The following is a 115,343-nucleotide window of genomic DNA, read 5'->3' as shown; positions in this document are numbered from 1 at the left end:
GATCGGAAACGTTTTCGTTTCCTCACGACGACCGGTTGCGATCACTCGCGGATGGTACAGCAATTCGTCGACCTCGACCTTATCATCGCGACGAAACAGTTGTGCGAGATAACGATATTCCCAGCGTGGATGTTCATCGCAGAGCAGGACCTTAATATCACTCCGCGTCACGTTGATCTCAACTTCGCCAAAATTGTTTTCCAACGTCATTTCACCATCAAGCGGATCCACGGCAATTTGAAACGTTGCCGTGCCAATCTCGGAGACACGTTGATCAAATCGAACGCGATGGCTAGCGGAAGCCGAGTCAATCAGAACATTTCGAAAATCGATTACTTGTCCGTCCTGCATCAGCTGCACGAGACAGGTCTCACCCAAACACTGGTAGGCTTCCAAATGGGCCTCGATCACCACCGCGTCATTTCGCATTGCGACGATGGGGGCACTGGTCGAAATCAGATCGATATCCCGCAGTCGTGACGAGTTGCCAATGGGGACGACATACACGGGCGAACCTTCCATCTGCGTGGCAATTTCCGTCGGTTTTCGGTCACTGGCGTGATTGTGTGCGACGTCCGACAGTACAAATGTTGCCGCGACCGGCTGATCTTGCCGCATTCGATCGACATGCCGCAGCCCAGCGGATAGATCCGTTACCTTTACCAAATCATCGCGGTCCGTCAATTCGCTTAGAAACATCGATGCTTCGTTGTCGCCGGATAGATCACGCGGCACGTTATCAAAGAAGCTCCAGTGAACGTCCGCGGTTTCTTTGATCGAATCCAAGCTCGAGTCACCAAGCTGGTTTAAGAACGCTGCGACACGCTGACCACGAGCTCGGTTTTGAAATGCTGCTGAGACGACCACACCGCGGTCAGGCGACGTCGACGCATTCTTGGAAAGTTGCTCGGCAAGCTCGATCGAAACTCGGCGTGCAATCGCGGTTCGTCCCACCAGATCGGTGAGTCCTTCGCGCCAACCGGCTTCGCTTGGAGTGCGATCTCGCTGCAGCGTCTGGGCAAGATCAACCAACGCATCGCACTCGGGGCTCTCCAGCAGCGTCGACAAGCGGGCAAGCAACGGGATGATTGTGTCCGTATCCCGCACGTCGGCAGATGTACCGACGTCACGAATTTGATTTAGATGCATCCTGGATCGTGTGATCGCCTTGCTGGCCAAACGAACATGCTCGCTGACCAAACGTTCGCCACCATGTTTTTCAAGGTCGCTGATCGCAGCGGACAATTCGTGATGGGCCACCCCAAGTGCCGCGATTGTCCGGTCGGCGAGTGCGATAGGCTCGATAAGCGACGAATCTGTGTGCCCGCCGTGGCCCGAGAGCGCCCAACGCAGATCGTCCGCCGTGCCGGCCGGATCGACCGTCGCCATGCTGGCACTGACGTCGGACAGAATGACCACCGCTTTTTTCGTCGATGTCGATTCTTCAAGAACACTTGTGGGCGCAAGCAACATCCAGAGGGCAGTTGCAATCGCAAGCACGCGAAGGAGTAAGAACAGTGACGTGGTCTTTGCTCCCAAAATGCGTCGTTCGCGATACAAAGCCCATACCATGACGGCGGCGCAAATCAGCGTGACCAAGACAATCAGCGGAAGATTGAACGGGTGTTCGAGCGTGATGTATTGTTGGGTGGTGGTTTCCGTGGCTCCCATCGATCAATTGACCTCCGATGGCTGTGCGTTAACGTGGGACCTGCGTTCGGTTAGGTTCGCTTGCCCTGAGACTGCATTGTCAATCGTCACTCCCAACGTGGGGGCATCCATTTCGGAATATTCGGGGATCCCTGCGACACCAAAACGCTCGTGAGCCAGAATGCCCGAAAGGACCAATTCACCGGTGATCAGCAAAATCAGTCCCGTCAATAGATAGGGCCACAACGGATCGGATTGCGTCGACGCCGTCGCCGACAACCGTTCGATTGACGGGGTGGCGGTGGTCGAAGCCGCAATCTGCTGAACCGCATCAGAACTCAGCGGAATTAAATTCGATTCATCGCTGTCTCGTAGCACTTGAAACGGAATCGCTTGATCAGCGAGACCGATTTCCAACTCGTACGCGCCAGGCAACCGAGTGCGGCTAGATCGGAATTCGAATCCATCGTCACGTTGATTGGCAGTTAATTCGATTGCGTCACCGTGCGGCGATCTGAGAATCGCCGTTGCCGCATCCGCATTGGCTTGCTCGGACGCATCAGTGTACGGTACGCGGAACACGATTGGTTCACCGGGTTGCAGGTTGTACTGCGTCGCCCGAGGCTGCGCCAAATAGTCAATCCAGTCGCGAACCATCACCACAAACGATTGGGTGCGTGCAAGATCACTCCACTGCAATCGCAGCGGAACCGCTTGCACGATCACTCGCCCCCGTCCGACAAAATTCTCCGCCGCCAATGGCTGTCCGTTACTGAGTTTTAGCAGCACTGACAACGCTTTGCTGTTTTCGCTGGTGACGAATTGGAAACGGCGCCGGATCACTGCGTCGGCTAAATCAAGCTGTTTGTGATCAGTCAATTGACGTGTCGCCGGGTGCGTACTGCGAAACGGGTCGATTTGAGTGCGTCTGCGTTCCGTTTGCTGTTCATTGGAATCTTCCGCAGCTTCTTCGGTATCCTCGGTGTCGACGATACGGTCGATTCGTAAGGGCGACAGTCCGCCGGCGTCGGCAAACAACGAGTGGTTGAAGGAATCGACGTCGGTTCGAGCCCCAAGTCCGATCCACAATCCGCCTCGATCGGAGACAAAATCGGTAAGGATCGCAACGATGTCCTCGTCCAACCGCGTCAGATTGGGAATCACCACGACGCGTTGCTGAGAAAGATCCATCGTCGCCAATTCCGATGGCGAAACCAGCGTCGGCACATAGATCGAATTGTCACTCAGCGGGACGCCGTCGATCCATCCCAGCGCCGCCTGGACAAAGTACGAATCTTGTTGCATCTCGGCGAGTTCAAACGCGTTTTCTACGATCACCACCGGGACCCGGTCGACGACTTCCACCACCGTACTAAACTGATTGTCTGCGATTAGATCGTCCGAGTGAACCAGCCGACAACTAACGCGGTACGTCCCCGGTGTCGTGAACGTGTGCTCCCAATTCACTTCGAGTGATTGCGCGGCGTCAATGGAATCGATTGATTGCTGGTCTTGTTCGGCTCCATTAATTTTCCAGCGAAGCGGAGCCCCGTAAAACGCGGCGCTTCCGTAATTGTGCAGCCGAGCTGTCATCGTCACCGGTTGGTCCACGCCCACGATCGTCCGCCGGACCCTCAATTGATCCACCGCCACATTCCCTTTGGATGCAGCCTGTTGGGACCCCGACTCGGTGAACTTGTCTAAGCGAACGGTTTGGATTTCGGTGCGAATGGGTGAATCGTTCAAAACTTCGTGAAAACGTTTCCAGCCTGCTTCATCCTCCAGTCCCCAATCGGCAGCTTGACCGTCCGTCAACACGACAATGCGACGCGAGGATTGCGTCGGTTGATGTTCGGCCTGAACCGCAGTGAACAGTGCCGCCAACAGATCGCTGCGGCCTCGGGTGGCCTGCAGTTGCTGTAATTCGGACTTGATCCACTGTCGGGTTCGCCGATCGCTACGGACCGGTCCCGTCCCAGTCCACATTGGATACGGTGCGGCGGTCAAGACACGGACGTCATCCGAATTTGGCAATTCCGTCACCATCTCGATCGCATGATCGATCGCACTGCCAATCACCGTTCCTTGCGGATCCGAGCGCAACATCGACATCGAGTTGTCGACAATGAAGATGGTCTCGCCTCGCTGGTTACCTGCCAAAAATCCCGACGGCAACAATGGGCGTGCGAGAGCGAACACAAGTGCCGCAATCGCCAAACAACGCAGCAGCAACAGCAGCCACTGTTTCATGCGTCGCGCACTGGTTTTTTTCGCGGATGCCTCCATTAAAAACTGCATCGCACCCCACTGGATCACCGTATTACGGCGTCGATCAAACAGATGCAGCAACAGCGGAGCGGCAGCCAAAGGCAGAGCAAACAAAAATGCAACGCTCAGGAAACTCATCGTCGTTTCGCTCCTTTGCGTGCCATGCGGTTCCGCAGGAACCAGCCAAGCGTGTCTGCCAAATCGACTGCGGTCGTCAAGCGGACATAGTCGCCACCGAGGCCCACCACGGTTTCCTCTAATTCGGCAACGAAACGCCGCATCCGTTCCAGGTACTGGTGGCGGACGGCGGGGGGATCCAAATGAATCCGCTGGCCCGATACTTCTAATGACTGAAACGCCGACCAACGGCGAAAGTCAAACGTCAACTCTTCGGGGGCCAACACATGCATCACAACCACGTCATGTCCGCGAGCACGGACAATCCTCAGAGCGGTAGTGAGTTCCTGAAGATCGCCAAAACAATCCGAGAACAGCACAAACAATCCCCGCCGTCGTTGTCGGGCGGCACAATGTTGGATTTGCTTACCCAAACTTCCTGCGTTATTGGGGGCCGCCTCGCTCGGCTGCGCTGACTGCAGCGTCGCCAAGATCGCTCGCAGATGAGCGGCATGCTGTTTCGCTGGAACAAACGCTGGATTATTGTCGTGCAGAATCGTCAATCCGACCGCGTCGCGTTGATGCAATAGTAGCCTCGCCAAACAGGCCGCGGCTTGTTTGCTGTAATCAAGCTTGCTTTGAGTCGACAGACCAAACTTCATTGATCCACTCGCGTCGATCGCCAACATCGCATGCAGGTTCGTTTCTTCTTCGAATTGGCGGATGAAGTAGCGGTCGTTCCTTGCGTAGACCTGCCAATCGATTTGTCGGACCTCGTCACCCGCGGCGTATTGCCGGTGCTGGGCGAACTCGCAGCACCCTCCTTTGGTCGTCGAACGATGCTTTCCCGCCAGTAACCCATCCACCACACTCCGCGACAATAGTTCCAAATGACCGATTTGATCCAAAACCCGCGGGTCGACCAAATCGCGATAGGGCAACGGTGACATAGCAGATGTCGGCGTGAGATCGGCAGGTGGACGGCGGCGAAAACGAGTGAACATGAAATGCAGTTGTCGGGGGTGAAAAATCGTGAGAGGAAACGAGTTAGGCCCATCGGATGTTTAAGTGACGGTCGATGTTACGCAGCCACCGTCACCAGACGGTAGATCCATGCTCTGGCAGCATTTACCGTAGTGGACGAGGCGACGAGTCCTTTTTGGCATTAACCGTAGTGGACGAGGCAACGAGTCCTTTTTGGCTCAGTGAAGCGGCAGGACTCGTTGCCTCGTCCACTACCGCCCGCCATTTATTGTTCCGAACGTCCTTAGCTATTCTTTGCCGGTTGGTTCTTTTGCTTCAGCGAGGGTGTTTGATCGATAATCCTGGTTAATACCGAGTCGGCATCGACTCCAGCGGCCTCGGCGTTGAAGGTCAAAATCACGCGATGTCGCAGTACGGGTAACGCGACTGCGATCAGGTCTTCGGTTGTGGCGTGACATCGGCGATTCAGTAACGCCCGTGCCTTGGCGGCCAACAACAACGAGATCGTGGCACGCGGGCCCGCACCCCACTGCACCAAATTCTGTAGCTCCGATGACATCGTTCCCTCTTCGGGACGCGTGCCCCGTACCAAGTCGAGCGCCGCATTATAGACGTGGTCGGCGACGACAACGCTGCGGACCAGGGATTGCATCTGGTGTATTTGCTGTTCATCGAGCACTTTGACGGTCTCGAACTTGTAGTCCGTCGTTTGCCGGCGAGCAATTTCCATTTCGTCATCACGACTCGGATAAGCGACGTGAATTTTCAGCAGGAATCGATCCAGTTGTGCCTCGGGCAACGGATAGGTGCCTTCGGTTTCGACGGGATTTTGTGTCGCCAAGACAAAGAACGGATCGGGTAGCGAGTAGGTTTGGCCACACACGGTTAACTGACGCTCCTGCATCGCTTCGAGCAACGCACTTTGCGTCTTGGGCGGCGTTCGATTGATCTCGTCGGCCAGAATCACGTTTCCGAACAAGGGACCCTCGACGAAACGGAAAATGCGTTTGCCAGTCGTGTGATCCTCTTCCAATATCTCGCTGCCCGTGATATCGCCAGGCATCAAATCGGGAGTGAATTGCACGCGGCGAAACGTCAGATCGGTTAACGAAGCCAACGTCGCTACCAACATAGTCTTGGCCAATCCCGGCATCCCCTGCAGGATACAGTGCCCGCGGCAAAGCATGCCGATCAATAGCTGCTCGGCTACTTCGTGTTGTCCGACGATGACGCCAGCCAACTGTTCGCGAAGTGCCGTCAACTGCTGGTGCAATTGGTCGACCGCCTCCGCCACGTCGAGCGAGTTGTCGTTGTTCGTTTTAGGCGGTCCGTTGGTACTCGGTTTTGTCATTTCGTCGATTCGATTTACCATGATATTCTTATTCGCTTGAATTCTGCGGGTTTGTTTATGGGGCTTTGAACTGTAATGCTTCCGCCGCGCTGATCAGTCCGTCGGCATCGGCATCGAGTGCCGAGAACTGTTCATCTAAGCCAGGAAACTCGTTGCGGGTCAGATCGTTGTCGCCATTGCGGTCCATCCTGACGAACCAATCCGGAGCCGCAATCGACGGTGTCCAGTCGGGTTGCTCGATTCGCCGAAGCCCGGCAAGCTCGCCATGCACGGTTGGCCCAAGTCCCAGACAAACACGAATCGGCGATTGCATTTCCCGTTGTGACAAATCACCGTCGCCGTCTTTGTCAAACAGCGACAGTCGATGTTCGAGTTCTCGCAACTCGCGAATCGTAAAGCGTCCGTCACCATTAGGATCCAGCATCGGCAGCAGAGGATAACCGTCGACGACCGCGCCCAGTGAGATCTGGTCTGACTGCGAAGTCTGGACAGCCGAAAATTGGATCGTGGTGTCACCGATGTTCACGTTAACTCCAGCGGACGTTGATGACGTCGCGACGGTGGCCTGCAGTTCCGGCGACGTGCCGACAACGCTCAATTTCGACTTACTTGCGTTTGCAGTGACATATTCAACCACCAGATCGATATCTGGAGCTTGGTTTTCGAGGACGCTGATTTCGGAGTCGTCGATTCGCCCGTTTTGGTCAGTGTCGAAAACTGCGATCGTTGCAAAAAGGCTCGCGTTGTCGCGCGTAATCGCTTGTAAATCGGCGAGCAATAGCAACAACGGTCGCTCGGCGGTCGAGTCGTCAACATCATCGGCAAGCGAGCGGGCGGAGGTAGCGATTTCAAGGGCTTCGACAATGTCGTCTCGGTTAGCATCGCACTTCTGAAAGGCCTCGGTCGCTTCATTACGTTCTGCAGCGGAGATGCGCCCGTTGCGATCACGATCGAGGATACGAACGACCGGCCGTTCGTTTGCACGAAAACTTTGAAAGTACGGTTGCAACAACAGTAGTGTCGGTCCATCAGTCCAATGATTCATCAACCAAGCGGCCTCGTCGGCGGCGACCGATTCGCCCGTGGCCTCGGCATACCGCCGCAACCATTCCCCGGATTCGGTGGTCAATTGATACGGAGCGGACAACGCCGCAGGAGGTTCCGCAGCGGAATCCTCTGCTTCATTCTCTGGGACCTCTGCTGATTCAGCATCGTCCGGCGGATCGCGAGGTTCATCGTTCGCTTCGACTGTGATCTCGGGGGCGCTTGCGGTATCAATCGAATCGAGCAGCGATGCGACGTTTTTCCGACGTGTTTCCGTGAACGGTGCACCATCGATGATGATTTTTGCACGCACCAAGACTGGAGTTGCAAGCTGGCTGGAGTGCGCGGCCTTGGTCGCGATCGTTGGCGGGCACAACAGGAACCGAATTTCGCCTTCGTCGTTCTCCTGGCTGGATAAGAATTCACGACGCTGGTAGCGAGTTTGGTATTGCGGCAATCGCTCACCGGGAAGCGTGACCACGGGCGGCGCCGCTGCTGCCATCACGACTTCGTCTTCCGATGCCATCGACACGGTGCTCGCATCGGATAGAAATTTCACCGCCGCTGAGACAGGCAATTCTTGCGGTTCGCTCGCGGTCAAGACGCTAGTGAATCCAAGCATTCCCGCGAACGCCGCTGCAATACAGTTTTGATAGCTACCGATCATGCCAACACATCCTTGATAACGGTGCCTTCGGAAATTGGGATCGGTCGACCGCTTGGCGACATGTTGCTTGGGGCACTGCCCAGCCCGAGTGCGGAACAGAGCGTGCTAAGCAGATCTTGGACGCCGATCTTGCCATCCACAACGTTCGTACCGTCTTCACTTGTCTTGCCATACGATTGTCCGCCGGCGATACCGCCGCCCGCCAGCACGCTGGTCCAAGCGTTGGGAAAGTGATCGCGTCCGGCGCTGGGGTTGATCGCTGGCGTGCGTCCAAATTCTCCCATCCACAGAATAGTCGTCGATTCGAGCAAGCCATGATCTTGCAAGTCTTGCATCAAGGTGCCCCAACCATCGTCGAGCGTTTGGGAGAGGTCGGCTACCGCACGAAAATTGTCCGAATGCGTATCCCAGCCGACGCCACCACTGTTGGTTCCCAGCGAGACTTCGACAAACGGCACCCCGCGTTGAATCAAGCGCCGCGCCATCAAACAGCCCTGACCAAACACGTTCGCGCCATACGCTTCACGCAGCTTCTTGGGTTCTTGCGATAAATCAAATGCTTTCGCATCATCGCTGTGCATCAATCGCACCGCCCCTTCGTAGACCTCGTGATGCATCCCTGCGGCGCCTGCGGAACGTGACGAGACAAACTCGGATTGCAGACTCTGCCAAATCTTCAATCGCTGCTGCATCCGTTGTTCGTCGATTCCGGTGGCACGGCGGAGTGACTGTACCTCGAGGCTTGGAAACCCGTCGTCATCGTTGCTGACGGATCCAGGCACGTCGCTGGCGCCAACAAACAGCGGCCCAAAACGCGGTCCCAGGAAACCGGGGCTAAAGGCGTCTTGATTGAACGCGCGGTAGGTCCCGATGCTAACATTGCTTGGCAGCGTCATCTTCTCTTCAGCGAGCTGATTCGCAAGAGAAGAACCGATACAGGGGTACTGAATCGGCCCCATCGGCTTGTACCCCGTCCGCATCAAATACGTCCCTCGACCGTGATCACCTTCCTTCGTCGACAGACCTCGCATGATCGCCAACTTGTCGCTCATCGCGGCAAGTTTGGGAAGATGTTCACTGAATCGCAAACCAGGAACCGCGGTTTGAATCTCTTTGAATTCACCGCCGTTTTCGTGGTTGGGTTTCATATCAAACGTATCGGTTTGACTCGGGCCGCCACTCATCCACAGCAATATGCAGTGGCGACGCCGATTCGGATCATTGGCCAATGCCTGCGCCAATCCGGGAAACCAACCACTGGCACTGACCGAACCGAAGCCGGCTGCCATCGATTGCAGCATACGTCGACGTGAATAGGATTGGGACATGATCGAACACCGTTTGATTTGTGATAAGTAAAGTCAAAGGATCAGTGATTGAGCGTAAATTCGGCACTGTTGATCAGCGCCCACAGCACGTCGGCCAGTCCCGCCGACCGCTCCGACGGCGATGCGTCCTCAGCGATAAATCGGGACAGCAAATCACGCTCTTTTTCAGTCGCCGGGCGTGACAACGTTGCCATAAACAGCACATCGATCCGCTGCGAATTGGTAAAGAAGGGTGCCTCAAGTGAACGAATCAAACCGCTGGTCTGTTCGCTGGTCGCTCCTGAAATCAATGACCCGTTCATCAACATCAATGCTTGCGGAATTCCGGCCAAATACTCAGCACGATTGGCTGTCGGAGTGGCGAATTGCTGCAGGAACGTGTCTCGCTGACTGTTGCCAAAGCGCGCCAATGTGTATTGAGCGGCCGGGGCATTGTCTTGACCCAACATGGTTGCGACTGAGATACAATCGTAAAGCTGTTCTGCGGTCAACGTCTTGACGTTCATCTGGGCAAACAGTTCTAGCCGTTTTTCGCTGGCGTCGTCGTCGGAATTCGCTGTCGTCTGTGAACCCGAGGAAAGTCGGTATGCGTCGGACAGAACGATGGAACGAATCAGACTTTGCAAGTCAAAACCATCATCAATAAACTGACTCGCCAACGTATCAAGTAGCTCCGGCGACACGGGCGGATTGTTTACACCAAAGTCGTCCACGGGGTCGACGATTCCACGTCCTAGCAACTGTGCCCAAACGCGGTTGACCGTGGCACGTGCGAAGTACGGGTTTTTCGGTCCGGTCAACCAAGCAGCCAACCTTTGCCGACGCGCCGATTCCGTCGCGGTATTGTCTCCCGACGCTGCGGTTGATGTTCCATTGATGGGCGGCAACGGTTGCCCCAAGAATCGCGGTGGCACGATCGTTTCCGTCTCAGGCAGCATCACGTCGCCCCGATCGACATCGCTGACCCGCATCACGCTCGATACATTTTCCAGTTCTCCCTTGGGACGCGAGATCTGGGCAAAAAAGGCCGCGTAGCTCCAAAAATCTTCCTGAGTCCACGGTTCGAAAGGGTGATCATGGCACTGGGCACACTCCAATCGCATCCCTAAAAACACCCGAGACGTACGTGCGGCTAATTGATCGGCGTCCAATTTCAGAGCCGAGTAAAACAAGAGCGGCCCGGACTGCGACAACCGTCCTTCGGCCAACAACAGTTTGCGAACGATTTGATCGTAAGGCTCACGCGCGGCAAAGCGATCGGACAACCACTTTTCAAAGGCTTCGCGTCCACCAAACGCGTCCAAATCGACTCCCTCGGGGATCAAAAACGATCGCCACACCGCAGCCAATTGGGACGCATGGTCAGGACTGCTCAACAGTTGATCGACCAATCGCTCGTACCGATCGGCACCTTGATCCTGCAGAAACCGTCGTACCTCGGTCACCGTCGGCGTACGGCCAGCAAGGTCCAAGTAGGCGCGTCGCAGCAAGACGAGGTCGGTCGCCATGTCGACGGGACGAACCTCTTCTTGCTGCCATAATTCATCGAGGATCGTGTTGATTCGCGTGCGCACTTCCGCATCCGTCGAGGGAACCACGGCGACAGGCAACCATTTTTTGGCTGGTCCAATCGGCAGCGTGTCGACAAACGCGTTCTGCGGTTTTGAGTCGGCGGCGCGTGGTTTGCTTTCGGCCTGGTGGTCCGTGGAAACGTCATCCGACGAGCTAATTGAGTCTACTGGCTCCGTCGACGTATCCACGATCGTCAAGTCGTTTGGAAAATGACTCGATTGCAGCTCCGGCAACGACTGATCCGGATACGCCAGCGAAGTGAGCTGTGTTTTATCACCATTTCCGGATTGAACCGCGAGTGGCAAATTGGTTTCCGGGTCTAATTGAAGCGAAAGGGAAATCGCTTGATCCGACGCCGTTTTGAATCGGACGTGCAGGTCGATAATGTCTCGACCGTCGACTGTCCGCTCGTTCCATTTTTGCTCGATCACCGTGATGCCGCGGAACTGAGCGAGCGTTTCGGAGGATAAGGGGCGATCGAGTAGGAACGCAGCGAGCAATAAATCTGCGGCTGAATCGTCCGCGTCAATCTCGATCGATGATCGAAACAGGGTATCTGAGTCGGCCAAACGCGTCAGTGCTGCACGTTTGCGAAGATCCACCCATTGAGTTTTTGACTCGGTTTGGCGGCCGACGACCAGATTGGAAAGGTCGAGCCACCGCAGGCCATCCGCTGCCTCGATCTGCATCAAACCCTGCCGCTTGATCGCATCAACGACCGCTGCCCACGCATGATTGTTCGAACCCGGGCTCAGCACAAACGCGATCATGAAAGCTGCGGCCACTGCCGCAGCAAGCGGCCACGTACGAAGCCAATTCGTCCCGCTGCGAGCCGCGGCGACGGCGCCGCCGAGTCGCGAGGATGCCAGCTCAGGTGACTCGCCCCACTGTGCCGCAATTCCCTCATCTAGACGTTGAACCAAAGTTTTTGGCACCGGAGGCGCATCGAAAGCGTCTGACAACATCACGGCGAAACCGCTATCGTCATCGGCTGACAGGTTGTCGCCGTCGATCTGACCTAGGTCGTCAGGCAATTGGCTCGATGTTGGGTCGTGAGTCATAATGAATACGCACTTCTTCGGAGTCGCGACTGGATCCGCTGTGGTTTGCTGTTGGCGACTGAACAATCCGCCTTAGGATTCGCGTGCGAGCCGCGGTGTAAAAACGGGAGGTCGGCCCTTTTGCAGGGACGATTCCGATTCCCCGTTGGCTTGCTTTGTCGGGTTGGCCGATGCACCTTTTGCTGGCGATCCGTCCGTGTTTTGTGGCATCGGTTTTTGTGGCATCGGTGCCGCGTCGGATTGCGAGCGATCAACGTCGTGTTTGTTCAATTGATTTCGAAGTGCTTGACGTGCTCGATAAAGCACCGATTCTGCACTCTTCTCCGTCGCACCAAGTCGTTTCGCGATCAATTTCACGCTGGCTTGATCGACGTACTTCCATTCCAGTGCCAGACGATAGGTCTCGGGAAGATCGTCCATCGCCTGACGCACGTTTTGGCGTTTTAATTTTTGGTCATGCTTTGCTGCGGGATCTTGTTCATCGATGATTTGCGCTTGCTGTTGAGCTTGTTCGATTAAGTGCTGTACGCGTGCTGCGGCGCGAAAATGATCTTGAATGCGTCGCAGCGCGACCGTTCGCATCCAGGCGGCCGGATGATCGATTTTGGTTTCGCTAGCGGCGGCGGCTACAAGTGCCAACACCGATTCGGCTACGATGTCTTCGGCAAGGTGCGTGTCACGGTCAACGCGAGCGTACACGAACCGCCAGACCGACGGCACGAAACACTCATTCAAGTGCCTCGCAGCGACAGGGTCTTGCCTTCGCAATCCGTCAATAAATTCAGCGTTGTCCAAAATCACCCTCGCGAATCGTGGTCATCAACCACGCAATCGTACCGTGTGTGAGGTGTTAGTCGCTCGAGAACAAACAATCACGCGGACGAAAACTCGAAATTGTCCCAAATTGTTTCAAACCGCGAGAAATCCTGTCCGTTCGCAAATTTTTACGCGTGAAAATTGGCGTCCATGCGACTCTTCTATAGAGCAGTGCGAATGAGTTGACTTTTTATTGTCACGGTAACCCAACGCGTTCGGTTGTTCTGCAACAATGGAAACGCGTCCGAACACCCATGTGCACGCTTCAGTATAGGAAAAAGCCTACGACGATGCGTTATTCAGCCGCGGTAATCATCATCCAGAAAGGGCGAGACACGCGACTCCAGCGTCGTCGTGTTGGCATTTTGGGCTTGGTGGCGGCAATCCTGTTATTCGCACTCGGCGTGATCCCGGCCTTGGCCGCCGATTCGGGAATCGATCAGAGGGCGGACAACGATTCATCGAGTGACGCCGTCGTGCTTTGCCATCTTTTGGGTGAGCCGCTACTGCAGCAAAACGCGGTGACCGTTTGCCAACAGACACGGGAATTGCCGCTTCCCCAGCGTTTTGAAGCACTCTCTCGCTGGGTGTTGCCCGGTCATGGACACGGATTCCGGCTGCGTGGTGCGTTCCGGCGGTCATCGACACGACTAGGGCAACACGAGACCGCCAGCGACAGCTTGGCCGATTTGAACGCTTGCCCGGAATCGGATTGGTTGCTTTCCCCAGCCCGTGATTTGGTCCATTCGGCATCGCAGCTCGGTCAATTAGATGACTTACAGCGGCAAATTGAATTTTTTAAACCTACGTCACCGAAACAAGCTGCGGTGCAGGCGACCCTGCTATGCATGATCGAAATTGAATTAGGCGACGTCGCTGCGGTTGCGGGACGGCTGGAAGACCGTTTCGGTTGGCAACGTGGCTCGCAAAACGCTGCATCGGCAAGCGAACGGTGGCCGGACTTACTGATGCTTTGGTCCGCTGCGGCAAACCCGCTGACTTCGCACCTGGTCACGCAGGAATTGTTCGGAGTCTATGCGGATTTGAGTGGATACAGTTCGGAACTGGAACTGGATGTGATCAATGATTACTTGCGGCTGCTGAAAGGACGTTGTGCCGAAGCCGAGCTGCTGGCGGAGCAGAAACCATCGTCGCTTGCCGTCGCGTCTGCAACATCGCTGTACGATGTTTTTAGCCGTTCCGATGCTGCGTCGCATGCGGCAGCTCGCCCACTTACCCGATTTCACATCGGAGCGGATGGAGCACGAAAAATCTCGGGACATGAAATTGATTGCTTGGCTTACCGCGGGCCGCTTGTCGGAGATTTCGAAGTCGATGCTGAAGTTAGCACTCGCCCTGGCGCGTTCACCGAATTGATGGTTCAAGGAACTGCAGTATTACCGATCCACGGAGGAACCCACGTGGCCGTCGCTGCGATGTCCAAAGGCAACCGCGAGATCGCTCTTGATGCGAAACTCGAAGAGATTGAATCGGCCAGCCACTTACGAGCGGTGGTTGGAGGCGGCAACGTAGATCACTTTTTTAATGGACGTAGGGTTCTTCAGACGGACGAGAAGCGTTCAGCGACACCGTGGGTGGTGCTGCGAAGTTGGCGAGGCACCGCGTCCGAGATCCACAATTTGCATCTGACTGGCAAACCACAGGTGCCCAAGTCCATCGATATGCTGGCCGATCCATCGCTTAGCGGTTGGGCCAGCTATTACGATCCGGATCTCGGTGATGGGCTGGGTGAATGGAAGACGAATATCGGCAACGATCAATCCATTGAACTGATCAGCAATCCTGCAAGCGGTGTGCGTGATAGCTACCATGAAGACTTGATTCGTTATGTCCGCCCTCTTTGCTGGGATGCCAACATTGCCTACGAGTTCCAATACCATCCCGAGGGCATCGGAGTGCATCCGGCGCTGGGACGAACCGTGTTCTTGATCACCACGAGCGGCGTTCGATTGCACGAATTAACTGATGGCAGATTTGATCGATCCCATTTGAGGCCGGATAACGTATCCGAGCTCGATATGCAGCGGCCGGCGTCGTTGGGGGGGCCTGAATTGAAGCCGGGGTGGAACTCGGCGGAACTGCAAATCCGCGAGAACCGAGTGACGCTGACGCTCAATGGCAGTCAAGTCGGGCGATGGGAACTTTCGACGACAGAGTCCCGGAAATTTGGAATGTTCCGTTATCGGGATCAAACTCGTGCTGTCGTGCGGAACCTACGACTAACTGGCGACTGGCCCCAGACCCTGCCGGATTTAAAGCAGCAACCGATGGCGTCCAGTGAAGTCAACCGGTTGAATCAGGAAGCGGCAGCGTTGCCAGCCCAGCTCGTCCACTACTTTCGTGACGGAATTCCCGCAAACTTGTTTGATTTCGAAGGGGACACGTCATTTGTGACCGAGCTGATCGATGGTGTGCAAATGGTTCACTCTTCCGAGGCTGGTGTCCGAACGATGAACGTCTGCGGGATCATTGAAGGTGATTTTGATGTGATTGCCGACTACAAGGACCTCAAGATCTCATCCGGAACACCGACCTGGCATTGCGGAATCGGGATTGCGGTGCGACTGGATAATCCAACCTTTGACCGTTGTGCCATCAATCGTCGCCGCGACCGGATGCATGGACATCATTATTTGGGGTTTGGCCATAAAGAAACGAACGCGGGCGGCCAGGTGGTTTGGACGGGCGGCGCTAATGTCGTGGATGAATCGACGTCCGGCAGACTTCGCATCCTGCGTCGCGGGAATACAGTCTATGGGCTACACGCAGCGGGTGATTCGTCCGTTTTTCGCATTGTCTCATCGACGACAATCCCGCCAGGCAAAATTGGGACCCAAGGACTGCAATTGATCACGGACGTCGGCAAAGGCTTGGACATGAGTGTCAACTGGACCAAGCTTGAAATCCGAGCCGACAAGATTGATTTGATGACGGTACCCGACCAAGCAAAAACGCTGTCGATGCTGAACTCACATCGAAAAACAATGGCGACGGAAACCGTTGATTTCACCAAGCAATCACTTTCCGATGCTGGCGTTTTGCAAGCCACCGCAACGATTGCAGACGTCGCCACGGACGCTCGAGGTGCGACGGTCACGGTGCAAGGTGATGCATTTCTGAAGCGTTGTGGGCTGCTGAAGGAAATCTCGCTTGAACCCGAGTTTGATGTCGAAGTCGACTTTCGAATCATGCAGCTCGATTGCGGTTATCCGGGAGAAGCCTCCAGTGAAATCGTGTTACAGATCGCACTCGAAAATGCACAGTCCATCGAACTGGATTCCGACGAGTTGTCTATCAACGAAGCCACGATCATTCTTCGACATCGATCGGACGGAAAATTCATGCTTCGTCCTCGGATTGTCGCTCGTTCGCCTGGGGGAGTGACGGTCTACCGTGTGATGCACTCGATCCCTGTCAAAATGCCCGACAAATACCGCATCGTGCAACATGATCGCGTGCTCTATTTCATGTATTCCGAAGAGGATGCGGCGGAAACAAAAATCGTCGCAAGCTATCCGTTGAAACACGGTCTGAACGCCACCTCCGTCTCCCTTTGGGTTAATGCCGGACGCGAGCAGCGGAGGGCGGCTGCATCGTGGGAACAGTTGCGAATTCACGGCACGCCCACACCGCTTCGATCGATCTTCAATTACTTGCAATTTTCGCCGACGCAACCTTGACATGCTATGAATCGCAATTGCACCGCTATCGATATTCACTGCGATCGTTCGCGACAGGCAACGATCGTGTTGTTTCTTATCCTGATGGGGTTCGTCACGACATCACACTCGCAAGCTGCAGAACCCACCGCGGGAACGTCACCGCGAAAAACGGATGGCCACGCGCTGGATGCGCTGTTTGCAGATCAACACATTCCCGAAAGCGGGATCCTGATTTGTAATCGAGCACTCAGCTTGCCACAGCGGAATGCATTTGAACTTCTGAGCGATTGGGTTCTGCCCAACGATCGTCACGCGGGGTTCCGCGTCACAAGCGATTATGTTTCACCAGAACACTCTGGTGCAGCGACATCGACAACACAATCGGGCGGGCAAATCGTCTCGCCCGCAATCCTGTGGCTACGTCTGGCCAACGAGCTTAATGAAATCGATGCGACTCGCGCAGCGATCACTCAGTGCAGCGTTGATTCGCCTCGTAACCAGTGCGGTCAAACGGCGCTACTCGCGTTGCTGGCGATCGAGGAAGGTGACATCGCGTCGGCCGGCGACTTGTTGGAAAAACTCTTCTCGCTGGTGCTCTCGGATACCGATTTGCTAAACGAGTCGCGGCAAGCGGTTTTGTTGTGTGCCGATCAAGCGGGCCGGTCACCTGAATTAAGTGCGATCGTCATCGATCCCGTTCAAATGGTGATTCAGCATTACATCAAAGACCTTCATCGATCTGCATGGCATCGTCATCTTGAGGCCGTTTTTGCCAAATTGGTCGAGCAATCGCAGAGAACCGAAACCGTACGACCTGCGAGCGGTTTGAATTCAGGCAAGCTCGACACGACTCAGTGGCACCGCGTCAGCCGCAGTTCAGCGCCGGAGCATGGTAATGGTTACCCCGCAGCCCGCTGGCACCTCACTCCGGGGGCCGCGAGAAAGGTGTCGAGCCACAGCGACGACTTTCTGTTTTTCGCGTCCCCGCTGCAAGGTAGTTTTGACATTGAAACCGATGTCACTGGATTCGGTTATCGTGACACGCAATTGATGATTGCCGGACAATGGACCGGGCTGATCTACGATCATCGTCACTATGCGATCGGAAATATTTCCGGCGAATTGAAACGCTTCCCCGTCGATCCTCCGATGCAGGACATTCATAGTCGCGGATCGATTCACGTTCGTACAACGGTTCGCGAAACCGAGGCAACTTCTTTCTTCAACGCCCGCCAGATTCACGTCCAACCGCTGCCACCGCTACGTGATCCCTGGGTCGCCATTCGCAGTTCCTACAATACACATGGTGGCTTGGATGATCTGAGAATTACAGGAACGCCCACGATCCCCGAAACCATTCCGTTAGTGACATCGCCCGAGTTAACCGAATGGTATGACTACTTCAGTACCACAACGGCGGCATCCCATCGATTAACCGATTGGAAGGGAAGTGTCGAAACGCTGCAACCCGGCAACGCTGCAACGGAGATTACCGATGCTCGCGCAACGGAGCTTCCGCCGGGAAGCAGTGCCGAGCGGTTGCTGGTCTATAGCCGTCCGATGATCGAAGATGGCTCGATTGAATACGAATTCTGGTACACCCCCGGGGAAACGACCGCCCATCCCGCGGTGGGCCGTAACTGCTACTTAATCAGCGGCGAAGGCGTTAGGCTGCACCAATTGACCGACGGACGCCACGAACGTTCCTCGTTGCGAAGTGACAATGCGAGCGAGGTATCCGGCGATCAGCCAACGTTATCTTTACTCGCAAATGCCTGGAACAAGATGCAGGTCGAAGTCATTGGGAACCAGCTGCGCTTGCTGCTAAACGGCGAACTCGTCTACGAAACGATCCTGGAATCGGATCGTTTACAGCGGAAGTTTGGATTGTTTCATTACGCAGATCAATCGGATTTGCGTGTGCGAAACCCACGCTGGACTGGGGACTGGCCAAAGCAGATGCCGGGGCTCGACGCACAAAATCTCGCCGTTTATGCCAACGCAGAACTTGATCGGACCGCCGAAGAATTGCCCGAGCTATTCGTGCAAGAGATTAACTCGCAATCGATCCTCGATCGCAAGTTCACCGTGGTTACCGGCAACGCCAGTGCCGATGTTCAATCATCCGATGATGGTGTGCGATTAGTGCGGGACGGACAACAAGGATATAGTGGAACGCTGCTTGGCGCGGCGGTTGATGTTGGCGGCGATTTTGATGTCGTGTTGTCCTATGACCAATTCGAATACAAGGCCGACCCCGGGAAAGTCGCAAGCATTCAAATGTATGTGCGAGCAAATAACGAGGATCGTGACGTCGCCGCAGTGCAGTGCACGATGGGCCGCGACGGCAAATTCTCGGTCCAATGCATGAAGATGCAAACGATCAACGGAGAGGACCGTCGACACTACTTCGGACGTTATCCGACGGAAGCGACCGCAGGTCGCATTCGAATCTGTCGCCGCGGAAACAAAATCTACTACCTGCACGCCGAAAACGATTCGAGCCAATTTCAGCTGCTTGGCGAGAATGATTTCACCGCCGACGATCTGCAGGAACTCGGGATTCAATTCGGGGTGCAAATCCAAGACGCCGGAGGGTATTCACACGCCCGGTTTACCAAGATCGAAATTCGCGCCGAGCGATTAAGCGGTTTGGCGACCGAGTCGGCTGATGCGATGTTGGCGAAGTTCAACGAGCAGCGTGAGCAACTTCCTGACTCGTTTCACTGCGACTTTCGTACCACGCCGCCGGACGAAAACGATTTCTATACGTGGGGTAACTTACACGATTGGAATCTTTCCACAGGTGGCATCCTGGTCGATTCTGTGGGCACGGATCATTGGACCAGTGCCGGGATCTCGCTGAAACACGTAATCCACGGCGACTTCGACATGACGTTTGCCTTCGAGCCGAATGAGCTTGCGGTCCCCAAGGAGGGCGACTACACGCAAATTTATTTGCAAGTGGAGACATCGGATGAGGATCGCATGCAGTTTAACGCCATGCTGACCAAATCGCCGCGTGATGCGATCGTCAGTCAAGGGCAATCCCGCACCCGCAACGCTCAGGGATACAGCTACAACCGATTAGGAAGTTTGGGGATTTCATCGCCTGACTATCTAAGGCTGCTGCGGCGCGGAAAGAAAGTCTATTTCTATGCAGGGGTTGAGTCCAAGAAGCAAGAGTATTTGATCGGGTCGACGAGTGCACCCGATCTGCCACTGATCCCGTTCGGTGTTCGCATGATGCTGCATACGGGGGGCTCGGATCGCCAGTCGCAAATGTTGGTCAAGTCGCTTGATGTGAAGGCCCAGCAGCTAACGCGGCTTTCCGTTGCCCCCATCGCAAACTCCGCTCCGAGCGCGATCAAGCCACGCTCCCCCACGCCCACTACACCCCCTACACCCCCTACCAAATCGCTTCCCACCCGATTATTCGAATCCGTTCGCGGGCTGTTCCAATGATGATCATCAAGCTACCCCCATTTGCCACCCGACTGTTGCCGATCGTTTTTGTGACCGGGATCATCACGGTCTGGTCACCGACGACTGTCGATGCTCAAACCGTCCCCGCGGATTCGACAACGATTCTGCAGCAACTCACCGAGCGTGATCTTGATCAAGCTCTTGAGTCGTTTGGAGAGATTGCGGATCAGCCACTCGCATTCCGTGACTTCGCCTACAGCAGTTTGCCTTCGGCTGCGGCGGGCGTGAACCGCTCACTCGCTCAACTTAGTGCCGATGAACAATTCGATCGGCTGGAAAAGTGGACGCTGCCTTCGGGGGATCGGAAGCACGTCCGACTATTGGCGGTTCCCGGGCCAACCGACGCACCGCCGAGGGTGTTTGCGCGAGCGTTGGGCCAACGGCCTCTCGATTCAACATTTGCAGTCGCATCGGTGGGACCAGTTCGAGGCTTCTTTTGCAGTGGTTGGATGCTCGTGCAAGCGGCCGATGAGGTGGGCCGATTGGCTCGATTGCGATCGACGCTCGAAGAACTGGAAACAGCCAACGTCGCCGGCGCGACTGAATTGCTGATGCTCGCTTACGTCGCGGGCAGCCGCGGCGACCTCGATCGTGTCAAAGGCTATTTGCAATCGCTGGTCGCTGACGATCCGGCGGCAGCCGGTGATTTGTCGCCGCACGCGATGCGGCAAGCAGCGATTGCCTCGGCCGCATTGTTGCACCCAGAACTGCAACCGTTCGCCGAAGCCTTGTTAAACAACTTGGTGGACCGTGGCGGTCAAGCCGATGCGATCGCGTTGCGGCCGTTCCTGAGAATCGCACATGCCACCGCAGTGCAAGTTTACCGCGGGCAATCGAGCCCCGATGTATTGTTAGAGAACCGGCTGAAGTATTGGGTTCCCGCGACGGTGCGATCGGCGACCGATATTCAGCGGGGGCAACCCAGCGGGGTATGGCTCTCGCACGAACGCCATCTCTTGCATCTCGCCGGTGGGACGACCGATGTGCTGTTGTTTCGCTTTCCGCTTGTTGGCGAATTTGAATTTGTTTGTGAGACGCAGGAAGGCGGCGCGATCGGCACCGATGGCGGATTGGTCTATGGTGGTTTGCAATTCCAAGCACTCGGCCGCAAGGACACGCTGCAAATTTGGGACGCCGACTCGGATCACCCAATGATTCGGCCTTCGCCCTTCGCTCGCTACGACGTGCAGCCCGTATTTAATCATGTGTCGATTCATGCGTCCGATGACGGGGCCAAATTTGAGTCCAATTTTCATCCTGTTTGGTTCGATGATGCAGCGGTTGGATCAAGTCCATGGGTTGGGTTGAGAAGCTCGGGCACCAAGCGGCCTGTGTTCCGAAACATTCAAATTCATGGAACGCCTGTCATTCCGCGCGAAGTGGAGCTGACGTATGGCGACCAGCTTCGAGGTTGGCAGTCGGGCTTTTTTGCAGAGACGCAGCCCCCGTTTCGAGCTGCGGGTGAAACGGAAACGGAGACGGCATCCGGTTTTGATTGGCAGTTGCACTCGGGTGAGCTTCACGCAGCAAAGCTCGAGGATGAAGCGGCCGCCGGCAAGCCAGGACTGCTGCAATACCAACGGCCGCTGCTCGATGGCGAATCGATCAGTTACGAGTTTATGTACGACGGCGATGCGACGATCGTGCATCCTGCGATCGGCAGACTCGCGTTTCTGCTGGAGTCGGGCGGCGTCCGAGTTCGCTGGATCACCAGCGGCGAAACCGAGTGGACTGGATTGCAAAGCGACAACGCAGCGATCGAACCATTGAACCGACGCGGCCCCCGACCGTTGCCGCTGAAGGAAAAACAATGGAATGCTGTCACCGTTAAACGCTCTGGTGGCAAGTGTCATATCACGCTCAATGATGAACTGATTTATCAACGTCCTGACGATCTTGACGTTGCCCCCCAATTCGGACTCTACCGAGCCGCACGCACCGTGGTATCGCGGGTTCGAAACGTTGTAATGACCGGCGACTGGCCTGAAACCCTTCCCGCTGATTTCGTCACCGAGCCACTTTGCTCGAAGGATCCGTCACTCCGTTCGCAGGATTGAACGAACCGGTTTTCTGCTTGGCAAACGTGTCGCGTTTAAGGTGACGCGAGGCAGACCGCGGCGTCTAAATCGAGCCGCGCCGCAGCAGCGTACGATCCCAAAAAAGCGAAAAATGCGATGGATTTGTGATGCTGATTCGATGCAATGGCGGCAAACCTGACGTCGCATATCATTAACGGCGTGACGCAATGCATTAATGACGGGGGCTTGCCTGCCGGTATAATGGGGGTATCAGCCTTATCTTTCTTCTCTTCCTCTTCAAATGGCAGGTGAACGTTATGGAACGTAGATCACGTCGTGGATTCACGCTCGTTGAACTTTTGGTCGTTATCGCGATCATCGGAGTCTTAGTCGGACTTTTATTACCCGCAGTGCAGGCGGCTCGCGAAGCAGCGCGGCGAATGAGCTGCAGCAACAATTTCAAGCAAATTGGGCTCGCTATCCACAATTACCATTCCGCCTACAAGCAGATGCCAACGCATGGCACCGGCACCGTGGCCCCCGATCCTGGGATCGATTGGTGGCGAAGTTCAGCAGACGTGAACAACCGCCAACTTAGCATGTTAGTAGGCATTCTGCCGTTCATTGAACAGCAAGCGTTGTGGGAGCAGATTTCCAATCCCAGCACCGTTGGCGGAACTTGGAACGCAATGGGGCCAACCCCCCAAAATATCAACTACTCGCCTTGGGCAACCGACATTCCCGGATTTCGCTGTCCCAGTGACCCCGGTCGTGGTCTACCTTCGCTAGGCCGTTCGAACTATGCGGCTTGTATCGGTGACTCTTGTGATGAAACCGCGTACGGACCGTGGGCCAACAAGCGTAAGATCGACGGGCCTCGATCGCGTGCTTCGACTGCTCGCGCTGCACATCGTGGTTTCTTTAAGCCGTTCGATAAAGGTCGATTCCGCGATGTTCTCGATGGATTGTCCAACACAATCGCGGCGGGCGAAATCGCGACCTATTTGGGCGACAAGGACATCCGCTCGGTACTACCTAGTTTTAGTGCCGGCAATAACAACGCCACGATGAAAACAATTCGTGACAATCCTAAGGCTTGTGCGGTCAAGATCGAAACGGCTCGCCCACGCTACTGGACGAAGGCCAGTCGGGAAACACGGGCACGTGGTTATCGTTGGGCCGATGCCAAAACGATCTTCACCGGATTCACCACCATTCTGCCACCGAACTCCGAAATCTGTTCACGACACAATGGCGACGACTTGAATGTGATCGGCAGCACATCGAGCCAACACCAAGGTGGCAGCCATGTGTTGATGGGAGATGGAGGCGTGAAATTCATCACGGATTCGATCGAAGCGGGCAACTCGACCGCAGGGATGGTTTGGAAAAATGGTACCGGTGCTCAGGCTCCGGGATCCCAAAGTCCTTATGGACTGTGGGGCTCACTTGGTACCCGTGCCAACAAAGAAGTCATTGACGCTGAGTTCTAAATCGTAGTCCATCTTGAGAGTCGCACCACGATCAATCCGCTGCGTGGTGCGACGCTGGACATCATCTTGTCTTGATTGCCGGGACGGTATCAACGGCCGTTCGGCTGTAACGACATGCACTTACATTCCAAACAAAGAGGAAATCTAAATTGAATCGCCACTTCTTGCTCACACTTTTGATGCTCGGATCCATCTCGCTGTCGCTCGGTTGTGCTGACCCCCAACCAGTCAATGTTACCGAGGATGCGGATGCCGCGGCCATTGCTGAATACGAAGCCAACGAGGCGAAGTTGCAAGCGGAATCGGAAGCGTCAATGGAGCCGTAGCCTTTGCGGCATGACGTCTTGTTTATCCGTGCGGTCGACAACGCTCGCCCGCACCCGATGACACCGCTCTTGTTTTAGCCGTTTTGAACAATAGCCCCGGTTCTGTGCTGACGAAACCGGGGCTAGGGGCCAAGCGGCTAACTAAAACAACATGCCGTCAAGAGTTTCGTTGGGCAATAAGTCAAGCGAACAAAACGTCTTGACCTCTTCCGCTACAAATTGTGTAACAACCCGCCCCCCATCTCTTCTGGCGGCCACACGATGGGTGCAAAGTGCACCCCCGAAAGATTGCTTCGTTCAGTTTGGCAATCCAACGCAGTTCGTGATCACGTTAGCCCTCGCCCAACGGCACGTGACGGCACCTTGCGGCCGGCACCCCTCCTCTGCCCGCAGTCGCTTCACGATTCTTAAACATTCCTTCAAGGGCTCTTCATGCGGGTGTTCTAAGTTCTCGCCACTGGGTCGTCGACCGCATGACGACCATGCAATGGTTGCGTTTTTCAGAACATCTACATCGAGAACGAAGGACAAAGAATGAATTGGGAGATCAGTCGATTGCGTCAATCGTATGCAATTCGCAGGAATGGATTCACGCTGGTAGAGCTGTTGGTGGTCATTGCGATCATCGGTGTGTTGGTGGGTTTGCTGTTGCCCGCAGTGCAGGCCGCTCGTGAAGCGGCGCGACGGATGCAGTGTCAAAACAAACTGCGGCAAATTGGTTTGGCGTGTCATAATTTTCAGGACACGCGAGGGCATCTGCCTGGCGGTGGACGTGACGGGGACCATCGCGTTCCTGATCCGTTAGAGGATTGTTGCCGATCGCAGACCCATGCCGGTTGGAGTTGGTCCTACTCGATTCTGGCCTACATCGAACAGGACAATGTGTATCAATTGGCCAGCCAATCAGAAGACCCTGATGTCGGCGACGCGGGTTACAACAGTAAAGAGGACGTCGTGGCGCAGGCGACTTCGCCGATTTACACCTGTCCTTCACGTCGAAATTCGACATCGTATGGCAGCGGTAATTTTTACCGTGTGGACTACGCCGGCAACGCGGGCACTCGCGGCCCAGGCAGCGTTCGTGACAAGGCCAGCAGCGGACTCGATGGCGTGATCATGCAAACCGATCGGGGCAAGATTCGTATTGAACAGATCCGCGATGGTTCCTCTAACACGATCATGATCGGCGAGAAAGCGCTACATCGTGATTCGTTCGGCAGCGAGGGGGGCGACAACGAGCGATGGAACAACGCCGGTTGGGACGAGGACGTCGTTCGCTTTGGTGCGGGGCTATTGGCGGACGGAACTCGCTACGGAATCACGCCGATCAGCGACCAGAAAGCCACGCACAAGGAAGGTTCGTCTTGGACCACCGTGACTGACAAAGGCGGCGTCGTGTGGGGACAATGGCATCCGTTCTTCGGTTCGTCTCACCCCGGCGGCACCAATTTCTGCCTGGCTGACGGGTCGACGCGGTTCATCGGCGACTCGGTCGACGGCGAACTATTCCGTCGCCTGAGCGTTAGCGACGACGGTGAAGTTGTTGAGCTCGAGTAGAAAACCACCACACTCCTTATTTATTAAATATCGAACAAACAAAGAAAGACTCACGATGAAACCATTCTCGATCCTCATACTGTTGGCTCTTTGCGTGCCGACACTCGGCTGTGGCAGCGAATCCGTCCCCCAACCTCCAGCCCTTGATGCGGAGACTCGCGACGCGATCGCACAAGAGGACAAATCGATCGACGACGCCGAAGCGAATCAGTAGCTTCAGTTCAACATCAAACCTGTTCGCAACACGATGCCCGGCAGCAGCCACGGACGCCAGTCCGTGGTTTTCTGCGGCGTCGATGACCTCACGTAGTCTAGGCTTCCAGCCTGGGAATCACAGCAAACCCAGGCTGGAAGCCTAGCCTACGTTAAATTCAAAATCGTTCAGCCGACACCACGGATTCACAGCCGTGAGTACCATCTGCGATTGCTTCGCGAGTTGGAAACACTTACATCGCTGATCTCACCCGAAATCGGTTCGTACTCGCTTTTCATTCTTTGGCTGCGGGGACGGTTAACCAGAGGCTTTGGATGGTGACCGCTTCTCGTAGCGAGTGGGTTGCGGTGTAAGTGGTGGAGAGATCCGCTTTTTGGGCTTCGCCGCTCGCGCGAGCGATGATTCGGAAAGGGCCTTGAAAGCTGGCGGTCTTGTCGGCGACGATTTTTAATTTGACCGACTTTGATGTGTCGCCTTTTGCTTGGGAGACGACGGACTCGGCGTTAATCCCTTCGGGCAGCCCCTCGGCAGTGATTGTCAACTCTTGATCAAACCCATGTTTCCTGGCGATCGTGACAGGGATCTCCACCGTCCGCTCTTTTCCTGTTGCGAAATGGTCTTCACTGACCGACAACTCCACCGCTGGCAAAACTTCAGTGATCACGACACTGTAGGCGTGACGGGCGCTGTGTCCATCGACCAGATCCGACACTTGCAGTTCGAATTCGCTGGCGTCCTTCGCCGTGAATTCGACCACCGAGTCGTATTGGCCTCGCGACACGTCATCGTTGCGGGCCAATTCGCTGCCGTCGGCAACATCGATCACGCGAAGCTGTGAGTCGAGCGGGAAGTCAAATGCTCGCGAGTGTAATTCTGCTTTATACCGCGTGGACGCCCTTGTTTTGAATCGTAGCCGGTCGACGTCGTTCGCTGTGGTAATGTGTCCAGAAAAGACACACGGCAGCGACGCAGCCGTCGCAAAATCATCGCCTTCGGTTTCCGCGATGACGGCGGCATCATGCGGTAGCGACATTTGCCACTGCCACCCGAGTGAAGCAGCAAGCTGTGTGATCCGAGGCGAATGATCGGTAGCCGCACGTTGTTGCAGATCGAATTTGGGCGGCAGGTTCCAGCCGAACACGGTACTGTCGGAAGCCACCGCATTGGCTGGCAGCACAAGGGGCAACACATGGTCAACGTAGGCGTCGTTGGTCATGCGAATACTGTAGACAAATGAAGCCGATCCGGCGTAACCAATCGTTCCGGTGGGGACTTCGGGAAATGCAAAGATCCGCACCCACAACTCGCGGTCTTCCTCGGCCACGTAAACCAGTTGCGGATCGATCCCACGATCATCATCGGCTTGAGTAATCACGTTGCCTTGTTCGTCCACCAACTGCATCACCGCGTCCATCGGCGAACCCAGCGGCCGATGCGCAAACGTGGTTGCGACGAAAGTTTGTCCCTGTTTTACCTGGACGCGGTACGTGTCGATTTCGTTGGACTTGGCGAGTCGTCCATACACGACGGTGGGTAAAGCGACCGAGGTGGCTTCAGCAATCTTTTGGTTCGGCTCAACTTCTTCGAGCGTTGCGGTGGGCTCGATCAACAACGGCACCAGCTTTGATGCAGACGTTTCGTCAACGAGGCGAACCCAGACGATTCCGGGCTCGGCATCGGCAGAAAGCTGGACACTGAGTTGCCCCGAATCCTTCTCGACGGTCACTTCGATGTCGTCTCGATCCACGATCGCTTTGACAGGCCACTTCGGAAATTTGCCTTCGGCTTTGACGGTCGTTTTGCTGCCGACACTGACAACCGGAGGATAGAAGCGATCGAGTTGCACTTGAGCGATTGCAGGCGTAGAAACGGCCAAGCAGAGCAGGAGCGAAACGAAGGCGATACCCGATCCCCGAGCGGTACGGAGCAAGCCATCCGGTACGAAGCGAGCGGAAGCATGCAAGCGAGGTGGTGACGACCGGAGGGCTTGCGTGCAGCCGCAAAAAAACGATGCGACGGGGGGGCGAAAGTATAGTTCGTTTCGCATCAGCTCATCAATTCCGAGATCGGTGTGGCGTCACTGACCAAGTGCACCGGTCGGCCTTCGGGGGAGTGCAACATTTGCCCGGCATCGATCCCGAGTTTGCGATAAACGGTCGTGACAAAGTTTTCGGGCGAAAGCACTCGCTCCACCGCCGCGTAGCCATGCCGATCGGTGGCGCCGATCACCTGGCCGCCCGACGTGCCACCGCCAGCAAACATGACGCTCATCGCGTTGGACCAGTGGTCGCGTCCACCGCGATCGTTGATCTTTGGGGTCCGTCCAAACTCACCCAATGCGATCACGAGCGTTCGCTCCAGCATGCCACGGTCTTTTAAATCCGACACCAGCGCCGCGATTGTCGCCTCGAACGGCGGCATCTTTTTGTCATAGGCGTCAAACAGGTCGGTGTGATGATCCCAGCCTCCTTGCACTAAGGTGACAAAGGGGACGCCGGCGCTGACCAAACGGCGTGCCAATAATGCTTGCTGACCAAAGGTGTTACGGCCGTAGGCGTCACGCACTTTGTCGGGTTCGGCGTGGATATCAAAAGCGGCTTGCGATTGCGGGCTACTGACCAATTCCATGCCTTGAGCATAAAATTCGTCGGCCGCCATGACGGGGTCACCTGCGGCCGCGTCTTTAATCCGTCGCAGCTTGTCGATCTGATTGCGAATCTCTTGACGCGATGCGAACCGTTGATCGGTTAACCCGCTTGGGATCGTCACGTCGCGAACCTGAAACGACGAACTGTTCGGATTGTCGGGAACCACAAATGGAGCATGTTTGGCGCCGAGGAAATTAGGGCCTCCCGAACGTGACATGCTGGGGATCGAAAAGTAGGCCGGAATCCCATCAGGGGCACCGATTTGGTGTGACACCACGCTCCCGAGACTGGGGTGAAAGCTGACAAACGCACCGCAGCCCACGGGAATTCGCGGCGGTGCTCCGGTCATCATATAGTGGTTGCCGGCACCATGATTACCCTGGTCGTGTCGGATCGATCGGACGATTGCCAAATCGTCCGAGATCGCGGCCAGCCGTTTCATTGGCGCGGAAAAATGGACGCCGGGGGTTTGCGTCGCGATCGGTTCGTACTTGCCTCGAATCTCGATCGGTGCATCGGGTTTGGGATCAAACGTCTCATAGTGACTCGGACCGCCGTCCATCCAAATCAGGATGCAGGCATCGGCTTGTCTTTTCAATTGCGACGCAGGCGTTTCCGACGCGTAAGCCGATGTTGCACGCAGCGCCCCGGCCAATCCGCCTGCGATCAAGCCGTGCAGACCAAGTTTCAATCCGTCGCGGCGGGTAATGCCGTCACAATTGCGATGGTGGTTTCGATTCATGTATCCGTACCTAGTTCAAGATTGAGAATTCAGGGGCATTCAGCATTGCCCACATCAGGTCTTCGATCACACCACGACGATCCGCGGCGGCGGTTATCAGCTCGATAGCGTAGTCGCGTTCCTGAGCGGTCGGGTAACGCGTGAAGGTAGCCAAGTACAGCTCGTCAACAATTTGCTGCGGCGATTTATCACTCGCCGCCAAACTTGCGGCGCGCCCCTCGTCCGATCGAACACGCGTGTCGAGCTGTTGCGAGTTCATCAAATGCAGTGCTTGCGTGACCGTCGAATCGGGAGTCCGTTCGCACGGCGGATCTTGATTTTCGTTGGGGCGGCCGAAGGTATCAAGAAAGATCGAATTGACTCGCGTGGTCCAAACTTGATTGGCTCGCGAATCAGGCGGCATGGCCTGGAACGACTCGGTTGTTTGGGTCACATCGGCCACGGCATCGGCCAACACTTCCGCTCGTAACCGGCGACGGTAGTGGCGCGAATAATTCAGCCGATCGGCGACATTGGATGCCGTCGGTTCGGAACTGTGTCGGTAGACTTGCGAGAGCGTGATCGTCTTTAGCAGTCGTTTGAAATCGTAGCCAGAAGCTTGGAATTCTTCGGCCAATGCACTCAACAGCGTCGGATTGGTCGCGGGATTGGTGGTACGGAGATCGTCGACGGGTTCGACTAATCCGCGGCCCATTAGAATCCCCCAAGTGCGATTGACGTGAACTTTGGCAAAGAAGTCGTTGTCGGTGGACGTCATCCATTGTGCTAGTGCTTCGCGAGGATCGATCGGTGCCCCGTGATTGTCCGCGTTCGGATCAGCCGCGTCTGCCCCCGCGACTTCGAATAGCGGCGTCGGTGTCATCGTCTCGCCCGTCAGCGGATGGGACACGGACCCTTTGCTCGAGGTAAACACAATTTCTTCACCACCGGAAATGGGCGGCGACAGTCCGGTGCCTTTGTAGCCGACTTTTGAGAAGTAGGCAGCGAACTGGTAGAAATCTTGTTGGCTCCACCGTTCGAACGGGTGGTGATGACATTTTGCACAGTCCAACCGGATGCCCAGGAATAATTGGCTAACCATCGTCGCGACCTCATCAGGACTGCGACGATCGCGATACAGAGTTGCCGCACCATTTTGCCAGGTGCTTCCTTTGGCGGTCACCAATTGACGAACAAAGGTGTCATAGGGCACCTCGTCACGAAATTGTTGCCGGATCCAGTTGTCGTAATTCATCACCGCCTTGATACCGACGCGGTACGGGTTTGGACGCAGCAGGTCAGCCCAATAGCCGGCCCAATGGTCCGCAAACTCAGGTCGCTCGAGCAGTTGATCGACCAGCTTGGCTCGCCGCTGGGCCGGGGTTTCGCTTTCGCTGCCATCCAGAAACGCTCGCGCTTCTTCGACGGTCGGCAGCCGGCCAATCAAGTCCAGGCTAACACGCCGCAAGAAAACAGGATCGTCCACCAGCGGCGAGGGCTCGATCCCAAGAGCTTGCAACTTTTCATAGACCAGCTCGTCGATCACCCCATTTCGTTCGAGCGATTCAAAGATCGCGCTCGGGAGCGGTTCGGTTTGCGGGATCACGACGTTTGCGACTTCGATATGGTTCATGTAACGGGCCATCACAGCGGTTTCCCCCGGCAGCGAACCAGCTTGGATGACACCGTTTGCGTCGACCGAAACCACCGCGTCGTCGTTGGACAAATAGGTCGACAAACGAGTGACGTCGCGTGTTGATTCGTCGCTGTAGTGTGCCGTGACCCTCAGCGTTTGAGATTCGGAGGGTGTTAGCGAAAACGAATCTCGTTCAAGCGTCACCTTTACAAGCGTCGGCTCGCCGTCGACTCGACGCGGAGCACCTTGACGGATCCACCGCGTCAACATTTGATAGTCTTCCGAGTCTCGCTCGAGTTTGCGTCCACCGCCGTGGGGCAATTCGGCAGTCGCTTTGAGCAGCAACAGACTGTTCTCGGGTGACGCAGGAAAAATACGTCGGCCCCGCGCATCGCGGCTGACCGCGGCGTGGTCGAATTCAGAGTCAAAGCCCAGCAGTGACAGCTGAAACCCGTTTTGGCCTCGCTGTTTACCGTGGCACGCGCCTGAATTGCAAGCTTGGGCGGTGAGTATCGGTTGGATATCCAGTTCGAAACTGACCGCTCGATCGTCCGCAAACGTGGGCGCACACGCGATACCAACGCTACATGCGAGCCAGATCAGAATGCGACAATGTTGAAACAGGATTTGCATGACGGTGGGTGAAGGGAAATCGGTCAGACGGGAAATCGGTCAGAATGAAATGTCGGAGGGAGGGAAAGCCTATCGCGGTGAAGTATTCTCTTGTAGCTACCTTTGCCAGAAGGTGGTGATTCGAAATTGCACAGCAACCAGCCACGCTCTGGCGAAGCGTAGCTACAACATCCAATTGCCGTAATGATCTGCTGTTGAATGTTTCGCAGCGTTGGTGAAAGCCGCTAAGCCCGTATTAACTCGGGAATCGGCTTGCCGTGGTCGACGATCGGGGTCGGACGGCCGTTAAAATCTTTGATAAACACTTTCGAAGCGTCGATGCCCAGATGATGGTAGAGGGTCGCCAAGAAGTCGCCGGGGCCACAATGGCGCTCGATCACGTCTTCGCCACGTTTGTCGGTCGCTCCGATGCACTGGCCCGTCCGTATTCCGCCGCCAGCCCAGATGTTCGAGAACGCTCGCGGCCAATGATCGCGGCCGGGCTGCTTGGTGCCTGCAGCGGCGCTGGCGTTTCCGGCTCCGGTGCTGGGTTGGTAATTGATTTTTGGAGTACGCCCGAATTCACCGGTGACCACAACCATTACACGTTCATCCAAGCCCCGCTCATAAATATCTTCGATCAATGCGGTGACGGCTTGGTCGTAGGCGGCAGCTCGAAAACGCATCGCGTCAAACACGTGGTGGTTGACGGCATGATCGTCCCAGTTCTGCACGCGGCCACACAGCGGGCCACGCAGACTGCTGGTCAGCACCTCGACACCTGCTTCGGCCAAACGGCGGGCGAGCAGCAATTGTTGCCCCCAAGTATTGCGTCCGTAACGATCGCGTGTTGCATCGTCTTCTTCGCTAAGGTCAAAGGCACGTTTGGTTTGCGGATTCGTCAACAGCGTCATTGCTTGGGTTTCGAATTCATCGAGGGCGCCAAGTTCACCATATTGGTCAAACGCACGCGTCATCGTATCGAGTTTCTGACGCAAGTCGATTCGCCGGCTCAAGCGATCCACTTCGCGTGAATCGGACAGTCCGATGTTGGGGACGACGAAGTTGGGAGCATTCGGGTCGCCCGTGACCGAGAACGGTGAATAGGTTTCGCCAATGTACGCCGGGCCGATGTACTCGGACGACATGTTGACGCCGACATAACGCGGCAAGGGATTGGTTCGCGTTGTTTCCTGTTGTGCTCGCAAGTAGTTCGCCACGGTCATCCAATCAGGAAGCCGCGGTTTGGGTTTGTCACGCGTGTCGGAGTCGCCCGACAGCAGTTGCATTGAACCAGCCGGATGTCCACCGGCGGTTTGATGCATGCTTCGCAGCACCGTGAACTTGTCTGCAATGGCAGCTTGTTTCGGCAACAGTTCGGTAAAGCGGACGCCAGGGATTTTTGTTCCGATCGTGCCAAAGGGGCCGCGATACTCGGTTCCCGCATTCGGCTTGGGATCATAGGTGTCGATGTGAGAGCAACCACCTGGTTTCCAAACCATGATGACCGCCGTCTTTTTCTTAGCCGTGGTCGGACTGGCAGCTTGCAGTCGCATCACGCTGGGCAGACTGAGGCTGGCAAATCCGGCGATGCCCATCCGCATAAAACTGCGGCGAGACGAGCCGCGGTTTCGGTTACCCGTGGTCAATACGTTACCGAGCGGCCCTGGACAATGAGCCGGATGAATCAATTCAGCATCGCGATTGGGTTGTACAGAAGGTCTCATTTTTTCTCTGCGGGTAGGACGCGAATCGCGATCGGTTTGGACACCACAATATCGGCGATGTCGGTCGTGGAGGGCTTCTTTGCGGCTTCACTCGATGGCTTTGCAGCGCCGATCGGATCAGCGGCCAGTGCTTCTCGTGAATACTTTGCGACCGCACTTCCGTAGAACGCGATCCAGTAGTCGCCTGGTGCCGTCTTTAGTTTTGCCAAGTCGAGGGTCACTTCGGATTGATCGTCATTGAGCGGCAAGTCGAATTTGGGATGAGCTTCAAAGGCGAACCCCATCGTTTGCATCGCGACTGTCGCCCCGGAAAATTCGCTGCGTCGGCGATGCGCCAGCGGAATCGTCACCGATTCACCAGCCACCACTTCGATCGGAGCATCGGCAGCGGGCTGAATCGTCAGCGGAGCAACTTCGGCACTGCCGACCGAAACGGCCACATCCCCTACCAGTCGCGGACTGGGGATTTCGGACCATGCATCCTTTACCGGCCACGCCATCGACGCCAACCGGCAAGGACGACTGACGGTTTCACCCTCGATCTCTGCTTGGCCAACGAACGTTGCATTTGCCCAGCCCGACGGTGCACCTTCATCCGCAGTGACCAACATGATGCCACGCGATTTGCCGGCAGGGATTTTTAAGCCTTGTGCGAACACGCCATCGGGAAGCGATTGCATCGACAATTCAATGTCACCGTCAAAACCATCGCGACGAAACGCGACGACTTCCAGAGCCATTGTCGCTCCGGGCCGCAGCGATATCGGTTTGGACAACGCGTTGCGGTCGCCATTGCGCAGTCCCATGTGCAGTGCCCAAGCGACCAGAGCAAAATCAGGCTCCGCTTTGCGGATCACCATCCGGTAGCGGTTTCGAACATCACTGCGGGTGCCGCCAAAGGCATCCAGCAATTGCACCCGATAGCGGCCGTCTTCGGGGATCTCGATCTTGCCAAGAATGTCGGACGTCCCGGCGTTGTACGGAGGGCCATCGTAGGCGTAGTTATTGCCGGATACTTTTACCGGACTTGGAATATCGGCTAGCTCGATGACGTCGACGAGCGATTCGGTCTTCGAGCTGTCGGACTCGTTTTCAACAACCCGCTGGACCAGCATCGTTGGATCGGTGGGCAGTCCGAGTCGTTCCGAAGCGACTTCGACCCACCACGACTCTCCTTTTTTCGCAGTAAACTCGAACACATCGACATCGGCAGCCGGAAAGAACGTGCCCGCGATGTCGCATGGCAGCGTGATCGGTTGCACCGATGACGTCTCGGCTGCACGCTTTCCGTTGTTCGGTTCGACTTCGGTCGATTTTGCTGTTTGGGCAAGACCGGTTGGTGGCCACGAAAACGCGTTGACGGCTTCGGTTCCCGCCATCCGCACTGGTTGCTCGTCCGCCGGAAGCTCGCGAATCGCCAAACGATAGAAGTACTCAGCACCTCCTTTGAACGTCAACTCGTGAACTTTCACGATGTATTGGCCGTCTGCGGGAGCCGTGAAGTCGAGCAGGTCGCCACGACGCTCGACCAATAAATCACGACCAGCGGCGTCCGCGATGATTACGACTGCGTTCAGCTTGCTGTCGATTCCGCGGGCGGCACAATCGACGATGACGCGTTGATCCTGTTTGGCTTCGAATTGATAATGATTGACACCACGCACTGGCATCGTCGCGTTGACAATCGAGTTGATCGCGATTGGCAATGCGTTCTCGGGCGACGTTGACGGTTCGGTTTGGACCACTTCAGCGACGGTATCGACTGAAAAGACGCGTGACGATGACAATCCCAGCGGCGTCATCACACGCGCTTCGTGAATACCAGCGGGGCAATCCGCCGCGATTGTGACAACGTAACGTTTGGGCACGACTTTTCCCGTATCGTCAAGTTTCGCGGTTGCGGTGATTCCGGGGTGCGAGAAGACAAGTTCGCTGGCGTCGTCGATCGCCTCGCCGCTGAGCGTGACTTCGATCTCGCTGCCGGCTTGTCCGCCCATCGGCATCGTCGTCAACAAACGAGGCGACGGCAAACAAACTGACTGGGCGAACGCGTCTGAAGCGTTTGTGGCAACGCAAAGCGACATCACAAAGCCAATGGTCAGCCTGAGCGTACGCGAAGGATATCGTTTCGTCGGTTGGTCGTAGGTCATGGCAATGGTGGGTGGCACGTTATTGTTTTTCGTGGCGGTGTGGCGTGGAGGGCGTCCGGACTCTTTCGATGGTTCTTTTTTGCCGCGACCGGACGGCTTGCGATGTACCGCTAAAAACGTGGTGCGTCCGGGTTAATGGTTGAATAAAAACTCTTTGGTGTTGATCAGTGCCCACAGCAAATCTTGCAAATTCTCGCGGGTGGCATCGACGTCGCTGATCGGTTTGTTGTCGGCGTTGAAACGTGGTTCCGCCAGGTACGCGACCGCAGTGGATTTTTCTTCCTCGTCAGGCGGCCGTGAGTAAGCCGCCAAGTACAACTCGTGGACTCGGTCTTCGTGGTTGACCTCTTTCGCGGCCGCCAATCGCTCGGCGCGGCCACCTTTGAAGGCAAGTTTGGCCTTGATGTCGGCGGCGTTGATGAAATGTAAACTTTGCGCCAGGCTGGCAGATTGAACTCGCTCGCATTCGCACACACTGGTGCTCTCAGGACGCCCAAACACTCTCAGAAACGGTGACGATTTGTTGTAGCTGTTGTCCGGCAGGGCGACCGCTTTTGTGCCCACGGGCAGATTGGCAAAGTCGGTGCGTGCGCCGGTCAAAAAGTCGATCGAATCAAGCATCACTTCGGCTTGCAGTCGCTTGGGATAGAACCGCGAGTAGTTTTGTCGGTCGGCGAGGTTGTACTCGTTGGGAACCGAACTCAATTGATAGGCATGTGAACGCGTAATCACGCGAACCAATTCTTTCAGGTCATACCCGCTATCAACAAAGTGTTTCTCGATCGCGGCCAATAGCTCGGGATTGGTCGGCGGGTTGGTATCGCGAATGTCGTCTTCGGGTTCGATTAGCCCGCGACTAAAAAAATGTTTCCAATAGCGATTAACCAATGCTTTGGCAAAAAACGGGTTCTCTTCCGAGCTCATCCAATCGGCCAGTCGCAGCCGCGGATCCTCGCCCGCAGGGATTTCACCGACGTCATCTCCTAAAGCGGCAGGCGGCAGCGTTTCACCGGTCTTGGGGTTCTTTTCGCCCGCGACACCCCGCTTATGAAAGATTTGGTCTTCGCCACGAACGCCCGTCGGTTTGCGTCCGACTTTGCTAAAGAAGGCAACCAACGAGTAATAATCGTCTTGGCTCCAACGTTCAAACGGGTGATGGTGGCACTGGGCACACTGCATTCGCACGCCGAGAAACAACTGAGCAACGTCTTCGATTTGTTCCTTCGGTTCCTTCACACGCTTGTACCACGCGACCGGTGGATTTCCCATCACGGTTCCGGTGGCTGCCAACAATTCACGCACGATTTGGTCGTAAGGCCGGTTCGCTAACAAACTGTCTCGCAACCATGCATGAAAGGCAAAGTTCGACGTGATGTCACTTTTGTCATCCCGCCGATTCTTCAGTAGTGACGTCCACTTGTTCGCAAAGTAGTCGGCATAGTCGGGACTCTTCAGCAGTTCATCGATCACTTGATCGCGGCGGTCTTCGTCGCGGTTTTCAAGGAAAGCACGAGATTCGGCCTCGGTCGGCAAGCGGCCGGCGATGTCCAAGGTGACTCGCCGCAGGAACGTTGCGTCGTCACACAACGGCGACGGTGGAATCCCCAGCGTCTGCAAGTTGCCAAAGACATAGTCATCAACAAAGTTCTTCGAATCCGGCACCTCGTCGACGGCGGCACCTAGTGGAATTGCGGCGGTATAGACCGCGACTTTGCCTTGGTAACGAACCATCACTGCGGCATTGCCAGGTAGATGCTGTGCATGCACGACTCCCGATTCCGACGACTCGATCATCGCGACGTCGTTGGTCTCGTAGAGTGCCAGATCGGTCACGTCGCGTGACGTGCCGTCGCTGTAATGTGCGATCGCCGTCAATTGTTGTGTCCCCCCCTGGTTCAACAATCCTCGTTCGGGCTGGACCTCGATCGAGGCGAGTTCCGGGGCGCCCTCGGCACCGTATAGAGCTCCCGCGGCAATCCAGTCGCGGATTTGGCGATAGCCAGCGGATTGTTTGTCTAACCGAACGCCGCCGCCGTGGGGAACTTGACCGGTCGCTTTCAGCAGTAGCAGACTTTGTTCCGGTGCAGCCAACGAGAGTCGTCGTCCACGAGCTTCGCGTACCACGTGTTCATAATCCTCGGCGGGTTCGAAACCGAGCAGCGAAAGTTCAAAACCGTTCTGTCCACCGCCGGCCTTGGCGTGGCAGACGCCGGTGTTGCAGCCTGCTTTGGTCAAGACGGGAGCGACGTCGTTGGCGAAGCTAATCGCATGTATGCGGGCGTCCGAGAGCGGGGTGTCGGCAAAGGAGATATCACCGAAGCACAACGATAGAGCTATCGCAGCGACACATGGCAAACACCATGGCACCTTCGAAAACTCGCGACAGGCTACGTCGGATCGCATAAGCGAGTGTCACAATGATGGGAGGGAGTCCCGAGGTCGGGGGCGGGAAGTCCATAGGACTTAATGACCACGATAGTGCTTTCTGGTCACAATGTCAAATTATGTAATTGTGATTCCCCCCATGCTTCGTCTTGCGGCAGCGAAACTTGCTGAGAGTTTCGTCTGGTTCTAGGAATCAGCCATGCGTCACGCGTCATGTCCGCAATCGGCTGAACGCCCATTTTGAGGCTTCGGCAATGCAATCGCCGGGTTACCGCCAATCCGTTTCCGCGATTCCCGCTTGTTTTTTAGTCTATACACTCATGTCGACCCAAGTTTTAGTAAACTGGTCGGTCCCACCTCGCTTTCTTCCCACCTTTCAATCTTTCGAGCAAACCACCATGCCGGGTCCTCTCTCATGCTCACCCGTTCGTGCAGGCAATCTTTCGACGCCCTGGGGTCGCTGCAGTAAAGCCAGCGTCATGGGCACTAAACATTTGGATTTTATCGCGGTGCGGCAGCTGCCGTCCGGTCTGAAACAAACGCTTCACCGCCGACAACCAGACGGCTCGCACCGTGCCGCGAACGGAGTAAATGTGAATGGCAACGAGGGTTTCAACGCAGGAATCTGCAAGCCAGTCGCCGCAGTTGTTATGGCGTTGTTATGGTTGCTTGCGGCGGTTCCGGCTCGTGCTGAATCGGTTTTGAAGATTGCAGAGTTAGAGCGAACGACAGCGGTCGACTTTGCCACCGAGATCGCTCCGATTCTGAAACGCAATTGTGTGGCATGCCATCACAAGTCTGATGCCGAGGGCGGTTTGGTTCTCGAATCACATGCGTCGTTGATGAAGGGGGGCGACAGCGGGCCAGCCGTAGTCGCCAAAGACGCGAAGTCGAGTCTGTTGCTGATGCGGGCCACCGGGGAAGAGGACCCGCTGATGCCGCCGGAAGACAATGATGTCGGGGCGTCCCCGCTGACTCCTGAGGAATTGGGGCTCTGGCAACTATGGATCCAGCAAGGGGCGAACGGCTCCGACACCTCCAAAACCGAATCGATTACATGGCAAGCGATTCCAGAATCGATTCGCACGGTCTATGCGTCGGACGTTTCACCGGACGGACAACACTTTGCCTTCGCACGCGGCAACCGTTTGTTTGTTGCTGACCTCGACAACCCCACCGCAACCGTCTCACTCGCAGATCCCGCACTCGGGGATGCGGGGGTTGCGGATGTCGATTTGATTCAATCGATTGCCTTTTCACCCGATGGGCGGCGACTTGCTACCGGTGGATTTCGGAGCCTGCGATTGTGGAAGCGAACTCACCTGCCGCTTGAATCGAAAACCGCGGCTTGGATGAAGCCAGCTCAAGCGATGGCGGTCAGCCCGGACGGTTCCACGATCGCACTGATCAACGCGATCGGGGATATCGAGATTTGGGATGTTGCCGCGAATGAGCGACGAGTCTCGAAATCGGGGCAAACCGATTTCGTCGTCGGTTTGGCGTGGGCGGGATCCAAGGGCCATTTGGTCGTTGCCGATGAAGCGGGACGCGTCACATTCATTAACGCCGCCGACGGAAGCGAACTCGCCAAAATCGAGCTCGAGTCTTCGTTGACGCAGTTAACCACAGACAGCGAGGGCATCCACGTCGCCGTGCGAACCATCGCGGGCACTGTCAAATTGTTGCAGACGGTTGCGGCCACTGAAAACGCTCCGGCAACGATCAAGGTGGTGCGTGATTCCGTCGCCGATATTTCGGACGCCACCGCCGTGGCACTGATTGCCAAGCCCTCACTCGCGATTGCGATCGCCAGCGAGTCGCGAGGCGTCGTTGTGGTCGACGCCGCCAAGAATGAAATCATTCGCACGTTAGAGGTGGGATCGGTCGTTGACGCCGTGGGCGTTTCGGCGGATCAAACGCGTCTGGTGACTGGCAGCCGTGACGGAAGCGTCGGGGTGTGGAGCTTGGCTGATGGAAAGCGGCTCGCCACCGGCAAGGCGTCGGTCGAAGATGCATTGGCATTGACTAAGGCAACCCGCGATGCAAATCGTCAAAAAGCCTTCGTAACCAAATTGACGGGGAAAACAAAAGAGCTGCAAGAGTTACTCAAGAAAGAAGACGAGGCGCTCGCGGCGATTACGAAAACGCGGGATGCAGCCAAAGTGGCGAATGACGCCAACGAAGCAAAACGAGTCGCCGCTGCCAACGCGGTGACCGCGACCGAGGCCGCGATTGAAAAGAGTAAGTCCGACATGGCTGCGGCAGAGAAAGCCGCCGCTGAGGCAAAAACGCGACTCGAAAACGCCACAAAACAGCTGGCGATAGACCAAGCGGCCGTTAACAAACCCGCGGCGGACACAACCGAGAAACAGACCGAGGAAACAGAGAAAGCGAACGTCGAAGCCGAGGCTGCGACAAAGGCAGAAGCGGAAAAACGAGTCGCCGAAACACAAGCGGCGATCGAAAAGGCAAAAGCCGACATTGCCGCCGCAGAGAAAGCGATCGCTGCGGCAAAAGCGACGCAGGAAAAGAGCACGAAGGAACTCGAAGCCCAACGCGCCGCTTTGACGAAAGCCGAAGGCGAAAAAGCAAAGACAGAGGCGGAATTGGTCAAACAACAGCGATCCACCGATGCGGCCACTGCGGCTCAGAAACGGGCCACCGATGCGATCCCCGCACACCAACGTGTGGTGGATGCCGAAACACGCCGGCTCGCTCGACTCGATGCGAAACTGGCGACGGTTCAAGCAAGCTTGGTGCGGCCTGAACACGCGGTAATGGGGATCACGCTCAGTCCCGATGCGAATGAGATTGCCACGATCCATCGTGATGGCAGCTTGAACCTGTTTCGCACCAGCGATGGCCAGCCGCTGACCGAGTTTCCTAGCACGTCAGCCAACGACGAGGCCGGTGTGAGCCGAACCGCACAAGTCGACGTGGCGTTTCTCGGAGACAAACTGGTACACCTCAGTGCCGCGGGGATCGTCCAGTGCTGGCCGCGGCAAGCCCGTTGGACACTGCAGCGGACGATCGGTGAGATCAACGATCCAGGACAAATTGCGGACCGCGTCACTGCGATTGACTTTCGGCCCGATGCGATGACGGTCGCAATCGGTTCGGGTGAGCCAAGTCGAACGGGAACCGTCAAAATCTTTGATGTTCAAACGGGAGATTTGGTTCGTGATTTGGGCGATCTTCATTCCGACACGGTGCTGGGACTGGACTTTTCACCCGATGGTCGAACTTTGGCATCAGCGTCGGCCGATCGAACGATCGCTTTGACCGATGTCGCTACGGGCACCACCGCCCGGCAACTCGAAGGCCACACCCACCATGTTTTGTCAGCCGCGTGGCAAGACAGTGGCGAGGTATTGGCGTCGGCTGGTGCCGATCAAACGATTAAATTGTGGAACACCGAAACCGGCGAAACGACGCGGACGGTCAGTGGCTTCGCGAAAGAGATAACGGCGGTTCGATTTGTCGAGACCACCGATCAATTGGTGGCCGCATGTGGCAGCGGTGAAGTGCGACTGATTAACTCGGCCAACGGAGGCAAGATTCGAAGTTTTGACACCGCCAAGGATTTCGTGTTTACGATCGCTGTGACTCCCGACGGCAAAAAGTTAATCGGCGGCGGTCAGAGCGGCGTGGTGCGGATCTGGAACATCGCCGATGGGAAATTGGTCGCTGAACTGAAATGACGGAATCGGTTTCGCCGGTGCCCAAAAGGACTAAAGCATTGGCGATGTTATGATTTTTACTCTCGCTGGATTCTGCCACCTCTCCACCAACGAAGGAGACAGCTGATTCAGTAGTATTGATTGCAGGCCGGAGGCCGGTACACCCTCTGCCGGTAGCGTAAGCTGCCGGTCAGGAGTGGCGGAAAAACATGGCCCCGAGGGCGACACATCTGCTGCCAGTGTGTCGGCCTCCGGCCTTACGGCGACAAGTCGCCCCTAAACCGTCGGCTCACGCCAACGGCAGTCTATCTGTCGGCCTCCGGGCTGTGCGATTGCTACGGCTTCAGCAGTCACCTTCGTCAGTGGCAGTCGCGGACGCAAGTCTGGGGTCGACTTTCAGATTCTCCGATTTTTTCTAGTAAGTATCGGGTGCCGCCGTACCATTTACCCATAGCAGCCATGATGGATTACGTACGCCACCGAAATATCAGCGGCCAGATGGGATGACGACCGAGGAATTTGACAACGATCGCTACGAGCAGTTTCTGCAGCATTTCCTGCGGGATCAGACTCGGATATTCGCCTATGTGCGGTCGCTGTTGCCACAGTACGCCGACGCTCAGGATGTCTTCCAACGATGCAGTTTGACATTGTGGCGCCAGTTTGACGAATTCGATAACGAGCGTCTCTTCCTGCCGTGGGCCTGTGGTGTCGCGTTTAACGAAGTGCGGAACTTCCGGCGCGTAGCGGGCCGTGATCGATTGCAGTTCGCAGATGATTTGGCCGAACAGTTGGCCGATCGCCGGATCGCGACGCTGGGGCAACGTGACCTCCGGTCGTCCGCGATGCGGAAATGTGTCGAACATCTCAAACCAACCGATCGCGAACTGATCCAACAGGTCTACGAACAGAAGCTTCCGGTCGCGGAGATCGCTGATACAGCGGGCAAGGCCGTGCAGACGATGTATAACCGTTTGTCCGCGGTTCGCCAATCGCTGCTGCAATGCATCGAAAAACGGATCGCATCCGAGGAGGCGTTAGGTTAAGCATGCCGGAAAATAACAAAGTCCATCGAGCGTTAATCCCCTTGTTGGCCAAACTGGTCGATGACTCGATCACGGAATCCGAACACCTCGCATTGCAGGATCTGCTGCGAGACAACGCCGACGCTCAACAAACCTACTTTAACTATCTGGATCTTGATACCGATTTGCGTCAGCTGACTCCGGTCACCGCAACGCCGCTCCCGCAGCACCGCTCGACGACAAAGACATCGCGAATCGGGATCGCCATCGCGTTGGCTGCATGCCTGTTGATGATTCTGTCGATTGCGTGGTGGAGTGGTCGCGACCCGGTCCAGTCCGCTGCGGCGTCGTTGCCGCAGGAGGTCGTGTTGGTTCAGTCCGCTGGCGGTGTTTTCTTTCGCGATGTGATGCCGCCCATTGGCGAATCGCTGAAAAGCAATCATGAATACGCGTTGACCTCGGGGATGATCGAACTGAAATTCCCCAGCGGTGCAGAAGTCATCCTGGATGCTCCCACCGTGATCGAAATTGCCAGTCTTGAACGGCTGATCGTGCGTCAAGGCTCGTGCAGCGTTCACGCGCCGCCCGGGGCCGAGGGCTTCCAAGTCATCACGCCCAAGACCGAAGTCACCGATTTGGGAACCCGTTTCTCTGTCGATGTCGATGAAGCGGGGGACACCGAAGTGCAAGTCATCGAGGGTGCCGCCGAAGTTCTCCGGCGTGATCCGCTGGCTACCGAAAAAATCTTGCTGACCGAACGCCAAGCAAGTCATTTTAACGGGGGCGACGCGTCGAGTGTCGACTTCCAACCCGCCAAGTATCGTCGTCAACTTCCCGACCGTGTGGTTGAATTCACAATGGGAATGAGCAAGGGGAAATTGAACGGACAACTGCACAGTGTGTCGGTTCAGCGTGACGCTGTGACTCGTCAATACGATGTTGCGGAGCTGATCGGGGTGGAGGTGACCTATTTTCATGGCGGCACCAACACACAGCACATGTCGGTTCCGGTCGGCGACGCGAATGAAACCGGAGAGGGCCGGCGGGCCGTGATCGAGTCGGATACGTTGCTGCACACAGGATTTCTAAATCTTGGCGGCAGTGTGCAGCCGCTGACCCGTGATCCGGTGTTCGATGATAGTGTCGAGGACGCCGCGACGCTGGGGATGGCAATTCGTTTCCGCCAGCCCATTGTGAATGCCCCTGGACCCGACGTCGTATTCTTTGAATTGCAGTCGGTGCTAAACCCAGCCGATGGAGACGGATTCCACGTCAGCCCGTTGCATTTTTCCACAGGTCTGCGTTCAAAAACAGTGACGCGTTACGACATTACGCTCAACTCGCACGAGGCGTTGTCGATTCCCGACTTTGATTTACTGCAATTCAATTCACCGGTGCGGTCGGTAACCGATCTCATCAACGGATCGTTCTCACGCATGAATCCGTCGATCCCCTTCTGGGCCATCGCCGTGGGGATCGACTTGAGTGATCTCGGGTACGCCCCGGGAACCGCCGTCGAGGGACTCTTTTTCCAAGACGCCATGGATGACGATCAAATTGTGGACCCCGTGTTTATCGCTGGCTTGCCCGCTGAATTCGATACCGCCAAAGGACAGAATCCCTAAACATGATGTACACCTTGAAATCCTTGTTCGCCGTACTGCTGCTATTGAGCTTTCTGACGGTGACGCATGCAGACGAACCTAAATTGGTTGCCGATTGGGATTTTGCAGCCGAGACCACGCGTTCGTTTCAGTCCCATGGATCGGTCCTGCGCGATCAAGCAGGCCCGAGGCCTCCGGTCTATCCCGATTTCCAGAGCAACAACACGGCGATCCGTCTGGGGGAATCGGGCGGCTATTTGTCGATCGACGACTCCAACGAACATAGTGATTTTGATTTCACCAACGGGGACGCGATCACACTCGAAGCGTGGGTGAAAATTGAACTCCCCGCGAACAACTCGCCCATCTATATCGTTAGCAAGGGACGAACCGGCAGTCCCCATTTCGCCAAAGACAACCAGAACTGGGCCATGCGTGTGCAAAAGGTTGGCAATGCGATGCGAGTCGGCTTTCTGTTCGCAACCAAGCCGTCGAGTGGCGTTGCTCATTGGCACCGCTGGACCTCGACCGAATCTTTTGTTGCTCAAAACACTTGGCATCATGTCGCGGTGTCGTATCGATTTGGTGATCCCGAATCGATGCGAGGCTGGATCGATGGAAAACCGACCGGCGGCGATTGGGGGATGGGCGGCAAAACGACCGAGCCTCCGGTCGTGGATGATGATCAAGTTTGGATTGGATCCGCCAATTCGGGAAACCGCTACATCGGTTTGCTCGATAATGTCGCTGTGTATCGTGGGTTGGCTAGCGATCAAATGATGGCGTCGCGTTTTCGCCGCGTGGGCGAAGAGTCGAAACCCAAGCTTGTTGCCGAAGTGATGCCCGAGCTGGGCGAAATCCCCCCCGGCCGCGTCTTGGTCACCCTCGGTGAAGGCTTGCCAGCGGAAAACCGCTGGATTATGGACAACGAAACATGGCCATCCGACGCGTTGCGTTGGTTCAGTGACGCCTTGCTGATTCAGCAGTTGCCGATCCGATACGACGCCTGGGGCATTCGGGATGCTTGGAGAGAACCGGTGCTGTTACGTATGGCTGCGGATGTCGAAATCCCTTCAGGAAACCATCGGCTGCTGATGCGAGCCCGTGGGATGGGGCGATTGTGGATCGACGGCAACGTCGTTGCTCGGACGAATCCGGTCACGCGTCGCTCACCGGATGGCGAACAACCAATCACCCCCGTTGCTGAACCGCCGCTGCCTGGCGTGCGTCCGCATGGTTACCATCAACAGGAAGTGTTTGCCGAGTTGTCGATCCCTGCAGTCGCCGGTCAAGACAATCGCACACACCGAGTGGTACTGGAACTGATTGTCGGAGGCAAAAACCAACGCACGGAAACGGGCGAAGTGTGTGTCGCGATCCAGCGTCGCGGTAGCAAGTCGTTTGATCTGCTGACGCCCAAGGACGCTGATGCCGTGTCGTTGACCGATGCCGACGTCGAACCACTTTTGGACCAGATGGCCGCTCAAATGATCGCGTTCGATGACGCATCGCGGCGCACGGCTGCGGCATCGCAGGACGCGTACTGGAAGATGCGGCATCAAACCGCCTCGGAGTGGGCTGCGGATCATCCGGCGCCCCCCGTCCCCTCGGTTGACGACGATGCCGCGGACCATCCCGTCGACGCTTTTATCACGCAAAAGATCCGTTCGGCAATCGAAGCATCCGCGAAAAGTGACAGCAAAGTTACGGAACATTTTCACGGCAAAGTGCTTCCCATTCTTCGCGAACAGTGCTTTCGATGCCACGGAGAAAAGGATAAGGGCGGGTTGAAACTGAACTCGCGTGAGGCGTTGCTCTTGCCAGGCGAATCCGAATTGCCTGCGGTCGTCCCGGGCGATCCCGAGGCGAGTGAGTTGATCTCGCAGATTCGCAGCGGCGCCATGCCGCCGACCGACACAGGGTTGAGCGACCCGCAGATTTCAACGTTAGAGCAGTGGATTCGCGATGGGGCAGCGTGGCCGGCACCACCGGTTGATGCCGAGCGTCTTACACCGCCAGCGGTTGTTAACGACGAATCGTTCCTTCGCCGTGTGTATTTGGACACGGTGGGAGTGCCTCCGACGCTGGCGGAAGCACAGAAGTTTCTTCGCGACACGCATCGCGACAAACGCGAACGATTGATCGACGAACTGTTGCACGATGAACGAATGGCCGATCACTGGATCAGCCTATGGCAGGATTTGTTAGCCGAGAACCCCACACTGCTGAATCAATCGATGGGCAGTACGGGGCCGTTCCGTTGGTTCCTGTATGACTCGCTGCGTGACAACAAACCGATCGATCGCATGATCACCGAGCTCGTAATGATGCGAGGCAGCCCCGACACTGGCGGTAGCGCCGGATTTCGATTGTCGGGCGAAAGCGACGCACCCTATGCCGAAAAGGCGAACATCTTGGCTGGGGCGTTCTTGGGTGTCGAATTGCAATGCGCACGATGCCACGATTCACCCTATCACTCGACGTCGCAACGTGATTTGTATTCGCTCGCCGCGATGCTAGAACGAAAGACCGTTCAGGTGCCCAAGACCAGCCGTGTTCCCGACGCGTTTTTTGAAAAGAAGGGAAGGGAATCGCTGATCCGAGTCACGCTGAAGCCGAATGAATCGATCCGCCCTGAGTGGCCGCTGGGCAATTTGATCGGGATCGAGGACGACGATCAAATCAATTCCCTGATGATGGACCCAAGCGATTCACGCGAACGGTTGGCGGTGCTGATGACCTCGCCGCAAAATCGCCGCTTCGGGCAAGTGATGGTCAATCGCATTTGGAAACAATTGATGGGCGCTGGGCTCGTTGAACCTGTCAGCGATTGGGAGGGGCAGACGCCAAGTCACCCTGAGCTGCTCGATTGGATGGTTCATCAGTGGATCACCCACGGTTATGACATCCGAGTCGTGATGCGTCAGATCATGACGTCAAAAACTTACCAACGCCAAGCCCTCGGCCAGAACCTGGCTGCGGATGCCGAACAGCGTTTCTTTGCCTCGCCGGATCGGCGGCGGTTGACGGCCGAACAGATCGTGGATTCACTGCATGTCGCGTGTGGCAGTGAGATGAATGTCGGGGAATTGACGTTTGTCCATGACGGACAGCGTCCGATCGGAAAACGACAATCGATGGGCGTCCCGAAGCGGGCCTGGATGTTTGCCAGTTTGAATAACGAGCGAGATCGGCCGAGTTTGTCTTTACCGAGTGCTCGTGCCGTCACGGATGTGTTGCAAGCGTTTGGATGGAACGGATCTCGGGCAAAACCGATCAGTGTCCGCGATACCGACCCCAACGTGTTACAACCTGGGATTTTGTCCAACGGGACGCTGGCAATGTCGCTCAGCCGCGCTTCGGTCGACAGCGAGCTGAGCCAACTGGCGATCGAGGCCCCGTCGCCTGATTCGCTCGTCCACACCTTATTTATGCGGTTCCTGTGCCGACCACCAACCCCACAAGAACGGCAGACGCTCGCCAGTGAACTAAGCGTTGGCTTCGAAAATCGTCTCGTTCCCAAAGAACAAGTGCAGTACCCGGATCCGTTGCCGCCGCTGCCGCAAGTCACTTGGTTCAACCATTTGCGTGGCGAAACCAACACGATCCAACAAGAGCTAGAGCGACGAGTAAGTTTGGGACCGCCCTCAGACCCGCGAATCAATCCTGATTGGCGCTGCGTGTACGAAGATCTCGTATGGAGTCTGATCAACCACCGTGAATTTGTTTGGGTGCCATGATGCTGGGTGAGGATCTTTGCGCCAGATCCACGACGGCTAACCCGATTTTCAATTGCCTAGTGCGTCAGCGAGGGAAACTCGAACATGACTCGGTCCCTCGCTGACACTTCCGGTTATGATTTTTATATGCCAGACGCTTTTCGTAACGAAACGTTTCCCCTTTCGCCAATTTCACCCCGCCTGAAACAAACCTCAAAACTTTGACACTCCTATGAATTCCGATCCCTCTTCGCTGTGTTTTAGTCGTCGTCAAAGTCTTGCTGCGATCGGTGCAGCGGCGGGCGGACTCTTGCTGCCTTCCGCGGCGGCCGCATCATCGGCGAGTCCGCTGATCCAAGGCAAAGCGGAACATGTCATCTCGATTTGGCTCGGTGGTGGGATGGGGCAAATCGATACGTTTGATCCGAAGCGACGAGGGGATCCGGCTGCCAAGAAAGCGGGATCGTACTACGCCGCTGTGGACACTGCGGTACCCGGCGTGCAAGTCTGTGAACATCTACAACAGCTTGCTCCGCTGATGGACCACGTGACCGCCGTGCGTACGGTCAACCATGAAGTGATTGACGAACATGCCGCGGCCACCAATCGCATGCACACCGGGCGAGCGGTAACGGGGACCGTCCTGTATCCGTCACTCGGTTCGATTGTGGCCAACCAACGAGGCGCCGCGTCCGACGGAGCACCTCCGTACGTGTTGATTGGCTACCCGAATGTCACGCGGGGGCCAGGTTTCTTGGGGGCCAATAGCGGTTATTTGTATTTGACCGACACCAGCCAAGGCCCCGCCGGATTGTCGCGGCCGCCTGAGATTACCGATCAACGCCAATCGCGACGCGAGCGGTTCTTGGCAAACATCGGCGACGACGCCGCCGCAATCACCGATCGCCGCGTGCGTGATTACCAGGACGCAATCAAGCAAAGTCTGAAACTGAGTGGCCCCGATTTCAATCGTGCGTTTCAATTGACACAGGAACCGGATGCTCTGCGGAACCGATACGGTGGCGAGTTTGGACAGCGATGTCTATTGAGTCGCCGTTTGATCGAGCGCGGCGTCCGTTTTATCGAAGTCTCGCACAACTTGAATTTCCTCAACGGCGCAGGTTGGGATGTTCACAACGAAGGGATCTTGAATCAGCACGAATTGATTCGAGAGATGGATACCGCCGTTTCGGCTTTGATGATTGACTTGCAAGAGAAGCGATTGCTCGACAAGACGTTGATCGTGATCACGACGGAGTTCGGACGTCCACCCGAGTTCGACAGTGCCGGAGGCCGCGGACATCAAGGCCGAGCTTTCTCGTGTGTGCTTGCCGGCGGTGGGCTGAGCCATTGTGGGGCTTACGGCGAAACCGACGAACTGAGCAAAACGATCGTTGCGGATCCGGTCAGTGTCCCGGATTTCTTTGCTACCATCTGTGCCGCAGTCGGCATCGACTATGGCAAGTATCTGTACGATGGCGACCGCCCCGTCCCTGTCACTGACAACGGCAATCCGATCGCAAAACTGTTTGCTTGAGTGCAGGGCAAGACAAGCCGCTTCGCACCCGTCGACTCATTTCTTCTGTACTCGGCTATCCGAACAAGAGCGTGAAGTGCGTCCTTATTTGGCGATGCATGTTGCCGAAAAACGTATGCTGCGTGGTTTAGTGCTGCTAGAACCCGAATTCTTCTCTGAAATTTCGCGTGAACCACTTCGACATTTCATCCTGAAATCGGCTGTCGGGGTTGCTCTTTTCTTTCGCAATTCACGCACTCTTTCGCGGAATTGCTGCTTTTTGCGGTGGGCTCCGGGACGAAATCGCCTTGATGCGCGAACCCGCATTTTTCTGTAATTAGAAAAATTTGTCTCATACCCGAAGCTGATTGTGCGATACTAACAGTACAGAGGATGGTTGTTGCGCATCATCCTCATCCAAGGGGTGTTTCGACGCCACAGAGGCATCGGTACAACATTTGTGAAGAAACAAATAATTACGGCATGTTTGGGAGTTTTTTTGGGCGGTCAAACATTGCTAGCGACTCATTGCCTCTTCTCATCTTTTACTTTTCTTTGTTTTCGATAAATGAGACAGTCCGATGCCATCCACCAGCACGATGATTCCGCACATCAACGAAACTTCGTTCCAGGCCGAAGTGGGCCAGCTAGTGAAGGATATCGTAGGCGCGATCCGCTCTCGCAATCCGCTGAACACGTTGATTGATTCCTGGCACGATCCGATTTACATCAAATCCGCCGACGGTCAGATGTTGGTTGCGAACAAGGCCTATGAGCACACGTTCGCGGGAGACGTCAGTTCGGTGGGCCGGTTCAGTTCGGACTACTTGAATGAAACGATCAAGCCGGTTTCGGCCAGTTCGGACGCGTTGATCATGCAAGGCTGCACGAGTGTTGACTTTGAACACCTCGGGCGTGATCAACACGGACGCATGCTGTTGCTGCGAACGATCAAACGGTCGCTGCTTGGTAGCGGTCACACGCGAGCAGCGATTTTAGGGGTGACGCGAATCGTCGAAGTGCAGACAGAAAACCCAGGGGCGCTGCGTTTACTGGATCTCGCACGCGTCTGGGAACAATTTGTGCGATTGGATGACCGCGAAAAGAAAGTAGCCGTGCTGGTGGCCAAAGGCGAATCGGTAAAAGACATGGCAAAAATTCTTGATGTCTCTGACAAAACGATCGAGAATCGACGCAACTCGGGGATGCGAAAACTGGGGGTCGAGAATCAAGCAGGGCTGATCCGATTGATGGTCCGCTTTCAAGACAATGGCTTCCACGACTTCGGTCTGTGATGTCGATAGACACGCGGGACTTCGGCACCGCCCCTCCTGTCTCGTTTTTTCGCCCTGACAAAGCCCTAGATTTCTTCGGATTCGTCCAGGCGCTCGGGAACGTCCGCTTGGCCTTGCTCCACCTCGGGGCTTTCGAAATCAGCGGCAAATGATTGCAGCATTCGTTGCAATGCGATGCTTTGATCCATGCCGGTGGTTTCTTCGAGCGATTTCGCGATCTGGCGAGCCAAATCGGCCAAGATCACTCCCCATGCTTGACGTTCGTCGGTATCGGTTCCCTTGTGCCAATGCCCCACGTTCACTTCGCAGTGCAAGGCCCCTTCGGCAATCCAGCCACGAAACATCTCGATCGCCTTGGGATCGTGTTCCGCTGCCTGCGGTATCGGCAACGGTTTGTGTTTCTCGTGCATCGGGATCGCTCGAACAAGTAGAAAAAACAAAGGCATGATTCTCTGCATGCCTTTCGAGTGTTGTCAGGCAACCCCCAAACACACGATACTGGATTGCGACACGATGCCCAACGGGGCACGCGATCGATCGAGAGCAGAAAAAATGCGGGAAGGGAATCTGAGATTCTTTTGCACTCGTCTGATTCTCGGATTCCATCAGCGTTATCATGGTCACGTGCTCGATCGAGACAGGAAAACTACAACCGCCACCCCGGAACAAGGACTGGAAATGAGACCGTTGCTCCATTCGGCCGCGAAAATCACCGCAATCGTGTTTACGCTCGCGTTTGTCTTTTTCAGTTCGAGCCGTGCGGAGGATGCACCACCGGTCGACACGTTTCGACAGCAACTGAATGATCTGCGAGAGCGAATGGATCAGGACCTCGCCGACGCGGCTGAGTACTTGGAATCACAGATTGCCAAGGATCCCAATTCCGAGGATCTGAACATCCTTCGTCACACCGTCGCGACCCGTTTTATCGAACAGCGAAAGTACAAAGAAGCGACCGCGCAGTTCGAAAAGCTGCTCGAATTTCAGTGCAAGCACAGCGAGAAACCGGCCAATCAATTCGGGATCTTGATGACGGTGCAAAGTATTCAAGATCTGACGCGAGAATCCGGGGATGACGCGGCGCTGGAAACCGCGATCGATCGGGGGATCGAAGCGTTGAGTTCCGCGGACCTACAAGCCCAGCAAACTCCGCTGTTGCCGCTTTCCCAATTGGTGGTCTTGAAGGCACATTTCCTAGTCGCGGATGATCATCAGGACGATGCTAGTGCGCTCGTGCAATCGGTGCTGGACAAACTCGTTGCGGCAAACGCGGCGGAGGATGCCGACGAAGAGACGATGCTCGCGCTAATTCGCATGTTGCGGAGTTTGACGACAGCGGATCGAGAGAACGATGCGTGGCGTGAAAAGTTCATCACGCTGTTAGACACGACGGTCACTTCGGCAATGGACGCCTACCCGGCTTCCGCCGCGATCCAGAGCGAATACGCCGAAACGCAGTACCTTCTGATCACTCAGTGGCGTCAAGATGATCCCGATGCCATGACCGAGCGGATCAAAGAGGTTGGCGACAAGTTGGGTTCGATCGCGGTACGAAACGCGTCGGTCCGCGCGATACTTCGTCGCTTGGATCTGCATCAAGAGCGGATCGCTGCGGTGAAACCGGTGGACAGTCTGATTGGCAAACCAGCGCCACAGTGGGATGTCGACGCCTGGGTCGATACGTCGCAGACGACTCAAGCATCGCTGAAAGGCAAAGTGGTGTTATTGGATTTTTGGGCGATGTGGTGCGGTCCGTGTATCGCCACCTTCCCGCATCTCCGCGAGTGGCGGAAAGAATTCGCGGACCAGGGATTCGAGATTGTCGGGGTGACGCAGTACTACAATTTCGACTGGGACGCCGAAAAGTCACAGGCATCACGGTCCAAGGACGAGGTCCCACCGCCGACCGAACGATTTGCGATCGCGAAATTCTTGGAGCATCACAATTTACAGCATCCCGTGCTGGTGACCCCCAAAGAGAGCGAGATGTCGAGCGAGTATGGAGTGCGTGGCATTCCGCATGTCGTGCTGATTGACCGCGAAGGCGTCGTGCAATTAGTCGAAACGGGGGCCGGGGAAGCGACGGCCAAGGAAATCCACGCCAAGATCAAGGAATTGATCGAAACAGGTAAAAAGAGCGAGTAGCCCGCGTTTTATCGGCCGAAATTTTTGCCGAACTTGGGGCGTGGGAATCTGTGTCGCAAGTGGTTAGAATTCCGCTGTGTTTTCGAAACGCGGTGTTTTCGAAGCAGCGGTTTCAAACACGCACTCGCGCCCATAGCTCAGTTGGATAGAGCAGTTGACTTCTAATCAACAGGTCGTAGGTTCGAATCCTACTGGGCGTGCTAATGGCTTAATCACGATCGATCGGTAGCCCGTGGAACCTAGTGTTTTACGGGCTTTTTTGTTGGTCGTGATTGGCTCTGATTCGTCGCTTACGGCAGAGATGACACCGCCAGTGACACCGCCGGACACCGCCACGCCTTTCATCGCCTCGGTGACAGCTCGCTCCCAGTGTGCGTCGGTGGTCTGTAGATAGTGACGCTCAGCGATCCGGCTCGACTGCCCAAGCCAGGAGTTCACGCAGTGATCGGGGAACCGGTCAGACAAATCGGTACGGCACGATGCACGAAGATTGACAAAGCACTTCTGCCAAGGCACGAGTCCTGCCGCTTCGACGATTCGGTGAAGCTGCGTCCGCAGATTGCTCTCGCTGTCGCGGTGAGTCTGGACACATCGGTGATTGTGCATCAACGCCTGCTCTCCGGCCTCAGTGGCTGCCGTCTCAAGGATTGGGCGAAGCTCCGGGAAAAGCGGGCAGAACCGCAGCCCGGTTTTCGGCGAATCGATCCGAAGTCGGTTGTCGTCCCACTGGATGTCCGACCACCGCAGCGTCGTAACCTCGCTGGGGCACCGGAAACCTGCATATCGACATAGCCCGAAGATCAAAGCCCACTCTGTGTCGCACTTTTCCAGGATCTTGGCGGCATCCGCACGGCTGACGTAGTGGTCCCGATCTCGGTTCACTTCACCACCGATCTTGGTTTCCGCGCCTGGGTTCGTGGCGATGATCTTTCGCCGCACCGCTTCTTTTAGCATGGTGCGAACCATCTTGGCTCGCTTGTTGGCGGTCGACTGGGCCAGCCCATTATTAGGCATCCAGCGATGCCATTTTTCAAAATCAACGGCGGTAATGGATGCCAATGTCCGCTCGGCACCGAAGTGCTCAACGAACGACTTCGCCCCTTGGCGGTAGTTTCGTGCGGTGCGACCTTCCCACTTGTCTTGAATCAACCGTTCGAAGAATGTACCGCAAAAGCGGTCCTCTGACTCAACGACAACTCGCGGCTCTATGAGTCCCCACTTCACGAGGGACTTGTTAATCCGTTCGTCGACGCCGTTCGCCCACTTTGCCGCCTCGGCTGCGGGTGTAACGTTGGCCGCACTCGCTCTAACGAGTTCATCAATATGCCTCGCAACCGCATCAGCGGCCCGTTTGGAAATGGGACCAAGCCATAGCGACCGACGTTTCTTCTGATGCCGAAACTGCAACCGCCAGCCAGTACGCCCGCGGTCAGACTCTTTTCTAAGTGATGCCACTGATACAATTCCCGTTGTTGTCCCGAGATGAGAAAAGCAAACGGCAGCCACCTCGGGTAGTTGGTTTTCGGGTCGCGATACCCGAGCCGTTGCGGTAGTCCGCTTAGTTCCGATCCGATTGGTTGCGTGCTTGCTTGGCTTCGAGGAACGCTCGAAACTCGCTCACCATCCTGTCGTTGTTCTCGTTGCCGTCGAGAATCGCTTTCGCAAGCTCGCCAATGCCCGGCAGAATGTCTGCCGGCTGTGTTTCTTTCACTACGCGCGGATCCAAATACCGTTTGGTCGTGCGGCGGTGTTGATGATCCAGCAACGCGGTTGCGTTGCCGCCTGCTGCCTCAAAGTTGCTGGCCGTTGTGCGTCGGATCTTGTGCAATTTGCTTCGTCTGTTGTTAGGCAAACCGGCTGCCTCCAAAATCTTGCCGAATTTTGTCCAAAGATATCCGTCGCTATAGGGCCACTCAAATACTCGCTCTTGCGCAAACACTCGAATCGCCTCGACTCGCTCGATCGTCTCGGGGCGTAGCTTAAAACGTTTGTCTCGCGTTTTGCCTTTGCGGTGCTCGCCGCGGACAGTCAACCAGCCCTGCGCGTCGATGTCGTCGCGGCGAATCTCAAGAACGGCGCCGATACGCTCCCCCGTGTCGTAAATGACGCTTAGCAATGCCGGCCAGTATTGGTTGGCTTTGACCTTGCCGATTCTCCCGCGTGCAGACTGACACGCTCGAAATAAGCGAAGCAACTCGTCGTCGGTCCATGCATCGGGGACACGCTCGGGGCAGGGAATAGGGCGGATGTCGGGAAACTCGGCCAGCCAACCCTTTTTCGCTGCGAAGGTCCACAACGCACAAATATGGGTGCGGTCTTTTTCGACGGTCGCGGCTGCCAGCTCGGTATTGTCCAAAAGCCACTGCAACCAATCTGGTACCGTTTTGGGGTTGAGATCCGCGACCAATGGAGCACGCCCTAAGTACTTCGCAAACGCTGCGATGACCTGTCGGTAAAGCGTGGCTGTACGGGGTGACTTTCCCACAAGTCTCGCCGGTCGATAGTGAGTTTCAAAGTAGTCAATTAACGGCATCCCAGCTTTCGCTGCACTCGACTTTTTGACTGCCCGAAGGTCAGGCGTTGGAACATTGGAGCGGCTTTGTCGCCAATCGGTGGTTCGTACAATCGTGATCGATGAAAAATCATCTGCGGTCGTCCATCCAAGTTGTGCTGCGATCGAGTTTCTCTCGATAAACCAACGGAGCCGATAACCTAAGGCCTTAGAATCCATACCGAGCCGTTTCCAGCGAGACAGCATCATATTGGCGATGTCTAAATTGAGGTCGGTCACCTCCATCTTGCGTTTCGTCACGTCGAAAAAGTCGTCCATGATGCCTTGCGTGAAGATTGCATGTTGCCCAGACCCTTTGCGAAGAACGGCAACTCCATCCTTTGACAGGGCGTAACGAATCAGATTCTTCATTGTTGGCGGAAACCGAGATTTGTTTTTCACGATTCAGCTCTCCCAACTGACCGTATAGGCCAGAACACGAAAAAGCCGCTCGACGCGCTTCAAAAACCGGCTCTTACCCCGGTCCACGCGGGCATCGCTAACCTGCCTATGCAGGGTCGAAGCTACGCACACGCATGACGCATCGAACGGCTTTCGCATTTTCGGATGTCTAAGATGTAAGAGTTTGGTTTCGTCATCAATCGGTGGAAAAGGCCGATCAATCGAGCAGCAATCGTTTTGAAGCAATCGCAGCAACCAGACAGAGCCCACATTCTGCCTGCCAACTGCGGGTGGGTCAAGTTTGAACTTAACTCGATGGAAGCGGGTAGGTAGTCGTCACGCCGTTTTCCCAAACCAAGTGGCCACCGGTGTCGACAATCTCGGATAGGTCGAGTGAGTTAGAATCGGGCGAGAAAAGGTCAAGCGGGCTGCTGGCCCCTCGCAGTTTCTCGTTTGGCCTGGGGGCACGCTCCATCAGGTAAACGTACTCGCTCATCATCTCAAAGCGTCTGCCGGTCCCGTCCGCCATTAACTGAGGGGCCTTGGCCACGATGTCAATTCTGTCGAGCACTTCCCGGCATCCGTTTTGGTCGACCTGATCTTCATTCATCGAAGGCAACATTGGCGGCTTGCCGTCTCGTGTCGCAGTCATCGTCAACACACGGGCAGCCGTCCTGCCGTGCAGCTTTATCAGCTCTGCGGTCTTTGTTGCGTTGGGGTCGGTATTGGCAATCGGAATCTGCGCCCAACCATTGTTGATCCGATAACGGTTTTGCAGCTCGATGAAGGTATACGGGTAGTCATAAATCTCCGTATCCTCCGATAGATATGTGTCGTCTTCCGGCACTTCCTGTTCTGTATACTGGTCAGCGGGATACGGGTTATCCGGCTGCCCCGACTCCTTCTTTTCTTTGCGCTCAGGCGTGTCGATTTCATCGGCTGGCGCCAGCCCGCCCGGCATATCGTGCCACACGCTGCAAGGATGCTGCAAATAGCAATTGAACAAGCCTGCTGGCGTCTCGCTGTCGTATGCCAACGGGACCGGCCAAACACGCGGGTTGTAACCAGCGATCAAATACGGGTCTAGCTCGGGATCGTAGCCGTACTCGTGACCGTCCAGCGTGTTGAGGGGGCGTCCCATCTCTTTCACACGCAACGCCAAAAACTTGAATTTGCTCGAAACGTAGCTCACTTGCACCCGCATTTCGATTGTTGGCTCGTGAAGAACATCAACAATCGATGCGTTTCGCAGAGTCAAGTCGTAAGCCTTATCCCCGCCATCGGCATAGCGACGTCCTAAGCCCCGAATGCGATTGACGGCAACCTTGCCAGCCGCAGCAATAAGCTGCTGCTTGTCGACGCCGGGAGGGCCAGTAAGGCGGATAGCGAACTCGCCGCCCTGCAAAACGCCACCGCTTCCGGTCGCTGTCTCGGCGTGGTGCCCGCTCCATTTAATCGCCGGATATGGTGGCGCTGCGTGTGCTTGCTGGTCGTCGATCCGGTATTTGAGAACAAGGTTAGTTGCGTCATCAACATACGATTGCCGAATCCGCTTGTATCCCTTCATCAATGCGGGCATACAAAGCCACCGCATGGCGTGGGGCCACACGCTGCTGTGTGCGACTCGCAAAGTACCTTGTAGGCTACGCGTCGTTATCCAGTTGTCATCCTTGCTTTCCTCAATGCTCCATCGATTCGACAATACTTGATTGCCGCTCGATGTTATTTCTCCACCAAAAACGATCGGCTCGGAATCCGCAAAACTGGGGTTGCAGATTGGCCGGCAAACCTCGATTTCAAACTCAACGCGAAGCGATCGACCTCCGATGATTTTGTTCACCTTCACCGATAGCGGCTTTGGCCCGTTGTCGCAGTCGAGAACGTTGCTTTTCGAGATTAGCCCATCGCCGGGACCATAGGCATTTGTGTCCGAATTCTCGCTAAACGGATGCGGCACCATAAACAGCTCGGTGCGTTCGATTCGCTTGTGCTCGGTGTAGCCGCCCACGTTGCCGATGGTGTCGGTAACAATCTCCTCGTCCCAGGCCTTTCCGGTCGCGATCAATAGAGGCTGATCGAGAACGCTTGCCCCGGCTCCTACCGGCTTCTTTTCGTCGGTAACGCAATTATCGACAAGCATCCAGAAGTCTTTGCGGGATTCGCTAAGTCGTGCATGGATGTCGTGGGCACGTTGGACAACGGTTTGTCCTTGCACCGTCTCGATACCGAATTGCCGGTTTGTTCCGTCCGCGATTTCGCTGGTTGTGCGCTCTCGCAGTGCCACTAGCGTCGAAGCAACACGAATGCGGAATCGACTATAAAGAACGTCAGTTTTTGATTCGTCATATTCGACAACCTGGTCGAATGCGAGCGTTTCGCAGTCTCGGAGCTCTACTCCGTTGTAAACGATAGTCGTCATCAAACTTCCTCTGTTTGTCGTGGGTTGGGGGATAAAGCGATTTTCACGCCGTGGGCGTGCTGAAATACCATCGCGCCATCACGCAACGGAAACGGGAACCCGCTCGCTCTTAATTTTCGTGTTGGTCGTGTCTCGATGCTGCGAACGTCGCCGTCCTCGTCGACACGGGCAAACAGCACGCACTCATCGGGGATCATCACCGATAGCTTGCCGTCGTTATAAACGCGGTCGATTTCCGCCTCGGATGCATCGCAATCAAACTTTGCCATGATCGCGTGTAATAGGTCGCCAAGATTCATATTTCTTTCCTCGGTTGGGGGCGATGGCCGAACCGTGCCGACCATCGCCCTTGGTAGTGGTGAAAGTGCCTAGATGCCGTTCGCGGCCTGATAGGCTGCGAACTGTCGTCCCTCATCCTCAATCGCATCGAACGCCTTGCTCACAACGCCCTGGCCGGACAATCGATTGGGCCGAACCGAACCGTGGGCCGATGCCGCGTAGTGGTCGCTCTTGAGCTGTTTGCGGCGGGGGATGTCGGCCTGTCGTCGCTCCCACGCGGTGTCGAAGTCGAGTGTCCCGAACCAACGAACGTGTTCCCAAGATGGCTGGGCACGGTCGCCGGAATCGATGATCTGCCCAAGCACGCCGAGTGCTGATGATCCATCTGGATTGACAAGGCGAATCATTTTGCAGATTTGGCGGGTGTCGATTCCCTCACCAACGAGGCGACCGATCGATTCCGTTTTGGGCGGCTGCTCACCACTCAAAACCGCCAACATTTCCTTCTCGAGCGACTCCACGCGGCGAGAGGTGGCGGGGGAGGAACCCAAGCCGGCGGTGTCCAAGTCGATGCCGCTCGCGGGAAGAATTTGGCCCGACCGGCACAACTCCCATCGCTCACAAGCCATCGTCACGCCATTGATGGCAAGCACCAACGCCCTGGCCTGGTCGTCAACGTCGTCAGTCAGCAATCGGTCCCGCGCGTCGTCGACGGCGTCCCACACAGCATCGGCTAAAACCTGCTCGGGCTCGTCGCCTGGGTGTCGATAATTCTCAAACGCTGCGTGTAGCTTTCCGGCAACGTCGGTTGCCGTTGCTAGATCGACTCGCTCGGCGGGGATCTCCGCTTGCTTTCGTCGAACCTCTAATTCGGCTTGCTCGATCTCGCGTGCTTGCCGTTCTAGTTTTGCCCGGGCGTCGGCGATTCGTTGCTGTTGGGCGACTAAGTCCGCCTCTTGCTGTGCAACGGCCTCGGCTGCTGCCGCTTGATCGCGAATCGCTTGCTCGCGTCGTGACTGGGCGGCTGCTAGGGCCTTCATTGCTGGGGATAGTGTCTGATTACTCATTTTCGTTGGTTGCCTCTCTGAAACGTGAAAAAAAAAGTGACACCGCACACGCGGCGTCGGGTATCGGTTATTTGTTTTTGCGGCTGCGACGTTTCGGCAATGACTGCCGGCAAACTCGGCATCGAACTATCAATCGCCGGTCGTTGGCCTCGATCGTCGGTCGGTATTGGGAACAATGGCAAGCAACGCGGCCGCCGATGACGGCCCCGATGCTCGCCGCGTGCTCGCCGATCAATCGCAAGAGTGAGTCCGGGAAGTCATCGGCATAGTGCACCGCGTGCAGCGTCTGGCGACGGTCAAGCGATAGGCTCACTCCCGCGTCGATGATCGTCTGCAAAACGTCTCGGGGGCATTTGGGCGTATCCTCGGTGTGCTTAGCCTCAAATTGGGCGGTGCACTTGGGGCCAAGTTCGGCGATTCGTCGTTTGATTCGTTCTCCCATTGCCGCAAGCGTATGGTCCTCTGGTCGTGAACCGCGTCGTTTGGTCTTTGGCATCGAGTCTCGTAACGCACGGATTTCCTCGAGCGTTCTTGGTGGCTGGTCACGGTCTGTCATTTGGTAGCCTTTCGCATGGCCTGTGCGGCTTGTAGTCGTTCGATGGATCGTTGATCACGGCGGCGTTGCAGTGCCGTATCTCGCACCGGATCGGGCTGCTGTGAGCTCTCCAGCAAATTCATAAACGTTTCCCGCTGCTTGAAGTCGGCATCGATTCGTTCGGTGCGGGCCGCTTTGGTATCTCGCCGGATGGCTCGCAAATCGGCCGACAGCGTCCAGCGTGAAATGCCAAGCTCTGCGGCCAGCTCGGTGCGCCAGCCTCGTTGGTCAAGGTCGATGTGCCGCAGTCGTCGAACAATCTCATATCGACGCAGCGTAGCCATGTGACGCCTTCGAGCGTTGTAGCTCGCTCTCGCCCCGCAAAAACGGCGTCTTTGGCTTGGCGTCATCGTCGCGAATGGTGAATACATATGGCTCACTGTGCATGCACCCCGATAGGTAGGTGAAATCAAAACTCTCGTCCTCCGATATACGCTGTGAACTCAGTGCGCACCGGATCAAAACCCACGTCGATCGTTTGCACCTGACCGTTGCGGCTTTTGCCAATGTGGATAGTGCCCTCGGTAGCGTCGCGGTCCTCGCGATGAACCAACCAAATGTCGTCGGCTTCCATCTCGACCACGGAGGAACCGTAAATCTCATCAACGGTCGGTGCTCGGTCCTTGGCTGCCCCGTCCTTACGTTTTGCCTGTGCCAACATCAGCAATGGAATATCCATCTCGCTCGCCAAGTCTTTGGCCGCAGTGATTGTGTGAGCAACCTGCTCGTGTCGATCATCACGCGGGTTGCTCGGTTTGATTTTCAGCAAGTGATCGATAGCAACCAACCGCGTACCGTGACGTAGAGCGTGCATCCTGACTGTCGCCGCGATGCGTTCCATCGTTGGTCGTTGCTTCGGGCGCCAAAAAAACAGAGGCATCCCTGATAATTCGTTGGTCGCAAACGCTCGAATGTCGGCTAGCTTTTCATCGGAAACCTTACCGCTGCGAAGCAGAAGCGAATTGGTCCCGGTCTCGGCTGCAATAAAGCGGTTGCCAACCTCCCAGTCGGCCATCTCGATCGACACAAAGAGCGATGGAATGCCGATTCGTGCTGCATTCGCTAGCGATTGGAAACCTAACGCGGTTTTGCCCATCGATGGGCGAGCGACAATCACCGTCAAGCCTGCAAACATCCCCCCGGTGCGAGAGTCGAGCGAGTGAATACCGGTTTTGATCCCGGCTGCCGATTCGTCGGCCTTGGCTCTGCTGGCTCGATCAAGGGACTCACTAACGACTTCCTGGATGGTCAAAATCTCGTTCTCTGCCGATCCCGTCTCGATCGCTCTAAGCGACGCCCCTAGCGTCTCAATGATTGAATCGGCGTTGTCGTCGGCCTTGGTGGCCATCGCCCGGGTGATCGCAGACCTAGCGACTCGCACAATGTGCCGACGTCGCGAACACTCACGAACGATGCCCGCGTAGTGCCTCGCGTGCTGAGCGGATCCAGTCTCGATCAATCGCTGGAAAAACCGAATGCCTCCGACCGTCTCGTAATGACCGGCAGCTCGAAACCGCGATGCCACCAACGCCACGTCGTCGATCGACTCACCACATGCGTGCATAGCCGCGAACGTCTCGAACGTGACTCGATTTGCATCATTGCCGAAGTCGTCTGCGGACAACGTCGCTGCAAGCTCATCGATCAAATGCGGCAACGTCATCACAGCGCCCAAAACAGCTCTCTCTGCGTCTACGTCATGCAATGCGGCATCTTTATCGCGTTCGCGTTCAGGATCGCTCACGTCGACCTCCTCGCGGCTGTGCGGGCATTGCTGCCAGTTCGTCCAAAGTCAAACCGGGTTTGCTTGTTGGCTCGGGTGTAACGGCACTGGATTCAGATCGGTAGCCGTTGCGTTCCCACGTTCGCACGGCAGCTTTCCAGTCGCGGATCGGTTTGCCTCGACCTTGGCACCAACCGTTGGCGGTGTAGTGATCCACGAATTGCTCGGCGTCAATCGCGTTGCTCCGCTCGCGGCAGTAGGCTCGCACTTCATCGAGTGTTGGAGGTACAAACCGTTGGACTGTTTTGCCAGTGCGGGCGCTACTCTCTTTATCTTCTCTACCTCTTCTCTTCTCTGGTAACGCGGATGTAACGCTGCAAGCGTTACGGTGGTTCTCAACGCGTTTTCGCGTCAAAGCACGTGTTTTTGCGGTCTTTCCGTTGTGTCGGTCAAAGTTTGGGAACGTCAAACCGTGCTCTGATTCGACCAACCAGCCGCAAGAAAGCATCGCATCCGCGAAGTTTGAAACGCCACTGATACGATCTAGTAACGACCGTGTAACGCTAGAAGCGTTACCGTCAAAAGTTTGTTGATCGGCCCAAACCCATACTCGAAATAATTTGCCAACTACGGCATCGGGATCAATCCCGAGTTCGTCCGCAATGCGGAACACTTCGGGCTTGTCTGGGGTGGTAGTTTCGATTTTCAGCCAATCACCGGCCATTGTGACCTCCTGATAAACGAACAAAAACGACGGCTGCAACTGTGCAACGATGCCCCGTGTATCGAACGTTGAAAGGCGATAGCCGCTCCTCGAATTTTGCTTCACGCGATTCCTCTACGCGCAGCACTCCGCGATCGATCCATACGCGGCGGCATTGGGCCATCGCGGTTAAAACAGCAAACTCAACTTCCTTGCGGATCGCCTCGATGGCGTCCGCATCGTCGGCGCTGTAGCCGACGGCCAATAGCCGCTGGCGTCGGTGATCCTGCTCAGCTGCAATAGTGGCTAGCCGCTCTGCGGCCTGAACGTCGTCGGCTTGCTGGCGTAGCAGCTCTCGACGATCGGCTAGGTAGTCAGTCGATACGCTAGACACGGGACACCTCCGGCATCATGGCGTGTCGTCGCGCATCGGCAGCCATGCGACGGGCAACATGAGCATTGTCCGCTATGCCCTGTGCCGCTTGGGCGAGCTGGTCGCGATCGTCGGCGGGTTGCTTTGCCGGATCGATACCACGGCGATTCAATGCGGCCTTAGCGAGGTCGCCTATGCGATGCAGACCGGAAAGATCGGCAACCGACGCCGATCGCTTGCTTCGGTCGTGATCAACGCTATAGTTTAGCTGTGGTTGCCCGCCACTACGTTTTTGGGAGTCGTCAGTCACTGGCGGCTCCTTTTTCGTTTGAGGATTCGCCTAGTGCCGCAATAACGGCATTGGGATCGTAGAGCCGACGCCGCCCGATCGATACGCTTGGGATCTCGCCCGATGAACGCATACGATCTACCGTGGGGCGCGACACACCGAGTAGCTCGGCGAGGCGATCACCATCGACTAGACGGGGTGCGGATGCAGTAGCGAGTAGCGGCTGCATCTTTGCGTAGACGGCGCTGGCTACTGCCTCGGTCAGATTGGCAAGGTCTACTTCCTGGACCTGGATCATTCGTAGAGGGCGACTCATTTCGCCACCTCACGCGGTGCTGCGCTGGTGGCCTCGACAAATCTTGCTACAGCCGCGGCGCTTGTGTATCGCGTATTTTGCAGCAAGACCGATTCAAGCCGCACGCCCCGGAATCCGTGAATAGCGTAATTGCGGACAGTTTTTAGACAGGGCTTTCGCGGCCCGCGGAAATCTTGGCGTGATTTATCGAGGGTTTTGAGAGGCTCCGACATAAGCCGCGAATGTTCATCCGCGTGCAATTTTGCGGGCGATTTTTCTATTTCCGATTCTATCTTTGACATGAAAAACTCCGACTGAAAACGAAAAAAGCCCGCACAAGCGACACTCTCTAGTGAGAGTGCACTCGTGCGGGCTCGGTTGGTCCGTCGCCTGGGGCGGTGCCCCGGGGGTGCTACATAGCTTTGTGGCTCAACAAATTGCAATCTTGTTCGGTTGGTCCGTCCAATACAATTTGCCGATCACGAAGATTGTTCGTCGTGGGAAGCCTACGGTCAACGGGGGAACTCGACGGAACTTTCATTTTTTCAGAATATCATCGGTCGCAAGTCGCACCGATCGCCCTGCTAAGCCCTTCGCCAAAGTCAATAGACCGTCCTTACCGGCATCGTCGAGCGACTCCCACAGCCGCATCAATTTCTCTGCTCGTTCATCGCCGCCGTGCACCGATGACACCGCCGGTGACACCGCCGAATCGTCTGTTTGCGTATTTCCCCGTGTTTGTGGCGATTGTTCAACGCCTACTGGGCGTGCTAATGGCAGAAACAGCATCGAACCGAAACCCGCAGAAACCCAGTGTTTCGCGGGTTTTCCCGTTATCAAACGACTCCGCATCACTGGTCGTCTAAACGTAGCCTAGGCTTCCAGCCTGGGTGCGAAGTGGTCTCCAGGCCGGCAGCCTTGGCAACGTTTCACAGCATCGCCGCCTTGAGACGCGATGCCGAAAGACTTCTTCCGAGCCGCGTAGCGGGTGGCCATGAACGGTCGGTATCAGCAGCGATGACACCGCCATTGACACCGCCGCGGTACGTTCAACCCCCGGCTTGAGCTCCGGTATCGCGGGCTTGCCCTTGAGCACCCGTCGTCAGCAAAGAGTGACGCTCAGCAATCGGGCTCGAGAATCGGACAAGTCGGAATGGCACGACGCACGAAGATTTGGTTGTGCAAGTTTTGTATCGATTCTTAGTCGCGATCGCGACGCCTGGCAAAACGTCTGAACCGTTCTCCTCATGATCCCCCAGATCTCCTCGCGAATGGTTTTCGATCCTTTTTGCGACAGGAATGCTAGACATTAGCCGTAGGTAAGCGAAGCGTCACCGACGGAATCGAGTATGTAACATCGGCTTCGACACAGAGAAGGGTCGCAGCCGAAAAGAGGTCGCTGAGGGGGAGCACGCTTCAATAAGGCCACGCAAGTTGAGACTAACGGAAGGGGAGTTGAACCTACGAGTAAAGGATTTGTAATACTCGAATGCCAACACATGAACAGGTGCTTGCATCGTTAACTTTCGCGTTATATGGCTCTGGCTATACTCCCAAGGCGTCTCGCATTTTCTTATTGTTTATCGCTGACTCGCGTTATCTAAGAGTGTTCGGAAAAGCAATCCAGTACAGGTCCGGCAGAAGATAATCGTTGTTTTGCGATCTGCAAAACAATCAGCCTGAAGAATTGGAGACCAGTCTCGCTTCATCTGCGACCCGACTCAGGAAACATGCACGCCAATCCCGATAGAAATCTTCGAGCATTTCTTTAGTTATGCCACCGTAGAATGCATGCCTGCACTCGCTTCGCAAACTCAACGATTCGTAAATATCGTCGATACAAGGACATGCATCACCGGTCAGACAAATTTCTTCTTCCCACGCCGTTCCATTGCCCTCAAAAACCTCTGGTCCATCGAGCAATTCGATCAACGTATGATCTCGGGGAAGTGATTCCCTCATCCAATCACCAATCAACCCGTGTAATTCACAGTCATAGTCTTCATCAAGCTCATAATCGTTTTCTGGCTTAATTCCTTGGGTTGCGAGAACTGATTCAGCGACAGTGTTTATCACTGCCTGCCAAAGTCCCCATTGCAAACCTTCGCCGGCGCTCTCAAAGAGGCGATTCCAGATGCTCGTTGACATCGTTATCTTTTCACGCTTGTTAGATGGAAAACCGATTGCTTTGGCGTTCTCGGAGACGGCTCGTTAAAATTGATCGAGTGCGTCACCGGGAACGCTAATTTTGGAGCGAGTTGACCTGTTTGCTTATGTGTAACTGCATTTCGACAAGTTATTCTTCAACGGTCCGTTCGTCGTCATCGGTATCACGATGAACTTCGCTTAGCGTTCGTCCGCTCGCGTCTCTCCATTCGTTCCATCCGTTTGCGGATGCCCCGAGTACGGTTGCTGCCGCATTGCTCGGCGAGGGGAAAAGGTAGTCTTGTTGGAACACGTAGACCCCGTTTATTTCTTCGAGAATACCGGCCTCAAGCATGCTCTTTCGTCGGTTGCCGATAGATTCGGGCATCGACGGTGTCGGCTCGATTCGGGACTTACTTCCTTGAAAAACAACGAAGCCATCTTCGACGAGTTCACCGCTCGCGTCGCTTCCACGCGAACGACAAAAGAAACGTGGACCAGAACTAATGCTTCTAGCAAGCGGTTCAAAAACCGGATAACCAAGCGTCGAAACCAAGGTGCTAATCGTCTCAAAGACGTCAAGCAATTCGGCTTCCATCGGCTCGGGAACATAAGTCGAATTCTCAGGCACTTGACCGTTATCGAGCGAGTAGCGGGCAACCTCTTTTGCCCGCTGCATGCAGTACCATTCCAAATATCGAATGTGAGCTTGCGTGAAGTTTTGCGTCTTCGACACGCAGAAGACGGCGGTCTTCCAAAAGGTCTTCGTCTTGTTGTGGTTGTCGAAACGCTTCCTGGCGTCTTCGGTCTGCCCAATGTAGACGATTGGCTTCGCTTCGTCCTCGCCCTCTCCGAACAAAAAGTAGACTCCGGGTAAGTCTAGTTCTTTTCGCAGCTTTCCGTGCGACAAGTCACTGCGGGGGATCAATACCGCTTGAACAATACGAGTTGTAATTTCAGCGATTCGAATGCCACGTGGTTCACCTGTCGGCAGGTAAATCTGAATCGTTTTCGCGGTCGCAGTGGTCACTTGGTCCCTTGTCGGCAGGAGAAATGAAGCAGGCTAGCATATCGCAACCGTGCAGGGTTTGCTAGACTCTTTGGCCTTAGCTCAGATCGTATCGCGAGCCGGAAAGCACGACCAAAATGCCGAAACTTACCGAATACTTGCACACAGCAGCTGTAGCCGCAGCCGAATACATCTGGATTGCTCAGAACGCGCTTCGCAAGTGGGCTGAGCGAGGTGACATTCCGATGCACCGCAATCCAGAGAACGGTTACCGGCTGTTCAAACGGAGCGAGCTCGACGTTCTTTGAAGAAGACAGCCAAGCCAGTAAGGCCCAAGAAGTAACCATGTCTTACGTGACCTGCCACGTAATCCAAGAAGGAACAGTAATCGTATGACCGGAGCGCAACAACGTGCCGCCCTGCAACGCAAAATCTGGGACATCGCGAATGACGTACGCGGCAGCGTGGATGGATGGGACTTTAAGCAGTATGTCTTGGGCACCCTATTCTACCGATTTATTAGTGAGAACTTTTCGTTCTACATCGAAGCCGGTGATGAGAGCATCGACTATGCCACTCTCGATGATTCCGTCATCACGCCCGAGATCAAAGACGATGCGATCAAGACCAAGGGTTATTTCATCTATCCAAGTCAGTTGTTTGCAAACGTCGCCAAAGATGCCAACACCAACGAAAGCCTGAATACCGATCTGGCGGCCGTCTTTTCCGCTGTTGAAAGCTCCGCAAACGGATATCCCTCCGAAGACGACATCAAGGGATTGTTCGCCGATTTCGACACCACAAGCAATCGCCTCGGCAACACGGTGAACGCCAAGAATGACCGTTTAGCGAAAGTCCTGAAGCGTGTGGCTGAGCTGGATTTCAGCGATTTTGAAGGTAGCAAGATCGATCTGTTTGGTGACGCGTACGAGTTTCTGATCTCGAACTATGCGGCAAACGCAGGCAAGTCTGGCGGCGAGTTCTTCACCCCGCAGCATGTGTCGAAACTGATTGCCATGCTGGCCATGCACAAACAGGACAAGGTCAATAAGATTTACGACCCAGCCTGCGGTAGCGGTTCTCTGTTGCTGCAATCGAAGAAGCACTTTGACGCCCACATCATCGAAGAGGGCTTCTTTGGGCAGGAGATCAATCATACGACCTACAACCTGGCTCGGATGAACATGTTCCTGCACAACGTGAACTACGACAAGTTCAACATCAAGTTAGGCAATACCCTGATCGAACCTGATTTTGGTGATGAGAAACCCTTCGATGCAATCGTCTCCAATCCACCCTATTCGGTGAAGTGGATTGGCAGCGACGATCCGACTCTGATCAACGACGATCGTTTTGCTCCGGCGGGAGTACTAGCTCCCAAGTCTAAAGCCGACTTCGCCTTCGTGCTGCACGCGCTCAGTTATCTGTCCAGCAAAGGCCGCGCGGCGATTGTGTGTTTCCCGGGGATCTTTTATCGCGGTGGAGCCGAGCAAAAAATCCGCAAGTATCTGGTCGACAACAACTATGTGGAAACGGTGATCTCGCTCGCTCCGAATCTGTTTTTCGGCACCACGATCGCCGTGAATATTCTGGTGCTGTCCAAGCACAAGACCGACACGAACATTCAGTTCATCGACGCCAGCGGCGAGGACTATTTCAAGAGGGAAACCAACACCAACGTTCTGACTGATCATCACCTCGAAGCCATCATGCAGGCCTTCGACAGTAAGAAAAACATCGACCACTTCGCCAAGTCGGTGCAAGCGGAGCAGATCGAAAGCAATGATTACAACCTATCTGTCAGTAGCTATGTTGAACCCAAAGACACTCGCGACAAGGTCAACATTACCGAACTCAACAAGAAGCTGAAAACGACCGTCGCGAGAATCGATCAGTTACGATCCGAGATTGATTCGATCGTGGCGGAGATCGAAGGCGAGGTGGTCGAGGCATGAGTGACATTAGTTTTATGGGCAAGCTGCTTGACGGCGCTGGGGTGGAATGGTCGACAGTTGGAAGCGTCGCAACGTTGAGACGCGGACGCGTTATGTCCAAAGGGTACCTTGCTGATAACGCCGGAGAGTACCCTGTTTACAGCTCTCAGACAGCGAATAATGGGACGATTGGCCAAATCGAAACCTTTGACTTTGATGGCGAATTTGTTAGCTGGACCACTGATGGAGCAAACGCCGGAACTGTTTTTCACCGAACGGGCAAGTTCTCGATCACTAACGTGTGCGGAGTGATAAAAATAGACGATGAGTCGCGTCTGAACCACAAATTCTTGTTTTATTGGTTATCGATTGAAGCACAAAAGCATGTGTATTCTGGCATGGGCAATCCCAAGCTGATGAGCAATCAGGTTGCACGTATACCAGTTCCAATCCCATGCCCATCGGACCCGAAGAGATCGCTTGAGATCCAGGGGGAAATTGTCCGCATTCTGGACACCTTTACCGAGCTGACCGCCGAGCTGACCGCCGAGCTGACCGCCCGCAAAAAACAATACAACTACTATCGCGATCAGTTGTTGAGTTTTGAAGATGGCGAAGTCGAATGGAAAACGCTGAACGATGTTGCTTCGTTTAGACGAGGTTCATTTCCGCAGCCGTATGGGAATAGTGAATGGTACGATGGCGAAGGAAGTATGCCATTTGTTCAGGTTGCTGATGTGGCAGACTTCGGATTTACGTTACAACAGAAAACAAAGCAGCGCATTTCAAAACTTGCACAACCCAAAAGTGTCTTCGTCGAAGCTGGGACAGTTATTGTGTCCTTGCAGGGCACTATTGGGCGCGTCGCAATAACACAGTACGACTGCTACGTGGATAGAACACTCGCGATCTTTACGAGCTACAAGGAAGAGATAAACAAAAAGTATTTTGCGCATCAATTAAGAGCGAAGTTCGATACGGAAAAAGAGTATGCAAGAGGCAGCACTTTAAAAACCATAACGAAGGAAGAGTTTTCAAAGTTTGAAATACCGATTCCACCCATGGAAGAGCAGAATCGAATTGTATCGCTCTTGGATAACTTTGATACATTGACCCATTCGATCACCGAAGGTTTACCGCGTGAAATCGAGTTGCGTCAGAAGCAATACGAGTACTACCGCGATTTACTGCTGAGCTTCCCCGAGCCGGAAGAGGTGGAAGCCTAAAATGAGCAAAAAACTTTCGGAGGTCGCCCAACAGCTTAAAGATGCAAACAAAAAGGTGCAGTTGATCTACGCATTCAATGGAACTGGCAAAACGCGCCTGTCGCGCGAATTCAAGCGGCTAATCGCACCAAAAAACGCTGCCGACATTGATGAAGAGACGGCCCCCGATGAATCAACCGAAGAAGTAGTAGAAGCCGATGCGGAGATCCACGAGTTCGAACTCTCGCGGGACAAGATCCTCTACTACAACGCCTTTACCGAGGACTTGTTCTACTGGGACAACGACTTAGTCGGCGACACCAAGCCGAAACTGAAGATCCAGCCAAACTCATTCACCGATTGGATCTTAAGAGACCGTGGCCAAGACCGGAACATTATCACCACATTTCAGCGCTACACGGACGACAAACTTACGCCAACGTTTATTGAGAAAGAAAAATCTGTTAATCAGGAGGGAAGGCGAATCCAAACCAAAACTTACCCCGAGGTTCAGTTTTCATTTGATCGTGGAACGGAGCGGACAGGTGCCATAAAGATTTCTAGGGGTGAGGAACGGAATTTCGTTTGGAGCATATTCTTCACGTTACTGGAGGAAGTTACCACTATTCTCGATGAGCCAGATCCAGATAAGCGAGATGACAATCAATTCGACAAATTAGAGTACGTTTTTGTTGACGATCCCGTGAGTTCTCTGGACGACAGTCACGTTATTGAGTTGGCCGTAGACTTGGCAAATCTAGTGAAATCCAGTGAATCTGATCTCAAGTTTGTAATCACTACTCACAGTCCACTTTTTTACAACGTGCTGCACAACGAGCTGAACAATAAACTAGACAAGAGGCAACCTGATGGATCGTTCAAACTTGTCTACAGACCAAAGATGTCCAAACAGTATCGACTTTGCAGGGGAGCTGACGGACTGTATGAGCTAATAGAGCAACCAGGCGATTCTCCCTTTTCGTACCATTTGTTTTTGCTATCGGAAATTCGATCGGCAATTACGAGCGGCGATGTCCGCAAGTACCATTTTAGTTTCGTGCGGAATATTCTGGAAAAACTGTCAACGTTCCTCGGATGCCGCAGTTGGCCGGATCTGCTGCAAAAGACGGACACTGGGCAACCGGACCCGTTTGCGAATCGAATTCTTAACTTGTCGAGCCATTCTGCTCACGCGGGTGAAGAAATCACCGAGATTGAGGACCAAGACAAGGAGAAGCTAAGTGACTTGGTTACTTACCTGGTTGATACATACCATTTTAGAACAACTGGAGAGGCGAGATGATCGAATACAAACCCATCGCCGAATCCAACAACTTCATCATCCTGGAGAAATACAACCGGGAGTGGATGGTCGCCGAAGGCTACCAGAGTGAGAGCGATCTCGAGCGCGAACTGATTCAGGATCTGGAAAACCAGGGCTATGAATTTCGTAAAGATCTAAAGTCTCAGCAAGCGTTGCTGACAAATGTGCGTGGGCATCTGCAAACGCTGAACAACGTGGAGTTCTCCGACGGAGAATGGCTTCGCTTTGTCGAGACATTTCTGGATAAGCCGAGCGAAAGCATCGTCGATAAGACTCGCAAGATTCATGATGACTACATCCATGACTTTGTGTTCGACGACGGTCGCATCCAAAACATCTACCTGCTGGACAAGAAGAACCCGGCTCGCAACAAGCTGGAGGTCATTCAGCAGTTCGAGCAGACGGGTTCCCACTCCAACCGATACGACGTCACGATTCTGGTCAACGGCTTGCCGCTGGTGCAGGTGGAACTGAAGAAGCGTGGGGTGGCGATTCGGGAAGCGTTTAATCAGGTGCACCGCTACAGCAAGGAGAGCTTCAACAGCAAGAACTCACTGTACAAGTATCTGCAGTTGTTCGTCATCTCCAACGGCACCGACACCCGCTACTTCGCCAACACCACGCGGCGCGACAAGAACAGTTTTGACTTCACCATGAACTGGGCGAAGGCGGACAACAGCCTGCTCAAAGATTTGAAGGACTTCACCGCGACCTTCTTTCAGAAGAATACGTTGCTCGAAGTACTGATAAAGTACTCGGTCTTCGATGTCAGCGACACACTGTTGGTGATGCGGCCTTACCAGATTGCTGCTACAGAACGGATCATGTGGAAGATCTGCAGTTCGTTTTCAGGAAAGGCGTGGAGCAAGCCGGAGAGCGGCGGCTACATCTGGCACACGACGGGATCCGGTAAGACGTTGACCAGTTTTAAGGCAGCGCGACTCGCGACCGAATTGGACTTCATCGACAAAGTGTTCTTTGTGGTGGACCGGAAAGACCTGGACTACCAGACGATGAAGGAGTACCAGCGTTTCTCGCCTGATAGCGTCAATGGCTCCGACAGTACTGCCGGGCTCAAACGCAACTTGGATATTGATGACAACAAGATCGTCGTGACGACGATTCAGAAGCTCAACAACTTGATGAAGAGCGAGTCCGACCTGCCGATCTACCAGAAGCAAGTCGTCTTTATCTTTGACGAATGCCACCGCAGCCAATTTGGTGAGGCGCAAAAGAATCTGCAGCGGAAGTTCAAGCGTTATTACCAGTTCGGTTTTACCGGTACTCCGATCTTCCCTCAGAACGCATTGGGAGCGGAAACGACCGCCAGCGTATTTGGTCGTGAGTTGCATTCTTATGTGATCACCGACGCCATTCGCGACGAAAAGGTGCTGAAGTTCAAGGTGGACTACAACGACGTCCGCCCACAGTTCAAAGCGATCGAAACCGAACAAGACGAGCAGAAGCTAACGGCTGCTGAGAACCGTCAGGCTCTTTTGCATCCAGACCGAATTCGTGAGATCTCCCAATACGTTCTGACTCACTTCCGTCAGAAAACGCACCGCTTGCGAGCGAGCGGGACAGGTTTCAACGCCATGTTCGCAGTAAGCAGCGTGGACGCGGCCAAGCTTTATTACGAGGCTCTGAATAAGTTGCAGACGGACAGCGAAAGGCCGCTCCGCATCGCCACCATCTTTTCGTTTGCGGCAAACGAAGAACAGGATGCCGTGGGCGATATCCAGGACGAGAGTTTCGACGTATCGGCAATGAACAGTAGCGCGAAGGAGTTTTTGAACTCGGCGATTGCCGACTACAACGGCTTCTTCAAAACCAGTTTCAGTGTCGATAGCAACGGCTTCCAGAACTACTATCGCGACTTGACGATGCGTGTGCGGGGGACAAGCAACAGTGGAGCCGAACTCCCGCCAGATCAGAAAGTCGACCTACTGGTTGTTGTCGGAATGTTTCTTACTGGCTTTGACGCACCAAGGCTCAATACATTGTTCGTGGACAAGAACCTCCGTTACCACGGACTGATTCAGGCGTTTTCGCGAACGAACCGGATCTACGATGCCACCAAGACGTTTGGCAACATCGTTACGTTTCGTGATCTCGAAAAGGCGACCGTTGATGCGATCACTTTGTTCGGGGATAGCAACACGAAGAACGTGGTGCTTGAAAAGAGTTACAAGGAATACATGGAAGGCTTCACCGACATCGTCACAGGCCAAGCTCGGCGTGGATTCAAGGAAGTGGTTGCGGAGTTGGAAGAACGGTTTCCGAACCCAGACGAGATTGTTCGTGAGAAAGACAAGAAGGATTTCGTAAAGCTGTTCGGCGAGTATTTGCGGGTTGAAAACATCCTGCAGAACTTTGATGAGTTCGCGAGCCTGAAAGCACTGCAAACCATCGATGTGAACGATCCTGAGCAAGTCGAAGCTTTCAAGGACGAGCATTACCTAAGCGACGCAGATCTGGAGGCATTGCAGGGCATCGACGTGCCGCCTGATCGCAAGGTGCAAGATTACCGATCGACGTACAACGACATTCGAGATTGGCTGCGGCGTGAAAAAGCCAGTAACGAAACTGAGAAATCTACCATCGATTGGACAGATGTGGTTTTTGAAGTGGATCTGCTAAAGTCTCAAGAGATCAATCTAGACTACATTCTGGAACTGATTTTCGAGCACAACAAAAAGACCAAAAACAAAGCAAGCTTGGTCGAGGAAGTGCGTCGACTAATTCGCGCTAGCGTTGGCAATCGCGCCAAAGAGAGCTTGGTCGTAGATTTCATTAACCAGGCGGATCTGGACGTGCTTCCCGACAAAGCCAGTGTGATTGAGGCCTTTTTTGGTTTTGCAAGGGCTGAGCAACAACGGGAAGCCAGCGAACTGATTACCGATGAGGAGTTGAACTCGGAAGCAGCCAAACGGTACATCAGCACTTCGCTAAGGCGAGAATATGCCAGCGAGAATGGCACCGAACTGAATGCAGTCTTACCGAAAATGAGTCCGCTCAATCCTCAGTATCTCACGAAGAAGCAAAGCGTCTTCCAGAAGATCTCAGCGTTCGTTGAGAAGTTCAAAGGTGTTGGCGGAGACGTTTGAAGACCTTAGACATAAATCGTTGCTGAAAACACAACGGCAATCTCAACACTGACAATCTGCCGTTTGAGCGTCAAAATTAATGGGCGCCGCACACTAATTTATCACCAAGAGTTAGCAAATCTTGTTCGATTGGCCGTGCGAAGAAACCGTTAGATTCACGATACCCGAGGGCTCAATACTTGAGTCAGCCAACTTGTCAAAGATCAGAGTCGAGTCGGCGTTACGGGAGAGTCGATTTGCGCCGGAGTACCTAATGCAAATCAGGGGAGTCATTCGATGACGAGAAAAAGGCGACCGGTTTACTTTCAATGCTTCAATCTGCCTGGGGGCGCATCGTATGCCGCTACCCCGATGGAAAAGCCTTATACAAAGAGAGGTCAGACGCCCTCCTTCGACCCAAACGATCCGGACCACGTGGCCAGCGAAATCGAAACTTCTCTCGACGAATACGAGGCGTATCCAACGGACACGAAAGAACGGGCGTTTCCCGTTCTCGCGAACCGCATTGCTACTCGTCGTGCGATTCGTGAATTGGTACTGTCTGAAATCGCAGCCCTCGCCACTACACTCCAGCGAATCGACAAACGACTGGACGCTATCGAACGCTTGGTTGACGACCGCGAGACCTCCTAGCTTAGTCACGCGACCGAATGCGTTCGCTCGTGTTACGACTTCACACCCCCTGTGTATCCATAAATTGCATTTCGATAAGCATCCAAACCATACAGTTTCCCCAACGCACATCGGAACATGTCAAAGAGACCGCCTCATGGAAGGTGCTTCAAACGCGTACACCCGCACAATGGCTAATCCGTGAGGTAACCGAGCGAGACTACGGAGTCGACGCATACGTGGAGCTCGTAACGCAATCCGGCGATGTTACTGGAGATCTTTGTTCAGTCCAACTTAAGGGCACGGAGTCGATCGATTGGAAAACGGATTCTGAAGGCGCGCCTTCGCACGCGATCTTCTCCGGAACCAAAATCGCGACAATAAATTACTGGATGAATCTCCCCGTTCCTGTGTTTTTGACACTCGCGGACCTCAACGCAAATCGTGCGTACTGCGCCCCGGTGAAGGAACAAGTCCGCGAACAATACCGCAGGTTTATTACTCATGAATCACTTAGCTTTCGATTCTCCCCGGTGTGCGAATTGGGAACGCGTGACGGCGAACGAGAGTTTATCCTGCATTATTACCGTGAGAAACATCACTCGCAATTTGTCAACTATTTGCGAGTCTTGCTGACGCATTGGTATGAATACATCGGATTCATTCGCAGACACCAGATGGGTGATTGCCACCTTGAAGTTGAAGAACAACACCAACTACAGTTTGTCCATCTTTACAAGACGCTTCGTTTTCTGTCTCAATTCTTTGGAATAGATTGGACAATACCAGACATCAATGACATCTACCGCGACGATCAACGCCTTTGGGAAAGGCAACGCCTTGTTCGCGACTTTGGCATCACGCTTCACCTTCTCGAAACTTGCTTTGGGGCGGTCAGAGCGAGCGGAGTAAGCTGGCCGGTGGGAGGTCGGGGTGTTAGGGATAGCGCGTTCGATCTAGCTGCTACGATGCCCTCCCCGGAAACCTCGCTGAAGGCTCGTTTTTCGACCCTCCCGGCTGCGCTGGGAGGGTGATTTTGGTAGCGGAAGTCGTCAAGACTTTCGTTGATGCAATGCGCCGCGACACCAACGATTGAGATGTAACTTATTACAATTTGCCGATGTAGGCGTCTCGCAAAATTTGCACGGTATGGCGGACTTTGACGCTTGACCCCGCCGCGGCGAGATGCGTTTGCAGCTGAGTCATGCAGCCGATGTTGCCCGTGGCTACAAGATCGGGCTCGGTGCTCAGCAAGTGACGCACCTTGTCGTCACCGAGTGACTTGGCGATCTCGGGTTGATCGACGTTGTACGTTCCCGCCGACCCGCAACACAAATGCGATTCCGGGATCTCGAGTAATTCCACCGCGGGAATCTGCGTCAGCAGGTGCCGTGGCTCTGATCGTACCGATTGTGCATTGGCGAGGTGACACGCATCGTGGTACGCGATCCGAAGTGATTCGCTTCGCTGCGGGATCGCCGCCAATTCGCCCAATTCCGCCAGCACAACCGATACGTCTTTTACCTTACTGACAAACGCGGTTGCATCGGACTCGTACTTCGTCCCTTTTAAAATCATTCCGTATTCGTGCATCCCCGAACCGCACCCCGCTGCGTTGGTGACGATCGCATCGACATCCTCTGGGAACGCTTTTAAATTGGCGATCGCAAACTGCTTGGCCTGATTCCAATTCCCCACATGCCAGCTAAGAGCACCGCAGCACGCTTGGTTTGGCGGCACAAGTACTTCGATACCGTTGCGTGTCAGCACGTCGATGGTCGCTGTATTGATATCCGGAGCGAGTACCGATTGAGCACACCCCGACAACAACGCGACTCGTCCTCGGCGAGTCCCGATCGCGGGATTGATCGGCAACCAAGATTGTCGCTGCGGTAATCGATCGGGTAGCAGATTCAACATCGCGCCGATCGGACGTGGTAGCCATGGCGCAAGCGGACGAGCAAAACGGCCCATCTTCGCTGCGAGTCGAAAACGTCTCGGGTACGGCAGCGTCGAACTTGTCATCACGCGTGTGATCCGGTCGATGAGCGTTCGCTTTCGCACCGGTTCCATCGTCGCCCGATAGGGGCTGATCAGATCTCGATAGGGAACACCCGAAGGGCATGCGGGTTCACACGCCAAACAGCCGAGACAACGGTCGATATGAAGCGACGCATCATCGACCGACAAATTGCCTTCGAGCACATCTTTCATCAACACGATCCGGCCACGCGGCGAATCAGGCTCTTGCCCCAATTGGTCATAGGTGGGGCAGGCCGCCAAGCAAAAACCGCAATGCACACACGTGCTCACCGCCGAGGCCATCTCGTCGCCAAGCGGACCGAGTTTCGAGATCGGGATTTTGTGTTGCATGCGTTTGATTCAGATAGGGAGGGTGAATCGCCAGAGAGATCTGGCGATGCCCGCAGGAGGATCGTTAAGAGGAAAGAGGATGACGCGTCTGCGATGGGAAACGACGTTTCAAACGCCCGCCGGGATCAAAGGACTGCTGAACCGCCACTTCGATATTCGACGGGGATCGCCGATTCAAAAAGACAACATCGGAATTCCCGCGAACACACAACCCGCGATGGTTCTGTTGGACCAGCACCGATTCGAGCGTTTGCAGTGATTCGGTTTGCTCCACCGCGGCCCATACGACCGATCCGCATCCGCTGACGTGCAGCGACACGGGGACCGCCGAGGCGAGGGCATCACACAAAGCAGGGAATTGGCGAGTCATGGTCGGGATTTTCACGACGTGTGCGGCACTGGAATACCAGTCCAGCTCGCCAATCGAACTCCAAAATGCGTTCGCTGAGTCCTCTTCAACAAGTTGAAGTTCTGGGAAATGAGTCTGGATCTCGGCGGCGATTTCGCGGTTGGCGTCACGTGGGCCACGCTGGCGAAAGTAAAGCGTCGATGTGGCATGATGATAATCGACCGCGTCAAGTTCCCAGCGGCTGACTGCCGCCTTCGCCATCGATTTAGACGCCGTCTCTGCTGAATCGCAATGACAACAAAGCGTGGCCGACTCGACGGGTTTTGGAAACACTTTGAACGTCACTTCGGTCATCACACCGAATTCGCCACAACTGCCCACCAAAAATTTAGGGATATCAAAGCCTGCGGCATTTTTGACCACTTTCCCGCCAACATTGACGAGCGTGCCATCGCCCAATATCAGTTTGGAACCGAGGAAAAAGTCGCGAATCGATCCGTAGCGAAACCGACCCGGGCCTGATAACCCCGATGCGACCGTACCACCCAGCGTCGCTCCGGCGCGGACCAACATCGGGTCGAATGGCAGGTATTGCCCACGTTCGTTCAGTACCGCTTGGACGTCGGCAATTTTTGTTCCCGCATAGGCAGTAAAGGTGAACTCCGACGGTTCATACTCGACCACACCGGACAAGCCACGCACGCTGATCGTGTCATACGGCTGGGTCGACAAACAAAGTGGCGGTTTGGTTTGGTTACCGACGATCACGGCATGGTCGGATGCGAGTACCGCATCGCGGACTTCGTCGATCGTGGTGGGCTGCAAGGTGATATTGTTACTCACGCGAAATCACTCCTTGCTTTTCCAAGGGATGCAGTCCCGACATCGACAGCGAAGGTGCGTCCGCACCAGGGAACATTTTTCCGCGGTTGGCGATCTCCAGCGGATCGAATGCACGACGAATCCGATGAAACAAATCAACGGTTGCCGGATCAAACATGTCGGGCAAGAACTCTCGTTTTTCCATCCCGACTCCATGTTCGCCAGTGATCGAACCGCCCATCTCGATACAAACCTTGATGATCCGGCTGCAAACCTCTTCCGCTCGATCGAACTCGCCTGCGACATTTCCGTCGTACAGGATCATCGGGTGCAGATTGCCGTCACCCGCATGGAACACGTTGGCGACGCGAATCCCGACATCACGCGAGATCTGTTGGATACGCACGAGCGCCTCGCCAAGTCGATTGCGGGGAACGACACCGTCTTGGACAAGGAAGTCGGGACTGATATGACCAACGGCGGAAAACACGCATTTGCGGCCTTTCCAGATCGCTAGCCGTTCTGCCAATGTCGTCGCCACATGTACAGCAAACGGATCGGTGCGAGCGATGACTTCGCTTAATTGCCGCGTCTCGTACTGGACGCGTTCACGTGGACCTTCGAGTTCGACGATCAACACCGCAGCACAGCCTTTGGGGTAGCCACATTTGACAGCGGCCTCGGCGGCTTCGATCGACAGTGCATCCATGATCTCCATCGCCCCGGGCAACAAACCCGATTCGATCACAGCCGATACCGCATCCCCGGCGGCCTGTAGTGATCGGTAACCGACTAGCACGGTGTGAAATTGCTCGGGCTTCGGTAACAATCGCAATGTGATCTCGGTCGCGATCCCAAACAAGCCTTCGCTGCCGGTAAACAAACCGGGAAAATCGGCTCCAATCGCATCCGTGCTGGCGGAACCGAACTCGACACATTCGCCATTGCCGAGCACCGCCTTCATTCCGACAACATGATTGGACGTCATTCCATATTTTAAACAGTGGGCACCGCCCGAGTTGAATGCGACGTTACCGCCGATCGTACAAACCGTCTGGCTCGAGGGATCGGGGGCAAAATAGAGTCCATGTTTTGATGCCGCCTCGGTGACTTTGATGTTGACCACCCCAGGCTCAACCACAGCGGTTCGATTGACGGGATCGAGATCAAGAATTTTGTTCAAACGGTTCAGTGCGATCACGATGCCATTGGCCACGGGCAGCGATCCACCCGACAGACTCGTCCCGCTGCCGCGAGCGACAAAGGGAATCGCTTCGTCGTGACACCAGCGAACCGTTCGGATGACCTCGTCGCTCGACTCGGGGATCACGACGGCGAGCGGTTTTTGATGAAACGCAGTCAAACCATCTGATTCAAACGCGGCATTAAAGGCAGCGTCTTGACGCACCCGGTCGGGCGGCAATAGCTGGGTAAGACGTGCGAGAGCTTGCTGCGTGGAATTCATAACCGCATTGTAGCAAACAGGAGAGACGAGCGAGGGGGGCGGCAATCGGCAGGCGGGCGAGAACACAGGGGAGGCAAAATGACCGCGTCTATGTTCGGTCTATAGATTACCAGAATGTGATACCAAGTGGAGGGGAGTCAACGCTGAGCGGCGTCGCACCGCCGAAACCATCAGTGGGGGGCACGGGTCGGGTAAGGGAAGCCGTCAACGACTTTTGTGAATCACGGCAACCGTCGTAAAGTTTGGCGAGTGCCGCTTCGTCCCTCAATGACGCCAGCGTTCCCTATCGGTCTTTCCAATCGATACCGGACATATCGGCCAACGCCAGCGTGAGGGCGTGGGTGCCGAGGCGACCGTAGCCTTTGGCTTTCACCGATTGATAGAGTTGTTCACCCAACGCCAGTCCTGGCATGGAAAGTCCCATGCGGCGACTTTCGCTGAGCACGATGCCCATGTCTTTGATGAAATGCTCGACAAAAAAGCCGGGATCGAAGTTGTTCTCGATGATCCGCGGCCCCAGGTTGCTCAGTGACCAGCTTCCGGCGGCACCGGAGCTGACCGATTTCATGACGGTTTCGAGGTCCAATCCGGCGCGGTGGGCATAGATCAACGCTTCGCAAACGCCGATCATGCCGGTGGCGATCAAGGTTTGGTTGACCATTTTAGTGTGTTGGCCTGCGCCGGCCGCCCCTTGGTGTACGATCGTTTTCCCCATCGCCTGAAAACAGGGCTGCAGGGCGGCAACGACGTCTTCGTCACCCCCGATCATGATCGACAATGCCGCGTTTCGGGCGCCAAGATCGCCGCCAGAAACCGGAGCATCGAGCGAATGCACTTGTTGCTGTTTTGCAACGTTATAAATCTCGCCCGCCAGCGATGGTTCGCTGGTGGTCATGTCGACGACAATGTTGCCGGATTTGCATCCTGCCAACACGCCGTCGTTCTTGCACAGATAGACCTGCCGCACGTCATGCGGAAAACCGACGATGGTGAAAATGACGTCCGATTGCTCGGCAACGGCACGAGGCGAATCGGCCCACGTGGCTCCGCGATCGATCAAGGGTTGGGCCTTGGATTGGCTGCGATTGTAGACGGTCATCGCAAACCCTTTTTCGATCAAATGACCACACATGCTGGCGCCCATCACGCCAGTGCCAATCCAACCGAGACGCGTTTGATCGGTGGTAATCTTGATAACGTTGGTCATGGACAGCAGCCTTTGAAGGTTGGAATAGAACGTGAGGGGGGCAAGCGACGGCGTCCTCGTCGTTAGGACGACCAAGCAAATCCGCCCGTGGTTGTCCAGAACACGAGCAACATGCACAACCAAACAATATCGAGAAAATGCCAGTATTGGGCGGCAAAGTCGACTGGCCAATGCCGCTCGTGATCATAGCGGCCTTGTAGCAGTCGCACCGACACCAATCCTAGCGAGATGATCCCTCCGGCAACATGCAATGCATGCAGGAACGCCAACACGATGACCATCCCAACCAATCCCTTGCCGTTGCCCTGCTGGACAGCCGGCCCCGACAGCATGGTGTACATCGAAAGAATCTGGAACCCGGTAAACACAATCGCCAACACCGCACTGATCCCCATCAATGCGGCGGTCGCAACGCGGCGCTCGCGGCGAATCATTCGCGTGGCAATGTGCACCAATAAACTAATCCCCAGCAAACACACCGTGCTCACCAGGAACGTCATCGGAATCGGTAGCGCCGAGAGCGCATCGCCGCGGCGTGAGTAGGCGTAGAACCCGTACAGCAGGATGCTGGACAGGAAAAAGACGAGTAACGAGCCTAGGAACAACCATCCGCCCTGTTGGAAGCGACGGTCGGTTGGCAAACGGTCGATCGGAGGCTGAGTTGCGCTGGTTGGCATGAGAATTCTTGCGGTGGGAATTTGACGACAGTGTAATCCAATCACCGAAAAAATATTAGGGGCGCCACATCGCCAGCTAGAGACCGAAAAGTGCATGCAAAATAAACGTAAAATAAACCATGCAAAATAGGTCGCGTACGCCTTTCAGAGGAACGCTGTGAAGCATTTCTTCTAATACGGTTTGTGCTGATTCTGCGTAGCGGAAGTCGTCAAGACTTTCGTTCGATGGGCTGAATCCCCGCAACTCTTCGCGAGTTTCGCTACGAAATGCTTCACAGCGGTGGCCAATACCGCTCATTTTCTTACAAGCGAGACTGCAGTCACCTCTTCACCGAAGTTGGTGGAGAGGTGACAGAAAGCCAGCGCAATCAAAAATCACAACAACCCCAATGTTTTAGCAGTCCAGGCTTCCGCTGCACCGCTACACACATCACTCGCTTGGCGTCAAAGTAGGTGACTTGTGAAAAAGCGAGCCGGGGGCGAGTTATTGCAACAGCAGGATAAAACCGGCGATCGCGGCGGCTTCCATCAACGCGGCTTTGGGTTCGATCGGAAAGGGATTGACCTGTTTCGGCATCATCTCACAACTCAAACAATCCCCTGGCGAGCAAACGCAGTGGCATGCCGGCGTGGCGACACTATGGTAGGGCAACATTTTGACATTAGACAGAAATTCACACCCCGATACGGCGTTCTGGAACACCCCGTAGTGATTCCCGCACCGCTCTAAGTTCGCTTGCTCAAAATAGAGTGGTTTGTAGTAGAAGCCGACGGTGTAGCGATCCGGCTTTGGCACGGTTGCCCCGGTCGCGAGCACGACAAGTGAAGTTGGCTCGGCAAGCTCGGCCGCCACGTTCTCAGGCACTTTTTTCCCACGCTCACCGAGCTCGACAGCGATCTGGCCGATCGGCTTCATCAACGCTTTCAATTCGCTATCCAGAGCCGCATCACGCACGGCGGCTTCACTGCTGGGTTGCTCACGCGTTGAGCCGCTGCCGAGCAGCGTGTCGGTGTCGTATTCGGACGGATCCCCCAGCGATAACGGATCCGCATCGGGTCTGACAAAAATCACAACTGCATTTTCCGACGAGACCGTTCCCCCTAACCCAACCGCAGCCCGAGCGGTGGTCGGGATCGAATTGTCCGATACCGACGGAATTAACCATGGTTGGGCCTGAACCTCGGGCTGATTGTCCGTCGTCAAGTCGAATTCAGGAGCCATTTGGATCGGCTGTGGAGGCGACTCTTGATACGACTCCGAATTCGCAGTGGGCTCGTTTGTCGAGACCGGGTATTGCCCGAACGTGTTGTGGGTCAACGCGAGCGTGACGACCCCGATTGTCAACGAACGGGCGGTTAGCAAACGGGCGGCTAGCGAACGAGCTGGCAAAATGCGTCGGCAAAACGCGTCGGTCGTGCGGTTTCTCTGTCTTTTCAGTTGGTTTGCCATCAATCGCAGCTTGCATTGAGGAACGACGGGGTCGAGAACGGCGTGTTATCCTTGATCGATCCGTGACATTCCGAAACCACAGCAAAACCGCGACAAGCCTCAGCATCGCCAATACCGCTACAGATTGCCGGTGGCCGCAGGTATGGGCTGCAAGCCACCGAATCACGGGCGGGTTCGGTTTCCGGTCCCCTTTTGCTCCCAGATCCCGTTTTGCTTCGGATAAAATGGCACAGCAACTATGATGTTATCCATTGCCGTTTTCTAATAAGACCGCTTCTTTCGCACGTCGCGTTGATCCCCATGAAATCCGATCGCCCCATTTCCGCTGCCGCTCGGCACGCGATCGACCGTTTGCGTAATTGGACACGGCAGCTGCGATCAGGCGACAATCGGACTTTTTTGGGTGCGACTACGGCTCCGCTGCCGATTCGTCACGCGCGGGGTTATCGGCCGACGCTGCGTCCGCTCGAGCCCCGGTTGGTGCTGAACGCTACCGCCGAATTGAGCGATCTGGGCGAACTGTTGATCACCGGGACCTCTGCCGCTGATACCGTGCAATTGCAAGTGACTGTGGATGGTTCTCTGCAACTTCGCGACGAAGTCAACCAAATCATTCCGATCGCGAATCATCCAGGCAATCCGAACGATCCTTTGGCTGCCGCTGCGGTCACCTCGGGTCAAATTGTGGTTCGACTTGGTGGCGGCGACGATCTGTTTGCGGCCCAATTGCCAAGCAGTCTCAACGTCACCGTGGTCGACGACGAAGGAAGCGACACGACCGAATTGACGCTGACCGACCGCGGATCGATCGCGACGGCAACGCACCGCATTGATTCCGAATCCATCACGCTGAATCAAGATTCGCCTGTGGTCTCCTTAACCGACGACCATTTAATTTTAACGGGCAATGTCTTGATCGGGACGGTCAACGCCGATTCGGTGATTGATGTTGGCACCGGGCGCTTTGATGTCGATGGTCGTGTGATCCTGTTAGGCTCGGTCGACTTTGTTGGCAGCGGAGGTAGCGTCGTTTTACAAGACGCAGTGATCACGTCGGCCTCGGACAACGTGGACTTGCGGTTTGACCTGGGCACACAACCGACCGCGACATTGGTTTTCGGCGACACCGACGCCAGCGGCGGCCGGTTACTGAGCGATCTTGAATTCATCGATGCGACCACCGATGCGTTACAAAACAGTTCGATTGAAATCTCCGGCAATCTGCTTGTACAAAATCAATCCAATGCGATCGATATCGGTGAAGTCATTGATGCAGAAAACATCCATCTCGAAACCAATAACGAGGTCTCGCTCGGTCTCCGCAACGCGTCGCTCGGTCGTGTGACGATCGAAGCCGGCGGCGATGTCTTTGTAAGTGGTACGGCGACGGTCGACGACATGTTTGCCATCGATGCCGCAGGCGGCGACGTCGTTCTTGGCACATTCTCGTTAACCACAGCGACGGTTGGCGACGCCGTCATGATTGACGATGCCGCGTCGGTGACACTTGGCGACATCGATAGCCCCGATGGAAATTTGTTGATCGGTCAAAGCGGTCTTGTTCAAGGTGACGTGACGCAAGCCGATGGAACACGACTGCGAATAAACGGGCTGAGTATTGGCACGTTAGGTTTGATCGAACTGAGTTCGTCTGAAAACGTTTTCGCTGTGGCTGAATCGATTGATGCAAATGGCAACATCACGCTGCTGGATTCTGCCAACGGACTGGACGTGCGTCAGATCCGCTCCGGCGGAGGCGATATCGATCTACAGAGTACCGCGACGGATTTTGCAATTTTGATCAGCGGCGTTATCGCCACGAGCGGAGGTGACGTTCGAATTACTGCTGGCGAGCAAATTCGCATGCGAGATACCGCCACGATCGATGCTGGTGGCGGATCCATTCAGATGGATGCGGCACACGATGTCACCCTCGGTTCGCTGGTGACGACCAACGCAACCGAAAACGCGGTACGAATCCAATCGTCCGCGGGGGCCATCTTGGATGGCGGCGATACGGATCTTGATATTGATGCCAATTTCGGACGCGTCACGATCATGGCGGCAACGGGGATTGGCGATGGCAATCCGATCGAGATGCGGGTTGCCGAGTTTTCGGCAAAGGTTACGGACCGCGGAGCAATCCAAATTGCGGAACAAGATTCGGTGCATCTGATCGAGTTAGAAACGTTCGATGGCGAAATCGTTGTCACCGCAGCGGATTCGATTGTCATTGATGACGAACGCCCCGAAGACCAAAACGGTCCCTTTGCCGTCACATCCAGACTGATCGCGGGCGGAACCGATGGACGAATTCGCCTGGACGCAGGAAATGAGGAGGGGGATCGATTGCGAATCGGCAACGGCGTCGGTTTGGTCGCGTCGCAATCTAGTCTGGGGGCGGTCCATTTGGATGCCGCGGCGATCGAATTCGGCGAACAGATTGAAATTCGCACCGGGGGCGATGTCGGCGTGGCTCGCGTGTTTTCGCCTCGACCAGTATTGCCTGCGGACTTAACGAGCCCCGATCCAGGCGGTGGAAATCCGGATGAGATGATTTCGGATCCCAGCGACGCGGCCTTCTACGACACCTCGTCGGTCTTTACCAATCGTTTATCACAAGCGTTAGGCAACGGCGGTGCCGGTATTTTGACAATCGGCGTCGGTCATGTTGGCGAACAAGGGTTGACGTTAAACATCGACTGGGGTGGCGCATTTGAACGTTATCAACAGGTCGATGGACTTGCCGGTGGCGAATTGCATCCGATTGAACATGCTTATACCGAAGAAGACATTCTCGAGTCGCGACTGAACGGGCGGGCCTCGGCCACCGCTCCTTTGGAGGTGCGTTTCTCGGTCCGCCACCACGAATCGATCATTGTGACCGGCAACTCGGTCACGCAAGGGGCCGGTTCGATCGAGCAGGTCGAAAGCGGGGTGATCTCGGCCACCGACAACGACAATCCACTGCGACCCGATCTTGGCGAAACGATTCAGCAGAATACGGTTGCGGACAACGCGACGTTGTTGCATCTCAACGGGCAAGCCCAATTCATCATCCCGTCACTGACGATTCCTGTCGCCTTCTTCCCCGTGCGAAATGTTATTCCTGAACCAGAGACGCTCGAAATCTTCGTGCGGGTTGAGGGCACCGTTGACCAAATCAATACCGGGGTGCAGACCAGTGAAGCATCGCGTGGATCTGCGGTGATCCGGGATGAATATTTCCAAATCCGCGTGATCTCACCCGACCCAGAGGGCGAAGACTTGACGCCTCCGAAACGTTTACAAGATTCAATCTTGGAAGGAGACAATCTGAAACGTTTATTCTCCAAATTGCCTGACGGTCGCTATGTGATCGAGTATGTATTGGGGGACGGCAATGAACGAACGATCATCCAAGCCGACGTGCGAAATGGAGAAGCGATTGATCTGGGTGATGAACTCGACGGTGGCTATTTGAAACTGAAAATGTTGGACTTGATTCCCGAGGACACGGCGGATCCCGAGCAACCCGATGCGAAAGAGGGCGACGCCGCGGACGATGCGGATCAACCGGCTGCGGAAGACCAGGATGACGTGTCGGCATCGGATCATCGGTTAGGGACCGCCCCAACCTACGAAGACACTGCAAACCGTGACGCTGTAAATCAAGACGCAGCCGTCAAAAACACCGAGGTCGAAAAGGACGAGATCGATCGATCTTTGCGGATTCGATCGGGGCAACCAACCGCTTCAGATGACCGATTGTCCAAGGTCGCTCGATTCGCCCGCCTCGCACGTTCGCAATCCTAGAACAATTATGGCTAAGCAACCTCCTCCTCCCCCAAATCCCGACTCGGGCGACGCTACACCGCCGGATCCCGCCTGGCAAACGGATCGCAATCCGTCGCAGGATAGCCCCGCCAGTCAAACGAACGATGCCGATGAAACTAAGAATGTCAGTCGAGACAGTGCTGCGAGCCAAGACACTTCGGCTGGCGATCAGCCACCGCGACGCGAGTCTGCGGTCGACGAAACGATTGACGTTGGCGACCAATTTGCATCGACCCCGGATCCGCTGGAGTCGCTCGTTGATACCGATACGAATGTCGACTTAGACGCGACCATCATGGTTCCCAGCGACTCCGAGATCGCTGGTGAGAATCCCTCCGCAGCCGACCCGTCGAAAACGCTTCCCTGCGTTGACCCCACGGCGATCACCGAGCAGATTGAACAAACCATCGACATGGACGAGGATGTGCCTTCGTCCGCCGCCAATCAAAAGACGCATTCTGATGGACTGGATCGAACGCTTTCTGCAGCCGACTTAGAGCAAACGCTTGAATTGAGTGAAGACGGCAAAGGGGAGAGCGGTCCGCGACCGACGCCCCCCGTGTCGGATCCTTCGCAGCCTGCTGATCACACCGTTGCGATCGGTTCAATTCCGCATCCAAATGTGAAGGAAAAGAGGGCTGACGAGAATACCGGTCGGTCGATCATGACGAGTCGAGCGATCGGAGCGACGATCAATCCGCGTGAATTGTCCGATCAAGACGCGGTCATGTGGGAGTCGCTAGCCAAATCGGAAACCCATCGAAACGAGCCAAGTCAGTTGGCTCCGGCGATCGAACGATCGCTTCGTGAAACCAACCTGCGGATCGTTCCTCGCAACGTCAGCAAGGGACAAGACACTGGGTCGGGGCCATCCGACTACCAACTGGTACGTCTGCTCGGCAAAGGAGGCATGGGGAATGTCTACGTTGCCAAGCAAGAGTCGCTCGACCGGATGATCGCGGTGAAAATCATTCGCCCTCTGGACCGTGAAAAACGCGAGAAACTGCAATCGTCAGGGCGTCTGGCGGACGTCGAGCAAAATCGACGCCAACAATTTCTTTCCGAAGCGGTCGTCACGGGAGACCTGGACCACCCTAACATTGTTCCGATCCACGATATCGCGGTGATGGGACAAGACACGCTGTTCTACGCGATGAAACGGGTTGTCGGCACGCCTTGGAACAAGGTGATTGGCGAAAAAACTCGTGATGAAAACCTCGAGATCCTGCTGAAAGTCGCCGACGCGGTCGGCTTTGCCCACACTCGCGGCGTGGTGCATCGCGACATCAAGCCCGAGAACATCATGTTGGGCGATTTTGGGGTCGTGATGGTGATGGATTGGGGGTTGGCGTTGCCGACCGAAGCATTCGAGAAACACGAATCGGTGTTTCCCGTTACCGGGCTCGGCGGTACCCCGGCATTCATGGCTCCCGAAATGGCGACCGGGCCGATTTCGCAAGTGACCGTCCGCAGCGATGTTTATTTGCTTGGCGCGACGCTGTTCATGATCATCACGGGCGAAGCGCCCCATCACGGCACGAATGTACGGGATTGTCTAAGAGCGGTCGCTAACAACACGATTCGTGACATCGCCCCCAAGCATCAGGGCGAATTGATGGATATCGCACTCAAAGCGATGGCAACCAAGCCCGCTCATCGGTATCACGACGTGCCTTCGTTTCAACAGGCGATTCGCGACTATCGCAGCCATGCCGAAAGCATCGCTTTAACGACGCAGGCCCAGACGGATTTCCAAAACGGAATGACGTCGCAACTGTACGCTGATTTCTCTCGCGCGATCTACGGGTACGAGGAAGCATTGACGCTGTGGAGTGGCAACCAGCGCGCCATCGAAGGGCTTGGCAAGGCAAAGCGACGCTTCGCGGAAATTGCTTTACAGAACGAAGACTATGACACTGGACTGCAAGTTCTGGATCCCGATAACGCCGATCATGTGCCGCTGATCGAGAAACTCAGACAGGGCCTTTCGCAGCGTGCGCATCGAATCCGCCGCCTTCGGTTGCTTCGCTTGCTCGCCATCGCCATGTTGGCGTTCATCTTGATCGGAGGCAGTGCTGCGACTTGGTTGATCAACCAAAAGCGACAGATTGCGGAGGATGCGACTGCAATCGCAAGGAAACAAACCGAAGCCGCCAAAACTGCAAACGAGTTGTTGCTGACGTCCAATCAAAACCTTCAACAGCAAACGCAGTTGGCAATTGCAAGAAAAGATGAAGCAACACGATTGGCGGAGGTTGCAAGAGAACAGAAAGGGATCGCGGAACGACGCGAAAGGGAGGCCATCGCAGCGAAGTTAGCGACCGAGAAAGCACTGGCTGCTGCAAGAGTGGCAGAGCAGGCGGCACGCGACAGCGAGAATGACGCGTTCGTTGCTCGTGACGAAGCTCGAAAACAACAACGCATCGCTGAATACGAGGGCTATATTTCGAGTATTGGTTTAGCGAAAGCGCGGATCGACCGAAACAATTTCGATAAAGCTCGCGAGACGCTCAAAGGCATCGCCGACCAACAGCGGCAACGACTCAGCGGCATCGAAACCGGCGACAACATCAACGCCCCAATCCGTCCGTTGGCCTGGGAATACCGCTGGCTGATGCGTCAAGTCGCTCAGTCGGAATCATCACTCGAAACGGCGTCACCCGTGGTGGATCTGGCAACGGATCGCACCTGTCGGTCCGCTGTTGCCGTGATGGCGGATGGCAAAATTGAGCGAATGACGCTGAGTGATCACGGATCGATCATTTCGCACATTACCGAGCGAAGCAGCGGATCCAACGCGGTCGCCGCCGCGATCTCTGGCGACGGGACTCGTGTCGCACTAGGAACCGCAACGGGCGAAATTGAGCTGTGGGACGGATCGCTTCAGCGACTTTCTGGCACCCTCAGAGGTCACACGCGTGCGGTATCCGATTTAAAGTTCGCGGGCGATACACTACTGGTGTCGGCTTCCCAGGATCGCACCGCCCGAGTTTGGGATTTGGACAAACAAACCGAAGTGGCTGATTGTTGGCACATCGCGCCGGTGTTGCAGTTGGACGTCGCTGCGCCGTCATCGGACGAAGGATGGTTGATTGCCACCGCTGCGGCAGACGCTTCGGCAGGCAGGATTGTGCTATGGCAGTTGTCGAAAACCGCGGATCGCTGGAATGCCGAGCGACGTGGCGTATTTGATTCGCATGAACGGCCCGTCTCCTCGATCGCGTTGTCGCGTGATGGTGAACTCGCCGCTTCTGGGGATGATCGCGGCCATGTGTTGATTTGGCGTCCTTCGACGATCAAGCCGATCGACTACAACGCGGCGGTTTCCTCCGCGATCGAATCGGTTTCCCGAACCGATTCTTCAACTGGCGATGCTGCGAGATCGAAACCTCGCTCGCCGGTCAACTCAATTTCCTTGAACGACCCTGCGCTGGACCAACGAGATCTTGCAAACCCGAGGGGCCCGATCAATGAAAATTCGAAATTGCCCCTCAACCCAATGGCACACGAAGACGCGGTGCGAGCGGTCGAATTTAGCGCCGATGGGAAAACCGTCGTCACCGCGGCGGACGACTACACGATCAAGCTATGGAAAACGCAGTCTCGTCAACTTGATGCAACGCTACGTGGGCATGGCGGCTGGGTCACGTCGGCATCCTTTGTAGGTGATGACGCGGATCGTGTGCTGTCCGCATCGATGGATCGTTCTGTGCGTACATGGAATCCAAAGACTTATGTCGGAGCGGCCGCGACGACGCAATTGGCTGCGGTCAACAAAAACACGGCCCAGGGTGATGCCGCTGCCGGCTCGGGATTGTCACTGCGGCAAGCTCACAAAGACGAGATTTGGTCGGCCCGCTTCAGCCCCGATGGCCAGCGTTTGGTCACATCGAGTCGTGACCGCACCGCCAAGGTATTGCGGATTGATGCCGACACGTTGGCGCTCCAAGAGATTGGCAGTGTGGTCACCGAGGATCGCGACAAAGACGATGGCACGCTTCGCGAAGGAACCACGTCGATTGTGATGTCATTGGCATTGGATCCGAAGCGGCGGCGGCTGTTCGTCGGTGGGGCGGACGCGATCCTACGCATCTGGGACCTCGATCACGGCACTGAATTGGGCGAGTTGTTTGGTACGGGACTAAATCAGTCGTTTGCCTTGTCCAAAACAGGGCGTTATTTGTTGACCGGATCGAGTTCGTCCGAGCAAAGAGGGTGGCTGTATCGTGTCAACCCAACAGGACGTCCGATGCCGACCGCGGTGTTTCCACTCAAACAGCACAAAGAGGCCATTACCGCTTTTGCAATCTCTGACGACGAAACGCGTTTGTTCACCGGAGATCGAGCCGGCCGTGCGTTTCTGTGGGACATGCGAACCGGCAACACCATCGGTGACCCCATCGACACACTGTACGGCAATCGCGTCAATGCCGCTTGTTTTCTGCCCGATGGAAATCAGATCCTTGTCGCAGCGGATGATGAACAGCTTTCGCTGATCGACCTCGCTTCCAGAACGCGTACGGCGAAGATGAACCACGATGGCTACGTCACTTCGGTTTCAATGTCAGCCGATGCCAAGTTTGCATTGACGCTGTGCGAACTTTCTACTTCGGATCAATTAAAAACTTCGGTGCATCTCTGGAATTTGCAGACTCGTCAGGGACGCGAATTACAGCAAAGTATTCTTCGGCGGGGGACAAAAGAAGGATTTAAGGGAGTGGGCGACGTCGCGGGGCGTGCGGGCGGTGCCCAGCGGATTGTGTCTGCAGAGTTCTCTGCGGAAGACAATTCTGCGATGGTGGCAATCGTTTCGGGATCCGATCAAGCGACGCGTGTCGACAGCTGGGCGATAGGTGATGACCTCGGTTCGGCAACCAAGAGTGCTGCGATGGAACTGCCGTCCGAATTAGGGGCCACGGCGACCGTAAAACCAATCGACAAAGACCAGTTTGTCAGTCTTAACGGCGACGGTGCTTTCTTGTGGGACAAAGCGAAGGGGACTCACCTGCGAAGCTTTCGTGCGAATGCCGCCGTCGTCCAGTCGAGCTTTTCAAGCGACGGAAAGTACATCGTGACAGGAAGCCGCTCGATTAAGATTTGGGACGCCGAAACGCTCCAGCCGCTCGGGAAACTCGAAGTCGCCCATGATGGGCCTGTTCGCTCCGTCGAATTCGCACCGCAATCGATGGGCGGCAATCCGGACTATCGGTTGGTGTCCGGCGGCGATGATGGAACGGTCCGATTGTGGCAATGGAATCCGCAAGCGAAAAGTATCACCGCCGTCAACGAGTTTACATTTGCTGCTCCGGTGCGGTCGGTGGCGTTCTCACCGGATGGTGCCTCGGTGTTGGCGTGCGGCGCAGGTGGTGTTGCAAAGCGATGGCGAATCGAATCGCCCTCCGACCCGATCGTATTCCAAAAAGCGGATGCGGGTGGCTTTGTGTGCGTCACGTCGTCACGCGACGGACGTTGGATTGCGGTCGGCAGCACGGAATCGGTTGGGTATCTGTGGCAGATCCCCGAGCAGGGGCAAGCCGTCGGCGAGCCGATCGAACTGCGAGGTCATTCTCAGCGAATCGAGGATATCGCGATCCTGCAAGACGCCTCGCAAGCGATTCGTGTCTTTACCGCAAGCGCAGACCAAACCGCTCGCGTGTGGGATCCGCGGATCGAGCAATGGAACGAAGCGTCAAGCGAATCAAAACTTGAACCGCAGGACACGTTCCAGGCCCGCGAGGTGTTGCTACTGGAACAGCATACTTCCAGCGTGACGGCGGTCGATGTGACCGCCAGCGGCGAGTTGCTGTTGACCGCCAGCCGCGATGGCACCGTAATTCTCTGGCCCGCCGATATCACATCGCAATAAAAATCACAAAATTGTTCGCGGTTTCCCGGTGAGGTTCGCTACGCTTGCCAACGCGTGGTTGGCTGCCACGGCGGCGTCATAGCATCGGTCGTCATCGGCCCGATGACCAGGGTGAACACTTCCCAACGAAGACAGAGCCCCCCCCGCGGGGGCAGTTTTTTTTGCCAAAGCTTTCCGCCTTCATTGCGGAGACAATACCACTCGGGCAAGTGGGCCGAGTGACGCTCCGTAGGTCCTTTGCTACTAAGGGGTTACCCATGGTTTGCCGGTGGGCAAATCACTAGCAAAAGATTGGCGTTCATTCACAAGGTCTTCGAATGCACCTGCGTTCATCATGGATTTAGGGTTGACCTCAGGGGTCCAGGCAAAGATGATAACTCGACGATTCGGTTGTCAATCACGTCATTGGTGTGCACTTTGTGGACGTCAAAACGACCACAGTCAATCGCGTCCGATTATTTTCGTAGCGATCCTTTGCCGGATCACTGCACCCTTTTTGGAACGAAATTTTTTTTCTCGTTCGGCAATCGTGAGCTCCTGAAGTTTTACGGCACTTCTTGCTCACCTCTTATCTAAAAACTTCCGTTACTCACTTATCTATTTAAAGCTTGTCAGTTAGGGGCGTTGGGGACATTCGTACCCAAATTCCCCCTTGTTGTTTTTCTCCCTTTTTAGGATGTCACCTGTTATGAATCGACCTCATTCAAGTCGGCAAGGATTCACGCTAGTGGAACTGCTTGTCGTCATCGCCATCATTGGCGTACTTGTGGGACTGCTGTTGCCCGCCGTCCAGGCTGCACGCGAAGCGGCCCGACGCATGTCATGCAGCAACAATTTCAAGCAATTGGGATTGTCGATCCACAATTACCACGCCGCGTACAACCAATTGCCACGAACGATGTGCGGAACCGATCGTGGATCGGTCGCCAACGTGTCGTACAACTATAACCGGCTGTACATCAGCGCATTGGTGAGCGTGTTGCCCTTCATTGAGCAACAAGCGATGTGGGAAAGCATTTCTAACCCCAGTCGCGAAACCACGCCTGGCACCAGCATGCCTGGTGGCGTTGCGAACAACACATGGCCAGCAATGGGCCCCGTGCCTTGGGCGCGACAATACAAGCCGTGGGCGACCGAACTGCCTGCTTACCGTTGTCCAAGTGATCCGTCGGTTTCGATTGGAACGGGAACCGGTTTCACAAATTATGGGTTCTGCTTCGGTGATGGCGTTCAATTTGTGAACAATGGTGGCATCAATGATTGGGGCAACATTGATAACGACAACAACAACGGCAACGGCAACGGCCAAACTTGGGTTGCGACGCGTGCTCGTGCGGCGAACCGTGGAATGTTCTGGGCTCGTCACACCACACGCTTCCGCGACGTTTTGGACGGCTTAGCCAACACGATCGCAATGGGCGAGATCGCAGCATCGTTGGGACAAAAAGAAATCATTGCAGACATTCGCAGCAACAGGACGGGTGGCGGCGACACGATTGTGCGAACTCCTGGTGTCTGTCTTGCTCCGGCACAGGGAATTGACCCTGAACGCCCTCAGTTCTATGTCGGTGGCACCCCTACGGTTCCCCGAGCGACGCGTTGGGCGGACGGACGTGCAAATTACAGCGGTATGAACACGATTTTCCCACCTAACAAGCCAAGTTGCGCTGACGGGGGTGACAACACACGGGGAATCTATACGTCTGGCAGTCGTCACCAAGGTGGTTGTCATGTGTTAATGGGGGATGGTGCGGTGAAATTTATTACCGACAGCATCGAGGCAGGGAACAGCACTCATGCCACCGTTGAACGTGACAGTGCGAATAACGCTCCGGCAGGTTCGAAGAGTCCGTTCGGTTTATGGGGGGCTCTTGGTACAAGGGCCGCCAAAGAAACCGAGTCGCTTGAATAGGCGACTGCGAACGTGAAATGATGGATCAATCATCGGAGGGCTAGGCTCCAACATGGGACCTAGCCCTTTTTCGTGCGCTCGCACTATGTCGGTTTGCTCACATTCACTGCTCTGCGGGGCTAACATGCGGGGGCACCTGCTGCACACAGCCCCAGCGTCAGAAGACATTGCCTGAACGTGACACTGTGGCACAGTAACGCGAGTGTCATCACCCAATCGCAACCATGAACAATACCAGGATTCCATGCCGTGGTGTCCCTTTGCTGGTTGCCAACACGATGCAACTATTGACAATGGGGGTAGAAGACTACTGAATCGTTTGATTCAGTTCCGATCTCATCCCTACTTACCTCAGAGTACGACAATGAAGAAGTTCTTTTTAACCGCTGCATTCGCGTCCCTCGGTTTATTTGCATTGACAGGTTGCGGTGACAGTCGGTCTACCGTTGTCGAGCAACCAGAGATGTCCGCGGAGGAGATCGAGGCGGAGATGGAAGCCTACGACAATGAAATGGACGAGGATGCCGCCGCAACGGGAATCGAGTCCTGAGCCTGCGGTGGATCCACTCGTGTAACGGGCCCTTCGTTCGCACAGTGTGACATCGATCGATGCGACATCGATTCGGAACATAAAACCAAAGTTCCGAGGAGATCGTCGCGGACTTGACTCGCATTCAGCGAGATCCGCCTATTGTGCTTGCGGTGCCAGGGTGTCGAGACGCTCGAGTGCTCGAACCGCTCCGGTGTGATTTGGATCCACGGTCAAGATGTTCGCATAAAACAGCTTGGCTTCCTCGAAGCGTCCGATCCGCTCGAGACATTCAGCTAAATGGAAATTCGCGGTCATTAAGTCGGGTTCCAACTGCACCGCTTTGACGAGGTGTTCAATCGCGGGCTGCATCTGACCGGTTTGTTTGTAGGCGAAGCCCAGGTTGTAGTTTGTTTCGGCAATATCAGGCTGCATCCGATTGGATTGCTCGAGCAACATGATTGCCGCCCCCAAGTCACCCTGTTGGCCAGCGGCAACGGCGACATTCGTCAGCGACGAAGCATTTAAATGATTCTCTGCGTGTATCGGTAGATAGCTGACGATTGCAACCAGGATCGCAACCCCAACTGGCATCCTCAATGGGCGCCATCGGCGTCGGGAAACCATTTGTATGAATAACGTCACTCCCACGGCAGCAAACGGGATCAACAGCGGGACCAGCGGGAATCGATAGCGACCGAGAATAAAGAAGCCGACGATCGCGACGATCATGACGGCAATCAATGCGTACAGAAGCAACAGCTCTTTCCAGCGGTCGCGAGTCATCACGAGCCCGATTGCTGCCAAAGGGGCGAGGAGACCGAACTGCCAAAACGAAAACAGCTTTAGCACCACCGAATACTGTTGGTGAATAAACAGGCTTTCGACATCAGGGACTTCGAAATGATTGACTACCATTGCCGTTTTGCGAACCAGCAGAGAGATCCATGAGAGCGGAGATTGACGAATCTCGCTCCAGGACTTTGCAAACCAGAACCGTGACACTTCGCGCGCGGTTAACTCGTGCCCCGTTTCTTGTTCGGCCAATCGATGGGCGTCGCTTCGTTCATAGACAGGGGTTTCGTGGCCCGGAACGAGCGGTTCATAGATTCCCGAGGCGTGGGCATTGTTGCCGATATAGAAGTTCGGGCCCGCTTGGAAGGTCGTCGGCGACCACTCGCCACCAAGCGATCCGTTGCGTGCAGCGACCGGCACCAGCACCATGGCAAGTCCGAGGATCATTGTGCCAGCCAGTGCGAATCGCTGGCGTCGCGAGAGCGACGACGGAAGCCAAATCATCCAAATGGGAAACAGCGGAATCCACAGCAATGCATTTTCGCGAGTCAGAACGAGCAGCCCCAAAAACAGTCCGGCAACGAGGCTGAACAGATAAACGATCGGCTTTGGATGCTCGGGCGTGACCGCAACCGGTGCCGCTTCCTCACGACTCTTGGACAACGGGTCTGCATTAGAGAGGCCACTGGAAACAAACAGACGCGATTGAATGGAAAGGCTGGCCCATAACAGACCGCACAACAGAAACGAGGCCAACGATGTTTTTTGGACAATCCCGTCGTAATAAATCGCCGGCGAATAGATCGCCAGCATTACTCCCGCCACCACGGCGGTACGCAGTCCGAAGACTTTCTTTGTGCTTGCGACTAACAATACACAAGCGAGTGAACCGAGAATCGCCTGTGTGAACCGGATCCCAGGCACCGCGACGCCGCCGAATTTGATGAGGATTGCAAGGACATAGGGATACAGCGGCGCTTGATAGAACGTCGTGTCGCCATACCAAGAACCCGCCGCAATTTTCTCGGCCCATGCATAATAGGTTGCCGCGTCACCGAGTAATTGTTGGGTCGAGGCGATCGCGGCGGTTTCGGCAAGACAGATCCAACGCAGGATAAACGCGAGTACGCCAATCCCGGTCAACAGCGCCCAACACGGCACTCCTAACCATCGCGAATCGCATTGTTGACCAGCGGCGGGCAGATTTTCAGTGAGATGCGATTCCGTACTCGAAGAGTTCCGTCGCCTTCGTCGATTCGACATTCAAGTCTCGAGATGAGGTGCAATTTCTAAGGTGCAGTGATAAGGTGCGATTACGATGGCAAGTACGCCGCAGTGACATGTGCACGTTACGATTGTATTCTACGGTTGCGTTTATGTGAATCGAGTCAGCGATCAGCAGCGAACCGAATTGACTAGCATGAAAGTAGTCTCGGCAGCTGAATCCTCAGTGATGATGAAAATGAACGACTTGACCTCGACCAAACACGCCATGTTCCGTGTCTGCGACGTCACCAAGGTCTATGACATGGGCGAGGTGCAGGTCCAGGCACTGCGGGGGATCAATCTGGAACTCTATGAACATGAATTCGTCGTGTTACTGGGAGCATCCGGGAGTGGAAAGTCGACGCTGCTGAACATCTGGGGCGGATTGGACGTGCCAAGCTCCGGCAGCGTTCACTACCACGCCCAAGAATTGACAGCGGCCAGCGACACCGACCGCACACGTTACCGCCGCGACCATGTCGGATTCGTCTTTCAGTTCTACAATTTGATTCCCAGCTTAACCGCTCGCGAGAACGTTGAACTGATCACCGAGATCGCCAAGTCGCCGATGAATGCGATGGACGCCTTGGACATGGTTCGAATGAAGGATCGCGCAAATCATTTTCCCGCTCAATTATCGGGCGGGGAACAGCAGCGAGTGGCGATAGCACGCGCGATTGCCAAGAACCCGACTGTGCTGTTGTGTGACGAACCGACCGGCGCGTTGGATGTGCAAACGGGAATCTTGGTACTCGAAGCAATCTCGCGTATCAATCGCGAATTAGGGACAACCACCGCCGTGATCACTCATAACGCCGTGATCTCGCGGATGGCGAACCGCGTGATCTCGTTGTCCGACGGGATGATTGCGGGCATCGAAAACAATACCGAGCGAATCGACGCCTCCGAGTTGCGATGGTGAACGATGCGGAAGCTTGATCAAAAATTGGTTCGAGATCTGTTCCACATGAAGGGGCAAGTGTTTGCCATCCTCTGTGTGATTGCCGCGGGGGTCGCGACATTTGTGATGTCGATGTGTGCGTACCATTCGCTACAGACAAGCAAAGAAACGTTCTATCGCGATTTCCGTTTTGCCGACGTCTTTTCGCATACACGCCGCTGTCCCAACGCGGTACTGCCACGCATTCGTGAGATCGACGGTATCGCGGCGGTCGAAACACGTTTAGTTTTTGATGTCCTGTTGGATGTTCCCGAGATGACCGAACCGGCGACCGCGCGGTTGATCTCGGTCCCGGATTCGGGCGAGTGCTTGCTGAATAAAGTCTACATCTCGCGCGGCCGGATGATTGAGCCCGGGCGCACGGGCGAAGTCGTTGTATCGGAGGTGTTTGCCGAAGCGCACGGGTTTGTCGCGGGTGATGCGGTGCGTGCGGTGATCAATGGCAAGCGGCAAACGTTAAAAATCGTCGGCGTTGCGATGTCGCCGGAATACGTGATGCAAATTCAACCGGGCAGCATCATGCCTGATAACAAACGCTTTGGCGTGTTCTGGATGAACGAGCGTGATCTCGAAGCCGCCTTCGACATGAGTGGTGCCTTTAATAGTGTCGCGATCAAACTGGCTTATGGCAGCAATGTCGAAGAAGTGATCGATCACCTCGATCGACTGCTGAAACCGTATGGCAGTGTGGGCGGATACGATCGGAGTGAGCAGATTTCGCACCAATATCTGTCGGACGAATTGAAACAATTGCGTGCGATGGCAATCATGGCACCGGCAATCTTTCTGTCGGTTGCTTCGTTTCTATTAAACATCGTCGTTTCGCGGATCATCATTCAGCAACGCGAGCAAATTGCCGCACTCAAGGCGTTTGGATATACCAACGTCGAAGTCGGATTGCATTACTTGAACTTCGTGTTGTTGATATCAGTCAGCGGAACGATTCTTGGAACCGCGTTCGGGTTATGGATGGCGTCGGGGATGACCCGCATGTACGGCGAATTTTACAAATTTCCAACGTTGACGATCCATGTCGACGCGATGTCGATCGCGCTCGGATTTCTGCTGACGACGACCGCCGCTTGCCTGGGCACATGGGTCTCGGTTCACAAAGCCATTTGTTTGCCGCCGGCCGAGGCGATGCGTCCCGAGCCGCCGCCAAGGTTCAAGCCGACGCTGCTAGAAAGGATCATTCCGCGTGAGAAAATGTCCGCAGAGATGCGAATGATTTTGCGTAACATCGCGCGCTATCCGATCAAGGCGGGATTGTCGGTGTTGGGGATTGCGATGGCCGCGGCCGTGATGGTGCTGGGAAGTTTTTCGCTTGATGCGATGAATTACATGATGGATTTCCAGTTCCGTCTGGCTCAACGTCAAGATTTGATGGTCACATTTGTTGAACCAGCGACCGCGTCGGTGATGTACGAGGTCCGGAACTTAGATGGCGTGTTGGACAGTGAAACGATCCGCAGTGTCGCGACTCGAATCCATTTCCAAAACCGATCGCGACGAATTGGATTGATGGGAATTGAGCGTGATGCAGCGCTGTATCGATTGCTTGACAAAAGCGAACAAGCGGTGGTGGTGCCCGAATTTGGTGTGATGCTAAATACGAAGCTTGCTCGTTTGCTCGGCGTGCAGCGAGGTGACTTTGTCACCATCGAGGTACTCGAAGACAAACGGCCAACGTTGACCGTCGAAGTCACGGCGTTGGTCGAAGAGTACGCGGGGATCAATGCGTACATCAACAAGCAACAACTGCATGCGATGTTGAAAGAATCCAACGTGGCATCGGGAGCGTTTTTGAAAGTCGATTCCAATCAAGTCGATGATGTGTTTGCCGAGCTTGAACTTCGACCTGGGGTCGCGAGCGTGACGATCAAGGACGCGGTGTTAGACAGTTTTCGTGAAACGGTCGCGGAAAACATTCTGGTCATGCGGTCGTTCATCATTTTCTTTGCCGCTGTGATCGCCATGGGCGTCGTCTACAATAGCGCACGGATCTCGTTGTCCGAACGCAGTCGTGACCTGGCGACGATGCGTGTGGTAGGGTTTACACATGGCGAGGTTTCGATGGTGCTGCTAGGTGAAATCACCTTGTTCACGCTGGTGGCGATCCCGCTTGGATGTGGGATTGGATACGGCTTGGCCGGTTTGATGGCCAGCGGGCTGGACACCGATAACTATCGCATTCCTTTGGTGATCAGCCGTGACACGTATGCACTGGCATGTGCCGTCGTCGTTACCGCGACGTTTCTATCGGGATGGGTGGTCCAGCGACGCATTTTCCATCTGGATTTGGTCGGCGTGCTTAAAACACGAGAGTAACATGAAGTTTTCGCTAAAGACGCTGCTGTGGGGAATCATGATTGTCGCCGCGATCATGGCAACGATTTTCGCGATGTTCCCGAAACCGATCGAGGTCGATTCCGCAACGGCTGTGATCGGAAATCTGCAAGTGACGGTCCAAGAGGACGGCAAGACACGCATTCGCGAGAAATACATTGTCTCGGCCCCGGTGATGGGCCGCGTTTCCCGGATCGAACTCGATGCCGGCGACCATTGCAGCGAAGAAACTCTGTTGGCCGTGATCTTGCCAAGCGTGCCAGCGTTTTTGGACGCTCGGGCTCAAGCAGAAGCGACCGCGCGGGTCCAGGCGGCTCGGGCGGCACTGCAGCGTGCCGAATCGGCAAGCGAACAAGCGGTCATCAATAACGAATTGGCGATCACCAAATTTGAGCGGGCCCAACGACTGCGTCCCTCCAACGCGATCTCGCAAAGCGAATACGACATCGCCAAAACCGAACAACTTGCGACAACGCAAGCGATCAAGACGGCGCGGTTTGATGTGGAAATCGCAAACTTTGAATTGGCGATGGCCAAGGCGGCGGTCGAGCAGTTTGCCGACACTCATGACGACACCTCAGTCGTCCCATTTGAGATCATGTCACCGATCACGGGCCGCGTTCTTCGCGTGATACAGCAAAGTTCCGCGGTGGTCGCGGTGGGCACGCCACTGATCGAATTAGGAGACCCACGCAACTTGGAAATCGAAATCGATGTGTTATCGACCGATGCGGTGCGAATCAAACCCGGCGCGAAATTGACAATCGAACATTGGGGTGGTCAATCGCCGCTGAAAGGTTACGTACGAGTGATTGAACCGGGGGCATTTACCAAGATCTCGTCACTCGGGGTGGAAGAGCAACGAGTCAACGTGATCGCCGACTTTGACGAACCGCCCGATCGCATCGCGTCACTCGGCGACGGCTACCGCGTCGAAACGCGTATCGTCGTCAACGAGCTTTCCGACGTCTTACTGATTCCCAATAGTGCCTTGTTTCGCCACCAACGGAAATGGCACGTTTTGACTATGGTGGATGGCAAAGCGAATCTACAACCCGTCGCAATCGGCTTGCAAAATGAATCGCAGACGCAAATTACCGAGGGGTTGAACGTGAATGACGAGGTGATCGTCTATCCCAGCGACACGTTGACCCCAGGGACGGCGGTGCGTGCGAAAGCGAGCACCTGAGCGACCTCATTTGTCAACACCCTCACTCGTAGACAAAGGTGATTGGCGCGTCGATATCAGTATGCAAACTCTGGTGGACCGGACACTTTCTCGCCGCTGCCTCTAATCGATCTCGCATCGCCGGATCGTCGACCAATCCAGCAGGCACGGTCACAATCGTTTCCAACCGTCCGATTCGGCGGACCGGTTGTGCGACCATTTCTTTGGTGACGCTAACCTTGGTCCCGGTCAAATCGATCTCGTGTCGTTGCGACACGAGCCCCAGGATCGTCAACACACAACTGCCCAGCGCCGTGGCGACCAAGTCGGTCGGTGAAAAACTTGTGCCTTGCCCGCCATTATCCACGGGAGCATCGGTGGTGAGCTGATTGCCGCTAGGTCCGTGAGTCGCGCGTACGCCGAGGTTGCCAGTGTAGACCGCTTGGATGTTGACAGACATGTTTCAGGAATGCTCGTTTCAAAGTGATGATGGTCAAAGAGATGATGGGGTCGCCACGAGAGAATACTCCACAGCGTGCACCGTTTGCATCTTTTCCATTTCCAATGGATTCGCTAGGGGGCGGGGCAAACATTGCCTTCGCCGCGTCTTCATTTTGTTGTTCGCAGATTTCGCCGGTATTGGCCCGGAGTCATATTGGTCTCGCGGCGAAACACGACGTGCATATATTCAGGATGGTCGAAACCGCAGAGCGCGGCGATCCGGTCCATAGGCAAATCGGTTTCCATCAACAATTGACGGGCCCTTTTGATTTGGACGTGCCGGATCTCTTGCTGTGGTGATCGGCTGAGCAGTTTTCGGAGTTGGCGTTCCAGCGTACTGCGGGACAAGCCCGAGTGCGCGATCACGTCTTGGACAGTAATTCCGTTACAAGCATTTTCACGGATATAGGAAAGTGCGGTCGCGATCGAGGGGTCATCGATGGCAACGATATCGGACGATTGCCGAACTTCGATACCGACAGGGCGAACCACGTGCAGCAACTCATCAGGTTTTTCGCCCTCCATTAAACGCGACAGCAAACTAGCGGCCTGGAATCCCGTCTCTTCCGCGTTTGGAATCACGCTGGTCATCGACGGATCACATAATTCGCAAATCACGCTGTCGTTATCGGTTCCGATCACCGCGACTTCTTCGGGAATCACCAGCTCGGCTTGAGCGCACGCCTCGAGAACTTGCTGTCCACGCACGTCACTACAACAATAGATTCCGACGGGCAGTGGCAGAGTATTGAGCCAACGAACCAGTTCCGTCCGCTCGTCTTCGGCCGATCGGGCTTCGGGGCCTTGCCAGACCGAGCGATAGACCGCGCATTCTTTGCCGGGCTGGGCCACGTGACGCGCAAATGACTTTTCCCGTCGCGTCGACCACTCTTCGTATTGGAATCCGCAGTAGGCAAAATTTTGGAACCCCCGTTCGTTCAGATGCTCCGCGGCCAATCTCGCGATTTCGTCGTCATCGCTGCGGATCACCGGAAAACCATAATCTTGACCACGATCGGTCAATTCGACGATCGGGATACCACTTTTCCTGACCGCCTTGGCAAACTCGGGCGTGGTCACTCGCGAGATGATGCCGTTCCCCTTCCAATCGGCCAACCAAGCGGGCGGCTTGGCGGTGAGGTCACGCTGTTCGAGAAAAATCGACCAATCATGGTGCGTTTGCCGGAACCGGATCACCCCTTTTAGCAATTCCCGTCCGTAAATGGTTGAAGTTTCGATCATCAACGCAACGCGTTTTTTCTGCAGCATGAGAGTGAGCGACGTGGAAAAAGGAGATCGAGTAGAGTAATTACCGGGGCTAGGCCTAAAAGTAACGCGTTTGCCACCCTACGGGTAGGCTAAAATGCAATCAATTACAGGGCGCATCTTGCCATGCGATCCTGTATATAATGGGGCAAGATCACCATTAAACCGCTTGTTTTGGGTGTGTCGCCCCCCGAGATTGCCCCCCCGCTGAAGTCGAATCAAAGTTTGCCACGGTCCTGAGCTCCCACCCCACTGGTTTCAACGTCCATGCGAATCCTGGATCTGGTCACCCCTCGCGAACTTTCACGCGTTGCTGCCTTGCAATTGTTGGCACGCCAGATCGTTGAAGGGTTTTGCTCGGGAAGGCACCGATCGCCGCACAAAGGGTTCAGTGTCGAGTTCAAAGAACACCGTCAATATGTCCCTGGAGACGAACTTAAAAACATCGACTGGAAAGCGTTTGGAAAGAGCGATCGGCTGTACATCCGCGAATACGAAGAAGAGACGAATCTGCGCTGCACGTTGTTGGTCGACCGCAGCGGTTCGATGATGTATCGCGGCGAGCGATCCAATGGGCTCAGCAAAGACGAATACACTCAGCGGCTGGGGGCGTCGTTAGCCTATTTAATGCTGGGGCAACAAGATGCGGCGGGGGTGATCACGTTTGACGATCGTCCACGAACCATGGTTCCGACCCGCGGTCGTCCGTCGCATTTACGGTTGGTGATCGAGGCGCTCAGCGGACCGCCCGCCGGGCTCGAAACCGATCTCGGCGGCGCGATCAGCATGTTGGTTCCGAAACTCGGACGCCGCGGCTTGATCGTGATTCTATCCGACGCAATGGGGGACCTTGATTCGTTGAACCGGTCGTTGGCACAAATCCGGTCGCGTAAACATGAAGTGATCTTCTTTCATATCCTGGATCCCGACGAAGTGGATTTTCCGTTTACCGGACGCGTTCAATTTCACGATCTCGAAGAGCGTGCGGACGACCAAACCGTTGACGCGGTTTCGATTCGCAAGGCATACCTCGAACGACTCGAAAAACATAACACGCAATTACGTGACATTTGCCGTCGTCATCGCGTTGACTTGGTTAGCATCCGCACCGATCAACTGTATGACGAAGCGTTACATCAATACGTTGCCTTGCGGAGGCAATTGTCATGATGTTCTTGAACGGGCTGCTAGCGTTTGGTGCCCTCGCATTCACCATCCCGTTAGCGATCCATTTACTGTACCGAAGCAAGTTCAAAACGATCCAGTGGGGTGCAATGCACTTGCTAGAGCCCGTTGTACGGATCAATCGGCGACGAATCCAGTGGATGCATCTATTGCTGCTGTTGTTGCGTTGTTTGCTGCCCATCCTGTTAGCGTTTTGTTTGTCGTTGCCGCTGTTGACCGGTTGCCGGGCATTGCCAGGCGATACGCCGCAAACGGTTGTGATGATCATCGACGATTCGCTTAGCATGGCAGCGCGAGACGACTCGGGTGTATCCAACATTGACCGTATTAAAAGTCAACTTGGCGATTATCTCGGCAAATTGTCACGGCGTGACGAGATTATTTGGATGCCCGCCAGCGAAATTCACTCCGTCGCGTCAACGGCCGGCCGCGCTACGATGGGGACCAATGACGCCCGCGACCGACTTCGACGACTCACCGCCTCATCCGGTCCCTTCGATCTTGCCAAACTCGTCCGCGCGGGAATTGCTGCGGCTGACAACGGGTCGCACCTCGAACGTCAAGTCTTGATCGTTTCCGATTTCCAAAGCTGCAATGTCAACGATGCGTCACTGGAAGGATTGAAAACGCTGATGCAGGCTTCGCCGAGCGATCTGGCACGCCCCGCCATCCATTTTTTGAATGTCGGTGGCACGCTAAACTCGCGGGAAAATCTGTCCGTTGATTCGATTGAAACGATGTCGCCTGCGTTGGTTCCTGATCGCCGCACCACGTTTTCCGCGCGAATTCGCAACGCGAGTGATAAGGTGGTTAATGATGCGAGGGTGACGTGGGCGATTGATGGCGTCAACGCAGAGTCGGGCTTGGTCTCGGTGGCAGCACGTTCCACATCAATGATCAACCACACCGCCGCGTTTACCGGCTCGGGGATCCATGAAGTGGTGGTCACAGTCGAGCACCCTGACGCACTACTTGAGGACAATCGCCGGAGTGTTGCTGTCGAAGTGATTCGCGAGATTGACGTATTATTGGTCGATGGGCAACCTGGGAAAGAGCCGCTCTCGGGCGAAACCGATTTCTTGGCGATCGCATTAAGCCCGTTTGCCTTTGCCCAACAAGACCAAGTTGACGCGGTACGAGCCTCGGTAATCTCGGAATCCGAACTGCTAAAACGGATGAGCGAGCAACCCCCGAATATCGTCGTGTTAGCCAACGTCGGATCACTCAGCGACGAACAACAAGTCAAGATCGCCGACTTTGTTTACAACGGTGGTTCGTTGGTTTTGTTTGATGGCGTGAATTTGACGAAAGCCGGGTACGTCAAGTCGTGGAAGTCCGGCACGGGCGAAATGCCACTTCCAGCGCGACTCGATGCGATCATCGGCAGCCCCGATAGCGATACCGAAACGCTGATGCGAATTGGTACTTTGAATTCACAATACACGCCTTGGTCGCGACTCGCCCCCGGCGATCAACGTCCGCTCTCGGGCGTGGATGTGTTTGCGTACAGAAAACTGATCCCTCGCGTGAAAAAAGACGTCGACGGCAAGACAGACGATGACGACACCCCAACCGACTCGGACGCGATCGTGCTGATGTCGATGTCCAGCGGCGATCCGCTTGTCGTATCGGCCCAGCGTAGCAGAGGACGTGTGGTCCAATTCGCAATCCCTGCGGACGATTCGTGGACATCGCTTCCACTACGACGCATCTACTTGCCGATGATGCAGCAGCTCGCACTCGATTTGATCGGCAGCGGTCGAGCCACGACCGTGATCACGGGCGAGCCAATGATCGTTTCGTTGGACGAGTTCAAACCTGATGATGTCGTGGTATCGGAATCCGAATCGACGAACTCCAATAGCAATCCGTCCAAATCAAAAGCCAAGCCGTCGGCAGGCCAAGTGGCGACGGATTCCGATGCGGAACCGCCGATTTTCACGGTCCAACCACCTCGTTCGAGTGAAACCACGATTCCGCTGCCATCCGATTGGAAAGCGGACGAAGCGACTGAATTGGTATGGGCTCAGACCCGCCAAGCCGGTGTCTATCGCTTTCGCCAAATTCGTCCCCAGGCCGACGGCAAGCGTGTTGTAACGTCGACGGTCCGTGTTGCGGAAGTCCCGGCCGAGGAATCGCAGCTGCGTGACACGGAACCCGAACGGGTCGCCGCGGCAGCCGAGATGATCGGCGCGTCGTTGCACACGGATCTCGATTCGATCGAAACCGCCGAACAAAATCGGCGGTATGGTCGGGAAATTTGGCGTTGGTTCCTGTTCGCACTCTTGATCGCAATGATTCTCGAGTTGGTAGTGCAGCAGCAAATCGTGCACAAGAATCACGGGAGCATCGCGTAATGGAGTTCATGCCGACGATTCGTTTCGCGGGTGATTTGCCCGGCGGTGTGGTGTTGGCGATGGCGCTCGCTGCCGCCTTTGCCGTGATGTGGTACTACGCTCGTGAAACCCGCACGATGGCGAGTCCCTATTCGTATCTCTTGCCGGCACTTCGGGCGGCAGCGGTCGCGTTGGTGATCTTTATTCTCGCCGGGCCGGTTTGGCATCGTCGCCAAGAGATCGGGACATTGGGCAAAGTCACGTTCGCGATCGATACATCGGCCAGTATGTCGATTACCGATAGCACGGGATCCGACGCGTCCGAGTCGCGAATCCGCCGAGCGACGCGTCTGTTGGTCGGAACGCCCGAGCATCCTGGTTTGGTTGACCAACTAAGCGAAACACACGACATCGAAGTGATCGGCTTCGGTGCCGCAGCGGCGGTTCCGTTGTGGTCCAACCGTGACGAAGAGACGCTTGAAACGGCACTGCAATTGATCGCTGAGGACCGCCGCACCAATTTGGCCTCCGCGGTCTCCGCTGCCACGGTCGATCTTGACGTCTCGGGCGTACAAAAACAGCACGACGCGATCGGAAACAAGCCCGCAAACAACGCGAGTGATCCCGCAAACGCAAGCGAAGCCGAAAACGACACGGAACCCAACCGTGTGCGTTCGGCGATCGTGATCATGAGCGAAGGCCGCCACAATCTAGGGCCCTCGCCGGTCGACGCGGCTCGACGGATTGGATCGTCCGCAACCCAAGTGATGACGCTCGGCATGGGATCGGAAGCCGAGCCAGTCGATGTCGGCGTATCTCAGGTGATTCGTCCTGACTCTGTCGCGGCCGATGGCCGACTCTCCGGAAAGATCATCCTGAAGCAGTTCGGGATGACCGGCAAACCGTTGGGGATGCGGATCGAACACCAGAACAAAACCGTGTGGCAACATACCGTCACTCCGGATACCGAAGGAGAGATAGAAGTCCCCTATGACTTTGAAGTCGCCCCCTTGGTCGAGGCCACTCAACAAGCAAGCGTGCGTGGTGTCAGCCGCGATGCGGTTGCGTTGGATTTGCGAGTCGTGGTCGATGGTGCTGCGGCCTCTGATTCCTTTGTTAATGATTCGGGTTCCGCCGGTAACATCATGGCGGAGAACGATTCGATGCCGTTTCGCGTTGCCGCCTCGATACGGGATCGCCGCTTGCTGGTTCTCGATGGATCGAGCCGCTGGGAAACACGCTACCTTCGCAATCTATTTGAACGTGATCCGGCCTGGCGTGTCGACGCGGTTTTATACGGCCCAGGAACCGACATTCCCAACGTTACGCGAGGCAATCAAACGGGGCAGTTCCCGCCGGACGCCGAGGCGATCTCGCAATACGACGCCATTATTCTGGGTGAGGTTCCGCCCGAGCAATTCAAACATGCTGACGCGGCGCTGCTGCGTCAATTTGTAAGCCGAGGCGGTGGATTGATCGTGGTCGATGGTCGTTACCAACGCGTACGCAAATTGGTTGAAACGTTTCTGTCCGATTTGATCCCCGTTAACTATTCGGGTGTCGATGCGACGATCGACGGTGGCAAGATTGTGCCAACCGTGACCGGCGGCGAACAACCGATGATGTTGCTTCGGCAGAGCGACAATACCGACCTCAGCAATGTTGCCGATATGTGGTCGCGGCTGCCCCAGGCTCAGTATGTCAATCAAGTGGAACCGCAAGCGGGCGCAGAGGTCTGGGCCAACACTGTCCAAGCCGGGGGAAAACCGACTCCATGGCTGGTGACGCGATTGTTTGGTGCCGGTCGCGTCTTCTATTTTTCCTCGGACCAATCGTGGCGATGGCGTTATAAATTGGCCGACGAATTGCATGCTCGGTTTTGGAACCAAGTGCTCAGTGCGGTGATGCAACCGCCCTACTCTGCTAGCGATTCCTTTGTCTCGTTAGGGACGGATCGCGTGGAATACGCGGTGGGTGATTCGTCACTGATTCGCGTTCGGCTGCAAGGTCCGACTGGCAAACCGCTTGGCGATGCCACCGTCGATGCGTTGTTGGTCACGGATGATCGGGTTGTTGCCACGGTCGCATTGTCGGTCGACGATCCATCACGCGGTACCTATCAAGGCGAAACTCAGCCATTAGAAACAGGCGAGTATGAAGTGCGAATTCGGGCCAGCGGGTTTGATTCGACCGCACTTCAAGCCACCACGCCGATTTGGGTGGGAACGCCGGATCACGCAGAACTAAGGCGAGTCGGACTCGATGAAAATGCGATGAAGCAGATCGCCCAGGCCGGCAAAGGGGCCTATTTCCATGAATCCTCGGCCGATCAATTGCTCGAACAATTGAAACCCTTGTCGAGTGGTTCGATCATTGAGTCGGATGTTTTGGTTTGGCAGTCGTTCTATTGGTTTTGGGTCGTCATCGCGTTGTTGACTGCCGAATGGTTGTTGCGTAAACGAGCAGGGTTGGTGTAAACGATGTCCGCAGCAGGCTCTTCCTTTCTAAATCATTTAAAACTGGATCCCGCCACTGCTTCGGCGCTGCAATCGTTCGCACGGCGGCGACGATGGTTAATTGGGTTGCGATGCATCGCGATCGCGGTGTTGGCGTTTTTCAGCACCCTGTTTGTCGTTGCGATTGCAGATCATCTCTGGTTGCTGCCAGATTCACTGAGGATGGTCCTAAGTCTATCGGCGTACGTGATCACTGCGGCCGTGTTATGGTTTTTTGGACTGCGTCATCTTCGACACGAGGATCCTCGAGAGCTTGCCCGTCAACTTGAATCGACCGCACCACGCGTTCGCGACGACCTGCTTTCCGCTGTCGAACTGGCCGACCCTCGGTTTGCCAACGGATCGTTGGAACTGCAGAACCGATTGCAGAACTCCGTGGGACGACGGTTACAGAAGGTGGACGTCACCGGATTGCTTCCGTTGACGATGATCCGCAAATGGTTAATCGCAGGATCGGTGGTTTTAGCGATTTGTTTGCTCTTGGCGCTGATTCCATCGCTGCAGTTTGGTCGCCGGATCGCGCGCGCGATGTTGCCAATGGCGTCGATCGAGCGGGCGTCGGATATCAAGGTCCGGATAATCGAGCCCACACCGGCGACTCGCCACGTTGCCGAAGGCGATGCTGTCGCCGTGGTCGTCGAAGTCCTTTGGCCCCGTTCCAAAGCAGACTCGCCGCCGGTCACTAACGCTCGACAAACTGCCGAGGAAGAAGTGATCATCCAGTGGATGGTTGAGGGTGAGACATTCGAGTCGATGATGTTGTCGCGGGCGCCCCTGTTAAGCCCGCAACCGGGTGATTCACCTCCATCACCCGATGCAACTTCGCTGACCGATACCACCGCAAGCGTTTTTGCCGCCAATTTGTCGATCAAAAAAACGCCGGTTCAGTACCGGGTGCTTGCCGGAGATGCGGTGACGCTGTGGCATACGTTGACGCCGCTGCCGCGTCCCCGCGTGGTTTCATTCGAGAAACGATACCAGTTTCCCAAGTACTCGAAACTACCCGATGTTACGGAAACGTCCGATCACGGCGATCTAACGGCGTTAACGGGAACGACCGGGCATTTGACGATTAAGTTTGATCAACCGGTTCGCGATGCGACGCTGCGTTACGGTACCCGTGGTGTTGCACTTGATTTAAAACCGCAAGACGACGACCCGACGGCTTTTACCGTTTCGCTGCCCATCAAAACGGCTGGGAACTATCAAGTCGACGCCATTGGCGTCAAATCCGAACTCGCTAATCCCTTCAGCCCTCAGTACACAATCGTACCGATTCCCGACACTCCGCCCGTCGTTCGTTGGGGTGAAGGGATCCGGTCGAACATGTTGGCGTCGCCGCTCGACGTGCTTGCGCTGTCCGCATCGATCGAAGACGACATCCCCGTGGACGACGTTTTCTTAGAGTTCCAGATCAATGCGTCGATCCCCGAGCAATCGCCGCTGGTTATCGATTCGGCGGATACAAAATTGTCCCCCGCGTGGAATTGGGACTTGATGCATCGCAACGATTCGCAAACACCATCCGACACGCTTGTCAGTAGCGATATCATCCGCATGCGTGTGGTCGCGGTCGACCGTAAAGGACAACGCGGCGAGTCGCGGACGATCGAGGTATTGATTGTCGATGAAGGATTTACGCAGTCACGACAAGATCATTTGAACCGTTTGAGTGAGGTGGTCAGCGAAACCGTTGATTGGACCTCGGATGCGTATTCGCTGATCGATCAGTACAAGGAACAGCTATCCGGCGACGACCCAAGCGAGTTGATTACGTCCAAATTGCAGGATCTGCAGAACGACGCGTCACGTTTATCCGACGCCAAAGAATTGTTGATCCAACGTGTCATGACCGTACTGCCGTTAAGTAACGATCCGGTCGAAGCCGCCGGACTCGAACAGATCGGTTTAGCTGTGATTGACTTGCAATCCAAAATTGAAGATTTGGTGACGACAATCCAGGATGCACCGGCGAACCCCGACGATGACGAAACGCGAATCCGTCGCGATTTAATCAAACGTTTGCCCAGCCGTCTTGCCAATACACGCAATGAAGTTTCGCGAGTCGAAGAGTTTGCTCGCTCGTTTCTCGCACATCACATGGACATTGGCATCCTGACCGACGCTGCCGCGCTACTGCAGAGCGTGCGGCCGATTGCGGATCCGGAAGCCAACGTGCCGATTGAATTGTTCGAACGATACGTCAATGTCGCGATCGCCCGAATGAAAACGATTGACACTTTGATCACGACTTACTCGGACCTTATCCCCGAATCCCATCGCAACCATTTGAGGAAGTGGAACGATTTTTCAAGCACCTGGCAAATTCGCCACCGCAACACCATCGACGATCCACCGGGGCGAGACAATCTACGGTCTTTGATGCAGCAATACACCGCCGAGCTCACTTGGCATGTCGCCAGCAACTTAATTGATCAACAACTCGAAGGTCGATTGAAAAATCTGCTTACCGAATTGAATTCGCAGCGTCGCAAACCCCATGATATCCTTCGGCAGGCTAACCATGACGGACGCGACGCCAAAGCATTGCAAAAACGGCTCGACGCAATTGATGATGCGAACCAAGCTGCTGCGACGACCCGTCAGTTGAACGAAAAGACTGCTGCCTACGACGACGGGATCTCCGATCTCCTCTCACGGCTCGAGCAAGACGAAACGCTGCACCGGGCTCGACCGATCGTCGATCTGAGTTACGCCGCGGACACAAACCTGTTTGTGCGTGCCATCAAAAACGTAAGTGTCGACGGCTACCAAGACTATCGCGAAGAGTCGATTGAGGACGTTTATGAAAAGTTGGCCAAAGCGTTCTCGGTGATCTTTGCCGCACATCAAGTCACCACACTACAGACGGAGCTTGCGACGTTGCAATTAGCCGAAAACCGGCTTGAACAGTACGCCGAAGCAAGATTGGACCATCCGATGTGGATCGAGCGATTCATGTTCGAGATGGAAAAGGCGGTGCAATCACTTCGTGCCGCGGGGATCGAATCGGCGGTCACCGACCCGATCGACCAGACGCGTTACGGTGGCGCGATCCAGCAGGCCGCGGAGCTGATTCGCTCGCGTCGATGGGAAGAGAAATCACTCGTTTCCGCATCGGCTTCGCTGCGAACCGCGACCGCTAAACTTGACGCTGCGGTGCAACCACTGACGCCGCTAGTGGACGAGGCACGGAGGGTGATCTTGAGTTATGTGCCCACACTAGCTGAACAAGCACGCCAGGCGGCGAAAAAGGCTGAGGAAGCAGAACAACGAACGAAGCAACGTGAGGATGCGTCCTCCGAAACAGCAAAACAGCTGGACCAACAGCAACAGGAAGCCGAACAAGCTGCGACCGAAACGATGCAGTCGTTGGCGGATCGCGCGAACAATGTCGAATTGACCGATGCCGCCGAACGAGAACTAGCGAGAGACGCGGACGCGGCGGCAGCGCAAATCGCCGACGCGCTGAAACGCGCACAACAGCAAATGGATGCCGCAACGTCGACGTCCGCGGAACAAACGCGAAACGAGATGTTAGAGGATGCTGCCCAATCGTTACAAGAATTGAAAGACGCTCTCGGAAAAACCGCCGAACATTTTGAACGCGCCGACGCCGGCGAAGACGTGGCTGAATCTCGCGCTGAATTGCGGGATGCCGAGCGTGAATTGCAGCAAGCTGCGGAACTGCAACAACGATTCGATCAAGCCGAAGCGATAGCCAATGCCGCCAATAAGTCGCCCGAAGAATTGATGCGTCAACTCGAACAAGAATTGCAACGCAACGAGTTGATGCAAGGCGAATTGTCGGAAATCGCCGCCAACGCTGCGGAAACCGCCGCGGCCTCGTTGGACCAAGCGGCCAAGGCGGAACGCGAAATCAACAAGAGTCTCGAGCGAAGCGATCCCAACGTCCAAGAACAAAAACAGCGAATGCGTCAGGAGTTAAAAGGGGTGGCGGAAAAGATCGACACGGTTCGCGATGCCCTGTTGTACCAAGCCGAACGAGCGGCAAATCTCGGACGACAAGAGAAACTGAAAAACGAGGTTGCTGAACTACGCGATGAATTGCAAAAAGCGGCACAGGCGGCGCGTGACAGCGGCAACGGCGACGCTTTGATGTCCGAGATGACCCAATCAGCAAAAGACGCCAGCGAAGCGATTCAAGCCGCCAACAAAGCGATGCAGCAAATAGAACAGCGCGCCGATGCTGCTGCTGCCGAATCAGTCACCCCACGTGAAAAAGACCGACAGGCGTTAGAACAACAAGCCAGTCATTTGCAGCGTGAGTCGCGGAATCGTCGCAGCCAAGATGCTGAAAATCAACGAAAGGAATGGGACAATTTTGAACGTGCGGCCGATAGTCGGGTCTCTCAGGCACAACGAGAAGCGGCAAGTGCCGAGCGACAGAAAAATGACCATCAAAAGAAGCTGAAGCAAAACCCAAACGACTCATGGCGAAAACAAGAGATCCAGCGAGCCGAAGAACGAATAAAATTAGCCGAAGCAACCGAAGCCGCCGCTCGCGAATCAAAGCAGTTTGCCAAGGACAAAAAGAACGCGGCTGAGAAAATTCGCAAGGAATCCCAGTCCGAAAAAACGGAGTCGCTCGACAAAGCTAACCCCGCAGCCCAACTTGCTCAGCAAATGGCTGCCAAAGCAAATGCCGAGCTGGGACAGATTGAAAAAACACTCGGTGAACTTGCCAATCAACCGGCAACCCCCGAATCGCTGCGTGCTGCAACACAGGCCGCAGAGCATGCGATCGAAAGTCAGGCGACCATTACCAAGCAAACGGAAAACGCAGCCGCGTTTCTCGAACGTGCTGCTCGCCACGAAGAACGACTTGGAAAGGATTCTGTTGCCGAGAAACTGAATCAAGCCGCCGAATCCGTCACGCAGAATGCGGTCGCGAGTTCCGAACAAGCACAACAAGCGGTGCAAGCTGCCCGTGACGATCAAACGAAATCACCCGAAGCGAACCAGAAGGTCGCCCAGGCAACCAAGCAGATCCAAGCCGAAGCAGACCAGTTGTCAAACATGATCGCTGAAGCATTGCCACAAGACCCGTCATCGACGACATCGCAACCGCCGTTGACGTCCAACACGCCGACCGCGACGTCTCAGTCACCGGCGTCTCAATCACCGGCGTCTCAGTCACCGGCGTCTCAGTCACCGGCGGCCAATACGCCCGAAGGACGTGCTCGGCAACTCGCCCAGACGCTTGACGAGTTGGACCAAGCGATCGCAAATCCAGCAGGTCAAGCCAGCAGCGAAGGGCAAAACCAGCAGTCTGGTGAAGAACAGACGGCCGAAGGACAGGCAAGTGAGCAAGGGAAACCCGGGGCATCTGCTCAAGCGGCGTCGGGCAACAAAGCGGGACAAGAACAAGGTCAAACCGCCGGCCAAGCCTCACCCACGCTAGCGGCCGCGATGCAACAGCAAGCTCAAAAAATGGCGAAGCAGCGTCAGAGTCAAGTCAATTCGGCGCAGCAGGGGAACCCCGCCGAATCACAATCGCAATCGATGGCTCAATCGTCCACCAGCACCCTCAGTAACGCGTCATCCGAGGGGATCGCCGATAGCGAATCGATCGATGCCAAACAGGAAAATCGCAAAGGATCGCAGTGGGGACAACTTCGCGAACGGAGGACCGATGATGCCCAAGAGACTGAAACTCATTTGGGAGCCCCCGAATACCAGCAGCAAATCGAAGCCTATTTTCAAGCCGTTGCGCGGCGGGCAGCCCAGAAACAGTAGTTGACGCCTGCAATTTACTCGTTGCATGAATCGCGTGGTGCGCCCTGTTGCTTCGGAACCAACCGTTCACGTTTACATCGAACCGATCTGATGAATTCAATCAAACTCCATCGCCGAAGCGTTTTAAAGAAGATGGTTGCCGCTGCCTGTTTGCCGATCGGAAGCGGGGCTTTTGTAACCGCAGCGACCGCTGACGATTCGTTACAGACACTGTATATCCCTGATGAAGTGGATCGGGCCGTCCGGA

Annotated in this window: 73 protein-coding genes and 1 tRNA gene (2 of these 74 running past the window's edge); 35 read left to right on the top strand and 39 right to left on the bottom strand. The window is 55.4% G+C overall.

What is annotated here, in order from left to right:
• From ABD971_RS14640 to ABD971_RS14605, 8 genes are all read right to left on the bottom strand, one after another.
• Positions 1 to 1,671, bottom strand: the 5' portion of a protein-coding gene (locus ABD971_RS14640; RefSeq protein ID WP_345323204.1) for a hypothetical protein. Its footprint begins 1,191 nt before the window's first position; 1,671 of the gene's 2,862 nt are visible here — the first part of the coding sequence; the start codon lies at positions 1,669 to 1,671; its stop codon lies beyond the left edge, outside the window.
• Positions 1,672 to 1,674: 3 nt separating this feature from the next.
• Positions 1,675 to 4,056 carry a BatA domain-containing protein gene (locus ABD971_RS14635; RefSeq protein ID WP_345323202.1) on the bottom strand — a complete coding sequence of 794 codons (2,382 nt, stop codon included), beginning with the start codon at positions 4,054 to 4,056 and terminating at the stop codon, positions 1,675 to 1,677.
• Positions 4,053 to 4,985: a DUF58 domain-containing protein gene (locus ABD971_RS14630; protein ID WP_345323200.1), complete on the bottom strand. Its 933-nt coding sequence runs from the start codon at positions 4,983 to 4,985 to the stop codon at positions 4,053 to 4,055. The genes ABD971_RS14635 and ABD971_RS14630 overlap by 4 nt, the downstream gene beginning before the upstream one ends.
• 317 nt (positions 4,986 to 5,302) lie before the next feature.
• The gene (locus tag ABD971_RS14625) at positions 5,303 to 6,370 is read right to left on the bottom strand and encodes an AAA family ATPase (protein WP_345323391.1); all 1,068 of its coding nucleotides are present in this window, start codon (positions 6,368 to 6,370) and stop codon (positions 5,303 to 5,305) included.
• 55 nt (positions 6,371 to 6,425) lie between these two features.
• Positions 6,426 to 8,081: an EF-hand domain-containing protein gene (locus tag ABD971_RS14620; protein ID WP_345323198.1), complete on the bottom strand. Its 1,656-nt coding sequence runs from the start codon at positions 8,079 to 8,081 to the stop codon at positions 6,426 to 6,428.
• Positions 8,078 to 9,409, bottom strand: coding sequence for a DUF1501 domain-containing protein (locus tag ABD971_RS14615; RefSeq protein ID WP_345323196.1), 1,332 nt, complete (start codon positions 9,407 to 9,409; stop codon positions 8,078 to 8,080). The genes ABD971_RS14620 and ABD971_RS14615 overlap by 4 nt, the downstream gene beginning before the upstream one ends.
• A gap of 41 nt (positions 9,410 to 9,450) precedes the next feature.
• The gene (locus ABD971_RS14610; RefSeq protein WP_345323194.1) at positions 9,451 to 12,042 is read right to left on the bottom strand and encodes a DUF1549 and DUF1553 domain-containing protein; all 2,592 of its coding nucleotides are present in this window, start codon (positions 12,040 to 12,042) and stop codon (positions 9,451 to 9,453) included.
• Between the two features lie 72 nt (positions 12,043 to 12,114).
• Complete coding sequence (locus tag ABD971_RS14605) at positions 12,115 to 12,843, bottom strand: RNA polymerase sigma factor (RefSeq protein ID WP_345323192.1); 729 nt, start codon at positions 12,841 to 12,843, stop codon at positions 12,115 to 12,117.
• Between the two features lie 305 nt (positions 12,844 to 13,148).
• On the opposite strand from ABD971_RS14605, the gene ABD971_RS14600 reads away from it, so the two are divergent.
• The 7 genes from ABD971_RS14600 to ABD971_RS14570 all read left to right on the top strand — a co-directional run bounded on the left by ABD971_RS14600 (position 13,149) and on the right by ABD971_RS14570 (position 25,635).
• Entirely contained in the window at positions 13,149 to 16,559 is a 3,411-nt protein-coding gene (locus ABD971_RS14600) for a DUF1583 domain-containing protein (RefSeq protein WP_345323190.1), read from the top strand.
• Between the two features lie 6 nt (positions 16,560 to 16,565).
• Complete coding sequence (locus ABD971_RS14595) at positions 16,566 to 20,006, top strand: DUF1583 domain-containing protein (RefSeq protein WP_345323188.1); 3,441 nt, start codon at positions 16,566 to 16,568, stop codon at positions 20,004 to 20,006.
• Complete coding sequence (locus ABD971_RS14590) at positions 20,006 to 22,084, top strand: DUF1583 domain-containing protein (protein WP_345323186.1); 2,079 nt, start codon at positions 20,006 to 20,008, stop codon at positions 22,082 to 22,084. Before ABD971_RS14595 ends, ABD971_RS14590 begins: the two co-directional genes overlap by 1 nt.
• Before the next feature lie 278 nt (positions 22,085 to 22,362).
• A complete protein-coding gene (locus ABD971_RS14585; protein WP_339945144.1) occupies positions 22,363 to 23,538 on the top strand; it encodes a DUF1559 family PulG-like putative transporter in 1,176 nt (391 codons plus the stop codon).
• A gap of 149 nt (positions 23,539 to 23,687) precedes the next feature.
• Positions 23,688 to 23,864 (top strand): hypothetical protein, encoded by a 177-nt coding sequence (locus ABD971_RS14580; RefSeq protein WP_345323184.1) that lies wholly within the window; start codon positions 23,688 to 23,690, stop codon positions 23,862 to 23,864.
• A gap of 534 nt (positions 23,865 to 24,398) precedes the next feature.
• Entirely contained in the window at positions 24,399 to 25,421 is a 1,023-nt protein-coding gene (locus tag ABD971_RS14575) for a DUF1559 family PulG-like putative transporter (RefSeq protein ID WP_339945148.1), read from the top strand.
• A gap of 55 nt (positions 25,422 to 25,476) precedes the next feature.
• Positions 25,477 to 25,635 carry a hypothetical protein gene (locus tag ABD971_RS14570; RefSeq protein WP_345323182.1) on the top strand — a complete coding sequence of 53 codons (159 nt, stop codon included), beginning with the start codon at positions 25,477 to 25,479 and terminating at the stop codon, positions 25,633 to 25,635.
• 274 nt (positions 25,636 to 25,909) lie between these two features.
• Here the strand turns inward: ABD971_RS14570 and ABD971_RS14565 are convergent, their stop codons facing one another.
• The 6 genes from ABD971_RS14565 to ABD971_RS14540 all read right to left on the bottom strand — a co-directional run bounded on the left by ABD971_RS14565 (position 25,910) and on the right by ABD971_RS14540 (position 37,532).
• A complete protein-coding gene (locus ABD971_RS14565; protein ID WP_345323180.1) occupies positions 25,910 to 27,682 on the bottom strand; it encodes a serine protease in 1,773 nt (590 codons plus the stop codon).
• Positions 27,682 to 29,025: a DUF1501 domain-containing protein gene (locus ABD971_RS14560; protein WP_345323178.1), complete on the bottom strand. Its 1,344-nt coding sequence runs from the start codon at positions 29,023 to 29,025 to the stop codon at positions 27,682 to 27,684. Before ABD971_RS14560 ends, ABD971_RS14565 begins: the two co-directional genes overlap by 1 nt.
• A gap of 10 nt (positions 29,026 to 29,035) precedes the next feature.
• Entirely contained in the window at positions 29,036 to 31,273 is a 2,238-nt protein-coding gene (locus ABD971_RS14555) for a DUF1549 domain-containing protein (protein ID WP_345323176.1), read from the bottom strand.
• A gap of 224 nt (positions 31,274 to 31,497) precedes the next feature.
• Complete coding sequence (locus tag ABD971_RS14550) at positions 31,498 to 32,979, bottom strand: DUF1501 domain-containing protein (RefSeq protein WP_345323174.1); 1,482 nt, start codon at positions 32,977 to 32,979, stop codon at positions 31,498 to 31,500.
• The gene (locus ABD971_RS14545) at positions 32,976 to 35,147 is read right to left on the bottom strand and encodes a serine protease (RefSeq protein WP_345323172.1); all 2,172 of its coding nucleotides are present in this window, start codon (positions 35,145 to 35,147) and stop codon (positions 32,976 to 32,978) included. Before ABD971_RS14545 ends, ABD971_RS14550 begins: the two co-directional genes overlap by 4 nt.
• A 114-nt stretch (positions 35,148 to 35,261) precedes the next feature.
• Positions 35,262 to 37,532 (bottom strand): DUF1549 and DUF1553 domain-containing protein, encoded by a 2,271-nt coding sequence (locus ABD971_RS14540; RefSeq protein WP_345323170.1) that lies wholly within the window; start codon positions 37,530 to 37,532, stop codon positions 35,262 to 35,264.
• Positions 37,533 to 37,993: 461 nt separating this feature from the next.
• Between ABD971_RS14540 and ABD971_RS14535 the strand changes: the two genes are divergently transcribed.
• The 6 genes from ABD971_RS14535 to ABD971_RS14510 all read left to right on the top strand — a co-directional run bounded on the left by ABD971_RS14535 (position 37,994) and on the right by ABD971_RS14510 (position 50,353).
• Positions 37,994 to 41,215, top strand: coding sequence for a c-type cytochrome domain-containing protein (locus ABD971_RS14535; protein WP_345323168.1), 3,222 nt, complete (start codon positions 37,994 to 37,996; stop codon positions 41,213 to 41,215).
• 482 nt (positions 41,216 to 41,697) lie between these two features.
• Positions 41,698 to 42,240 carry a sigma-70 family RNA polymerase sigma factor gene (locus ABD971_RS14530; RefSeq protein WP_345323166.1) on the top strand — a complete coding sequence of 181 codons (543 nt, stop codon included), beginning with the start codon at positions 41,698 to 41,700 and terminating at the stop codon, positions 42,238 to 42,240.
• A gap of 2 nt (positions 42,241 to 42,242) precedes the next feature.
• The gene (locus ABD971_RS14525; RefSeq protein ID WP_345323164.1) at positions 42,243 to 43,844 is read left to right on the top strand and encodes a FecR family protein; all 1,602 of its coding nucleotides are present in this window, start codon (positions 42,243 to 42,245) and stop codon (positions 43,842 to 43,844) included.
• 5 nt (positions 43,845 to 43,849) lie between these two features.
• Positions 43,850 to 47,563 carry a DUF1553 domain-containing protein gene (locus ABD971_RS14520; protein WP_345323162.1) on the top strand — a complete coding sequence of 1,238 codons (3,714 nt, stop codon included), beginning with the start codon at positions 43,850 to 43,852 and terminating at the stop codon, positions 47,561 to 47,563.
• A 211-nt stretch (positions 47,564 to 47,774) separates the two neighbouring features.
• Positions 47,775 to 49,079: a DUF1501 domain-containing protein gene (locus tag ABD971_RS14515; RefSeq protein ID WP_345323160.1), complete on the top strand. Its 1,305-nt coding sequence runs from the start codon at positions 47,775 to 47,777 to the stop codon at positions 49,077 to 49,079.
• A 560-nt stretch (positions 49,080 to 49,639) separates the two neighbouring features.
• A complete protein-coding gene (locus ABD971_RS14510; protein WP_339945174.1) occupies positions 49,640 to 50,353 on the top strand; it encodes a helix-turn-helix transcriptional regulator in 714 nt (237 codons plus the stop codon).
• 65 nt (positions 50,354 to 50,418) lie between these two features.
• On the opposite strand, the gene ABD971_RS14505 is transcribed toward ABD971_RS14510, so the two are convergent.
• Positions 50,419 to 50,799, bottom strand: coding sequence for a DUF5076 domain-containing protein (locus ABD971_RS14505; protein WP_345323156.1), 381 nt, complete (start codon positions 50,797 to 50,799; stop codon positions 50,419 to 50,421).
• Between the two features lie 232 nt (positions 50,800 to 51,031).
• Here ABD971_RS14505 and ABD971_RS14500 point away from each other — a divergent pair, with 232 nt between their 5' ends.
• On the top strand, positions 51,032 to 52,498 hold the full coding sequence (locus ABD971_RS14500; protein ID WP_345323155.1) for a TlpA family protein disulfide reductase: 1,467 nt from the start codon (positions 51,032 to 51,034) through the stop codon (positions 52,496 to 52,498).
• Between the two features lie 126 nt (positions 52,499 to 52,624).
• Positions 52,625 to 52,698, top strand: a tRNA-Arg gene (locus ABD971_RS14495).
• Here ABD971_RS14495 and ABD971_RS14490 read toward each other — a convergent pair.
• From ABD971_RS14490 to ABD971_RS14445, 10 genes are all read right to left on the bottom strand, one after another.
• Positions 52,664 to 53,953 carry a tyrosine-type recombinase/integrase gene (locus ABD971_RS14490; RefSeq protein WP_345323154.1) on the bottom strand — a complete coding sequence of 430 codons (1,290 nt, stop codon included), beginning with the start codon at positions 53,951 to 53,953 and terminating at the stop codon, positions 52,664 to 52,666. The two genes, ABD971_RS14495 and ABD971_RS14490, sit on opposite strands and share 35 nt — an antisense overlap.
• Positions 53,954 to 54,056: 103 nt before the next feature.
• The gene (locus ABD971_RS14485; RefSeq protein WP_345323153.1) at positions 54,057 to 55,451 is read right to left on the bottom strand and encodes a tyrosine-type recombinase/integrase; all 1,395 of its coding nucleotides are present in this window, start codon (positions 55,449 to 55,451) and stop codon (positions 54,057 to 54,059) included.
• 307 nt (positions 55,452 to 55,758) lie between these two features.
• Positions 55,759 to 57,870 carry a hypothetical protein gene (locus ABD971_RS14480; protein WP_345323151.1) on the bottom strand — a complete coding sequence of 704 codons (2,112 nt, stop codon included), beginning with the start codon at positions 57,868 to 57,870 and terminating at the stop codon, positions 55,759 to 55,761.
• Positions 57,870 to 58,169: a hypothetical protein gene (locus tag ABD971_RS14475; protein ID WP_345323149.1), complete on the bottom strand. Its 300-nt coding sequence runs from the start codon at positions 58,167 to 58,169 to the stop codon at positions 57,870 to 57,872. The genes ABD971_RS14480 and ABD971_RS14475 overlap by 1 nt, the downstream gene beginning before the upstream one ends.
• 69 nt (positions 58,170 to 58,238) lie before the next feature.
• On the bottom strand, positions 58,239 to 59,189 hold the full coding sequence (locus ABD971_RS14470; RefSeq protein ID WP_345323147.1) for a hypothetical protein: 951 nt from the start codon (positions 59,187 to 59,189) through the stop codon (positions 58,239 to 58,241).
• A 94-nt stretch (positions 59,190 to 59,283) separates the two neighbouring features.
• Entirely contained in the window at positions 59,284 to 59,772 is a 489-nt protein-coding gene (locus ABD971_RS14465) for a hypothetical protein (RefSeq protein WP_345323145.1), read from the bottom strand.
• On the bottom strand, positions 59,769 to 60,095 hold the full coding sequence (locus tag ABD971_RS14460; protein WP_345323143.1) for a hypothetical protein: 327 nt from the start codon (positions 60,093 to 60,095) through the stop codon (positions 59,769 to 59,771). The genes ABD971_RS14465 and ABD971_RS14460 overlap by 4 nt, the downstream gene beginning before the upstream one ends.
• Before the next feature lie 125 nt (positions 60,096 to 60,220).
• Positions 60,221 to 61,555, bottom strand: coding sequence for a replicative DNA helicase (locus ABD971_RS14455; RefSeq protein ID WP_345323141.1), 1,335 nt, complete (start codon positions 61,553 to 61,555; stop codon positions 60,221 to 60,223).
• Positions 61,542 to 62,258, bottom strand: a complete 717-nt coding sequence (locus ABD971_RS14450; protein WP_345323139.1) for a hypothetical protein — start codon at positions 62,256 to 62,258, stop codon at positions 61,542 to 61,544. The genes ABD971_RS14455 and ABD971_RS14450 overlap by 14 nt, the downstream gene beginning before the upstream one ends.
• Complete coding sequence (locus tag ABD971_RS14445) at positions 62,248 to 62,631, bottom strand: hypothetical protein (protein WP_345323137.1); 384 nt, start codon at positions 62,629 to 62,631, stop codon at positions 62,248 to 62,250. Before ABD971_RS14445 ends, ABD971_RS14450 begins: the two co-directional genes overlap by 11 nt.
• Before the next feature lie 58 nt (positions 62,632 to 62,689).
• On the opposite strand from ABD971_RS14445, the gene ABD971_RS14440 reads away from it, so the two are divergent.
• Complete coding sequence (locus ABD971_RS14440) at positions 62,690 to 62,878, top strand: hypothetical protein (RefSeq protein ID WP_345323135.1); 189 nt, start codon at positions 62,690 to 62,692, stop codon at positions 62,876 to 62,878.
• A 34-nt stretch (positions 62,879 to 62,912) separates the two neighbouring features.
• On the opposite strand, the gene ABD971_RS14435 is transcribed toward ABD971_RS14440, so the two are convergent.
• The 5 genes from ABD971_RS14435 to ABD971_RS14420 all read right to left on the bottom strand — a co-directional run bounded on the left by ABD971_RS14435 (position 62,913) and on the right by ABD971_RS14420 (position 66,369).
• Positions 62,913 to 63,215, bottom strand: a complete 303-nt coding sequence (locus ABD971_RS14435) for a helix-turn-helix domain-containing protein (protein WP_345323133.1) — start codon at positions 63,213 to 63,215, stop codon at positions 62,913 to 62,915.
• A complete protein-coding gene (locus ABD971_RS36065) occupies positions 63,212 to 63,427 on the bottom strand; it encodes a DUF1580 domain-containing protein (RefSeq protein WP_425571311.1) in 216 nt (71 codons plus the stop codon). Before ABD971_RS36065 ends, ABD971_RS14435 begins: the two co-directional genes overlap by 4 nt.
• A 304-nt stretch (positions 63,428 to 63,731) precedes the next feature.
• Positions 63,732 to 64,046, bottom strand: coding sequence for a hypothetical protein (locus ABD971_RS14430; RefSeq protein WP_345323131.1), 315 nt, complete (start codon positions 64,044 to 64,046; stop codon positions 63,732 to 63,734).
• 822 nt (positions 64,047 to 64,868) lie between these two features.
• Positions 64,869 to 65,342: a hypothetical protein gene (locus tag ABD971_RS14425; RefSeq protein ID WP_345323129.1), complete on the bottom strand. Its 474-nt coding sequence runs from the start codon at positions 65,340 to 65,342 to the stop codon at positions 64,869 to 64,871.
• A gap of 148 nt (positions 65,343 to 65,490) precedes the next feature.
• Positions 65,491 to 66,369 carry a GIY-YIG nuclease family protein gene (locus tag ABD971_RS14420; protein WP_345323127.1) on the bottom strand — a complete coding sequence of 293 codons (879 nt, stop codon included), beginning with the start codon at positions 66,367 to 66,369 and terminating at the stop codon, positions 65,491 to 65,493.
• A 116-nt stretch (positions 66,370 to 66,485) separates the two neighbouring features.
• On the opposite strand from ABD971_RS14420, the gene ABD971_RS14415 reads away from it, so the two are divergent.
• The 7 genes from ABD971_RS14415 (at position 66,486) to ABD971_RS14385 (ending at position 75,564) form a co-directional block, all read left to right on the top strand.
• Positions 66,486 to 66,656, top strand: coding sequence for a MerR family transcriptional regulator (locus ABD971_RS14415; RefSeq protein ID WP_345323125.1), 171 nt, complete (start codon positions 66,486 to 66,488; stop codon positions 66,654 to 66,656).
• Between the two features lie 84 nt (positions 66,657 to 66,740).
• The gene (locus tag ABD971_RS14410; RefSeq protein WP_345323123.1) at positions 66,741 to 68,303 is read left to right on the top strand and encodes a type I restriction-modification system subunit M; all 1,563 of its coding nucleotides are present in this window, start codon (positions 66,741 to 66,743) and stop codon (positions 68,301 to 68,303) included.
• The gene (locus ABD971_RS14405; protein WP_345323121.1) at positions 68,300 to 69,508 is read left to right on the top strand and encodes a restriction endonuclease subunit S; all 1,209 of its coding nucleotides are present in this window, start codon (positions 68,300 to 68,302) and stop codon (positions 69,506 to 69,508) included. Before ABD971_RS14410 ends, ABD971_RS14405 begins: the two co-directional genes overlap by 4 nt.
• Position 69,509: 1 nt before the next feature.
• Positions 69,510 to 70,790: a hypothetical protein gene (locus ABD971_RS14400; RefSeq protein ID WP_345323119.1), complete on the top strand. Its 1,281-nt coding sequence runs from the start codon at positions 69,510 to 69,512 to the stop codon at positions 70,788 to 70,790.
• Complete coding sequence (locus tag ABD971_RS14395; protein ID WP_345323117.1) at positions 70,787 to 73,918, top strand: type I restriction endonuclease subunit R; 3,132 nt, start codon at positions 70,787 to 70,789, stop codon at positions 73,916 to 73,918. Before ABD971_RS14400 ends, ABD971_RS14395 begins: the two co-directional genes overlap by 4 nt.
• A gap of 276 nt (positions 73,919 to 74,194) precedes the next feature.
• The gene (locus tag ABD971_RS14390) at positions 74,195 to 74,551 is read left to right on the top strand and encodes a hypothetical protein (protein WP_345323115.1); all 357 of its coding nucleotides are present in this window, start codon (positions 74,195 to 74,197) and stop codon (positions 74,549 to 74,551) included.
• 17 nt (positions 74,552 to 74,568) lie between these two features.
• Entirely contained in the window at positions 74,569 to 75,564 is a 996-nt protein-coding gene (locus ABD971_RS14385) for a DUF4365 domain-containing protein (protein ID WP_345323113.1), read from the top strand.
• A 73-nt stretch (positions 75,565 to 75,637) separates the two neighbouring features.
• Here the strand turns inward: ABD971_RS14385 and glcF are convergent, their stop codons facing one another.
• From glcF to ABD971_RS14355, 6 genes are all read right to left on the bottom strand, one after another.
• The gene (gene glcF / locus ABD971_RS14380) at positions 75,638 to 76,903 is read right to left on the bottom strand and encodes a glycolate oxidase subunit GlcF (protein ID WP_345323111.1); all 1,266 of its coding nucleotides are present in this window, start codon (positions 76,901 to 76,903) and stop codon (positions 75,638 to 75,640) included.
• 64 nt (positions 76,904 to 76,967) lie between these two features.
• Positions 76,968 to 78,095 carry an FAD-binding protein gene (locus ABD971_RS14375; RefSeq protein WP_345323109.1) on the bottom strand — a complete coding sequence of 376 codons (1,128 nt, stop codon included), beginning with the start codon at positions 78,093 to 78,095 and terminating at the stop codon, positions 76,968 to 76,970.
• On the bottom strand, positions 78,088 to 79,539 hold the full coding sequence (locus ABD971_RS14370) for an FAD-binding oxidoreductase (protein ID WP_345323107.1): 1,452 nt from the start codon (positions 79,537 to 79,539) through the stop codon (positions 78,088 to 78,090). Before ABD971_RS14370 ends, ABD971_RS14375 begins: the two co-directional genes overlap by 8 nt.
• A gap of 283 nt (positions 79,540 to 79,822) precedes the next feature.
• On the bottom strand, positions 79,823 to 80,746 hold the full coding sequence (locus tag ABD971_RS14365; protein WP_345323105.1) for an NAD(P)-dependent oxidoreductase: 924 nt from the start codon (positions 80,744 to 80,746) through the stop codon (positions 79,823 to 79,825).
• Positions 80,747 to 80,808: 62 nt separating this feature from the next.
• A complete protein-coding gene (locus tag ABD971_RS14360; RefSeq protein ID WP_339941839.1) occupies positions 80,809 to 81,423 on the bottom strand; it encodes a cytochrome c oxidase subunit 3 in 615 nt (204 codons plus the stop codon).
• 484 nt (positions 81,424 to 81,907) lie between these two features.
• Positions 81,908 to 82,873, bottom strand: a complete 966-nt coding sequence (locus tag ABD971_RS14355; RefSeq protein ID WP_345323103.1) for a hypothetical protein — start codon at positions 82,871 to 82,873, stop codon at positions 81,908 to 81,910.
• A gap of 300 nt (positions 82,874 to 83,173) precedes the next feature.
• Between ABD971_RS14355 and ABD971_RS14350 the strand changes: the two genes are divergently transcribed.
• From ABD971_RS14350 to ABD971_RS14335, 4 genes are all read left to right on the top strand, one after another.
• Positions 83,174 to 86,668, top strand: coding sequence for a hypothetical protein (locus ABD971_RS14350; protein WP_345323101.1), 3,495 nt, complete (start codon positions 83,174 to 83,176; stop codon positions 86,666 to 86,668).
• Positions 86,669 to 86,675: 7 nt separating this feature from the next.
• Positions 86,676 to 92,555 carry a protein kinase domain-containing protein gene (locus ABD971_RS14345; RefSeq protein WP_345323099.1) on the top strand — a complete coding sequence of 1,960 codons (5,880 nt, stop codon included), beginning with the start codon at positions 86,676 to 86,678 and terminating at the stop codon, positions 92,553 to 92,555.
• 688 nt (positions 92,556 to 93,243) lie between these two features.
• A complete protein-coding gene (locus ABD971_RS14340) occupies positions 93,244 to 94,467 on the top strand; it encodes a DUF1559 family PulG-like putative transporter (RefSeq protein WP_345323097.1) in 1,224 nt (407 codons plus the stop codon).
• A gap of 364 nt (positions 94,468 to 94,831) precedes the next feature.
• On the top strand, positions 94,832 to 95,017 hold the full coding sequence (locus ABD971_RS14335; protein WP_339941844.1) for a hypothetical protein: 186 nt from the start codon (positions 94,832 to 94,834) through the stop codon (positions 95,015 to 95,017).
• A 138-nt stretch (positions 95,018 to 95,155) separates the two neighbouring features.
• Here ABD971_RS14335 and ABD971_RS14330 read toward each other — a convergent pair whose 3' ends face one another.
• A complete protein-coding gene (locus ABD971_RS14330) occupies positions 95,156 to 97,054 on the bottom strand; it encodes a tetratricopeptide repeat protein (protein ID WP_345323094.1) in 1,899 nt (632 codons plus the stop codon).
• A gap of 157 nt (positions 97,055 to 97,211) precedes the next feature.
• Here ABD971_RS14330 and ABD971_RS14325 point away from each other — a divergent pair, with 157 nt between their 5' ends.
• From ABD971_RS14325 to ABD971_RS14315, 3 genes are read left to right on the top strand one after another with little or no spacing between them, the layout of a single operon-like run.
• On the top strand, positions 97,212 to 97,979 hold the full coding sequence (locus tag ABD971_RS14325; protein ID WP_345323092.1) for an ABC transporter ATP-binding protein: 768 nt from the start codon (positions 97,212 to 97,214) through the stop codon (positions 97,977 to 97,979).
• Between the two features lie 3 nt (positions 97,980 to 97,982).
• The gene (locus ABD971_RS14320; protein ID WP_345323090.1) at positions 97,983 to 100,346 is read left to right on the top strand and encodes an ABC transporter permease; all 2,364 of its coding nucleotides are present in this window, start codon (positions 97,983 to 97,985) and stop codon (positions 100,344 to 100,346) included.
• A gap of 1 nt (position 100,347) precedes the next feature.
• Positions 100,348 to 101,553: an efflux RND transporter periplasmic adaptor subunit gene (locus ABD971_RS14315; protein WP_339941848.1), complete on the top strand. Its 1,206-nt coding sequence runs from the start codon at positions 100,348 to 100,350 to the stop codon at positions 101,551 to 101,553.
• Positions 101,554 to 101,575: 22 nt separating this feature from the next.
• On the opposite strand, the gene ABD971_RS14310 is transcribed toward ABD971_RS14315, so the two are convergent.
• Both ABD971_RS14310 and ABD971_RS14305 read right to left on the bottom strand, forming a co-directional pair.
• The gene (locus ABD971_RS14310) at positions 101,576 to 101,992 is read right to left on the bottom strand and encodes an OsmC family protein (protein WP_339941849.1); all 417 of its coding nucleotides are present in this window, start codon (positions 101,990 to 101,992) and stop codon (positions 101,576 to 101,578) included.
• Positions 101,993 to 102,141: 149 nt separating this feature from the next.
• Entirely contained in the window at positions 102,142 to 103,275 is a 1,134-nt protein-coding gene (locus ABD971_RS14305) for an AraC family transcriptional regulator (RefSeq protein ID WP_345323088.1), read from the bottom strand.
• A gap of 291 nt (positions 103,276 to 103,566) precedes the next feature.
• On the opposite strand from ABD971_RS14305, the gene ABD971_RS14300 reads away from it, so the two are divergent.
• From ABD971_RS14300 to ABD971_RS14280, 5 genes are all read left to right on the top strand, one after another.
• Positions 103,567 to 104,469, top strand: coding sequence for a DUF58 domain-containing protein (locus ABD971_RS14300; RefSeq protein WP_339941851.1), 903 nt, complete (start codon positions 103,567 to 103,569; stop codon positions 104,467 to 104,469).
• Positions 104,466 to 106,841, top strand: a complete 2,376-nt coding sequence (locus ABD971_RS14295; protein WP_345323086.1) for a BatA domain-containing protein — start codon at positions 104,466 to 104,468, stop codon at positions 106,839 to 106,841. The genes ABD971_RS14300 and ABD971_RS14295 overlap by 4 nt, the downstream gene beginning before the upstream one ends.
• Positions 106,841 to 109,297, top strand: a complete 2,457-nt coding sequence (locus tag ABD971_RS14290) for a glutamine amidotransferase (RefSeq protein WP_345323084.1) — start codon at positions 106,841 to 106,843, stop codon at positions 109,295 to 109,297. The genes ABD971_RS14295 and ABD971_RS14290 overlap by 1 nt, the downstream gene beginning before the upstream one ends.
• 3 nt (positions 109,298 to 109,300) lie before the next feature.
• Positions 109,301 to 115,096, top strand: coding sequence for a hypothetical protein (locus tag ABD971_RS14285; protein WP_345323083.1), 5,796 nt, complete (start codon positions 109,301 to 109,303; stop codon positions 115,094 to 115,096).
• Positions 115,097 to 115,186: 90 nt separating this feature from the next.
• Positions 115,187 to 115,343, top strand: partial view of a prenyltransferase/squalene oxidase repeat-containing protein gene (locus ABD971_RS14280; RefSeq protein WP_345323081.1) — the 5' end (the start) only. It continues 956 nt past the right edge of the window; the window shows 157 of its 1,113 coding nt (coding positions 1-157); the start codon lies at positions 115,187 to 115,189; its stop codon lies beyond the right edge, outside the window.

The sequence above is a fragment of the Novipirellula rosea genome (assembly GCF_039541335.1).
Classification (GTDB): domain Bacteria; phylum Planctomycetota; class Planctomycetia; order Pirellulales; family Pirellulaceae; genus Novipirellula; species Novipirellula rosea.
Note: the sequence above shows the minus strand (reverse complement) of the source record. Positions and strands in the feature narration are given on the sequence as shown.

Excerpts from the sequence above, each read along its gene's own strand:
- ABD971_RS14635 (WP_345323202.1), bottom strand. The coding sequence starts at position 4,056 with ATGAGTTTCCTGAGCGTTGCATTTTTGTTTGCTCTGCCTTTGGCTGCC.
- ABD971_RS14630 (WP_345323200.1), bottom strand. The coding sequence starts at position 4,985 with ATGTCACCGTTGCCCTATCGCGATTTGGTCGACCCGCGGGTTTTGGAT.
- ABD971_RS14625 (WP_345323391.1), bottom strand. The coding sequence starts at position 6,370 with ATGACAAAACCGAGTACCAACGGACCGCCTAAAACGAACAACGACAAC.
- ABD971_RS14620 (WP_345323198.1), bottom strand. The coding sequence starts at position 8,081 with ATGATCGGTAGCTATCAAAACTGTATTGCAGCGGCGTTCGCGGGAATG.
- ABD971_RS14615 (WP_345323196.1), bottom strand. The coding sequence starts at position 9,409 with ATGTCCCAATCCTATTCACGTCGACGTATGCTGCAATCGATGGCAGCC.
- ABD971_RS14610 (WP_345323194.1), bottom strand. The coding sequence starts at position 12,042 with ATGACTCACGACCCAACATCGAGCCAATTGCCTGACGACCTAGGTCAG.
- ABD971_RS14600 (WP_345323190.1), top strand. The coding sequence starts at position 13,149 with ATGCGTTATTCAGCCGCGGTAATCATCATCCAGAAAGGGCGAGACACG.
- ABD971_RS14595 (WP_345323188.1), top strand. The coding sequence starts at position 16,566 with ATGAATCGCAATTGCACCGCTATCGATATTCACTGCGATCGTTCGCGA.
- ABD971_RS14590 (WP_345323186.1), top strand. The coding sequence starts at position 20,006 with ATGATCATCAAGCTACCCCCATTTGCCACCCGACTGTTGCCGATCGTT.
- ABD971_RS14585 (WP_339945144.1), top strand. The coding sequence starts at position 22,363 with ATGGAACGTAGATCACGTCGTGGATTCACGCTCGTTGAACTTTTGGTC.
- ABD971_RS14575 (WP_339945148.1), top strand. The coding sequence starts at position 24,399 with ATGAATTGGGAGATCAGTCGATTGCGTCAATCGTATGCAATTCGCAGG.
- ABD971_RS14570 (WP_345323182.1), top strand. The coding sequence starts at position 25,477 with ATGAAACCATTCTCGATCCTCATACTGTTGGCTCTTTGCGTGCCGACA.
- ABD971_RS14565 (WP_345323180.1), bottom strand. The coding sequence starts at position 27,682 with ATGCGAAACGAACTATACTTTCGCCCCCCCGTCGCATCGTTTTTTTGC.
- ABD971_RS14560 (WP_345323178.1), bottom strand. The coding sequence starts at position 29,025 with ATGAATCGAAACCACCATCGCAATTGTGACGGCATTACCCGCCGCGAC.
- ABD971_RS14555 (WP_345323176.1), bottom strand. The coding sequence starts at position 31,273 with ATGCAAATCCTGTTTCAACATTGTCGCATTCTGATCTGGCTCGCATGT.
- ABD971_RS14550 (WP_345323174.1), bottom strand. The coding sequence starts at position 32,979 with ATGAGACCTTCTGTACAACCCAATCGCGATGCTGAATTGATTCATCCG.
- ABD971_RS14540 (WP_345323170.1), bottom strand. The coding sequence starts at position 37,532 with ATGCGATCCGACGTAGCCTGTCGCGAGTTTTCGAAGGTGCCATGGTGT.
- ABD971_RS14535 (WP_345323168.1), top strand. The coding sequence starts at position 37,994 with ATGGGCACTAAACATTTGGATTTTATCGCGGTGCGGCAGCTGCCGTCC.
- ABD971_RS14530 (WP_345323166.1), top strand. The coding sequence starts at position 41,698 with ATGACGACCGAGGAATTTGACAACGATCGCTACGAGCAGTTTCTGCAG.
- ABD971_RS14525 (WP_345323164.1), top strand. The coding sequence starts at position 42,243 with ATGCCGGAAAATAACAAAGTCCATCGAGCGTTAATCCCCTTGTTGGCC.
- ABD971_RS14520 (WP_345323162.1), top strand. The coding sequence starts at position 43,850 with ATGTACACCTTGAAATCCTTGTTCGCCGTACTGCTGCTATTGAGCTTT.
- ABD971_RS14515 (WP_345323160.1), top strand. The coding sequence starts at position 47,775 with ATGAATTCCGATCCCTCTTCGCTGTGTTTTAGTCGTCGTCAAAGTCTT.
- ABD971_RS14510 (WP_339945174.1), top strand. The coding sequence starts at position 49,640 with ATGCCATCCACCAGCACGATGATTCCGCACATCAACGAAACTTCGTTC.
- ABD971_RS14505 (WP_345323156.1), bottom strand. The coding sequence starts at position 50,799 with ATGCCTTTGTTTTTTCTACTTGTTCGAGCGATCCCGATGCACGAGAAA.
- ABD971_RS14500 (WP_345323155.1), top strand. The coding sequence starts at position 51,032 with ATGAGACCGTTGCTCCATTCGGCCGCGAAAATCACCGCAATCGTGTTT.
- ABD971_RS14480 (WP_345323151.1), bottom strand. The coding sequence starts at position 57,870 with ATGACGACTATCGTTTACAACGGAGTAGAGCTCCGAGACTGCGAAACG.
- ABD971_RS14475 (WP_345323149.1), bottom strand. The coding sequence starts at position 58,169 with ATGAATCTTGGCGACCTATTACACGCGATCATGGCAAAGTTTGATTGC.
- ABD971_RS14470 (WP_345323147.1), bottom strand. The coding sequence starts at position 59,189 with ATGAAGGCCCTAGCAGCCGCCCAGTCACGACGCGAGCAAGCGATTCGC.
- ABD971_RS14465 (WP_345323145.1), bottom strand. The coding sequence starts at position 59,772 with ATGACAGACCGTGACCAGCCACCAAGAACGCTCGAGGAAATCCGTGCG.
- ABD971_RS14460 (WP_345323143.1), bottom strand. The coding sequence starts at position 60,095 with ATGGCTACGCTGCGTCGATATGAGATTGTTCGACGACTGCGGCACATC.
- ABD971_RS14450 (WP_345323139.1), bottom strand. The coding sequence starts at position 62,258 with ATGGCCGGTGATTGGCTGAAAATCGAAACTACCACCCCAGACAAGCCC.
- ABD971_RS14440 (WP_345323135.1), top strand. The coding sequence starts at position 62,690 with ATGAGCATTGTCCGCTATGCCCTGTGCCGCTTGGGCGAGCTGGTCGCG.
- ABD971_RS14435 (WP_345323133.1), bottom strand. The coding sequence starts at position 63,215 with ATGAGTCGCCCTCTACGAATGATCCAGGTCCAGGAAGTAGACCTTGCC.
- ABD971_RS36065 (WP_425571311.1), bottom strand. The coding sequence starts at position 63,427 with ATGTCGGAGCCTCTCAAAACCCTCGATAAATCACGCCAAGATTTCCGC.
- ABD971_RS14430 (WP_345323131.1), bottom strand. The coding sequence starts at position 64,046 with ATGCGGAGTCGTTTGATAACGGGAAAACCCGCGAAACACTGGGTTTCT.
- ABD971_RS14425 (WP_345323129.1), bottom strand. The coding sequence starts at position 65,342 with ATGTCAACGAGCATCTGGAATCGCCTCTTTGAGAGCGCCGGCGAAGGT.
- ABD971_RS14415 (WP_345323125.1), top strand. The coding sequence starts at position 66,486 with ATGCCGAAACTTACCGAATACTTGCACACAGCAGCTGTAGCCGCAGCC.
- ABD971_RS14410 (WP_345323123.1), top strand. The coding sequence starts at position 66,741 with ATGACCGGAGCGCAACAACGTGCCGCCCTGCAACGCAAAATCTGGGAC.
- ABD971_RS14405 (WP_345323121.1), top strand. The coding sequence starts at position 68,300 with ATGAGTGACATTAGTTTTATGGGCAAGCTGCTTGACGGCGCTGGGGTG.
- ABD971_RS14400 (WP_345323119.1), top strand. The coding sequence starts at position 69,510 with ATGAGCAAAAAACTTTCGGAGGTCGCCCAACAGCTTAAAGATGCAAAC.
- ABD971_RS14395 (WP_345323117.1), top strand. The coding sequence starts at position 70,787 with ATGATCGAATACAAACCCATCGCCGAATCCAACAACTTCATCATCCTG.
- ABD971_RS14390 (WP_345323115.1), top strand. The coding sequence starts at position 74,195 with ATGACGAGAAAAAGGCGACCGGTTTACTTTCAATGCTTCAATCTGCCT.
- ABD971_RS14385 (WP_345323113.1), top strand. The coding sequence starts at position 74,569 with ATGCGTTCGCTCGTGTTACGACTTCACACCCCCTGTGTATCCATAAAT.
- glcF (WP_345323111.1), bottom strand. The coding sequence starts at position 76,903 with ATGCAACACAAAATCCCGATCTCGAAACTCGGTCCGCTTGGCGACGAG.
- ABD971_RS14370 (WP_345323107.1), bottom strand. The coding sequence starts at position 79,539 with ATGAATTCCACGCAGCAAGCTCTCGCACGTCTTACCCAGCTATTGCCG.
- ABD971_RS14365 (WP_345323105.1), bottom strand. The coding sequence starts at position 80,746 with ATGACCAACGTTATCAAGATTACCACCGATCAAACGCGTCTCGGTTGG.
- ABD971_RS14360 (WP_339941839.1), bottom strand. The coding sequence starts at position 81,423 with ATGCCAACCAGCGCAACTCAGCCTCCGATCGACCGTTTGCCAACCGAC.
- ABD971_RS14355 (WP_345323103.1), bottom strand. The coding sequence starts at position 82,873 with ATGGCAAACCAACTGAAAAGACAGAGAAACCGCACGACCGACGCGTTT.
- ABD971_RS14350 (WP_345323101.1), top strand. The coding sequence starts at position 83,174 with ATGAAATCCGATCGCCCCATTTCCGCTGCCGCTCGGCACGCGATCGAC.
- ABD971_RS14345 (WP_345323099.1), top strand. The coding sequence starts at position 86,676 with ATGGCTAAGCAACCTCCTCCTCCCCCAAATCCCGACTCGGGCGACGCT.
- ABD971_RS14340 (WP_345323097.1), top strand. The coding sequence starts at position 93,244 with ATGAATCGACCTCATTCAAGTCGGCAAGGATTCACGCTAGTGGAACTG.
- ABD971_RS14335 (WP_339941844.1), top strand. The coding sequence starts at position 94,832 with ATGAAGAAGTTCTTTTTAACCGCTGCATTCGCGTCCCTCGGTTTATTT.
- ABD971_RS14330 (WP_345323094.1), bottom strand. The coding sequence starts at position 97,054 with ATGTCGAATCGACGAAGGCGACGGAACTCTTCGAGTACGGAATCGCAT.
- ABD971_RS14325 (WP_345323092.1), top strand. The coding sequence starts at position 97,212 with ATGAAAGTAGTCTCGGCAGCTGAATCCTCAGTGATGATGAAAATGAAC.
- ABD971_RS14320 (WP_345323090.1), top strand. The coding sequence starts at position 97,983 with ATGCGGAAGCTTGATCAAAAATTGGTTCGAGATCTGTTCCACATGAAG.
- ABD971_RS14315 (WP_339941848.1), top strand. The coding sequence starts at position 100,348 with ATGAAGTTTTCGCTAAAGACGCTGCTGTGGGGAATCATGATTGTCGCC.
- ABD971_RS14310 (WP_339941849.1), bottom strand. The coding sequence starts at position 101,992 with ATGTCTGTCAACATCCAAGCGGTCTACACTGGCAACCTCGGCGTACGC.
- ABD971_RS14305 (WP_345323088.1), bottom strand. The coding sequence starts at position 103,275 with ATGATCGAAACTTCAACCATTTACGGACGGGAATTGCTAAAAGGGGTG.
- ABD971_RS14300 (WP_339941851.1), top strand. The coding sequence starts at position 103,567 with ATGCGAATCCTGGATCTGGTCACCCCTCGCGAACTTTCACGCGTTGCT.
- ABD971_RS14295 (WP_345323086.1), top strand. The coding sequence starts at position 104,466 with ATGATGTTCTTGAACGGGCTGCTAGCGTTTGGTGCCCTCGCATTCACC.
- ABD971_RS14290 (WP_345323084.1), top strand. The coding sequence starts at position 106,841 with ATGGAGTTCATGCCGACGATTCGTTTCGCGGGTGATTTGCCCGGCGGT.
- ABD971_RS14285 (WP_345323083.1), top strand. The coding sequence starts at position 109,301 with ATGTCCGCAGCAGGCTCTTCCTTTCTAAATCATTTAAAACTGGATCCC.